The following is a 113,683-nucleotide window of genomic DNA, read 5'->3' as shown; positions in this document are numbered from 1 at the left end:
ACCCCGGACAGGCGCGACACCGTGGCCTTGCCGGCGCCGTAGGCATAGCCCCAGCCGCCGCGCCCGGCCGCCACCGGCGGGTCGCTCTCGCCGGCGCCGGAGGTGACGTTGATGATCACCCCGTCGCCGCGCTCGAGCATCTGCGGCAGCACCGCGCGGGTGGCCAGGAACGGCGCCAGCAGGTAGCCCTGGTAGACGCGCAGCAGGGTCTCGGGCTCCAGCTCGAGGAACGGCAGGTTGAGGTCGCCGCCCTGGTAGATGGCGTTGTTGACCAGCACGTCGATGCGCCCGAAGTGCTCCAGCACCGCCGCGCAGGCGGCGCATACCGATTCCGCGTCGAGCAGGTCCATGCGTACCACGAACACCTCGCGGCCCAGCTCGCGGATGGCCGCGGCGGTCGCCGCCAGGCTGCCGGGCAGCGGCGTGCCGTCCGGATTGCGCAGCGCGTGCTGGTGGCTCTCGCCCTCCTCCAGCGTGCGCGCGCTGATCGCCACGTCGAAGCCGGCGCGGGCGAAGGCCAGCGCCGTCGCGCGGCCGATGCCCCGGCTGGCGCCGGTGATGAATGCCACCTTGTTCATTGCAGACTCCTTGAATTGAATCCCCGGCCCGGCGCATGACCGGGCCAATCTCCTGCAGGGGCAGTCTTGGCGCCGGACATGCCGCCCGGCATCGTCAATACGGACCAGAAACGACGAGGCCACCCGCAGGTGGCCTCGTCGTTGGCGATGAAAAGTCAGAACTTCGCCGGGCGCACCATGGCATCCATGCCGCCGTCGACGAACATCACGCTGCCGTGGATGAAGCTGGCCTGCGGCGACTGCAGGAAGGCGACCAGCGCGGCGATCTCCGCCGGCTGGCCGGCGCGGCCCTGCGGGGCGACGAAGTCGCGCACCGCCTGACCGAAGCGCGGATCCTCCAGGGAGGCCTGGTGCAGCGGGGTCTCCACCGCGCCCGGCGCCACCACGTTGAGGCGCAGGCCACGGCCGCCCCACTCCACCGCCTTCTGCCGGGCGTAGCGGGTCACCGCGAACTTGGAGCTGGCATAGGCAACGTGCGCCTGGTTCAGCTCGTTGGCCAGGGCGAGTGCGCGCGCCTCGTCACCGGCCAGCATGGCTTCGGTCATCGGCTGGCTGTCGGCGCCCGGCTGGGTCGCGGCGACCGAGCCGATCACCAGCGCCGCACCCTGCTCGCCGCGCGCCAGCGCAGCGGCTAGGCCCTCGAGCAGCGCGGTGACGCCGAAGTGGTTGACCGCGACGATCAGGCCGGAGGACGGCGCGGTGACGCCGAGGCCGGCGCAGCACACCAGGCCGTCGAGCACGCCGTCGCAGCGGGCGAGCACGTCCTCGACCGCCGCCTGGCGGCCTGCGGCGGTGGACAGATCGGCGATCAGCTCGGCATTGGCACGGTCGATGCCGATGATCTGGTGACCGGCGGCGCGCAGGGCGGCGCACACGGCGGCACCGATGCCCGACGCGGAACCGCTGACAGCTGTGACTGGCATGGAAACTCTCCTTGATGACTGGCCTGGATGGCTGGGTTTACCCCACTCTAGGGGCGGCGCGGCGCGCGTCGAATCGTCCGAGCGGACGATATCAGCCGGCGCGCAGTCGCTGCGCCTGGCCGTCGGTCTGGCCGACAGCCATCACGCTGTTGAGCATGATGCGCACCAGCTCGGTCTGCCGGCGCACGCCGGTCTTGGAGAAGATCGCGCGCAGATGGGCGCGCGCGGTGTTGCGGCGGATGTTCAGCGCCTCGGCGGCCTCCTCCAGCGACAGGCCGTTGGCCAGCTCGAGGCACAGCGCGGTCTCCGCCGGGGTGAGGTTGAACAGCTGCTTGGCCACCGTGGTGCTGGTCAGCGACTTGCCGACCGCATCGCGGATGTACACCACCACCGCCGGCTGGCCCTTGCTTTCCGCCCACTCCAGCGAGGGTACCGACTCCACCACCACCACCAGGCTGACCTGGCCGGACGGCCGGGCGATCGACACCGCCTCGGCGATCGCCGGACTCTCCTTGCCCTGGCGGGCGAAGGCATTGCGCACCAGGCGCTGCAGCTCGCGGTTGTCGCTGGGATAGGAGGCCTCCAGGCGACCGCCGACCACCTTGAGGCCGTCGGCGCCGGCGAGGATCTCCTGGGCGATGGCGTTCTGCTGCAGCACGCGGCCGCTCTCGTCGAGCACGATGGTCGCCACCGACAGGCGGCTGATTGCCTGGGAGTACAGCGTGCCCATCGACTGGCTGCGGTCCAGCTGGTTGTGCATGTTCAGGGCGCGGCGCAGGTGCGGCAGGATCAGCTCGCACAGGGCGCGGTCGCGCGCCGAGAACTTCGGCGCGGACTCGGGGCGGGTGATGCGGAAGCGTAGCTTGCCGGAATCCGGGGTGGCGATGTCCACGCCCATCACGTGGTACACGCCCTTCGGCCCGCACCAGTGCTGGTAGTAGGAGGACTCGCGCCAGTCCTTCTCGCTCATCAGGTCGTCGACGGTGAACACCTTGTCGACCGGCTGGTTGATGAACGGGGTGCTGGAGTGTGGGTAGGTCAGGTAGGTGACCTTGCCCTCGCCCTCGACGTTGCCGGCGACGATCATCAGGCCGGCGTCCGACTGGTCGGGGACGCGCAGGATCAGGGTCACGTAGTTGGCGGCGAACAGGTCGCGCAGCTGCTCCATGGGGATGTGCCACAGGCGGCTGTCCAGCGCCGCATCGTACAGGGCCGCGACCAGACGGTCGTATTCGGCCAGATCCAGGCCCGCCAGGGCATGGAGGTCTGCAGTAGTCTTTTCCACCCTATCACCTCTTGGCGGAGACGGCTCATGGGCCGGCTCCTTATTGTTCTTGTCGATCAGGTTGCCCCGGGCATCCTCCGGGCCGGCGGCGCAAGCCCCCTGCCCGGTGCGCCTCCTGCGCCGGTGCGGCCGCCGTCGAAACGGCGGGCACCTTCGTCATTTTCCTGTCGTCAGGATACTGCCAAAGCCGGGAGGCAGTTCAAGAGCCGCGATCTTGAGGCCTCCCGGACTTCTGTTTCCGGCTGTTACACGCAGGCCGTCGCCTCCTTCGTCCCGGCCTGCGACCGGCGCTGGCTGGCGTCGGCGGTGGCGGCGCCCTCGCGCGCCCGCACCAGCGGCCGCCCCTCGTTGAACCAGGCCGCCAGGGCCGGCAGCAGGAAGATCGCGCCGAACACGTTGACCAGGAACATGAAGGCCAGCAGCACGCCCATGTCGGCCTGGAACTTCAGCGGAGCGAAGGCCCAGGTGCACACGCCGATGGACATGGTCAGCGCGGTGAACACCGCCGCCGTGCCGCGCTGGCGCATCGCCTCGTAGAAGGCGTGGCGCAGGTCGCGGCCCTCCTCCATCTCGTGCTGGATGCGCTCGTAGAGGTAGATACCATAATCGACGCCGACCCCGACTCCCAGCGCGACCACCGGCAGGGTGGCGACCTTGAGGCCGATGCCGAGCAGCGCCATCAGCGCGTTGCAGAGGATGGCGACGATGGCCAGCGGCACCAGGATGCACAGCACCGCGCGCAGCGAGCGGAAGGTCAACCAGCAGAACAGCGCCACCGAGCCGAACAGCGCAGCCAGCATCAGCACCTCGGCGCGGTCCACCGCCTCGTTGGAGGCGGCCATGATGCCGGCGTTGCCGCCGGCCAGGCGGAAGTTCACTCCGGGAGTGACGTCGGCGGCGACGATGCGCTTGAGTTCCTTGACCACGTGGGCGACGGTCGCCCCCTCATGGTCGGTGAGGAACACCAGGATCTGCATCTGCTGGCAGCCGTCGGTGACCATGCCCAGCTCCGACGAATAGGCGCGCGAGCCCTGCTGCAGGCCGCGCTCGGAGTTGGGAATCGCCGACCAGCGCGGGTTGCCCTCGTTGTTGCCGGCGATCACCACCTTGCCGGTGCCGGTGACGCTGGACACCGACTGCACGCCGGCGACGTGGCGCACAGCGAAGTCGAAGCGGTCCACCGCACGCATCACGGCCGGGTCCAGGCAGGCCTCGGGGTGATCCTTGACCTCGACGAACACGGTCAGCACGTCGAGACCGATGGCGTAGCTGCCGACGATCCGCGCGTTGTCGCGGTTGTAGCGCGAGTCGCTGCGCAGTTCCGGCGCGCCGGCGCCGATGTCGCCGGTCTGCAGGTCGCGGGCCTTGAGGGTGCCGACGGTGAGCAGGATCAGGCTGGTGGCGAATACCAGCAGCGCCGGGCCGGGCTTGGCCAGACTGGAAAGCCCCCACCACAGCGGGTGCTTGCGGCCTTCCAGCGGCTTGTTGCTGGGCTGCGCCGAGCGTTCCAGACGCAGGTGGGAGATGATGATCGGCAGCATCATCTTGTTGGTGACGATCATCAGCAGCACGCCGAGGCAGGCGGTCACGCCCAGCTCGTGGACGATGGGGATGTCGATCAGCATGATCACCGCGAAGCCCACGGCGTTCATCAGCAGGGCCAGCGAGCCGGGGATGAAGATCTTGCAGAAGGCCGCATGGGCCGCGTCCTGCGCGCTGGCGCCGGCCAGCACGTCCTGCTTCCAGGCGTTGGTCATCTGCACCGCGTGGGACACGCCGATGGAGAAGATCAGGAACGGCACCAGGATCGACATCGGGTCGATGCCCAGGCCCAGCAGCGGCAGCAGGCCGAGCAGCCAGACCACCGGCAGCAGCGCCACCACCAGCGCCACCACGGTCAGCTTGAGCGAGCGCGAATAGCCCCACAGCAGCGCCGCGGTGATCAGGAAGGCCACCACGAAGAAGCCCATCACTGCGCCGAGGCCCTCGACCACGTCGCCGACCAGCTTGGCGAAGCCGACCACGTTGATCTCGATCTGCTCGTTGTTGTACTTGCTGCGGATTTCCTCGAGGCGCTTGGCCACCTCGACGTAGTCGACCTTCTCGCCGGTCTTCGGATCGACGTCCTGCAGGTCGGCGCGCACCATCGCCGCCTTCAGGTCGGTGGCCACCAGGCGGCCGATCTGCCCGGAGCGCGCGGTGTTGCTGCGTACCTGCTCGAGATCCTCGAGGGTGCCGGCGAAGCGCGGCGGCACTACCACGTCGCCGAAGAAGCCGTCCTCGGTCACCTCGACGTACTGCACGTTGGGGGTGAACAGCGAGGTCACGCTGGAGCGGCTGACCCCGGAGGTGAAGAACACGTCGTCGGTGACCTTGCGCAGGGTATCGAGGAACACCGGGTTGTAGATATCGCCCTCGCCCTTCCAGCGCACGCTGACCAGGAAGCGGTTGGCGCCGGTGAACACCTTGCTGTATTCGAGGAAGTTCACCATGTACTCGTGGCGCAGCGGGATCAGCTTGTTGAAGCCGGGGTCCAGCCGCGTCTGCAGGGCGCTGGCGCCCAGGCCGACGGTGATGGCGACGAACAGCACCATCAGCGCGCGGCGGCGGGCCATCAGCAGGTCGGCACAGGCCTCGACCCAGCGATCCACCCGGGAAGTTTGTCCTTTCATCACGTCACCCTCAGTCCTGCACGGCGGTGATGCCGCCACGGAAACTCTTGAACACGCCCTGCTCGCCGCCGACCACCAGCACACGCTCGTCCAGCGCCGCTACCGAGGTCAGGGTGCCGAGGCTCTTCAGGCGCAGGCTGTCGACCAGCTTGCCCTGGCCGTCGAAGCGGCTGACCACGCCGCCGGCGCCGACCACCAGCACGCCGGTCTGCCCGGGCAGCCGCGCATGGCCGTAGAGCGGCGCGGTATGGCCGAGCGGGACCTGGGTCCAGTTCTGGCCGAAGTCGTCGCTGACGAACACATGGCCGCGCATGCCGTAGGCCAGCCAGCGCTGCGCCGACAGGCGCACCACGCCGAACAGCGAGCCCTTGTAGAAGGCCGGCAGGGCTTCCCAGTTCTCGCCGCCGTCGGCCGAGCGCAGCACCGTGCCCTGCTCGCCGACCAGCATCAGCTGGCCGTCGGCGCCGCCGTCCATGCCGTTGAGGTGATAGCCGTCCACCGGCAGCTCGCGGGCCTGCCAGCTCTGCCCGGCGTCGCGGGACACGAAGAACTTGCCGTAGCTGCCATAGGCCATCACGGTGTTTCCGGCGCCGGCCCAGACGCCGAGCAGCGGCTCGGCCAGCTCGTTGTCGATGCGGCTCTCCTGCCAGTGCTTGCCGCCGTCCGCGGAGCGCAGGATCCAGCCGTCATGGCCGACCGCCACCAGGCGCTCGGCCGACAGCCGCGCCACGCCGGTCAGCGAACTGCCGCGGCGCTGGTCGATGGCGGCCTGCTGCCAGCTGTCGCCGAGGTCGTCGCTGGTGAGGACGATGCCCTGCTCGCCGACCGCAACCACCCGGTGGCCGTCGACGGTCATGTCGTTGATCAACAGGCGGTCGGTGCGCAGCTCGGTGGCCGGCAGGGGTGGCGGGGTACGGTGCGAGAAGGCGTACGCGGTGGTTGCCGCGACCACGGCCGAGACGGCGTAGGCGATCAACTGGCGCATGGCGACCTCCGCAGGCGATTGAGTGCTTTCATGCTGTCTTTCCCTTGTTCTTGTTGTGGGCGAGCGCGACGCGGCGGTCGCTCGACGCAGGCGGATACAGCCCGATAGTCCCCAGATAGAGCGGTGCCGGCATCGTCCATAAGGAGTACGCCGGCACAGAGGGGGGAATGGGGATGGACAGGGCTGGCGCAGAGCGGCTTGTAGGGGCGAATTCATTCGCCTTTGCGAGGCGTTTTGGCGAATGAATTCGCCCCTACATATGGGTGTAAATCAGGCGATCTCGAACAGCCCGGCAGCACCCATGCCGCCGCCGATGCACATGGCCACCACCACGTAGCGCACGCCGCGGCGACGGCCTTCCAGCAGGGCGTGGCCGACCATGCGCGCGCCGGACATGCCGAACGGGTGGCCGATGGCGATGGCGCCGCCGTTGACGTTGAGGCGCTCGTCGGGGATGCCCAGCACGTCGCGGCAGTGGATCACCTGGCAGGCGAAGGCCTCGTTGATTTCCCACAGGCCGATGTCGGCCACGGTGAGGCCGAAGCGGTTGAGCAGCTTTGGCACCGCGAACACCGGGCCGATGCCCATCTCCTCCGGCGCGCAGCCGGCCACGGCGATGCCGCGGTACACGCCGAGCGGCGCCAGGCCGCGGCGGGTGGCCTCGGCGCGGCTCATCAGCAGGGTCGCCGCGGCGCCGTCGGAGAACTGCGAGGCGTTGCCGGCGGTGATGAACTCGCCCTGCTGCACCCACTTGCCGTCCTTCCACACCGGCTTCAGCGCGGCCAGATCCTCCAGCCTGGTCGACGGGCGGTTGCACTCGTCGCGGTCGGCGAGCACCTCCTCGTGCCCGGTCGGGTTGCCCTCCTTGTCGAAGCACAGCTTGCGCGCGGCGAGCGGCACGATCTCGTCGGCGAACAGCCCGGCGGCTTGCGCCGCGGCGGTGCGCTGCTGGCTCTGCAGGGAATACTCGTCCTGGGCGGCGCGCGAGATGCCGTAGCGGCGCGAGACGATCTCGGCGGTCTCCAGCATCGGGATGTAGGCCGCCGGCACCACTTCCTGCACCGCCAGCGACTGCGCGCGGTAGCTGTTCTTGTGCTTGGTCTGGGTCAGCGACAGCGACTCGACGCCGCCGGCCACCGCCACGCTCAGCTCGCCGGTCATGATGCCCTTGGCGGCGACGCCGATGGTCATCAGGCCGGAGGCGCACATGCGGTCCAGCGCCATGCCCGGCACCGTGTCCGGCAGGCCGCCGGTGTAGGCGCACAGGCGGCCGATGTTGTAGGCCTGGGTGCCCTGCTGCACCGCCGCGCCCATGATCACGTCCTCCACCGCGCCCGGCTCGATGCCGGCGCGCTCGACCACCGCGCGCACCACGTGGCCGCCGAGCACCGGCGCCTCGGTATCGTTGAAGGAGCCGCGGAAGGACTTGGTCAGCGCGGTGCGCGCGGTGGACACGATCACCGCATCGTTCGGATTGGCTTGCATGGGAATCTCTCGCTCAGTTGAAGGTGTAGCGGCTGATGGTGTCGACCACGCAGCCCGGGCGCTCGCCGCCCTCGATCTCGACGCTGACCCGCACGGTGGCCTGCACCGCCGCGCCGACCTGCTCGACGCGCACCACCTCGCCGCGCCCGCGGATGCGCGCGCCGACCTTGACCGGCGCCGGGAAGCGCACGCGGTCGCAGCCGTAGTTGACGCCCATGCGCAGGTTGTCGACCTGGATCAGCTGCGGCAGGAACAGGTTGACCAGCGACAGGGTCAGGTAGCCGTGGGCGATGCAGCCGCCGAACGGGCCGCTGGCGGCGCGCACCGGATCGACGTGGATCCACTGGTGGTCGCCGGTGGCCTCGGCGAACAGGTTGACCCGCGCCTGGTCGATCTCGATCCAGTCGGTGGCACCCAGATCCTGGCCCTCGGCGGCGAGCAGCTGTTCGGCGCTGGAATAGATGGTGGTCATGGCGCGCACCTCAGGCCTGCTGGGAGCTGACCGACAGCACTTCGCCGGTCATGTAGGAGGCGTAGTCGCTGGCCAGGAAGACCATCACGTTGGCCACTTCCCAGACCTCGGCGGCGCGGCCGAAGGCCTCGCGGCTGGCCAGCTGGGCGAGCAGCTCCTCGCTGGAGGCCTTCTTGAGGAAGTCGTGCAGGGCGATGGACGGCGACACCGCGTTGATGCGCACGCCGAACTCGGCGGCTTCCAGTGCGCTGCAGCGGGTCAGCGCCATCACCCCGGCCTTGGCCGCGGCGTAGTGGGCCTGCTCCTTCTGCGCGCGCCAGCCGAGCACCGAGGCGTTGTTGACGATCACCCCGCGGCCGCGGCCCTGCATGTGCGGCAGCATGGCGCGGGTCATGCGGAAGGTGCCGGTCAGGGTGATGTCGAGCACCCGCGACCACTCCTCGTCGCTCATCTCGGTGACGCGCTTCTGGCCGCCGAGCCCGGCGTTGTTGATCAGCACGTCGACGCCGCCCAGGCAGTCCTCGGCGGCGGCGATCAGCGCCTGCACTTCTTCTTCCACGGCGACGTTGCACAGCTGGCCGTAGACGGCTTCGAGGCCGGTCTCGGCCTTGAGGCGCTCGACCGCCTCTTCCAGGCGGCGCGGGTGGATGTCGGAGATCATCAGCGCCCGGCAGCCCTCCTCCGCGCAGCGCTTGGCGGCGGCGAAACCGATGCCGGCGCCGGCGGCGGCGGTGATCAGGACGGACTTGCCGGCCAGCAGCTGGTGGCCGGGCACGTAGGGGGGAGCTTGTCGCATGGCAGAAACCTCGTTGGTAAAGGGTCTGCCACAGGTATACGGGGCGCTCGGGGGGGCTACATCGTCAAAACGGACGGGGCAGAGGGGCGCGCGCCGTCAAAGCTGCCAAGAGGCGCACCCTCCTCCGCTAGCCGGATGGCGTAACCTGCCCGCCTCGCCACCGGGCCATCCCCGGCGGCACATCGTCAGGGGACAAGGAATGCCCACACCGCCCAGGATCGTCCTGATCAACCCGCCCCACACCGCCATCGGCAGCCGTATCCCCGACGAGCACCTGCCACCACTCGGCCTGCTTAGCGTGGGTGGCCCCTTGCTGGATGCCGGGTTCGCGGTGTCGCTGCTGGATGCCGACCGCGAGAACCTGCCGCTGCCGGCGATCACCGGGCAGGTGCGCCAGCTGCGGCCGACGGTGGCGATGCTCGGCCATTCCGGGTCGAGTTCGGCGCACGCCACCGTGGTCGAGCTGTGCCGGCTGCTCAAGCAGGCGCTGCCGGAGCTGACCATCGTCTACGGCGGGGTACACCCCACCTATCACTGGCAGGAAATCCTCCGCGACTGCCCGGCCATCGACTTCATCGTGCGCGGCGAGGGCGAGCAGACCGCCCTGTCCCTGCTCGAAGCGCTGCGCGACGGCGATCCGCTGGACGGCGTGAAGGGCATCGCCTTCCGCCACCAGGGCCAGGTGCTGGGCACGCCGCCGGCGCCGCCGTTGCGCGACCTGGACGCCTACCGGGTCGGCTGGGAGCTGATCGACCATGCCCGCTACTCCTACTGGGGCGGCAAGCGCGCCGTGGTGGTGCAATTCTCGCGCGGCTGCCCCTACCCGTGCAGCTACTGCGGGCAGCGCGGCTTCTGGACGCGCTGGCGGCACCGCGACCCGGTGGCCTTCGCCCGCGAACTGGCGCGCCTGCACCGCGAGCACGGGGTGGAGCTGATCAACTTCGCCGACGAACTGCCCACCGGCTCGCGCAAGGCCTGGCGGACCTTCCTCGAGGCGCTGATCGCCGAAGACGTGCCGCTGCTGCTGGTCGGCTCGACCCGCGCCGGCGACATCGTGCGCGACGCCGACATCCTCCATCTGTACCGCCGGGCCGGCGTGATCCGCTTCCTGCTCGGCATCGAGAGCTACGACGAGGCCACGCTGGCGAACATCAACAAGCGGGCGGACGTCAGCGAGGACCGCCAGGCCATCCGCCTGCTGCGCCAGCACGGCATCGTGTCCATGGCCACCTACGTGCTCGGTTTCGAGGAGGAAGGCGACCGCGATTACTGGCGGTCGTTCCGCCATCTGCTGCGCTACGATCCCGACCAGATCCAGCTGATCTACGCCACGCCGCATCGCTGGACACCCTTCTATGCCACGGTGGAGGAGCGCCAGGTGATCGAAACGGACACCCGGCGCTGGGACTACAAGCATCAGGTGCTGGCGGTGCGGCGCGTCCCGGCCTGGCGGGTGTTCCTGTGGTTCAAGCTGATCGAGCTGGCCATGCAGGCCCGCCCCAGAGCGCTGGGGCGCATCCTCCTGCACCGCGACGGCGACTTCCGCCACGCCATGCGCTGGTACAGCCAGATCGGCCGGCGGGTCTGGTTCCACGAGGTGGCGGAATTCCTGCGCCGCATCCCCGGGCTCAGGCCGGGGCCGACCCTGCGCGAGTTCCTCGGCCCTTCGCTGGCGGACGCGGAGTACGCTCACGACCGCAGCCAGCGGATCGCCACGGACAGGAAACATGCCGAGACGCTTGCGGAATGAAGTCTCGCCGGCAGCGTCTGCCGTGGCGCACCGAACCGTCTCGAGCACTGCCGGGTCTCGACCTCAGCGATACCAGCGCGGCGTATACACCCATTCGCCGCCATCCGCGCGCGGGAAGCTGCGGGTGGTCGACGAGCCGACGATCACCAGGGTGCGCATGTCGACCAGCTCCGGGGTCAGCTCACCGAGGGTCAGGCTGGTCAGCTTCGCGCCGGGACGGCCGATGTCGCGGCCGAGCAGCACCCGGGTCTCGGCGGCGCGATGGCCTCTGACGATGTCCAGGGCGCGACCGAGCTGCCAGGGCCGCGCGCGGGAGATCGGGTTGTAGAAGGCCATCACCAGATCGGCGGCGCCGGCGTGCTCCAGGCGCTGCTCGATCACGGCCCAGGGCTTGAGGTTGTCCGACAGCGACAGCAGGCAGAAGTCGTGGCCCAGCGGCGCGCCGGCCAGCGCGGCGGTGGCCAGGGCGGCGGAGACGCCGGGGAGGATTTCCAGCTCGACCGCATGCCAGAGCGGGTCAATGCTCTGCTCCAGCGCCTCCAGCACCGCCGCGGCCATGGCGAACACCCCCGGATCGCCGGAGGACACCACCACCGCACGGCGCCCGCTGGCGGCCAGCTCGAAGGCATGGCGGGCGCGCTGCAGCTCCTCGCGGTTGTCGCTGCAGTGGCGCACCTGCTCCGCGCGCAGCGGCCCGGCCATGTTCACGTAGGTCTCGTAGCCGAGGATGTCCTCGGCCTCGTCCAGCGCCCGGCGCACCGCCGGCACCATCAGCTCGGCGGCGCCGGGGCCGAGGCCGACCACGCTGAGCCGCCCACGGGCGCGGCCGAGTCGCTCGACCGCCACCGGCTGCGCGGCGCGGCCGATGCACAGGCCGTCGCCGCCCAGCACTTGCTCCAGCGGCAGCAGGCGCTGCAGCCAGTCGGCCGGCGTCTCGCCGGCGCCGCGCGCGGCGAAGCGCAGCGGCACGCCGAGATCGCGCGCCGCCGCGCCCAGCGCGCCGTCGCTCATCCGCTCCAGCGGCGCCAGCAGCCCGGCCAGTGCCGCCTCGGCCAGCCCGTGGGCGGCCAGCGTGGCGCGCACCTTGTCGGCCAGATCGGCCTCGCCGGCGTCGACCGCCAGCACCAGCGCGCGCGGGTGGATCAGCAGCTCGTCGCTCGCCGCTGTGCGCACGCAGCTCACCCGGATGCGCCGCCCGGCGTCCTCGCCCAGCGGCAGGCGTGCCGCGGCCAGCCAGGGCGCCTCGCCTTCCACGCGCACCGTCTCGCCGCCGAGCAGGTCGGCGACGAAACGCTTGCCCTCCTCCACGTCGGCCAGTGCGTAGCCCTCCGGCGGGTTGAGCAGGCAGGTACCGAAGCGCAGCTCGCCTGCGGTGGTGATCGCCGCCTCGATGCCGAAGATCGCCGCGATCTCCCGGGCGATATGGTTGACCCCGGCCAGCCCGCCGAGCAGCGGCACCACCGCGCTGGCGTCCTCGGCCACCGCCAGCACCGGCGGTTCCTGCTCCTTGTCGGCCAGCACCGGCGCCAGGCTGCGGATCACGATGCCGGCGGCGCACAGCGCGACGATCGGCGTGCCGCTCTGGTACAGCGCGCGCAGGGTGGCGCCGAAGTCGGCGTAGGCGATGTCCGCCTCGACCCGGCCCTGCAGGGCGTAGACCGGCGCCTGCGGGTAGCGGCGCTGGATGCGCCGCGCGGTGGGCAGGCTGGTGGCGCCGAGGATCACGATTGCGGGAGTCTTGTGCATCAGCCTTGCCACCTCGGGCCGGGAACCAGGATCAGGGAGAAGTACGGCGAGGCCATCGGGTCGACCTCGGTCAGCGGCAGGCTGCGCTGCTCGGCCATGGTCGCCCGCTCGATGTACAGGGCGCGCTCGGCCAGATTAAGGCGCTCCAGCACCCGGCGCACCTTGTCGAAGTTGCGCCCGAGCTTCATCACCACCGCCGCCTCGGCGCCGGACAGCCGCTCGGTCAGCTCTTCCTCGGACAGCACGCCGGACAGCACCAAAAGGCTCTGGTTGCGATACACCAGCGGCGCGCCGAGCGCGGCGGCGGCGCCGAGCATCGAGCAGACGCCGGGCACCACCTCGGTGGCGTAGCGCTCGGCCAGGCGGTCGTGCAGGTACATGTAGGAGCCGTAGAACAGCGCGTCGCCCTCGCAGATCACCGCCACGTCGCGGCCGGCGTCGAGGTGCGCAGCGACCTGCGCGGCGGCGGTGTCGTAGAAGTCGGCGATCACGTCCTCGTAGGACAAGGGCGGCGCCAGCTTCTCGGTGGTCACCGGGTAGACCAGCGGCAGGCGCAGCTGGTCGTCGCGCAGGTACTCCTCGATCACCCCGAAGGCGTTGCCGCCCTGCCCCTTGCTGGCCTTGGCCTTGGCGACGAAATAGGCCACCACCGGCGCCTCCCGCAGCAGGCGCAGCGCCTTGACGGTGATCAGCTCGGCATCGCCCGGCCCGACGCTCAGGCCCAGCAGTCGTCCCTTGCCCATCACTCCACCTCCGTGGCCAGCGCGTTGACCGCCGCGGCGGCCATGGCGCTGCCACCGCGCCGGCCGCGGACGATCACGTAGGGCACGCCGTGGCTGCCTTCGGCGAGCAGGTCCTTGGACTCGGCGGCGCCTACGAAGCCGACCGGGAAGCCGAGGATCAGCGCCGGCTTGGGCGCGCCGGCGGCGAGCATTTCCAGCAGGTAGAACAGCGCGGTCGGCGCGTTGCCGATCACCACCACGCTGCCTTCCAGATGGTCGCGCCAGTGCTCCAGGGCCACCGCCGAGCGGGTGTTGCCCAGCTCGCGGGCCAGCGCCGGCACTTCGGGATCGTTGAGGGTGCAGATCACCCGGTTGTCGGCCGGCAGGCGCGCGCGGGTGATGCCCTCGGCGACCATCCGCGCATCGCAGAGGATCGGCGCGCCGGCGGCCAGCGCGGCGCGCCCGGCGCTACCGGCACCCGGCGAGAAGCGCAGGTTCTGCACCACGTCGACCATGCCGCAGGCGTGGATCACGCGCACCGCGAGCTTTTCCAGATCGGCGGGGATCGCCGCGAGATCGGCCTCGGCGCGGATGATGGCGAAGGAGTTGCGATAGATTTCCTGACCATCGCGGATGTAGTCGATCATGGGGACTCCGGGGATGAGGGATGGGCGGCCAGCCGCGCGGCGGCCTGCTCGATGTTCAGATGTTCGGCCAGCACCGGGCCGTGGCCGCCCGCCAGCAACTGGTAGCGCGCCGGGGCCGTGGCCAGCAGGGTGAAGGCGGCGCCATGGGCGGCGGCGCAGCGCCGCGGGCAGCCGCTCAGGTGGATGTCCGCCGCGCCGGCCGCGGGCGGCAGCAAGGCGGCCAGGCGCCGGGCGTCGGCCTTGGTGTCGGCCATGGCGCGGGCGCAGCCAGGCGAGCCGCTGCAGGCGATCAGCCGGGCCAGCGGCGCGGCCGGGTCGACCAGCAGGCCGAGGTCCGCCAGGGCGCGCTGCGCTTCGGCGCCGCGCGCGGCGGGCACGTCGGGGAGCAGCACGCCCTGCCAGGGCGTCAGGTGCAGGCAGGGCGTGCCCAGTCGCTCGATCAGCGCCGCCAGCGCCTGCAACTGGCGGGCGTCGAGGCGGCCCAGCACGGTCTGCGCGCCGACCTGGCAGAGCCCGGCCTGGCGCTGCGCCTGCACGCCGAAGCGCCGCTGCGGTTCGGCCGGCGCGCGGCGCCAGGAGAGCAGCGCGGCGTCGCGGCGCAGCTCCAGCACCGGATGGCGTGCGCGCAGCGCAGCGAGGACGGCCGGCGCCGGCAGGCTCTGCAGCAGGTGGCGCATGCGCGTCTGCTCGGCGCCGGCGCGGTCGAGGAACAGCTCCAGCAGCGCGAACACCAGCGCGCCGGCCTGCGCCGCCGGAATCGAGGCCAGCGCGGGGTCGTCCCCGGCACGCTGCGGCGGGCAGCCGGCCAGGCCGAAGGCGTAGCGCGGCCCGTCCTCGCCCGGCAGGGCCGACAGCCACAGGTCGTGGGGGTGGTCGAGCATCGCCAGCGCCTCGCCGCCATCGAGCTGCACGGCGAACTTGGGCGACAGCGCGTGCCAGCGCGGTTCTCGCTCCAGCCGGGCGAGCAGCGCGGCGGCCAGCGGGCGGGTATCGAGCAGGGTGTGGGGATCGTGGCCGGCGGCGGGGCTGAGCATCAGGTTGCGCACGTCGTCGCCGGCGGCGCTGGCGGCGCCCAGGCCGGCGGCCAGCAGGCGCTCGATCAGCGCGTCCTCGCACCCGGCGCGCACGCCGCGGATCTGCAGGTTGGCGCGGTTGGTGGCTTCCAGCACGCCGCCGGCACACGCCTCGGCGGCAACGGCGATGGCCCGCGCCTGGCGGGCGCTGAGCCGCCCACCGGGCAGCTTGATGCGGCAGATGCCGCCGTCGCGGGCGGCGACGATGCGCAGCAGGCCCGGACAGGCGGAAGGGCGCGGCGCAGCCGCGCGAAGAGGATGCTTCACGAAAGGTCACCGGATTGTCCGTCGCGGCGACCCCTGCGATCCCGCCCGCAGGCGAAACCCCGCGCCGGCCCGCAGGCCGGCGCGCTTGCAGCATCGGTACACCCCGCCCGACGTTGGCACTCGCGACTCCTCTCGCCGGCAGGTCTCCTGGCTGGCAGGTCGTCGCCCGGCGTCGCCTTCCCGGTTGCCCAGTGGCCTGTGACGCGGACTCGCTGCTGACAGTTGCGGGGGCAGCCACGGTCGGAGCGATGCTCTTCCGTGTTCCCTCTTCGGCCCTGAACGGGCACCGACGAACGCGCTATTATGCCCGGCTTTCGCCGCCATTGCCCTCACAGACCACCGTAGAGGCGAATTCATTCGCCAGGGCGCGGCATTCCGGCGGAGACATCCGCCCATCACACAAGGAACCCCGATGACGCCCTGGCTGACCGTAGTGGGCATCGGCGAAGACGGCTTCGCCGGCCTCGGCAAGAGCGCCCGCCGCGCCCTGCTCGGCTCCGCGCACATCGTCGGCGCCGAACGCCAGCTGGCCCTGCTGCCGCGCTGCGTGGGTGCCACGCGCGCGTGCTGGCCCAGTCCGTTCGACCTCGCCGCCGTGCTGGCCCGGCGCGGCACGCCGACCTGCGTGCTGGCCAGCGGCGACCCGATGTTCTACGGCGTCGGCGCCAGCCTGGCGCGCGCGCTGCCGGCCGGGGAGCTGCGCGTGCTGCCGGCGCCCTCCTCGGTGTCCCTGGCCGCCGCGCGCCTGGGCTGGGCGCTGCAGGACTGCGCGGTGGTCTCGCTGGTCGCCCGCCCGCTGGCCGCGCTGAACCGCCACCTGCAGCCCGGCGCGCGCCTGCTGGTGCTCAGCGAAGGCGCCGCCACCCCGGCGCAGGTCGCCGAACTGCTGCGCGAGCGCGGCTTCGGCCCCAGCCGCCTCAGCCTGCTGGAGCACCTCGGCGGCCCGCACGAACGGCGCCTCGACGGCCTCGCCGCCGACTGGAGCCTGCCGCCCGGCGCCGCCCTCAACCTGCTGGCCATCGACTGCCGGGCGGAAGCCGGCGCGCAGCCGCTGCCGTCCACCGTCGGCCTGCCCGACGAGGCCTACCGCCACGACGGCCAGCTGACCAAGCGCGACGTGCGCGCCGTCACCCTCGCCCGCCTCGCCCCGCTGCCCGGCGAGCTGCTGTGGGACGTCGGCGCCGGCTGCGGCTCCATCGGCATCGAGTGGCTGCGCGCCCATCCGCAGTGCCGCGCCCTCGCCGTCGAGGCCGACGCGGGCCGCCAGGCGCACATCCGCCACAACCGCGACGCCCTCGGCGTGCCGCACCTGCAACTGGTCGCCGGCAGCGCCCCGCAGGCGCTGGCCGGCCTGCCGGCGCCGGACGCGGTGTTCATCGGCGGCGGCGTCACCGTGCCCGGCGTGCTGGAAGACTGCTGGGAAGCCCTCAAGCCGGGCGGGCGGCTGGTCGCCAACGCCGTCACCCTGCAGAGCGAAGCGCGGCTGATCGACTGGTACGCCCGCCACGGCGGCGAGCTGCTGCGCCTGCACATCGCCCACGCCAAGCCGCTGGGCAGCTTCGACACCTGGCGCCAGGCGCTGCCAATCACCCTGCTCTGCGTGCGCAAACCCGTCGAGGCCGGCGATGCGTGAGGAAACCCCGGAACAGCCGCGCCCGCTGCGCACCGGCCTGACCACCGGCAGCTGCGCCACCTCCACCAGCCTGGCCGCCGCCCGCCTGCTGCTCGGCGGCGAAGCCTGCGATGCGGTGGAGATCGTCCTGCCCAAGGGCCAGCGGGTCAGCATGCGCCTGGAGTTCTGCCGGCTGTGCGACGGCGGCGCCGAGGCGAGCACGATCAAGGACGGCGGCGACGACCCGGACGCCACCCACGGCGCACTGATCAGCGCTCGCGTGGCGCTCGATCCGCGCCTCGGCGTGCGCTTCCACGCCGGCCCCGGCGTCGGCACCGTCACCCGCCCCGGGCTGGTGCTGGCAGTCGGCGAGCCGGCGATCAATCCGATGCCGCGACAGATGATGACCGAACACCTGAGCGCGCTGGCTGCCGAGCGCGGCTATGCCGGCGGCTTCGAGGTCACCGTCTGCGTGGCGAACGGCGCCGAAATCGCGCTGAAAACCATGAACCCGCGCCTGGGCATCCTCGGCGGCATCTCCATCCTCGGCACCACCGGCATCGTCCGCCCGTTCTCCTGCTCGGCCTACATCGCCTCCATCCACCAGGCCATCGACGTGGCCCGCGCCAACGGCCTGCAGCATCTGGCCGCCTGCACCGGCAACGCCAGCGAGGACGCCATGCGCAGCCACTACGGCCTGGAGGACAGCGCACTGATCGAGATGGGCGACTTCGCCGGCGCCGTGCTCAAGCACCTGCGCCGCGCCCCGGTAGCGCGCCTGACCCTGTGCGGTGGCTTCGGCAAGATCAGCAAGCTGGCCGCCGGCCACCTCGACCTGCATAGCCGCCGCTCCAGCATCGACCTGCCGCAGCTGGCCGATTGGGCCTCAGAACTGGATGCCGACGCGGCGCTGCAAGACGCCATGCGCGCCGCCAACACCAGCCAGCAGGCGCTCGCCCTGGCCGCTGCTGCCGGCATCGCCCTGGGCGATGCGGTGTGCCAGCGCGCGCTGGCCTTCGCCCGCTCGATAGTCCCGGCCGAGGTGCGCCTGGAAGTCTTCGCCATCGACCGCCAGGGCCGCTTCGTAGGCCGGGCGCTGGAGTCCGCATCGTGAACAAACACATCCTGCTGCTCGGCGGCATCGGCGAGGCACTGGCCATCGCCCGCCAGCTGCCGGGCGACGCCATCTACAGCCTCGCCGGCCTCGGCAAGGTGCCGACCGACCTGCCCTGCCAGGTGCGCGTCGGCGGCTACGGCGGCGCCGAGGGGCTGGCGCGCTTCATCGCGGCCGAAGGCATCGGCCTGCTGATCGACGCCACTCACCCCTACGCCGCACAGATCAGCCGCAACGCCGCCCGTGCCACTCAACTCGCCGGCATCCCCTGCTGGGCGCTGCGCCGCCCCGGCTGGCAGCCCGGCCCCGGCGACGACTGGCGCGAGGTGGCGGACTGGGCGGAGCTGACCGCCGCCCTCGCCCCCTTCCGCCGCCCGCTGTTCACCCTCGGCCGCGAACCGCTGGAGCACCTCCACGAGATTCCCGACCATCAGCACTGGACCGTGCGCTGCTTGACCGCCCAGCCGCCCACCCCGCGCGCGGAAATCCTCGGCGCCCGCGGCCCCTTCGCCCTCGACGACGAACGCGCGCTGATGGCGCGGATCGACTGCGACGTGCTGATCAGCAAGAACAGCGGCAGCCAGGCCACCGAGCACAAGCTGCAGGCCGCCCGCGAGCGGGGGATTCCAGTGCTGGTGTTGAAGAGGCCGGAGTTGCCGAAGGTGGAGTGGGAATTTGGGAGTGGGGAGGCGTTGCTGGTGGGGTTGGCGGAAGGAGGTTGGCGGTGATGTGTGGTTATCACGACAGTGTAGGGTGGAAAACGACCGTAGGTCTTTTCCACCGGGTACTGCGGGGCATGTGACGGTAGAAAACGCTGTGAGGTTTTCTACCCTACGAGCTAGTTCGTTTCATTTCAGTTTTACGGCACCTCGCTCACATCGATTCCCGCTCTAGCAATAAAATCAATAGCAGATTTTTGCTTTAGCTTTTTCAAGCCGCTAATGATTTCTGGGGCAATGAAACTTTTACCATCCAGATAGATAGCAAACTCAGAAACATCATCTTCACCATTCTCATACTGCTCACGTAAACCATCATATTCTTCGGAATAGCAATGACGACCACCTACGTCAGCAAGAGCAAGCAGGGCGCTCATTTCCCGTATCGAATATTCAGCACGAAGAAGCAGATATAAATCGCGATCCAGACCAGCGCCAGACAACATTGCATCACGCCAACCTAGACCACTAGAATCAGCTGTTGCCCTGATTCGAAGCTCAAGAAATCGAGAAATCTTCTCTGCCGAAATATCCTTCAGCGGAATCTCATCACCTATATTTGCTGCAAACTCCCTATGAGATTTAATCACATCTATAATCTCAGAAAGACCTCTCAGGCTTACCCCATATCTCTTGCTGATATCATTTTTTATTTCTCGAAATGCAGGAGCACTCCACTCTGACTTTTTGGGAAGCTCCTTAGATATACGTTCAATCACAGCTCTAGAGGCGAATCTCGTGTATGTTCCTGTGCGGTATTCATCAGAGAGAAGCTCAGTGAGACCCTCTGCGTCTTTAATACCATTTGAGAGCCTACAGAAAGCAGAGTAGAACACCTCTATGTTTATCAAAGAAACGCTGTTCTCAAGATGCTTTTTGTTGCTATTGTCATAGGCATATCGAAATGTCTCTCCTGTAGGGTCAATCATTGAGAGCTCACGAACCGCAGGCTCTATCAACCGAACCACCTCTGCATATCGTGGGTCGCACAAATTGGTCGCTTCCGCATACATATCCCACAGCGCAGCCAGATCATGAGTTCTCATGAGCTTGGGATCAGAAACAGTGACCTGCCCTTTTATTCTCTCAATCAACCTGATCTGCATTTTCAAAAACAGCTCTATTCTATGCCTAGCACAAAATACTATCGGATACACTATTTCATCTGGATCAAACCCTTTGGAGATGACATCTCGGCACATTGTGTGAACAGCACGCTCGAACCCTCCAGCGTAGTAGCCGGTCTCAGGCCATCCGTTCTTTCCTACGCATGCATTCAGCCCTATGTTTTCACCCCTTGAAAAAAACTCCAAAACCTTGACTCCTTTTTAAACCACGGGGAAATCCAACTGTTTATAAGGCCGCACATTGTTCAGCGGAGGAATTCTCCAACAGCTTTGGCTCGAAGCTCTATTATGGTCCAGTGACTGCTTTCATCTCTTGTCCGCAGCAGCTAGAAACCCACCCATTTCTTGATCGTTCCCACGCTCCGCGTGGGAACGCAGCCAGTGACGCTCTGCGTCCCAGAAGCGGATGCGGAGCGTCCAGTGATAATGGCTCCCACGCAGAGCGTGGGAGCCATCACATCAAGCGCTGAGCGCGAGTCAGAACCGCTACGAACCGCTACGCGTCCCTCGGCCGCCCCACCACAACCCCCACCCGCATCCCGAACAGCCTGAACACGCTGTCCAGCGTCGCCACCGTGGGGTTGCCGGCATCCTGTTCGAGCTGGCGCAGGGTGCGCAGCGACAGCTTGCACATGCGCGCGAAGTCGGTCTGGTTCAGGCCGGTGACGCGCAGGCGCAGCTGGCGGATGGCGCCGCCGAAGCTCAGGGTGCCGTCGGCCAGCTGCTGGCGGATGTCGTCGAGTACCGCGCCGCGGTCTTCCTGCGGTTTCTTCATAGCAGCCCCCAGCGGCGCAGGGTGGTTTCCAGGCGGTCGAGCGGGATGGTCGGCGCCTGCCAGGTCGCCTCGGGCAGGCCCAGTTCGTGCAGCAGGTCCGGCAGGGCCAGCAACTGGCGGGCGTCGGCGCGCAAGCGCTCGAACGCCGCTTCGGGATCGGCCCAGCGCGCCAGTCGGTGCCCTCCAGGCGTTCGATGCCGTCGGGCCAGCGGGTCGTGCGCACCACGCCTTCGGGGTCCATGGCCATCGGCGCGAGGTCGTAGATCGGCGCCAGGTCGATGCGCTCGCGGCTGCGCAGGATGGCGAAGTTGCGCCCGTGATTGTCGGTGTTGCCGAGGATCTGGTTGAGCAGGTCGCGGCGCAGGTATTCGGCGACCAGGGCGGGAATCTCCGCGCCCTGACCGACGGCGTTCCAGGTCTGCGCCAGGCGGGCGATCACCTCGACGTGCTCCAGGCGGCTGCCCGGCCGGGTCACGCCGCACAGCGAGTAGGCGGATTCGACGGCGATGCGCTCGACCCCGTGCGGGCCGATCCGGCGGTCGAAGCGGCGCATCCACAGGCTGGGCTTTTCCGCTTCCTCGAAAGCCAGCCCTTCGGCGGCAATCGTCTCGATGCCCAGACGGTTGAGCGCATGGTAGTAGCAGTATTCGCTGTGCAGGATGTCTCGGTCGGTGGCCGTCGCGGCGTTGCACGGGAACTTGACGAACCAGTGCCGGCGCACCTCGGCGTCGGGCAGGCTGGCGTCCGGGTGGAGGTCGCCGGCGGCATCCTCGGCCAGCAGCAGCTTGGGCGCCTCGCCGCCCGCTCCCGTGGCGCCGCCGACGGCCGCGCCGCGCTCGTAGGCGTAATCGAGGAAGCGGATGTCGCGGCGGATCACTTCCTCGCGGGGGAAGCCGGCCGCTACGCAGGGGGCGGCGACGGACTCCTTGACCCGCAGGTTGCCGACCGGCGCCAGGGTGCAGCGCTGCAGCAGGAAGAACTCTTCCGGCGCATCGAGGGGCAGCGCCATCCGCGCGAGGATGAGCCGCCGCGCGGCGCCGGCGGGGATGATGTCGTGCAGGAAGGCCGGTGCGATGCCCCGGTAGTCGTCCCAGCCGAGGGGCAAGGCGGCGCTCACCGCCGGGGCTTTCGGCGTACCCAGGTCGTCGAGGTGGGCGACCAGATAGTCGGCCTCGTAGCGGGCGCTGCAGCGGCTGCGCAACCCGTCGGCGGGCGCGTCGAAGCACAGCCGCATCGCATCGTGCCATTGACCGTCGAGATGGACCTGAAGGGTGAGGGTTTCCATGTGATGGCTGGCGCCGCGCACCGTGTCTTTGGATATGTGATGGATAGGCATCATAGTACCTATTCTGGCCATGCCCAAGGCACAAAAAGGCATTTAAATACCTATTTATGCCTTTGCGCAGCCCGGAATCGGCATTTTGCTGCCCATCCAATGCCGTGGAACTGAAATCCGGCCTGCCCGTTATCTTGCGTCACGGACGGCTGGCTCCAGCCGGGGCTACCGGCGGGAAACCGTGGGCACGCCCCGTGCGCTGCGGCACCGAACGCCTCGGCGGCTCGCTGTATAAGGCTCGGGCACTGCCGATGGGGTCGGTGCCGCGTCCCCGCTGATCGCGGGATCGCAGTCGGCACGGAAAACCGGGCTGGCCATTCACCCAGGGAGAGGGGGAAACAACTTGAAGGGTGCCGTTGAAGCCGAGGCTGCGATCAGCCTCCCTGCCCGCTCGCGGAGCTGGTTCATCCAGGCGATTCTGACCGCGATCGTCTTCATGCCGGCCTGGAAGTGGCACGGCCTTTGGCCAGGTGTCGCGCTGGCCTTGCTGTTCAACCTGCCGCTCGTGCTCGGGCCCAGCAGGATCACTATCTATCCGTATTCCAGGCGACTGGTCTTTTCATACCCGGGGTTCGGCTCCTTCAGGCGGCAAAAGGTCGTCGATCTGGCCGGGTTCTCGCGCGTTTACAGCCAGATCGACAGCTATGCCGCGCGTTCCCTCCATCTGAGCGGCCCGCAGGGGGAACACCTGAAGCTGGCCAGCTTTGCGCAGAGCGTGAGGTCGGCAAACCGGCATATCGAGGAAGTGGCAGAGCTGCGGAAAAGGATCGCCCGTGCCCTGCACATCGCCGATGGCGGTGAGGCCTAGCCACCGCTGGCGCGGGCTATGCCGGCGGCGGAGCTGGTCGAGACGCTGGTGCGCGAGCCGGCGCGCTGCGCCAGCAAAAACGCCCGCCGACCGTCACCGGCCGCGGGCGTTCTTCAGTACCGGCGGCGATCAGGCCAGGCGCAGGTTGCCCACGCAGGTCAGCCGCTGCAACACGGAGGAGTCCGGCCAGCGCTTGAGCAGGCGCACCACCAGGCAGGTGAACAGCGGCTCGCAGAGCACCAGCGGCGCGTAGGCGGCGGCGAACAGCAGCCAGTTGTCCAGCGCCAGCGGCTCCTCACCGATGGCCAGCCAGAAGCCGACCATGGCCACCACGCCGCCGTAGTAGACGGCGTCGAAGCGCACCACGGACTGCCAGTTCAGGCGGCGCGACTCGCTGTCGAACAGGCGGCGACCGAACAGGCCGTGGGCGGCGATCAGCGGCAGCATCAAGGACAGCGCGTTGACGCCCAAGTGCACCAGATCCTGCGGGTCGAACACCAGGCCCTGCAGCAGCAGGCCGAGGGCGAAGCCGAACAGGGTGGGCAGGAAGCCGAAGACGAAGTAGATCGCCGAGGCGCCGATGAAGTGCAGCTCGGAGACTCCGGCCGGGACGTGGTAGGCCTGCATGAACAGCGAGAAGAACACCGCCGCCAGCAGGGTCTTGGCGACCTGGTCGAGGTGGCCGATCCAGCGCGGGGCGTAGATCAGCAGGGTGGCGATGGCGGCCGCGTGGCCGTAGAGCACTTTGGCGGCGTTCAGCGCGCCGGGTTCGATATGCATCGGACTCCCTCCGAGGGATGCGTGGGTCGAGTGGCCGCTGAAGCGGCCGGTGGTGCCGGCAGGTCTCCTGGCTGGCGGGTCGTCGCCCCGGCGCGCCTTCCCGGTCCGCAGACCAGTGGCATCGTGCGCCGGGGCTCGCCGCTTACAGTTGCGGGGGCAGCACGGGAATCGCCCGCAAGCGGGCTCACCCGTTTCCCTGTTGTCTCCGCCGCGACGCGACGGAACCGGACTCGTGGGGCGCGGCGGCGCTGGGCCGCCGTGCCGGATCTGAAGTCGCCCAGACGCGGGCGGTCGGGGATGGAGATCGGTAGAAAATCGCTGCGCGAGTTTTCTACCCTACGGCGCTGACGGGCGTGGCGTAGGGTGGACAACGGCGCAGCCTTGCCCACCGTGGCATCCGGCGGTGGGCAATCGCTGCGCGAGTTGCCCACCCTACCCTGGGCCTTCCCTTCCGCGCCGCTCATGCCAACGGAATCTCGTCGATATGCCGGTATTCGGCGCCCAATGCCGCCGCCAGCTCCCTCGCCCGCCCGAGGCGCAGCGGGCCGCTCTCGATGTCGATCAGCAGCGCCGGGCAGGCGGCGGGGGCCAGCGCCGGCAGCTCGCGCAGGCGGCCGTCGGTGAGCAGCCAGAGCTGCTGGCGTTCGCCGGGGTGGCGGCGTTGCCGGCGCGCAAGCCATTCGCCGGCCTCGGCCAGCGCGGCGGGCAGCGGCGTGCCGCCGCCGGCACCGAGCTGTTCCAGCCAGCGCCGTGCGGCCTGCGGGGCCCGCTGGCCCTGGCAGAACCAGCGCGGCCTGGCGCCGTCCGCCTGCAGAAGGGCCAATACCACGCGGCGGCGGCGCGCCTGGTCGAGCAGTTCGGCGAGCAGCCCCTTGGCGCGGCGCAACGCACCGTGGCGGCGGGTCGAGGCCGAGGCGTCGACGACGATCAGCCACAGCGCCGGCGCGCTGGCCAGCCGGCTGCGGTAGTGCAGTTCGGCGCGCGAGCGCGGCCGGCCGTGCTGCAGGCTGCGTGGCCAGTCGAGGCGGCCAGGGCCGGACGCGCCGGCGCGGCCGCGCGGGGCCGGCTGGGGCGTGTCCCGCTGTCTGGCATCCGCGCCCCGGGCGGGTTGCGGGCGGATGCTCAGGGCTTTTTTGGCCAGCGCGGCGGCGCGCGGCGCTCGCCGATGGCCAGCGGCTGCGCCGGCAGCTCGCCCCACTGGCCTTCGCCTTGTTCTCCGCGCTGGCCGTCGTTCTGCCCGCCCGCCTCCCTCTGCGGCGCAGAATCGCCGGGATTCTGCTGCGGCGGCTCGGCGGCCGGGCCGTGCGGATGGCGATGGCGCAGCACGAAGTCCTGCACCGCGTCGATGTCCTCGGCGGCGATGGCCTGCGCGCCGCGCCAGGCGGCATGGGCGCGGGCGGCGCGCAGCCAGACCAGGTCGCCGCGCAGGCCGTCGATGCCGGCGGCGTAGCAGCGCGCGGCGATGGTTTCCAGCGCCGTGTCGTCCAGCGGGATCGCTTCCAATTGCTCGCGGGCCTGCCGGCAGCGCGCCTGCAGCTGGTCCTGCGCCGCCTGCCAGCGGACGCGGAAAATCTCGGGGTCGCAGTCGAAGTCCAGCCGGCGGCGGACGATCTCGGCGCGCTCGGCAGGCAGCGGCGCGCCGCCGAGGACGACGGCGAGGCCGAAGCGGTCGAGCAGCTGCGGGCGCAGCTCGCCCTCCTCCGGGTTCATGGTGCCGATCAGCACGAAGCGCGCGGCGTGACGGTGGGAGATGCCGTCGCGCTCGACGTGGTTGACCCCGCTGGCCGCCACGTCGAGCAGCAGGTCGACCAGATGGTCGGCCAGCAGGTTGACCTCGTCGACGTAGAGCACGCCGCCGTGGGCGCGCGCCAAGAGGCCCGGGGCGAAGCGCGCGCGGCCCTCGCCGAGGGCGGCGTCGAGGTCGAGGGTGCCGACGATGCGCTCCTCGGTGGCGCCCAGCGGCAGGGTGACCAGTTGGCCGCCGTCGAGCAGCTCGGCCACGCCGCGCGCCAGGGTCGACTTGGCCATGCCGCGCGGCCCCTCGATCAGCACACCGCCGATCGCCGGGTCGACCGCCGCCAGGCACAGCGCCAGCTTCAGCGCGTCGGCGCCGACCACCGCGGCGAGCGGGAAATTCACGGGTTCATGCATGGGATATCCTCGTCACGGCCATCAGCCGTCCTCCTCGCAGTCGAGCAGCAGGTTTTCCAGCGCCTCGCGGTATTCGCCCGGCTCTTGCCAGAGGCCGCGCTGCTGGGCGTCGAGCAGGCGCTCGGTCATCTCGCGCAGCGCCGCCGGGTTGTGCTCGCGAACGAACTCGCGGGTATCGGCGTCGAGCAGGTAGGCATCGGTGAGCAGTTGGTACTGGTGATCGTCGATCAGCTCGCTGGTGGCGTCGAAGGCGCACAGGTAGTCGACGGTGGCGGCCAGCTCGAAGGCGCCCTTGTAGCCGTGGCGCTTGATGCCGGCGATCCACTTGGGATTGGCGGCGCGGGCGCGCAGCACGCGGTTGAGCTCTTCCTTGAGGGTGCGGATGCGCGGGTTGTCCGGCTGGCTGTGGTCGCCGTGGTAGCTGGCCACCGGGGCGCCGCCGAGGGTTTCCGCCGCGGCCAGCATGCCGCCCTGGAACTGGAAGTAGTCGTTGGAATCGAGCAGGTCGTGCTCGCGGTTGTCCTGGTTGTGCAGCACCGCCTGCACCGCGCCGAGGCGCCGCTCCAGCGCCGCGCGGGCCGGCACGCCGTCGCCGCCGGCGCCGTAGGCGTAGCCGCCCCAGGTCAGGTAGACCTCGGCGAGATCGGCGCGGCTGTCCCAGGCGCCCTCGGCGATGGCCTGCTGCACGCCGGTGCCGTAGCCGCCGGGGGCGGCGCCGAACACCCGCCAGCCGGCGCGGCGGCGCGCCTCGTCGAGGCTCAGGCCTGCGGCGGCCAGCTCGGCGCTCTCGCGGCGCACCCGCGTGGCCAGCGGGTTGAGGTCTTCCGGCTCGTCCAGCGCGGCCACCGCCAGCACCGCGGCGTCGAACAGGCGCAGCAGGTTGGCGAAGGCGTCGCGGAAGAAGCCGGAGACGCGCAGGGTGACGTCGACCCGCGGGCGGTCGAGCAGCGACACCGGGAGGATCTCGAAGTCCTCGACCCGCCCGCTGCCGGCCTGCCACACCGGGCGCACGCCGAGCAGCGCCATGGCCTGGGCGATGTCGTCGCCGCCGGTGCGCATGGTCGCGGTGCCCCACACCGACAGGCCGAGGCGGGTCAGGTGCTCGCCGTGGTCCTGCAGGTGGCGCTCCAGCAGCAGGCTGGCGGACTGGAAGCCGAGCCGCCAGGCGGTGGGCGTCGGCAGGTTGCGCACGTCCACCGAGTAGAAGTTGCGCCCGGTGGGCAGCACGTCGAGGCGGCCGCGACTGGGCGCGCCGCTCGGTCCCGGCGGCACGAAGCGCCCGTCCAGCGCGGCGAGCAGGCCAGCGATCTCCGCCGCGCCGCAGGCGTCGAGCAGCGGCGCGACGCGCTCGTGCAGCTCGGCGAGCACCGCGGCGCTGGCCGCGCCGGGCGCATCGATTTGCCCGTCGATCAGTTGCAGGGCGAGCAGCTCCAGGCGCTCGCGGGTATCGCCGGCCGTGCGCCACGCATCGGCGCACACATCAGCCAGGCAGTCCGGGCGCGGCCCGCTCCATGGCTCGCCGGGGTAGCCGGCCAGCGGGTCCCAGCCCAATTTCAGGTCGGCGGCCAGCGCGCGCAGCAGGCTGGCGTTGCCGCCCTGGCCGTCGCCGCGCGGCACACGCAGCAGCGCCAGCAGGGTGTCGCGGCGCAGGCGGCCGGTGGGCGACTCGCCGAACACGTGCAGGCCGTCGCGGATCTGCGATTCCTTGAGGTCGCACAGGTAGGCGTCGAGCTGCGGCAGCCAGCTGTCCGGGTCGGCGCTGAGCTGCAGGTTCAGCTCGCGGTCCAGCGCGGTGGCGCGCACCGTGGCGAGGATCTCGCCGCGCAGCTGCTCGGCGCGGCGCGGGTCGAGCAGGCTGGCCTCGTAGTACTCGTCGGCCAGGCGCTCCAGGTCGCGCAGCGGACCGTAGCTCTCGGCGCGGGTCAGCGGCGGCATCAGGTGGTCGACGATCACCGCCTGGCTGCGGCGCTTGGCTTGGGCGCCCTCGCCGGGGTCGTTGACGATGAACGGGTAGACGTTGGGCAGCGGGCCGAAGATCGCGTCCGGCCAGCACTCGGCGGACAGGCCGACGCCCTTGCCCGGCAGCCATTCGAGGTTGCCGTGCTTGCCGACGTGGACCACGGCGTCGGCGCCGTAGGCCTCGCGCAGCCAGAAGTAGAAGGCCAGATAGCCGTGCGGCGGCACCAGCAGCGGATCGTGGTAGATCGCCGCCGGATCGAGCTGGTAGCCGCGCGCCGGCTGGATGCCGACGAAGGTCAGCCCCAGGCGTAATCCGGCGACCATCATCCGCCCGGCGCGGAACATCGGGTCGTCCTCCGGCGCGCCCCAGCGCTCCAACACCGCCTGTCGGTTGGCTGCGGGCAGACGCGCGAACAGGCGCTGGTAGTCGGCCAGCGCCAGGCTCTGCTGGCAGGGGCGCAGGTCGAGGCTGTCGAGGTCGTTGCTCACCCCGCCGAGCAGGGCGTGGATCAGCGCGGTGCCGGAGTCCGGCAGCTCGACGAGCGGATAGCCCGCTTGCTGGAGCGCGCGGAGGATGTTCAGCGCCGCCGCCGGGGTGTCGAGGCCGACGCCGTTGCCGATCCGCCCGTCGCGGGTCGGGTAGTTGGCCAGCACCAGGGCGATGCGCTTGTCGGCGTTGGCCTTGCGCGCCAGGTTCACCCAGCGCCGCGCCAGCTCGGCGACGAAGTCCATGCGCTCGCCGTCGGCCTGGTAACGGACCACGTCGCTCTGGCTGCGCTCGCTGCGCCAGGCCAGGCCCTTGAAGGTGATCGGCCGGGTGACGATGCGCCCGTCCAGCTCGGGCAGCACCACGTGCATGGCCAGGTCGCGCGGGCCGAGGCCCAGCGGGTTGTCCTGCCAGCGCTGGCGGTTGTCCAGCGCGCAGATCGCCTGCAGCACCGGCACGTCGCGGCGGAACGGGCGCAGCGCCGGGCGCTCCGGGCTGGACAGGGCAAACCCGGTGGTATTGACGATCAGCGCCGCGTCGGTCTCGTCCAGCCAGTCCTCGACCTGGGCCAGGCAGGCCGGCTCCTTGAGGCTGGCCACGGCGATCGGCAGCGGGTTGAGGCCCTGCGCCGCCAGACGCTCGCAGAATTCGTCGACGAAGGCGGTGTTGGCCGCCTGCAACTGCGCGCGGTAGAACAGCAGCGCCGCCACCGGCGCGCCAGGCTGCCAGTCGCCCTGCCACAGCGCCGGCGTACCGCTGCCGCGGCGCGGGTGGTAGACGGCAACGCGCGGCAGCGCCTGCGGCTCGCGCCACTCGCAGGGATGGCCCAGCCAGCGGTCGGCGAGGAAGCGATACAGCTGGCGGGCATTGTCCAGCCCGCCCTGGCGCAGGTACTGCCAGGCACGCTCGGCGTCTTCGGCGGCGACGTTGCTCAGGCGGGTCAGCTCCGGGTCGGGGCGGTCGTCGCCGGGCACCAGGATCAGCGTGGCGCCGGCCTCGGCCAGCTCTACCAGCCGCTCGATACCGTAGCGCCAGTAGCTCACCCCGCCGTGCAGCGACACCAGGATCAGCCGCGCATGGCGCAGCACCTGGTCGACGTAGAGGTCGACCGAGGCGTGGTTGCGCAACTGGCCGGGGTTGGCCAGGCGCAGGCTCGGGTAGTCGTCCGCCAGCTCGCGGGCGGCCTCGGCCAGCAGCGTCAGGTTGGAGTCGCCGCTGCAGAGGATGACCAGCTCGGCCGGGGTCTGGCCGAGGTCGGCGATGCTGTCGTCGGGAACGAAGCCGCCCGGCTGGGTGCGCAGGAGGTGCATGCGTTCAGCGGGTCAGCGCGGCGCGCAGCTCGGCGTCGATGGCGGCGGCATCCAGCGCCTGGCCGATGATAACCAGGCGGGTGGCGCGCGCCTCGTCGGCGCGCCAGGCGCGGTCGAAGTGCCGGTCGAAGCGCTGGCCGACGCCCTGCACCAGCAGGCGCATGGCCTTGCCCGGCACGGCGACGAAGCCCTTCACCCGCAGCACGGCGTGGCGCTGCACCAGCTCGGCGAGGGCGGCGAGCAGCAGGCGCTCGTCGACTTCCGGCAGCTCGACGCCGAAGGAGTCGAACTCGTCGTGGTCGTGGTCCTCGCCGTCGCTGTGGTCGTGATGGCCGGGACGGGCGTCGATGTGCAGTTCGGCCTCGGCGCCGATGCCCAGCAGCACGTCCAGCGGCAGGCGGCCCTGCTGAGCCTCGACGATCTTCACCGCCGGCGGCAGCTCCTCGGCGACCTCGGCGCGCACCGCGGCCAGGACCTCGGCATCGAGCAGGTCGGTCTTGTTGAGCACCACCAGGTCGGCGCAGGCTAGCTGGTCCTCGAACAGCTCGTGCAGCGGCGATTCGTGGTCGAGGTTGGGGTCGGCGCGGCGCTGCTCGTCCACCTGCGCGGGGAAGGCGGCGAAGGTGCCGGCGGCCACCGCCGGGCTGTCGACCACGGTGACCACCGCGTCCACGGTGCAGGCGTTGCGGATTTCCGGCCAGTTGAAGGCCTGCACCAGCGGCTTGGGCAGGGCGAGGCCGCTGGTTTCGATGAGGATCTGGTCCAGGTCGCCGCGGCGCGCCACCAGTTCGCGCATTACCGGGAAGAACTCTTCCTGCACGGTACAGCACAGGCAGCCGTTGGCCAGCTCGAACACCCGGCCCGCGGCCTCCTCCTCGCTACAGCCGATGGCGCACTGCTTGAGGATCTCGCCGTCGATGCCCAGCTCGCCGAACTCGTTGACGATCACCGCGATGCGCCGGCCCTGGGCATGGTCCAGCAGATGGCGCAGCAGGGTGGTCTTGCCCGAGCCGAGGAAGCCGGTGACGATAGTGACGGGAAGTTTGCTCAAGGATTTCATGCGCGGCCCTGGCTGGCTGGCGGGGGGCATGACGAGACGCCGCCGGACGCACGCGCGCCGGTCGGTCGGATTCGCCACCGGATCACCCCGCCCGGTTGTCGTGAAGTTCCGGAAACGCTCCGCGAGGCGGGGCGCTTCCTTCGAGGCAGGTCTCCTGGCTCACGGTGGGCGCCTTGGCGCCATCCCCTCGCCTTCCCGCGTGAGCAGTGGCGTCGTGAGGGGACTCGTACCGTTTACAGTTGCGGGGGCAGCCGCGGTGTCGCACCGCGTTCCCTCTTAGCTCCGGCCCAGACCGGAGAACCTCGGGGCCGCAAGGCTACGCAGGGTGCGCGCGGCGGTCAATGGCGGCGGCGTCGGGGCCTGTAAGGGGCGAATTCATTCGCCCGATCGCCTCGCACAGGCGAATGAATTCGCCCCTACAAGAGGGATGGCCGGTTGACGCCGTGCGCGGCGGCATGCTGTCGTAAAAAAAGATCGCCCGCCGGGGCGCGTCCCATAACCGCGCCATCTGCCGCGATTCCGCCGTCTTCGTCCGCAAAATCTCATGATTTCAGTACCCGACTCATCACCCCAGGCGCAGCGCCCAGCCCGGCTGCTGGCCGCCGGTTTCGGCTGCCGGCGCGGCTGCACGGCCGGCGAGCTGAGTCGCTTGCTGGAGGACAGCCTGCGCGAACAGGGGCTGAACGTCGCCGATCTGCACGCCCTGGCGAGCCTCGACGGCAAGCTCGGCGAACCGGGCCTGCAGGCATTGGCCGTACAGCTGGACCTGCCGCTGCATGGCCTCACCGTGGAGCGGTTACGCGAGTATGAACCACGGCTCACCAGCCGCTCCGCAGCCGCCCGGCGCGCCACCGGCTGCGCCGGGGTGGCCGAGGCCAGCGCCCTGGCGCTCGCCGAGGCGCTGGGCGGAGCGTCCGCCGAACTGCTGATCGCCAAGCGGCGCAGCGCCAACGCCACCTTCGCCCTGGCGCGTGCCAGACAGGAGCCTGCATGACCGTCTTCTTCATCGGCGCCGGCCCCGGCGATCCGGACCTCATCACCGTGCGCGGCCAGCGGCTGATCCGCAGCTGCCCGGTGATCCTCTATGCCGGCTCGCTGGTGCCCGCAGCGGTACTGGAGGGCCACGGCGCCCATACCGTGGTGAATACCGCCGAGCTGGATCTGGCGCAAATCGTTGACCTGCTGGCCGAAGCCCACGGGCGCGGCGAGGACGTGGCGCGGGTGCATTCCGGCGACCCGTCGCTGTACGGCGCCATCGGCGAGCAGATCCGTCACCTGCGCCGCTTGGGCATTCCCTACCAGATCGTCCCCGGCGTCACCGCCACCGCCGCCTGCGCCGCCCTGCTCGGCTGCGAGCTGACCCTGCCCGAGGTGTCGCAGACGCTGATCCTCACCCGCTACGCCAGCAAGACGCAGATGCCGGAAGGCGAGCAGCTCGGCGATCTGGCCCGCCACGGCGCGACCATGGCCATCCACCTGGGCGTGCGCCAGCTGCCGCAGATCGTCGAGGAACTGCTGCCCCATTACGGCGCCGACTGCCCCGTCGCGGTGGTGCACCGAGCCAGTTGGCCGGACCAGGACTGGGTGCAGGGCACCCTGGCCGACATCGTCGCCAGGGTCGCCGAAAAGGACTTCCGGCGCACTGCGCTGATCCTGGTCGGCCGGGTGCTGACCGCCGAGGAATTCGCCGACTCATCGCTGTACTCGGCAGTAGTGCAGGTTACGGCGCCTTTCTGAAGTCAACCGCAGCGGCCTGCCCTTCCCGGCGCTCGCCGGCTGCCGCTCAGAACGTCTCCCAGGCCCCTTCCCTGACGCCGCCCGCCCTGGCCGACACTGCCGGCGCCATCACTTCGCGCGGGGGAAGCTCGCGCTGCGGCAGCGCATCCGGCTGCTGCGGCGCGTCGCCCAGGCGGAACACCGCCACCGCCTCCTGCAGGGTCTGCGCCTGGTCGGCCAGCGAGAGCGACGCGGTGGACGCCTCCTGCACCAGTGCGGCGTTCTGCTGGGTTACCTGCTCCATCTGCGCGACGGCGGCGTTGACCTGGGCGATGCCTTGGCTCTGCTCCTGGGAGGCCGCCGAGATCTCGTCGATGATGTCGGCCACCCGGCGCACGGCGCCGACCACGTCGGCCATGGTCCTGCCGGCCTGCTCGACCAGTTTCGAGCCATCCTCGACCCGCCGCGTGGACTCCTCGATCAAGGCCTTGATGTCGTTCGCCGCGGAGGCCGAGCGACTGGCCAGGTTGCGCACCTCGCCGGCCACCACCGCGAAGCCGCGGCCTTCCTCGCCGGCGCGCGCCGCTTCCACCGAGGCGTTGAGGGCGAGGATGTTGGTCTGGAAGGCGATCGAGTCGATCACGTTGATGATGCTGGCGATGCGCTGCGAGCTGTCGGTGATGCCCTGCATGGTCTCGACCACCCGGTGCACCACCACGCGCCCTTGCTCCGCGGTGCGCGAGGCGTTGTTGGCCAGCCCATGGGCCTGGCGGGCGTTGTCGGCATTCTGCTGCACCGTGGCGGTCAGCTCCTCCATGCTGGCCGCCGTCTGCGCCAGGGAGGCCGCCTGCTGCTCGGTACGCGCCGACAGGTCGACGTTGCCTCTGGCGATCTGCGCCGAGCCGCTGGCGATGCTCTCGCTGCTGGCGCGCACCGAACCGACCAGTTCGGTCAGCGAGCCCTGCATCCGCTGCATCGCGTAGGTCACGCTGCCCGGCAGCGCCCGCGACATGTCGATGCGCGCGGTGAGATCGCCATTGGCGATGCTGGTCGCCAGGTCGGCCACCGCGGCCGGCTCGCCGCCCAGCTGGCGGGTCAGGCCGCGGGTCAGCAGCACGCCGATCAGCACACCGGCCAGCAGACCGGCGGCGGTCAGGCCGATCATCAGCAGACGGATGTCGGCGTAGATCTCGTCGGTCTGATGGCTGAGTTCGGCGGCGTTGCCCATCTTGCTCTCGACCAGCTGGGTCATCATTTCGGTGGCCTGGTCGGCAACCGGGCGTATGGAAGTGAGCAGGTATTCGGTCGAGGAGCGCGGATAGGGCACATCTTCGCCATCGAGGCGGCGGACCACATCCTTGATGTTCTGCTCGAATTCCGCCTGCACCTCCAGCAGATAGCCGAGCCGGGTCTTGTCATCCTCGCTGACGAAGGTTTCTCCGGCCCTGGCCATCTCGCTGCGTACCAGCTCCAGATGTTCATTCAGCTCGCTCAGATACTGCTGCCGCTCCTCGATCGACGCCGTCAGGATCGCGCTGCGAATGGCCGAGGCCGCGGCCAGGAACTGGCTGTTCGCTTCGCCGGCATAGCGCAGGCCGGCAGCCTCGCGCTCGTACATCAGGGACGCCAGCTCCTTGAGCTGCGCAGCCTTGAGAATCCCCTGCAGACCGACGAAGGCGCCGATCAGCGATACCAGAAAAAATCCACAGACCAGCTTGGTGCCCACTGTCTGTCGTCTCAACCAATCCATGCATGTTCTCCAGGCCAAAATGGACAACGCCCCGGCCACCAGGCCGAGGCGTCGCGACATTCACCGCTCCCTCAGGTCCCCCAGACCTTCTGCGCCTTGGGCGCTTCGGCGAGGATTTCGTCGACCACCGGGCCGATCTCCTCCGGCAGCCAGCGCGCGCCCTTGTCGCGGGTCACCCCGGTGCGCCAACCGTCACCGAGGGAGATGCGCCCGCCCTGGCTCTCGAACACCTGGCCGGTGACGTGGCGCGACTGGGCGCTGCCCAGCCAGACCACCAGCGGCGCGACGTTCTCCGCCGCCCACAGGTCGAAGCTGCCGTCCTCGGGCTTCTTCACCACCTCGGCCATCGCGCTCTCGGTCATCGCCGTGCGCGCCGCCGGGGCCAGGGCGTTGGCGGTGATGCCGTAGCGGGCGAGTTCCGCGGCCTGCACCAGGGTCAGCGCGGCGACGCCGCCCTTGGCCGCCGAGTAGTTGGACTGCCCCACCGAACCCTGCAGGCCGGCGCCGGAGCTGGTGTTGATGATGCGTGCGTCGACCGGCTGGCCGGCCTTGGCCTGGTCGCGCCAGCGGCGGGCGAGGATGTTGGCCAGGCAGAAGTGGCCCTTGAGGTGCACCTGCATGACCAGATCCCAGTCCTCTTCGCTGAGGCTGAGGAACATGCGGTCGCGCAGGATGCCGGCGTTGTTGACCAGCACGTGCACCTCGCCGAAGGCCGCCAGGGCGGCGTCGACGATGCGCTGGGCGGTGGCCAGGGTGGTGATGTCGTCGGCGTTGGCGATGGCCAGCCCACCGGCGGCGCGGATCTCGCCGGCGACGTCCTCGGCGGCGGATTGACGGATGTCGTTGACCACCACGTTGGCGCCCTCGGCGGCGAAGGCCAGCGCGTAGGCGCGGCCCAGCCCGCCGCCGGCGCCGGTGATGATCACGGTTCTTCCTGCACAGATAGCCATGGTTTGTTGTCCTTGTTCTGGTGGAGTCAGTCTGTAGGGGCGAATTCATTCGCCCAACCGGGCCGCAAAGGCGAATGAATTCGCCCCTACAGGCCCGTGCTCAGCCGCTGCTACAGCCTTTCGATGATGGTCACGTTGGCCTGGCCGCCGCCTTCGCACATGGTCTGCAGGCCGTAGCGGCCGCCGCTGCGCTCCAGTTCGTGCAGCAGCGTGGTCATCAGCCGCGCACCGGTGGCGCCGAGCGGGTGGCCGAGGGCGATGGCGCCGCCGTTGGCGTTGGTGCGCGCCGGGTCGTAGTCCAGCTCCTTGGCCCAGGCCATCACCACCGAGGCGAAGGCCTCGTTGATCTCCACCCGGTCGATGTCGTTCATCGTCATGCCGGCCTTCTTCAGGGCGTGGCGGGTCGCCTCGATCGGCGCGGTGAGGTGCCAGATCGGGTCGTCGCCGCGCACGCTGAGGTGGTGGATGCGCGCCCGCGGGGTCAGGCCGTAGCGCTTGAGCGCCGCCTCGGAGACCACCAGCAGCGCCGCCGAGGCGTCGCAGGTCTGGCTGGATACCGCGGCGGTGATCGACGGGAACTCCGCGCCCACCGGCTCGAGGCTGGCCATCTTCTCCAGGGTGGTCTCGCGCGGCGTCTCGTCGTACCAGACGCCTTCCAGCGGCACGATCTCGCGGGTGAAGCGGCCGCTGGCGATGGCGCTCAGGGCGCGCTGGTGGCTCTCCAGGGCGAAGGCCTCCATCTGCGCGCGGCTGATGCCCCAGTGGTCGGCGATGCGCTGGGCGGCGTAGAACTGGTTGACCGGCTGCTCGCCGAAGCGCGCCTGCCATCCCTTGCTGCCGGAGAACGGATCGGCGAAGCCGAGCGGCTGGCCGGCGAGCATGGCCGAGGAGATCGGGATCTGCGTCATGGTCTGCACGCCGCCGACCGCCACCACGTCCTGGGTGCCGCTCATCACCGCCTGGGCGGCGAAGTGCAGCGCCTGCTGCGACGAGCCGCACTGGCGGTCGACGGTGGTGCCCGGCACGTTGAGCGGCAGGTCGGCGGCCAGCCAGCTGGTGCGGGCGATGTCGCCGGCCTGCGAGCCGATGGTGTCGACGCAGCCGAAGATCACGTCGTCGTACTCGTGGGCCGGGATCGGGTTGCGCGCAACCAGCGCCTTCAGCACGTGGGCGCCGAGGTCGATGGCATGCACGTGGGAAAGACCGCCCTTGCGCTTGCCGGTCGGGCTGCGCAGGGCGTCGACGATATAGGCTTCAGCCATGGATCACTCCTCGAAGGTCTGGGCCGGCGCCAGCGCGGCGCCGTCGGCCAGCACGCAGGCGGCCACGCGGGACTTGTGGAAGGCGCGGTCGCCCCAGGAGGCGTCCAGCGCCCAGGCGCGCTTCATGAACATCTGCAGGTCGACTTCCCAGGTGTACCCCATGGCGCCGTGCACCTGGATGCCGTGGCGGGCCGACAGCCAGGCCGCCTCGGCGCAGGCCAGGCGGGCGTGGGAGACGTGCACCGCGGCATCGGACGCGCCATTGGCCAGGGCGTGGGCGGCGCGATAGAGCACCGGCTTGGCGAACTCGACTTTGGTGGCCACGTCGGCCAGGTGATGCTTGACCGCCTGGAAGCTGCCGATCGGCTTGCCGAACTGCTTGCGCTGGGCGACGTAGTCGACCGACAGGTCGAGCATGCGCTGGGCCAGGCCCAGGGCCTGACCGGCCACCGCCAGGGCGCCGCGATCCAGGGTCTGCGCCCACAGCGCGCGGCCCTGCTCGCCGGTGGCGACGCGGGTCGCCGAAATCGGCTCCCAGACCACCTGGCTGAGGCGGCGCGAGGCGTCGATGCTCGGGCTGGCGATCACGTCGACCAGCGGGCGCGGCACCAGGTGCACTTCGTCGCCGTGGGCAAGCAACAGGTAGTTGGCCAGGTGGGCGTCGGCCACCAGCGGGTTGATCGGGTGGCCGACGGCGACACGGATGCTGCCGTCGGCGATCTGCGCCAGGGCATCGTCGCGCCCGGCGGTGCCTTCGGGCAGCGCGGTCAGCAGGCCGGCAGCCACGTAGGCGGTGTCGGCCAGCGAGTCGGGAATCGCGTAGTAGCCCAGCTCCTGGGTCATCAGCGCCCAGGCCACGTCGTCCATGCCCAGGCCGCCGCAGGCTTCGGGCACCGACAGGGCGGTGAGGCCCTGCTCGGCGATCTTGTTGCGCAGCTCGGGCGAGCGGCCGGCGTCGGTTTCCCAGACGTCGCGCAGCAGCTCGGGGGCCGCCTCGGTCATCAGGAAGCGGCTGATCGCCTCGCGGAAGGCGAGCTGGTCGTCGTTGAAGGTGAAGTCCATGGCCCGCTCCTTACTTCGGCAGGCCGAGCATGCGCTCGGCGATGATGTTGCGCTGGATCTCGTTGGTGCCGGCATAGATTGGCCCGGCCTGGGCGAACAGGAAGCCCTCCAGCCAGCCGTTGGCCTCGCCCTCGCTGCCTTCCAGCAGCTCGCCGCGCGCGCCGAGGATGCGCATGGCGGTCTCGTGCATGCGCAGGTCCAGCTCGGACCAAAAGATCTTGTTGGTGCTCGACTCGGCGCCGATGCGCGCGCCGCGCGCCAGGCGGCCGACCGTGTGGTAGGCGGACAGCGCGTAGGCCTGGGCGTCCATCCACGCCTGCACCACCGCTTCGCGGATGCTCGGGTCGCGGTCGGCTCTTTCCTGGTTGGCGCGGTACAGCTCGACCAGCTTGCGCGCGGTGGCCTGGAAGCGGGCCGGCGAGCGCAGCAGCAGGCCGCGCTCGAAGCCGGCGGTGGCCATCGCCACGTGCCAGCCCTGCCCTTCGGCGCCGATGCGGTTGTCGACCGGCACGCGCACGTCGTCGAAGAACACTTCGGCGAAGGCGTCCTTGCCGTTGAGCGCCTTGATCGGGCGGATGGTCACGCCGGGGGTGTCCAGCGGCACCAGCAGGAAGCTCAGGCCGTGGTGGCGGCTGGAGGCCGGGTCGCTGCGGAACAGGCCGAACAGCCAGTCGGCGAAGATCGCGCGGGTCGACCAGGTCTTCTGGCCGTTGAGCACGTAGTGGTCGCCGTCGCGGATCGCCTTGCTGGTGATCGCCGCCATGTCCGAGCCGGCGTTCGGCTCCGACCAGCCCTGCGCCCACATGTCGGCGCTGGCGGCCATGCGCGGCAGGAAGCGCTTTTTCTGCTCCTCGGTGCCGAACTCCATCAGGGTCGGGCCGAGCAGCAGCTGGCCGTTCTGGTTGACGCGCATCGGTGCGCCGGCGCCGTAGTACTCCTCCTCGAAGATCAGCCATTCGGTGAGGTCGCAGCCGCGCCCGCCGAGTTCGGCCGGCCACATCACCATCGACAGGCGGGCGTCGAACAGGCGGCTTTCCCATTCGCGGTGTTGTTCGAAACCTTCACGGGTGTCGTAGCTGGCCAGTGGCTCGCGCGGCAGGTTGTCCGCCAGCCAGGCCCGCACCTCGGCGCGGAAGGCCTTCTGTTTCGGGGTATAGGCAAGGTCCATGGTGCGTCCTCAGAACTTGGCGTCGCGCTTCTCGACGAAGGCCCGGCGGGTCTCCGCGGAGTCCGGGCTGGTGTAGGCCTGCAGGGTGAAGCCCTGCTCCCAGCGGTACTTGTCTTCGAGGTTGCCGTCCTCGATGCCGTTGAGGGCTTCCTTGGCGATGCGGATCATCGCCGGGCTCTTGGCGGCGATCTTCGCGGCGATCTCCAGGGCGGCCTCGCGCAGCTCTTCCTTCGGCACCACGCGCTCGATGAAGCCGTACTTCTCGGCCTCGCGGGCGCCGATCTTCTCGCCGGTGAAGAACAGGTAGCGGACCTTCTGCACCGGGAACAGGCGCTGCAGGTGGGCGCCGCCGCCCATGGCGCCGCGGTCGACCTCCGGCAGGGCGAAGGTGGCGCACTCGGCGGCGACCACGATGTCGGCCGCGCCGGTGATGCCGATGCCGCCACCGAGCACGAAGCCGTGCACCGCGACGATGACCGGCACCGGGCTGCGGTGCACGGCGCGGAAGGTCTCGTAGTTGCCCTTGTTCACAGCAACGATGCGCTCGGGATGGGCGTCGAGTTCCTTGATGTCGACCCCGGCGCAGAAGCCGCGGCCCTCGGCGCGGATGACGATCACGCGCACTTCCGGGTTGGCGCCCAGCTCGTCGATCGAGCGCGCCAGGCCCAGCCATTCCTGGCTGTCCAGCGCGTTGACCGGCGGCTTGGCGATCGTCAGTTCGGCAATGCCCGCCTCGATACGGGTAGTGAATGCCTGGCTCATTGTTGTTGGCTCCTGGTAGGCATGGCGGGGTTCAGGAGATGGCCGGCGCGGTCTTCGCCGCGGCCTGGCGGGCGCAGAGCGCGGCCAGGCCGCGCTCGGCCTCGGCGACCATCTCGTCGATCAGTTGCTGGCAGCTCTTCAGCTCGCCGATGGCGGCGGCCACCTGGCCGCTGGGCAGGATGCCCTCGTCGGGGTAACCGTCGACCATCGAGCGCTGCAGCAGCACCGGCTGGTTGGCGGCCATCACCGTCTGCGACACCGCGCCCGGGTCTTCCTTGAGCGCCTGGCGCAGCACGCCGAGCATGTGGCCGAAGCTCATGCCGGTCTGCTGCTTCCACTGCCAGGCGCTGCCCAGGGCGATGCGCAGGCGGCCGAAGGGGCCGGCGCCTTCCAGGCGGTTGATGAACGGGTTGTCGATCATCCGGTGGCGCATGCCGTCCACCGCCAGGGTGACGCGGATGCGCTGCGGGTCGTTGACCGCCAGGTAGCGCTCCAGGGTCGCCTTGGGGGTGGGCGAATCGCTGGTCATCAGGAAGCGCGTGCCCATGGCAATGCCGGCGGCGCCGGCGGCCAGCGCCGAGGCCAGGCCGCGGCCGGTGGAGTAGCCGCCGGCGGCGATCACCGGCACCTTGACCGCATCCAGCACCTGCGGCAGCAGGATGGTGGTCGGCACGCCGCCGGTGTGGCCGCCGCCCTCGCCGCCCTGGATGGTGATCAGGTCGGCGCCCAGCTCCACGGCCTTCTGCGCGTGCTTGAGCGCGCCGACGGTGGGGATGCACAGCACGCCGGCGGCCTTGAAGCGGGCGATGGTCTGTTTGTCCGGACCGCGGCCGTAGCTGACCGCGCGCAGGCGGTACTGGATCGCCAGGTCGACGCACTGGGCGGCGTTTTCCTGGAACATGTGGAAGTTGAGGCCGAAGTTGCTGCCGCCGGTGGCCGCGATCACCTTCTTGATCTCGCCTTCCAGTTCGGCGGCCGGGATGGTCGCCCCGGCGAGGAAGCCGAAGCCGCCTGCCTTGGTGGTGGCGATCACCAGGTTGGCGTCGGCCACCCAGCCCATCGCGGTCTGCACGATCGGGTAGCGGCAGCCGAGCGCCTCGGTCAGCGGGGTCTGCAGCAGGGCACTCATGCGCTTTCCCCTTCGCTGGCCGCGGCCTGCTTGTTGGCCTTGGCCATGGCCTTGGCATCAAAGCCGCCCAGCTTGTCGCCGGACAGCAGCTCGTTGTGCACGTGGGCGAAGTGGTGCCAGGCGAACACCGCATCCATCGCGGTGCGCTTGCCGGCCAGGTCCTCGACGTGGTTGATCGCCTGCTTGGTCAGCGCCAGGCCCATGCGCGGCTGGGCGGCGACCTTCGCCGCCAGCGCATAGGTGGTCGCCTGCAGCTCGTCACGCGGCACCACGCGGTTGACCATGCCCACCTCGTAGGCGCGGCTGGCCGGCATGCGGTCGCCGCACATGAGGAATTCCTTGGCGATGCGCGGGTTCATCTCGTAGGGGTGGGCGAAGTACTCCACCCCCGGAATGCCCATGCGCACCACCGGGTCCTGGAAGAAGGCGTCGTCGCTGGCCACGATCAGGTCGCAGACCCAGGCCAGCATCAGGCCGCCGGCGATGCAGGCGCCGTGGACCATGGCGATGGTCGGCTTGGGCAGCTCGCGCCAGCGCCGGCACATGCCGAGGTAGACCTCCTGCTCGCGGGCGTACAGGTACTCGCCGCCCGGCTTGTTGGTGTGGTCCCACCACAGGTGGGCACGCTCGAACGGCTTGTTGATGTCGCGTCCCGGCGTGCCGATGTCGTGGCCGGCGGAGAAGTGCTTGCCGGCGCCGCACAGCACGATGACCTTGACCGCGTCGTCGTCCACGGCGCGGCGCAGGGCCGCGTCGAGGGCGTAGGTCATCTGCGAGTTCTGCGCGTTGTTGAACCCCGGCCGGTTCATGGTCAGGGTGGCGATGCCGTCGGCCACCGTGTACAGCACCGGCTGCTCGGTCTCGTAGACCGAGGCGTCGGCGCGGGTGACGAATTCGCTGTCGCTGCTCGGGACGCTCATGGTCGACTCCTCAGGCCTGGGTGGCGGCACGGATGCCGGGCGGATTGCCCTTGAGGGCGGAGGCACGCAGGTCGTGCGGGTCGAGACGGCGGATGATCGCCAACTGCTCGGCGGTCGGATGCGCGGTCTCGCCCATGCCGTCGGCCTTGAGCAGCGGGAAGCCGGTGTTGTCCTGCACCTCCTCGAAGCTCACCCCCGGATGCAGCGAGCGCACGCGCACCGCGCGCTCCGGCCCTTCGAAGTCCATCACGCACAGGTCGGTGACCACGCGGCGGATGTCCATCAGGTCGCGGCGCGAACCCTCCAGCCAGCGCTCGGGCTTGAAGCCGACGCCGGATACCATGTCCACCTCGCCGGCAACGAACACCCGCTTGTTGTGGCTGGGCACGAAGAACGAGTTGATGTGGTTGATGCTGTTGCCCGGCAGGCCGCGCACGCCGAGCATGGCGATCTTCGGCTGGCGGTAGTCGCCGACCACCGACAGGTTGGTCTGGCCCCAGCGGTCGACCTGGGTCGGGCCGATCATCGCGTGGCGGCGGCCGCCCCACACGCACTCGAACACCCGCTCGAAGCTCATGCAGCCGGAGTACTTGGGCACGTAGTCGCCGCGCGGGCCGAGCGGGATCGGCTCCTCGACCAGGAACGCCTCGCTGTCGGTCATCAGCAGTTCCGGGCTGTGGGTGAGCTTGGCGAGGCTGGCGCCCAGGCGCGGGATCACGCCCAGGCCCGAGGCCAGCACTTCGCCGTTGCCGCGCCAGGCTTCCGAGGCGGCGACGATCAGCAGTTCGGCCAGGGTGAAATCACGGGTATCGGTCATCGCTCGTTCTCCTCAGAACACCGGCAGGGGCAGCTTGCCCAGGCGCTCGGCGCCGCCGTTCTTTTCCTGGTAGGCCGTCTCGCCCGGCGTCACGAACTCGTCGACGTAGGCCTGCCAGCCGCCCTCTTCCGCCGCACTGGCGACGTAGCGCTTGAAGTGGCTCATGTCCCAGCCGTAGTCGGACGGGCAGGAGGTCGGGTGGGCGCCGAACGGGGCGTGCACCACGCCGGTCACCAGGTAGCGCTCGAAGGTGTTGTTGCGCGCCTCCTGAGCGGTCAGCGCGAAGCGCTCGTGCAGGCGCTCGCAGGACACGAAGCACTGCTTGGCGGCGCGGGCGAACAGATGGTCGAAGTACGGGTCCGGGCCGGTCACCAGGGTGTTGCCCAGGCGGTCGGCGTCGTTGACGTGCAGGAAGGCCACGTCAAGATTCAGCGCCGGCATGGCCAGCAGCACCTCGCCGTCGGCGTAGGGCGAGGCGATGGTCTTCAGCTCGGGGTTGTGGGTCAGCACGTCGGTGGCCAGGCCGCAGCGGGTCGGCAGGAACGGCAGGCGCATGCCGGCGGCGCGCAGGCCCCACTCGAACATGCCCTCGTCCAGCTCCATCAGTTCGGTGAGCTGGCCGGCCTCGCGGCACTTGCGGAACCACGGCTCCAGCGGGATGGCGTCGAGGGTGGCGAAGCCGAAGATCAGTTTCTTGACCTTGCCGGCGGCGCAGAGCATGCCGACCTCGGGGCCGCCGTAGGCGACCACGGTGAGGTCCTTGACGTCCGAACGGAGGATCTCGCGGACGATGGCCATCGGCTTGCGCCGCGGGCCCCAGCCGCCGAAGCCGACGGTCATGCCGTCGCGCAGTTGGGCGACCGCATCGGCCGCCGTCAGTTGCTTGTTCATTGCTGTACTCCTTATTGCCGGCCGGCGGAGAAGTCGTGGCCCCAGATGCTCACGCGGGTGAACTCGAAGGCGCTGTGTTCGGCCCAGTCGAGCTGCAGGCCGCCGTAGCCGTATTCCAGGTCGAAGCCCGAGGGGGTCTTCATGTAGAAACTGGTCATGCGGTCGTTGAGGTGCTGGCCGAGGGTCGCCGACAGCGGCACGCCGTGGGCCTGCATGCGGTCGTGGGCGCGGCCCACCTCGGTCATCGAGTCGACCTCGACCATCACGTGCACGCAGCCGCTCGGCACCGGGTACTCAGCCAGCGCCAGGCTGTGGTGGCGGGCGTTGGCGCAGTGCAGGAAGTGGATGCGGGTCGCCGGGGCGCTCGGGTCTGGTCGGAAGTTGAAGATGTCGGAAACCTCGAAACCGAGCACCTCGGTGGCGAAGGCCAGGGTGGCGTCGAAGTTCGGCGCCGGCAGCACGGTGTGGCCGAGGCCCATGTCGCCGGTGACGAAGCGCGGCACGCCCTGCGGCGAGACGAACGGCAGGCAGTCGGAGCGATGGCCCCAGCTCAGTTCGTGACGGTTGCCCGCCGGATCGACGACGATGGCCAGCGCCTGCACGCCGCGCTGCTCGATCTCCTCGGCGCTGCCCTGCTGCCACTCGACGCCCTTGGCCTCGAGGTGCGCGAGTGCATTGCGGAAGGCCTTCTCCCCGGCCAGCTCCCAGCCCGAAGCCAGGTAGCGCGGCGAATCGCCTTCGACCACCAGCATGCGGAAGGGACGCTCGTCCATCTTCACGTACAGAGCGCCGCCCGGCGCGGGGCTGGTCGGCATGCCCAGCACGTCCTCGGCGTAGCACTGCCAGTCGCCGAGATTGCCGACCTGGGCAACGAAGTAACTCAGTCCACGGATGTCGATCATGCCCCTGCTCCTGAAAGATCGTTTCATGACTTGGGGCGATTCTGCGCAGGCCGCACCAGCGGCTCATCGTCCGTTGAGACTAAGCAGAGGAACGGGCAGCAGGCCTGCTAATCTCGAGGTGGAGAAAGGCAGGATTCGGGATTCAGTTACCGCCCTTCCCCGCTCCGGGCGATTTATCGGAGTCAGGCTGCTGATGCGCAATCAGTTGGTATGCCATCAGTCAGTTGGGCGGTGATAAAGCCTGACCGGCTCCCTCATCGGAAAATCCGCGGGCTGGATTTTTCCAAAGGCATTTTGCACGCCCGGCCCGATCTGGAATGGTGCCTCCTCGGAGTGGAACCCACCCGGAACCACGTATACATCAAGGTTTATCAGGTAACCCCGCCGCAGATACCTCCCCAGATCGACGTGCTCCTGTAGGGTGATGGAGCCTTCTCCCGAAGTGGCGCGCTCCAGAGAGAAGCCACTGCCGAGGTGACTCCCAGGCAAGTCGAGGCTGCCCCAGAAAACAGCCAGCGGATCATCGCTGGCATCCGCATCAACCTCCCATACCTGCAGTCTGACCCGGTTGTTCAGCCAGATGTGGGTGTTCTGCCGCTCATTGAGCACGATGACAGGGAAGGTTCTCGGGAAGGGCTCTCCTTGCTCGAAAAAAACATCCTGCATGGATAGCAGCACAACGGCTATTGCAGTCAAGCAGAGGATGAACACCGCGAAGAGTTTTCTGGGCACGCTCCGGCAACTCCCTTTGCATCCGGTTCGGCGATGAGGAGTCGAGGGTAGCATGGGCTCTCGGCATTACCCTGTTAACTAGTCCATTTCGGGGATTCCCCGCGCGCACCCGCCTCGCACACTCCACTCCTGCTAATGGGCCAGAGGAGCCGGTAATGGACTTCGCGCTGAGTGACGAACAATTGATGATCCAGGAGAGCGCGGCGGGCTTTCTCGCCGCGGCCTCCGATTCGGCGGCGGTGCGCGCCGCCATGGCCAGCCCGCAGGGCTTCGATGGCGAGCTGTGGCGGCAGATAGCCGAGGAGCTGTGCTGGCCGGGGCTGATGATTCCCGAGCAGTACGGCGGCGTCGGCCTGGGCTTCGTCGAGCAGGCCATACTGCTCGAACAGATGGGCCGCCACCTGCTCTGCTCGCCGTTCTTCGCCAGCGCCTGCCTGGCCACCCCGGCACTGCTGCTGGGCGACAACGAAGCGCTGCGCGCACGCTGGCTGCCCGAACTGGCCGCCGGCAGCCTCACCGCCACCCTCGCCTACTGCGAGAGCCGCGACGGCTGGCACGCCACCGAGCAGCCGCGGGCCAGCCGCGACGGCGACGGCTGGCGCCTCGATGGTAGTTATGACGCGGTGCTCGACGGCGCCAGCGCCGGGCTGCTGATAGTCACGGCCCGCGACGATGCCGGCGCGCTGCGCCTGTTCGCCGTGCCGGCCGAGCAGGCCGGCATCCAGCGCCAGGCGCTGCCGACCCTCGACCAGACCCGCCGCCGCGCGCGCATCGAGCTGGACGGCGTGGCGGTCACCGCCGAGCAGTGCCTGCACGGCGACGATTCCGGCACGGCCCTCCTCGACAAGGTGCTGCAGATCGCCGCCATCGCCCTGGCCTGCGAGCAGACCGGCGCCGCCCAGCGCACCCTCGACCTGACCCTCGCCTACATCGGCGAGCGCAAGCAGTTCGGCCGCACCATCGCCAGCTTCCAGGCCATCAAGCACCGCTGCGCCGACCTGATGCTGGCCATCGAGTGCGCCCGCTCGGCCAGCTACTACGCCGCCTGCGTGGCCCGCGAGGCGCTGGTCGAGGACGGCGACGCGCAGCTGGCCGGCCAGCTGGCCGAGGCCTGCGCCATCGCCCAGAGCCAGGCCAGCGAGACATTCATGCACTGCGCGGCGGAGTCGATCCAGCTGCACGGCGGCGTCGGCTTCACCTGGGAGTACGACCCGCACCTCTACTTCAAGCGCGCCCGCGCCAGCGAGCAGCTGCTCGGCACCCCGAGCTGGCACCGCGAGCGCCTGGCCACCCTGATTCTGGAGACCCGCCCATGAAAATCGGATTCGGCATCGAGGACGAAGCCTTCCGCCAGGAAGTCGCCCACTGGCTCGAACAGCACCTGCAAGGCGAGTTCGAGCAGCTGCGCTTTCGCGGCGGCCCCGGCGACGAACACATGTTTCCCGAGGAGCGCAAGGCCTGGGAGCGCGAGATGGCCAAGGGCGGCTGGATCGGCCTGGGCTGGTCACGCGAGTGCGGCGGGCGCGGCCTGTCGATCAGCCAGCAGGTGATCTTCCACGAGGAATACGCCCGCGCCGGCGGCCCGGGCCGCATGGGCCACATCGGCGAAGGCCTGGCCGGGCCGACCATCGCCGCCTTCGGCACTGAGGAGCAGAAGCGCCGTTTCCTGCCCGGCATCCTCGAAGGCCGCGAATTCTGGTGCCAAGGCTACTCCGAGCCGGGTGCTGGCTCCGACCTGGCCGGGGTGAAGACCCGCGCCCGCCTGGAGGGTGATCGCTGGCTGATCAACGGCCAGAAGGTGTGGACCTCGCTGGCCCACGAGTCGGACTGGTGCTTCGTGATCGCCCGCACCGAGCCGGGCAGCGTCGGCCACAAGGGCCTGTCCTTCTTCCTGGTGCCGATGCACCAGGCCAACATCCGCGTGCAGCCGATCCAACAGATCACCGGCACCAGCGAGTTCAACGAGGTGTTCTTCGACGACGCCGAGACCGCCGCCGACAACATCGTCGGCGCGCCCGGCGAGGGCTGGAAGATCGCCATGGCCCTGCTCGGCTTCGAGCGCGGCGTGTCCACCCTCGGCCAGCAGATGCTGTTCCAGAACGAGCTGGACGAGATCGTGCGCATCGCCAAGGCCAACGGCGCCGCCGCCGACCCCATGCTGCGCCAGCGCCTCGCCCGCGCCTGGGCCGGCCTGCGCACCCTGCGCTACAACTCGCTGCGCATGCTCTCCGGCCCGCAGGGCGGTAGCCTGCGCCCCGAGGCGATGAGCTACAAGCTGGCCTGGTCCACCTGGCACGTCGAACTGGGCAAGCTGGCGATGGACGTGCTCGGCCCGCAGGCTGAGATCCTCGACGGCGCGCCCTACGAGCTGTCACGCCTGCAGTCGCTGTTCCTGTTCACCCGCTCGGACACCATCTACGGCGGCAGCAACGAGATCCAGCGCAACATCATCGCCGAGCGGGCGCTGGGGATGCCGCGCGAGCCGCGCTGAGCGTGACGAGCGACCGGGACAATCCGAACCCTGTAGGGGCGAATTCATTCGCCAACACGCCTCGCCAAGGCGAATGAATTCGCCCCTACAGCTACCGGGAGGCCACCATCAACACCGATTCCCGCTACATCGTCTGGCTGCTCGACTTCCTCGCCGGCCAGGGCATCGACAGCGCGGCACTGGCACGCCGCCACCGGCTGGACCCCGCGCGCCTGCTGGACGCCGATGCCGTGGTCAGCACCGAGCAGCACCGCGCGCTGCTGCTCGACGCGCTGCAGCTGAGCGGCAATGGCGGCCTCGGCCTGCAACTGGGCATCCAGCGCTCGCTGGCCACCCTCGACCAGCTCGGCTACCTGATGATGAGCAGCCGCACGCTGCGTGAGGCGAGCCACGCCGGCCTGCGCTACCAGAACTATCCGGGGCGCTTTTCCGGCCGCTCGCTGGTCACCTCGTTCAGCGAGATCGAGGACCAGGGCTGCTACCAGATCCACGTCAAGGACGACCTCGGCCCGCTGCGCCTGCTCGCCGTGGAGGACGTGCTCGGCAGTATCGTCGCCAGCTGCCGCTGGGTGCTGGGCCGCCCCCTGCCGATCACCCGCCTGCGCTGCGACTTCCCCGCACCGCCCCATGCCGAGCAGTACCACAGTGTGTTCGCCTGCCCGATCCAGTTCGACGCACCGGCGACCCAGCTGTTCTTCGACGCCGCCGTGCTCGACCAGCAGCTCCCCCACGCCAGCCCGCAGAGCGCCGCGCTGTACGCCAGCCTGTGTGAGCGGCGCAGCATCGAACTCAGCCGGGGCGACGTAGCTGCGCGGGTTTCGCAGATGCTCGTCGAGCATATCGCCGAGCCGCCGGACCTGGCCGCCGCGGCCGATGCCCTGCACTGCAGCCCGCGCACCCTCAGCCGCAAGCTGCTCGCCCAGGGCTGGCAGTACCAGCAACTGGTCGACCAGGTGCGCGAGATCCACGCCCGCCGCGCGCTCAGCGACCCGACCCAGAGCATCACCCGCATCGCCCAGCAGCTCGGCTACGCCGACAACTCGGGCTTCTTCCGCGCCTTCAAGAAGTGGACCGGGCTGTCGCCCAGCGCCTTCCGCGAGCGGCTGTTCGGCTGAAAGCCGAGCCTCTGCCCTGCCCCTCCCCCGCGTCGCACCTCCCCCCTCCCGCCAACATGGCCGGATCGGCCATCGATCTGTCCGCATCGGCAATGCCCGCACAGGCCCGGCAGGCCTAGCATCGAACCCACGAAAGGAGCCACCCAAACAACACCGGAGCACCGCCATGCAGAGAACCGAAGGCCTCAACGCCCCCATGTTCGAGAAGTTCGCCCCCAACCCCGGCGCGCGTCCGCTGCTGCCCGAGCTGAGCGCCAAGGCGCAGGTCGCGCTGATGTGCCGGATGCTCAGGCGCGAGGGCTGGGACGACCACATCGCCGGGCACATCACCGTGCGCCAGGCCGACGGCACGATACTCACCAACCCCTGGGAGCTGGCCTGGGACGAGCTGCGCGCCAGCGACATCGTCACCCTCGACCGCCACGGCAAGGTCCTCGACAGCGACTGGAACGTCACCCCGGCCCTCGGCCTGCACCTGCAGCTGCACGAGCTGCGTCCCGACGCCAACGTGGTGATCCACAACCACGCCAGGTGGAGCGGCATCTGGGCCGACCTGCAGCAGGTGCCGCCGGTCTACGACCAGTCCGGCGCCTACTGCGGCGTCGAGCTGCCGCTGTACGACGACTACACCGGCACCTTCGAGAAGGAGCGAGTCAGCCTGTCCGCCGCCGAGGCCCTGGGCGACGCCAAGTGGGCGCTGTTGGCCAACCACGGCTCGCTGGTGGTCGGCCGCGACCTGCGCCAGGCCCACCTGCGGGTCGTCACCCTGGAATGGCGCTGCCGCCGCGCCTACGAGGTCAAGCTGGCTGGCGGCGGTCGCCCGCTGGCCGACGAGGTGGTCGAACGCCTCGCCATCGCCGACGCCAACGGCTTCCCCTTCCTCTGGGAAGCCATGGCCCGCCGCGAGCTGCGCAACGATCCGTCGGTCCTCGAATAACGACAATAAGGAGAGCAACCATGAGCCTCATCGTCACCCCCCTGAACAACGTCGGCGTCGAAGTCTCCGGCTTCGACATCAACGGCCCCTACAGCGAGGCGCTGCAGGCCGAGCTGAAGGCGCTGTGGTACGAACACGCCATCCTGCTGTTCCGCGACCAGCAGATCACCCCGGAAAGCCAGATCCGCTTCAGCCGCCTGTTCGGCAAGCTGGAGATGCACCCGCTCAAGGTCACCACCTCGGACCAGTACCCGGAACTCTTCGTGCTGGAGAACAACGGCGCCAAGGACAGGTTCACCACCGCCTGGTACCACGGCGAGGAAATCGTCGGCCGCCTCGACTGGCATATCGACCTGCACTACACCGGTCGCCCCAACCACGGCGCCGTGCTGACCGCCGTGGAGGTCGCCCGCGAAGACGGCATGACCGGCTTTGGCGACCTGGCCAAGGCCTTCGATGCCCTCGACGCCGAGACCAAGGCGCTGCTGGAGAAGCTCGAGGTGGCCTACTCGTTCAGCATGCAGCGCCGCCACATGCGCTACGTCGACCTGGACGGCTACGTGCCCGGCCCCGGCCTGCCGAAGAAACCTTCGGACATCGGCTTCCCGGACTTCGCCGATGCGGTCTACCCGGCGGTGCTCACCCACCCGGTCAGCGGCCGCAAGATACTCGGCGTGGTCGAGCAGTTCCTCGACCGCATCATCACCCCGCAGCGCTTCGGCCTGTGCAACGACGAGGCCATCGAACTGCTCGAACGCCTGGTGGCGCATATCCGCAAGCCGGAATTCCACTACTTCCACCAGTGGCGCCAGGGCGACATGGTCCTCTGGGACAACTGGCGCGCCATGCACTGCGCCACCGGCACCAAGCCGGGCGTGCGCCGGGTGATCAACCGCACCACCATCGAGGGCGATCGGATGCTGGGGCGGGTGTTGAGTGGGGAATAAGTGGCTGCGGCTTGCTTGATGGCTGAGACCGGGGCTGCGATGAGCGTCCCGGTTGTTTCTCACCCCGCCCTCCGCCTGATCCGACTTGAATGGACACGCCCTGGACGTGGCTCTTCAGGTCAGATCGCAGCCAGCCTTTCCGCCATGTCGGGGTACTGCTCGACCAGCTTGATCAGCACGGCAGCCTGGGCATTCGGCTTGGCCTTGTCCTGCTCCCATTTGCGCAGGGTGCCGGTGCTGATGCGGAAGCGCCGGGCGAATACCTGCTGGGACATGTGCATTTTCTGCCGCAGGGCGACGATCTCGCTCGCGGTTACCTCCGGGGCCGGCTTTGCCTCGACCTCGTACTGGCGCAGGGTGATCTTGCCCTCACGGTGCGCCGCCATTTCCTCGACGCCCTGCATCAACTCGGCAAACAGATCTCGCTTTTTCACTTGGCACCTCGTTTTTTCAGCTCTGCGGTGATGGCCTGCCTGAGCAGCTTTTCCTGCTCGGCAGTCAGGTTCTCCAGCTCGTCCTTGTCGTAGATGGCGAACATCCAGAACTGGCCATCGCCGAGCAGCCAGTAGTAGATGACGCGCAGACCACCGCGCTTTCCCTTCCCTCTTCGCCCGTCGGCCCAGCGCAGCTTGCGGAATCCGCCCGTGCGCGGCATGACGTCGCCGGCCTCGGGATTCTTCAGCATATCCCTCTGGAGCTGCCGATACTCGTCGTCGGTCAGGTAGTCGCCAACCGTGGCGGTGAAGCTCGTGGTTTCGATAAAGAGGGCTTTCATGGCCGAAGTGTAAGCAAATTGCTCATACTTGAGCAACCAAGCCTGAATACCGTGGCGCGGCCAGACCTCCTGGCGGGGTGTGAGTCCGGCCCCGGGAGGCTTGCTCAATCCGCGGACTCCAGACCCTGCCGCGAATCGACCGAGAAGTAGCGCAGCCGATACAGCCGCCAGGGCTGGGTTTCACTGCCGCGGCAGAAGCCGTAGCGAAAGGTATCGGGCAGGGTCGGCAGGTCGTAGCGCAGGTCGGTGAACCAGATGCAGGCTTCGCCGCCGCGGTCGATCCGCGACAGAGCCGGAAAGATCGCGAAGCGTCGATAGAGGGCGAAGCGGGGATCGAGCCAGCGCGCCTGCACCTGCGGCTGCAGGGTTGAGTCCTCGCCGTAGCGATGGCGCCGCTGCCAGACCAGTTGCTCTGGCGGCCGGTAGGCCCGAGCCAGCTCACCCAGTGGGCCCGGGATCGGCAGCGCTGCGGGGCCAGCGGCGAGCTGCAGATGGGCCAGGTGATAACGGTCGCCATCGACCACGAGCAGTTTCCAGTTGAAGGGCGAGAGTGGCTGGGACAGCGCCGCCACCCGCACCGGCGCGATGCCATTGGCCTGCGCCCACTGGTGTGCGATGTCGCTGGCCCGCTGTTGCTGCAGCGTCTGGGCGCCCGCATAGAGTGCCAGTAGCGCGAGGCCCGCGAGGGCGGGCCAGGGTCTGCGCAACCTCAGGCTGGCGACCAGCGCGCCCAGGGCGATCAGCAGGAAAACCGGGTCCACCAGGAACAGGCTGCCGATCCAGAAGCGCTGCTGGCTTAGCGGATACAAGAGCGCGGTGCCGTAGGCAGTCATCAGGTCGAGCCCGATGTGCGAGGCAAGCCCGACGGCGGCGAACACACAGGCGGCCAGGAACGCCGCCTTGCGCCGGCCCGCCAGCGCGAACGCGCCGCCGATCAGCGCGGCCCACAGTGGCAGCAGGATGAGCGAATGCGTCGGGCCCTGGTGCCACTCGGCGAGAAAGCGCAGCGGATCGACGAGGAAGCCGATGAAGTCGATATCGGGGAAGACCGCCGAGCTGACGCAGATCGCCAGGCATTGCCGTGGCGACAGCACAGTGCAGCGCGCCGAGGTGGCTTGCGCCAGCGTAGCGCCCAGCAGCGCGTGGGCGAGCGCGTCCATCGCTCAGCCGCCGCTATCGGTCCCGCTGCCGCTGTTGCTGGCCGGTGCTGCGCCGAGCCAGCCGGCCAGCCACTCGGCCCGGGCGAGCAGCCGGTTGAGCAGGCTGCGGCTGCGGCTGGCGCCAGGGCTGTCGTCGCGCAGCCAGCAGGCGAAGGTGCTCAGGTAGATGGCGGTGAGCGCCGCTTCCTCGCACTCGCGCCGCCAGCCGGTGGCGGGCAGCAGGGCCGCCTCGCGGATCCACTGCACCGTGCGGCTGACGCGCAGCGCGCCCTGCACCTGGAGATGCACATGCTCGGGCTGCAGCTTGTAGCGCAGCATCTCGGCGGCCAGCTGGCGGTGCGGGGCCAGCGCGTCCAACCAGCTGAGGATCGCGCGCTGCAGGCGTTCGCGTGGGCTGAGGAACTGCCAGCCCGGCGTGTCCGCCGCGGCCAGCAAGGCGGCGTCGGCATGCCCGAACCAGGCTTCGGCGATCGCATCCTTGCCGGAGAAGTGCCGGGCGATGTCGGCCAGGCCGATATCCAATCGCGCCGCGAGGTCGTGGAGATGAAACCCGTCCCAGCCACGCTCGGTGCCGAGGGTCAGCGCGGTGTCGATGATCCGGCATCTGAGCTCGGCCTGGCCGAGGTCGCCGGGGGCAGCCATTTCGCTCATCGGGTTGTCTCCGCCAAAGGGTGCTGTTCGGTCTCCCGGAAGCGTAGATGCACCGTCGCCCGGCGGTGCGCCGCCCAGCGGAATGCCGCCCGATCCGCGTTGGCGCAGTACGCATCGCCGACGACCATGGACGCATCATCGCGCCCGCGTGCATCTGTTTGTAAGCAGCGCCGGCTAGCCTGAGGCTCAAGCCCCAGCGCCAAGAGGTGCGCACCATGAAGACACTGTTCCTCGTCCGCCACGGCCAGTCGAGCTGGGACGACGTCAGGCTGGCCGACAGCGAGCGCCCGCTGACCGACAAGGGCAAGAACGATGCGGTGAAGATGGGCAAGCGCCTGGCCGAGTCCGAACTGGCCGTCGACGCGATCGTTGCCAGCCCGGCGAAGCGGGCGCTGGCGACGGCGGAGGCCATCGCCCGGAAGCTCGACTTCAAGCGCAAGGACATCGTGCAGGACGGGCGGCTCTACAGCGGCGGTGTGGATGACCTGCTGGAACTGATCCGCGAGCAGGGTGGCGAGCACAAGCGGCTGATGCTGGTCGGCCACAATCCGGCGCTGTCAGAGCTGCTGCTGCACCTGGCGGACAAGGACGTCAACCTGCCGACCTGCGCCGTGGCCGTGCTTCGGTTCGATGGCAGGTCGTGGGCGAAGATCGGCCGGAAAAGGCTCGAGAAGGTGGCGATCAAGTATTCGTGATGGGCGGAGTGGAGAGCCCCTCTCCTGCGGCCTGCGCCACTCAGGGCTCTCCTGCCGGTTCAGCAGCGCCTGTCGGCAGCCCCCGTCGGGGCGGCGCACAATCCGGACGGGGCCTGTCCCGAGTCGCTGCGTGCATAGAGCCGCCCGCCGCGATGGTCGACCTGCTCGCCGATGGCGAACTGTCGATTGGGCGAGCGCACCACGCGGGTTTCGCCGTCGGCGCCGCGCACGGTGTAGGCGTTCTCGCTGAGGCCGGTGCCTTCCTGCACGCCCCAGCCGGCCAGCCAGCCGACACCGGCACCGACCAGGGCGCCCAGCGGCCCGCCGGCAGCGCCGCCGACCATCACGCCGGTCAGCGTGCCAACCGACTTGCCGGCGGTGTTGTCATGGGCAGGCGACAGTACTTCGTCGGCCTGCACGCCTCCTGCGATGAGCAGGCAGGCGCTCAACGCGAGAGAAACGGTGATCGAAGGTTTCATCTTGGGGTCTCCTCAAACTGGTACAGCGCGTACATCCAGTCAGGCTGGCGTGGCCGCACTGTTCTCTTCGTGAATACGCAGCACCGTTGCCAGCTCCGTGCGCACCAAGGGGTCCGCGCAGTCGGGCAGCGCCTCCTGCAGCTTGCGGATCACCCAGCGCTGGCCGCGGTCGATGAACGCCAGGCGTTCATGCAGATCGGCGATGGCCATCGCCCTGGCGTGGAACTCGCCGGTCTGCCGGTTCGGCTCCAGGCCCAGGTGCTGCATGCAGGCCAGCAGGCGTCGGCAGCTTTCCCCCTCGCCGGCCAGGATCTGCTCCAGCAGCGGCCGCAGCTCCGGATCCTGGCACTCCCGCAGGCTCGCCGAAGCCACCTGGACGCCGGCACGTTCGGCACTGAGCAGGGTTTGCAGCAATTCATCGAGCGGCAGGGACATGGTTCGAACTCCTGTAGTGCGGGATCTCCAGCGGATTCCCGGGCGGGGTGGACGGTTCCAGTGTCACGCCTGGCGATGCATTTGGATAACGAATATTGCTGCACCTTCGGATCATTTTTTTTGCACCAAAGGCCGTGTGGAGTCCCCTCTTCCAGGGCCGCCGGAAACAAAAAGACCGCCCGACGCATGCGCCTCGGGCGGCCAAAGGGTGACACTCTCAGCAAATCACATGTACAGCACGACCAGATCGTTGATCACCGCCGGGCGCTCGCTGCCGACCACGTGGATGTTCAGTTCCAGGGTCAGCTGGGTGCCGCGCTTGCCGATCTCCACGGCCTTGACCCGGCCGCGGGCGTGGATGCGCGAGCCGGCCGGTACCGGGCTGGGGAAGCGCAGGCGGTCGGAGCCGTAGTTGACCATGTTGGTGAAGCCGACGATCTCGTGCTCGAACGGCACCCTGAGGCGCGACATCAGCACCTGGACCAGCGCGCCGTGGGCGATGGTGCCACCGAACGGGCCCTGCTTGCGGGCGCGTTCCGGGTCGGTGTGGATCCAGTAGTCGTCGCCGGACAGCCGGGCGAATTCGTCGATCAGCGCCTGATCGACGACGATCTGGTTGCTCCACGCGGTGAACTGCTCGCTGACCAGCGCGTGCAGGGCCTCGGCGTCGTCGACGCGGATCTGCCGGCGCGGTGCCTGCTCCTCGACCTGCTCGACCGCCTCGGGCTCGTCGAAGCGGCGCGGGGCCACATCCTTGTCGACGCCGGTGAAGCGCAGCAGGGTTCTGCCTTCGGCATCGACGGTGTCGAACACCGGCTTGAGGCGCATGCCGACCTTGATCTCGTCCTCGGCGAGGCCGACCAGGGTGGTGTTAATCCGCACGCCCTCGTCCAGCTCGACCACGGCGAGCTTCTGCGGCGCCTCGTCGGCGAAGTCCGGCAGGGTCGGGATGCGCGCCACGGTGAAGCTGTACAGCGTGCCGCTGCCGGAAACCTCCTGCCACTTCAGATCGTGGGAGTAGCAGCGGTCGCAGTGGCGGCGCGGGTAGAAGATCCAGTGGCCGCAGGCCTGGCACTGCGGGATGGTCAGGCGCTGCTCCTTGAGGCCAGCCCAGAACGGTGCCGAGATTTCCGTCGGCACGGGCATCGGTTTGTTGGTCGACATCTCGCTCATGCTCCCTGGAGAATCAGTGCGCCCTGCTCGCTCATCACGCCGCCGGTACCGGAGACGTAGACGTTATCGCAGCGGGCAAGCTGGCGGTCGCCGGCACGGCCGGCGATCTGGTGGAAGGCCTCGATGACCTGCGACATGCCGCCGGCCGAGCCGGCCTGGCCGAAACTGAGCTGGCCGCCGTGGGTGTTCATCGGGAAGTCGCCGCGCCAGGTCAGGTCGTGCTCGCGGACGAAGCGCATGCCCTCGCCCTTGGGCGCGAAGCCGGCGTCCTCGAGGGTCAGCAGCACGGTGATGGTGTAGCAGTCGTAGATCTGCGCCGCGTGCATGTCGGCGGGCCTCAGGCCGGCCATGGCGAAGGCGCGGTCCGAGGCCGGGCCGACCGGGGTGCGGGTCATGTCGTCGGCGTAGGACGGCGACTTGAACTCCAGATGCTCGCCGAAGCCGGTGACCACCGCGCCGCGGTTGCGTGCACGGGCGGCGACTTCCTTGGAGGCGACGATCAGCGCCGCGCCGCCGGCGACCGGCATGACGATCTCCAGCACGTGCAGCGGGTCGGCAACCTTCTTGCTGGCCAGCACCTGCTCGGTGGTCAGCGGCTGGCCGTAGAACATGGCGTCGGGGTTGAACTGGGCGTTGAAGCGCTGCTGCACGGCGATCTTGGCCATCGCCTCGGCGTCGTAGCCGTACTGCGCCGCGTAGCGCTGGGCGATCATCGCGTAGCCGGTGTTCTGGCCCATGTGCCCGTAAGGCAGGTCGAACTCCGCCTCGGGCGCGCCGAAGGCGGTGCTGTGGCCGCCGAAGCGCATGGCGCGGGCCATCCAGCTCGGGTCCTCATCGGGGCCGAACGGCGCCATGCGCGCCGGCAGCACGCAGAGCACCGCCTGGCACAGGCCCAGCTCGATGGCGGCGGCGGCGCGCCAGACCATGCCGACCGAGGTGCAGCCACCGAGGTCGACCACCTCGGCGAAGTTGAGCTTCATGCCCAGGTATTCGGCGGCCATCGCCGGGACGAACACCGAGGCCTCGTGGAACTGCGGGCCGTTGATCACCAGGCCGTCGAGATCCGAGGCATGCAGGCCGGCGTCGGCCAGGGCGCGCGCGGCCAGGTCGGCCACCTGTTCCAGATGGAACATGCGCGGCGCGGTGGCGTACTTCTCCGGTTTGTACTGGGCCGCCCCGACGATGGCGGCGTTGCCTTTGAGTCCCATGGTTGTCTCCACTGGCGCAGGGCGTGACTGCGGACACTATGCCGCAGTCGTACCCCGCGCGAATCGTTTGAATCGACTAGACCGGGCCCTGTAGGGGCGAGTTCGTTCGCCTGGCGGGGCATCCGGGCGAATGAATTCGCCCCTACAGTGGCCCGTAAGCCATGAACGGACCGGGCAGCCCCTGCTGCCCGGCCGGTGGATCACAGCGAGTACTTGAGCGACAGGGTCGCGTAGTCCCGATCGGCCAGCTGGCGCTTGATCGGGTCGGCCTCACCGAGGAAGGCGTTGTAGGCCAGCGCCACCTCCAGATTGCCCATGTACTTGAAGGTGGTGCCGACGGTCATGCGGCGGTCGCCCTGGGCGCCGGAAATGGTGCCGGACATCGGCGTGGCGCCTTCCACGACGTGGGAGAAGCGCACCGGCACGTCCAGGTCCCAGCCGGTGAACACGCCCGGGTAGTTGAACACGCCGACCAGCGAGTAGGCGGTGGCGGTCTTGCTCTTCCATGCCGAGGCGGTCTTGAAGGTGTAGTCGTCGGCGCCGTTGAGCGCATCGACGTCGTCGACCCGCACGTGCACCACCTCGCCCATGAAGGTTGTCTGGCTGGCCCACGGGCGGTCGCCGAGGATGCGCATGAACGACAGCTGCATCTGCTGGCCCTTGCCCTTGGTCGCCTGCGGGCCGCCGGCGGTGAGTACGTTCACCGGAGCGCCGTCGCGGTACGACCATTCGCCGCCGACCTGGGTGTCGCCGATCTTGGTGGAGAAGCTCAGGCCGGTGAGGTGGATGTCCTCGAAGTAGTTGACCTCGTAGCCCAGCGGACCGGCCGGCGGGAAGCTGATGGAAACCCCCGACGGGTTGCGGTCGTGGTAGTTGATGCGGAACAGCGACAGCTCGAGGTCGGCGGTCGGCCGGTAGCGCATCTGCAGGCCCCACTGGCCGCTGTCGCGCGGCTCGTTGGTGTTCAGGTAGGGGATCGACAGCGCACCGGCGCGCAGCAGCTCGCGGCCGGGACCGGTGACGTCGCTGGTGGACATGTAGCTGCCCGCCGGCGCCAGTTCGTTGCCACTCCACTCGTACTGAACGTAGGCGCCGAGGCTGAACGACTCGTTGAGGCTCCACTGGCCGGACACCTGACCGATCGGCAGCAGCACTTCCTTGGCCTCGATGCCCGGCAGCGAGGCCTTGACCACGTCGACCGGCGACTGGGCGCCGGACACGCCCGGGAAGATCAGGCTCTCGCCCCAGGACACCACATGCCTGCCGGCCTTGACGTCGATGCTCTGCCCGCCTTCGGTGCGCCAGCCGCTGAACAGGTAGGCGTCGAGGATGCGGCTGCGCCCGCCGCTGTAGCGCTTGGCGTCACTGGTGAACTCGTCGTGGGCGCCGAACTTGTTGACCCGGCCCGGGGCGTCGTTGTCGTTGGACTGGTGGTAGACGTCGTCGTAGAAGGTACTGGCGCGCAGCACCGCGCCGTAGTCGTCCTTGCGCAGGATCAGCTCGGCCAGCGCACCGACGCGGTTGGTGACCAGGCTGCCCTTGTCGAAGTTGCGGTTGCCGTCGTCCATGTTGGTGGTCAGCGGGCCGTCGATCAGCGCGCTGTCGGGCGACTCGGTACGCATGCCGATGCCGTAGTTGGCGGTGATGGTCCAGTCGAGGGTGGCGCCGTTGTCGAACTCGATGGTCTCCCCGGCATGGGCGGCGCCGCTGGCCATGGCGATGGCGGCGGCCAGCCCCATGAGCGGGAAGCTCTGGGCAACCAGGGTGGTGCAACGTGGATTTTTCTTATTGTGCATGCTGCTTCTCTCCTAATGAAGGCCAACCGGCCGCGTCGAGTTTCCAGACTTCGCTCGTCCGAACTCGTCGTCAAAAAGGACTAGAGAGTTCGCCGGTCGTCTCTTCGGGCCGGACACAGCGGTAGCGGTGCACGCCCGCCTGCTCCTCGCGCAGCAGCAGCCCTTCGCCGATCAGGTAGTTGGCGTGGGCCAGGGTCTCGCCGATGGCCATCAGCTCGTCGAAGCGGCTCTTCAGCCGCGGGAACAGCTCGACCATCAGCTCGGCTGCCGTGCACGGCTGCGCGCAGCGCTCCAGCACCTGATCGAGGTGGCGGCGGTGGTGCTCGCGCAACTGCCCGAGACGCGTGTGCAGGCCGTGGAACGGCCGCTCGTGGGCCGGCAGCACCAGCACGCGGTCGGGCAGTTCGCCGAGGCGCTCGATCGACTCCAGCCAGTCGCGCAGCGGGTCGCCGTCCGGCTCGTCGACCGCGACGCCGACCGTGGGGGTGATGCGCGGCAGCACCTGGTCGCCGGAAATCAGCAGGCCGTCCTCGGCGCAGTACAGGCAGGCGTGCTCGGGCGAGTGACCGCGGCCGACCACCACCTGCCAGCGCCGCCCGCCGATGGGCAGCACGCTGCCCTCCTTCAGGCGGCGGAAGGCGGCCGGCGGCGTCGGCCGGAAATGTTCCTGGCGGATCATGGGCAGGAAGGCCGCCGAATCCTCTTCGCTCAGCCCGGCCAGCCGGTAGAACTGGTGGAAGGCCCAGTCCGGCTCGTCGCTGCGCGGCGGCGCGACGTGGATCGCCTGGTACTCGGCGTGGGTCATGTACACCGGGCAGCGGAAGCGCTCGGCCAGCCAGCCGAGCAGGCCGCTGTGGTCGTAGTGGAAATGGGTGCAGATCAGCGCCTGCAGCGGCCGGCCCTCCAGCACGCCGGCCAGCACCTCTTCCCACACCGAACGGCTCTGCTCGGTGCACAGGCCGCTGTCCACCGCCACCCAGCCGTCGCCGTGACGCAGCAGATAGAGGTTGATATGGTCGAGGCCGAACGGCAGCGGCATGCGCAGCCACAGCACGCCGGGCGCCACCTCCAGGGTCTGCCCGTTGGCCGGCGGCGCCACCCAGGGGAAGCGCAGGCCGGCCTTCAGCTCGTGGCCGTTGTGGTCGAGGTCAGCCATGGGTGGCACCGAACGGCGCCAGACCGATGGCGGCCAGCGCTTCGGCCGAGTACGGCCGGTAGGTGCCGGCTGCGTCGTCGCGCACGTACAGCGGGTCTTCGAAGGCGTCCGGGGCGTAGCCCTGGCGCTGCAGGTCGACCTTGCGCAGCTTGAAGGTGCTGGTCAGGTCGGCCGCGGGCGACACGCGCACGAACACCGGCGTGGCGTAGCGCGGCAGGCGCGCCTCGGTCAGCGCGTAGAAGCTGTCCGGGTCGAATGCGTGGCCGTCCTGCATCAGCACCGCGGCCATGCCGGCGCGCCCCTCCTGACCCGGCACCTGCACGCCGTAGATGTTGATCAGTTCGAGACCCGGATAGTCGGCAAGGGCGTCGGCCACCTCCATGGTCGAGACGTTCTCGCTCTTCCAGCGGAAGGTATCGCCGATGCGGTCGACGAAGTAGAAGTAGCCGTCCTCGTCGTAGCGCAGCAGATCGCCGGAGCTCCAGTAGGCGTCGCCCTTCTGGAACACGTCGCGGAGGATCTTCTTCTCGGTGGCCTCGGCCGAGGTGTAACCCTCGAAGCGGCCGCCGCCGATGTCCGGGTGGTTGACGATGTAGCCGATCGCCTCGCCCACCTCGCCCGGCTGGCACAGCAGGTAGAAGCCGTTGGCGTCGCGCGGGTGCGACTCGCTTTCCACGTCGAAGCGCACCAGGCGGAAGTTGGTCTTCTCCCAGTAGGGCACGCGGCCGCAGGAGCCGATGCGGTTGTCGACGTTGATCAGGTTGGTGTTGGCCTCGGTCGAACCCCAGCCCTCGAAGACCTGCACCGGGCCGAAACGCTCGATCCAGCGCTGCCAGGATTCCGGCGACAGGCCGGCGCCGAGCATGGCGCGCAGACTGTGCTCGCGGTCGCGCTCGTCTTCCGGCAGGTTGAGCAGGTAGCGGCAGATCTCGCCGATGTACTGCAGGACGGTGATGCCGTTACGACGCACGTCGTTCCAGAACTCGCGCACGCTGAAGCGCCGGCGCACCACGATGGCGGCGCCGGCCTTGAGTGCGGTGGAGGTCACCGAGGTGGCCGCCGCGCCGTGATAGAGCGGCAGGCAGCAGTAGAAGACGTCGGCCGGGGTGGCCTCGAGGGTCTCCACCATCACGTCGCCCGAGCTCATCCAGCGCATGTGGCTGTAGCGCGCCGCCTTGGGCAGGCCGGTGGTGCCGGAGGTGAAGATCAGCAGGCTCGGCGTCTCGGCGGTGATGCCTTCGCGCAGTTCGCGCGGCGGCGCCTGGCGCGAGGCAGCCGCCACCTCGGTGGCGAAGCCTTCGTCGGCCAGCGCGCGCAGCTCGGCAGAGGCCGGCTTCTCGGCGTCCGGCACCAGCCACAGCGGCACCTGCGGCAGATTCTCGGTGGCGGCGAAGTTGGCCAGGCACTCCTCGCCGGCCAGCACGGCGCGCGCGCCGGTGCTCTCCAGCGCGTGGGCCAGCGGCTTGCCGCTGACGTGGGTGTTGAGCGGCGCCACCACCACGCCGAGCTTGACCAGGCCGAACCAGGCGAAGAAGAACTCCGGGCGGTTCTCCAGGGCCAGCGCGCACACGTCGCCGGCCTTGAGACCGCGGGCCAGGGCGGCGTGCGCCACCTGGTTGGCGCGCGCGTCCACCTCGGCGTAGCTGTAGCGCTCGCCGCCGTAGATCAGCATGGTCTGTGTGGCCAGGCACTGTGCCTGCTGCTCGAGGCGGTCGGCGATGGTGTAGAGGTCGCGCGGCTTGACCAGCGCGCTGGCCGCGGCGCGGCGGTCGAGCCGCGCCTGGGTGACCTCGCGGGGCACCGGGGCGGCGTCCAGCGCGGCCACGGTCTGCGCATCAATGCGATCGTTCATGTCGTTCCCCTTGAATGGGCTGGCGGGTCGCCGCGCTCACTGCGCCGGCACCGGCCAGCGCGGGTAGTCGAGGTAGCCGCGCGGCCCTGCGGTGTACAGCGAGCCGCGGTCGAAGCCGGCCAGCGGTGCGTTGACGCGCAGGCGCTCTGCCAGGTCCGGGTTGCCGATGTAGTGACGGGCGAAGGACACCGCCTCGCCCTGCCCGGCCTCGATGGCCTGGCGCGCGCTGTGGCCGTCGAAGCCGTCGTTGAGGATCAGCGCGCCCGGGAAATGCGCGCGGGCCAGGGCGAAGGCGTCCAGCCCGGCGACCGGCGAACGCATCACGTGCAGGTAGGCCAGGCCCAGCGGGGCGATGGCGTCGAGCAGCGCCGCCGCGGTGGCGGCCGGATCGCTGTCCACGCTGTCGTTGTAGGGGTTGCCGGGGCAGATGCGCAGGCCGACCCGGCCCGGGCCGATGGCCTCGGCCATGGCGGCGAGCACCTCGGCGGGGAAGCGCACGCGGTTTTCCACGCTGCCGCCGTACTGGTCGGTGCGCTGGTTGCTGCCTTCGGCCATGAACTGCATCGGCAGGTAGCCGCTGGTGCAGTGCAGCTCGACGCCGTCGAAGCCGGCGGCGCGGGCATTGCGCGCGGCCTGGGCGAACTCGGCGATCACCTCCTGGACCTCGGCGGTGCTCAGCTCCACGGGCTCGTCGGTGTCGACCATGCCGGCAACGTCGCTGAACAGCTGGGTGCGCGCGCGCAGCGCCGAGGGCGCCACGGTCGGCGCGCCGGCCGGCTTGTTGTGGTGGCTGGCGACCCGGCCGACGTGCATCAGCTGCAGGACGATGCGCCCGCCGGCGGCGTGCACCGCCTGGGTGACGCCGCGCCAGGCGGCGATCTGCGCGGCGCTGTAGATGCCCGGGGTGCGGCAGTAGCCGAGACCGGCGGCCGAGGGTGCGGTGCCCTCGGCGACGATCAGGCCGGCGCTGGCGCGCTGGGCGTAGTACTCGACCATGTCGAGGGTCGGCATGCCGTCGGCGGCGGCGCGGCTGCGCGTCATCGGCGCCATCACCACGCGGTTGGCCAGTTCGATGTCGCCGAGGCGAGCGGGTTGGAACAGCGGATTCATGGTGGCCTCCTCAGCGCACGCGGATCTTCGGAGCACCGGCACCGCGGCGCAGGGTGGCGAGGAAACCTTCCAGCGGCGCCGGCTCGGCGACCTCGGGCAGGGTTTCCTTGTCCGGGCGCGCGGCCCAGAACTCGCTCCAGGAGGGGAACAGGTCGTGGAAGGTGCCGTGATAGGGCTCGCGGCCGGGCCAGCGCATCTTGCGCTGGCCGATCGGCGGCTTGTTGAGGTCGGTGGCGTACCAGTAGCAGGGCAGACGGCGGCGGAAGTACCAGCGGCCGTCGATGCGCTCGTAGTCGTCCCAGTAGAGCATCTGCATGATCACCCACTCGGGGCCGGTCTCGTGCTCGTTCTTCGAATACACCACGCCGGTGGCGTGGTCGGCGTCGACGAACTCGATGATGTGCTGACCGAGGTGGTGCGAGGTGCCGTCGAACTGGTTGCGCAGGGTGTCGTCGAGCCAGCTCTTGAGGTGGGCGCGGCCGACCTTGTCGCGGCCGACGCGGATGTCCGGGGCGAACAGGTTGACGTGGGAGTCGAGGTCGCGCATGTCCAGCGACAGCGAATACTTGCCGGCCAGCTGGCGGATTTCCTCGATGGATTCGAGGCGGTCCAGGCGCGCGGCGAGGCTGTTGTTGTTGTCCATTGGGGTGCCCTTGCTGCGGGTGATTCGGCCCCGCGCGGGCCAGCCGCCGCGCGCGGGGGGGCGCGTGGCCTTATTCGAGTACGGTGTAGAGGTCCGAGCTGCGCCCGCCGTCCACGGTCAGGCAGGCGCCGGTGACGTAGGAAGCTTCGTCGGAGGCGAGGAACAGGATGGCGTTGGCCAGCTCCACCGGCTTGCCGACCCGACGCATCGGGATCAGCTTCTCGGTGTTGGCGCGGCCCTTGTCGTCGGCCAGCATGCCCGCGGTGGCCGGGGTGGCGACCACGCCGGGGATCACCACGTTGCAGCGGATGTTGGCGGCGGCGCCCTCGGAGGCGGCGGCGCGGCTGAAGTTGATCACCGCGGCCTTGGCCGCCGAGTAGCCGGCCATCCAGGCGGTGCCGAACAGGCCGCAGATCGACGCCAGGTTGACGATGGAACCGCCGCCCTGCTGCTGCATCAGGCGCATCGCGGTGCGGGTGCCCCAGAAGGTGCCGTCCACGGTGGTGGAGAAGTTGCCGTGCCAGGTGGCGGTGTCGGTGCCGGTGATGGCACCCCAGCTGTAGGCCATGGCGTTGTTGACCAAGATGTCGAGGCGGCCGTGGCGCTGGGCCGCCGCCTCGATGGCGGCGACGAAGGCCTGCTCGTCACTGACGTCGGCGACCACGCACTCGGCGTTGCCGCCCTTGTCGCGGATCGCCGCGACCACCGCTTCCAGCGGCTCGGCGCGGCGGCCGCAGATGACCACGGTAGCGCCTTCCTCGGCGAAGCGGTGGGCGGTGGCCTCGCCGATTCCCGAGCTGCCGCCGGTGATGAAGGCGACCTTGCCTGCAAGACGTGCTGTCATCGTTCTCCCCTCCTCAGATGAAGGCCATGCCGCCGTTGACGGCGATGTTCTGGCCGGTGATGAAACTGGCGTCGTCGCTGGCCAGGAAGGCCGCCACGGCGGCGATCTCGGCCGGCTCGCACATGCGCCCGAGCGGGATGGCCTTGACCATGCTCTGCATCCAGTCGTCGGGGATGCCGGCCATCATCGGGGTGTTGGTCGGGCCGGGAACGATGGTGTTGACGCGGATCCGGCTGGGCGCCAGTTCGCGGGCCAGGCTGCGGGTCAGGCCCATCACGCCGGCCTTGGCGGCGCAGTAGTGGCTCGGCCCCTCGCCGGAGATGGCGGCGGTGCTCGACAGGTTGACGATCACCCCGCCCTCGCCGCCCTGGTGCATCAGGCGCGCGGCCTCGCGGCTGCACAGGAACACGCCGGTGAGGTTGACGCCGATGACGCGCTGCCAGTTCTCGTCGGGGGTATCGAGGAAGGCATCGACCGAGCCGATGCCGGCGTTGTTGACCAGTACGTCGATACGGCCGAAGCGCTCGACCACGGCAGCCATGGCCGCCGCCACCGAGGCGCTGTCGGCCACGTTGCAGGCCAGCGCCAGGGCGCTGCCACCGGCCAGGCCCTCGATGGTCGCGCGCGCGGCATCCAGGTTGATGTCCGCCGCCACCACTACGGCGCCCTCCTCGGCGAAGCGGCGCACCATCGCCCGCCCCATGCCCTGCCCCGCTCCGGTGACGAAGGCCACCTTGTTCACCAGCTTCATGTGCGTTCTCCCGCAAGCGAATGTTCGGCGCGGCGGGGGAAGTCCCGCAGCGACCACGGGGCTCATGATTGGCGGCGGGCGGCGGGGGGGCATCGTCCGATTTGACGATGCCCGTGACGGGGGGCAAAGCGGAGCCTCTCGCTCAACTTCTGCAGAAGAACAACAAGAGGACCTGCCCGTGAACTCACCTGTGCGTGTCACCTGGCGTAGCCACTACGCCCTGGCGGTACTGACCGTCATCTACGTGTTCAACTACATCGACCGGCAGTTGATGGCGATCCTCATCGAACCGGTGAAGGCCGAGTTCGCCATCTCCGACACCCAGATCGGCCTGCTCTCGGGGCTGACCTTCGCGCTGTTCTTCACCCTGTTCGGCTTCCCGCTCGGCCGGCTGTCCGACCGCATCGGCCGCAAGCCGGTGATCGTCATGGCCTGCATCGGCTGGAGCGTGATGACCATGCTCTGCGGCCTGGCCGGCAGCTTCCTGTTCCTCCTGCTGGCGCGCATCGGCGTGGCCATCGGCGAGGCCGGCGGCACCGCGCCCTCGGTGGCGATGGTCTCCGACCTCTACCCGCCGCAGCGCCGCTCCAGCGCGATCTCGGTGCTGATGCTCGGCTCCAGCCTCGGCGCGGTGTTCGGCCTCGGCCTCGGCGGCTGGATCGCCCAGCACTACGGCTGGCGCGCCGCGTTCGTGGTCCTTGGCGCCCCGGGCATCTTCCTCGCCCTGCTGCTGTGGGCCACGGTGCGCGCGCCGCAAACGGTCGCGCCGGCCGGCGCCGGCCGCAACCAGGAAAGCTGGCTGCAGACCCTCGGCCTGCTGCTGCAGACCCCGGGCTTCATGTGGATCGTGCTGACCGGCTCGGCGGCCGCCATCGCCGGCTACGCCATCGGTACCTGGAGCCCGAGCTACCTGATCCGCTCCCATGGCCTGTCGATCAAGGAAGCCGGCATCCTGGTCGGCGTGGTCGGCGGCAGCTGCTCGGCCATCGGCACCCTCGTCTGCGGCTGGGTCACCGACCGCATGGCGCGCCGCGATTGCGGCTGGCAGATAGGCGTGCCGCTGCTCGGCACCCTGCTCAGCATCCCCTTCGGCCTGGCCTACTTCCTCTGGCCCGAGGGCGTGGCCTTCAGCGCCTTCGGCATCGGCGTGCCCATGGCCTTCCTGTTCTACATCCCGTTCGGCTTCTTCGGTACCTGGTGGGCGACCCCCTGCCTGGGCGCGATCAGCCACCTGTTCCCGGCCAACCGCCTGGCCCAGGCCACCTCGATCTTCGTGATGGGCATGAGCCTGCTCGGCGTCGGCCTCGGCCCGCTGGTCACCGGCATGCTCAGCGACTACTTCACCCCCATCGCTGGCAGTGAGGCGCTGCGCTACTCGCTGGCCGCCTCGATGTCGCTGCTGGTGCTGGCCGCGCTGTTCCTCGTCCTGGCCCTGCCGCGCTACCGCCGCCAGCTGCTCGGCCAGCCGTCGCCCTCCAGCGCCGCCTCCGGCGCCACCACCGCTACCGCCTGATCAGGAGATAACCCATGTCCGCACAAGACCTGCCGCTGCCCCTCGGCCACTTCGCCACCCTTCCCGACGGCCTGCGCCTGCACTACCTCGACGAGGGCCAGGGCCCGGTGGTGCTCTGGCTGCACGGCAGCGGCCCCGGGGCCAGCGGCTACAGCAACTTCAAGGCCAACTACCCGGTGTTCGCCGCCGCCGGCTACCGCAATATCGTCCTCGACCTGCCCGGCTTTGGCCGCTCGGACAAGCCCGAGGACACCGAGTACTGCCTGGAATTCTTCGTCGCCGCGCTGAACGCCTTCCTCGCCACCGTCGGCATCCAGCGCTGCACCCTGGTCGGCAACTCGCTGGGCGGCGCCATTGCCCTCGGCCAGGCGCTGGCCCATCCGCAGACCGTGGAAAAGCTGATCCTCATGGCCCCGGGCGGCCTCGAGGAGCGAGAGACCTACTTCCAGATGGAAGGCATCCAGCGCATGGTCGAGGTCTACAGCGCCGGCCCCATGGGCGTCGAAGAGATGCGCCAGGTGATGACCCTGCAGCTGTTCGACCCGGCTCTGCTCGACGACACCCTGCTCGCCGAGCGCGCCGCGGTGGCCGCCACCCAGCCGCGCAGCCTGTTCGCCGGCATGCGCGTGGCCAACATGACCGAACGCCTCGGCGAGCTGACCTGCCCGGTGCTGGCCTTCTGGGGTACGGTCGACCGCTTCAACCCGGTCGGCGGTGCGCTCAAGCTGCTGGAGAACACCCCGCAGGCGCGCTGCCTGCTGCTCAACCGCTGCGGCCACTGGGTGCAGGTCGAGCACACCGAACTGTTCAACCGCAGCTGCCTGGACTTCCTCGGCGAAGCCTGAACAATCGAGCCGGGGTGGCACCGCCACCACCGGCCAGCTAGGGACGATCCTTTTATGACCAGCTTCAACCACCTGCTCGCCCCCGGGCGCATCGGCAAGCTCGAACTGCGCAACCGCATCGTCATGGCGCCGATGGGCTCCAACTTCGCCGAGGCCGACGGCCACTGCGGCGAGCGCATCCAGGCCTACTACGAGGCGCGCGCCGCCGGCGGCGCGGGCCTGTTGATCATGGGCGTGTGCTCCATCGCCTATCCGCAAGGCACCGCCGAGCCCTACCAGGTCGGCGTATCCAGCGACGACTTCCTGCCCGGCCTGTCCGCCCTGGCCGCTCGCGTGCACAAGCACGGCGCCAAGATCGCCATGCAGCTGCAGCACGCCGGCAAGGTCGCCGTGCGCGACATGGCCGAGGGCCGGCCGATCTGGGTGCCGTCGATCCCGCCGGCGCTCAACACCAACATGATGGCGGCGCTGACCCGCGAGGAGCTGGGCACCTTTGTCAGCTCCAGCAAGCGCCGCGAAGGCGGCGCCGCGATCCGCGTGATGGACAAGGCAGACATCGCGCAGATGGTCGAGTGGTTCGCTGCCGCCGCCGAGCGCGCCAAGCGTGCCGGCTTCGACGGCGTGGAGATCCACGCCGCGCACAACTACATCATCGCCGGCTTCCTCTCCGCCTACTTCAACAAGCGCGACGACGAATACGGCGGCCCGCTGGAGAACCGCGCGCGCCTGCTCATGGAGGTGCTGGCCGCGGTACGCGCACGGGTCGGCGCCGACTTCCCGGTGTGGCTGCGCCTGGACGCCTACGAGCTGCGCACCCCCGGCGGCATCACCCTGGAGGACGCCAAGACCGTGGCAGTGATGGCCGAGGCGGCCGGCGCCGACGCCGTCAGCGTGTCGGCCTACGCCGCGGTCACCGAGGGCGTGGCCTTCACCGAGGCGCCGCTGGTCCAGCAGCCGGGCGGCTTCCTGGAGTGGGCGACGGCGATCAGGAAGGAAGTCGGCATCCCGGTGATCGCCGTCGGCCGCGTCGAGCCCGAGGTCGGCGACCAGGGCATCGCCCGCGGCCAGTACGACTTCGTCGCCATGGCGCGCAAGCTGCTGGCCGACCCCGAACTGCCCAACAAGCTGATCGCCGGCCGGCCGCAGGACGTGCGCCCGTGCATCTACTGCTACGTCTGCGTCAGCCAGATCTTCATCAACCAGCGGGTCAAGTGCGCGGTCAATCCGCGCACCGGCCACGAGGCCGAGCTGGTCATCGTCCCGACCGCCACCCCGCGCCACGTGGTGGTGGTCGGCGGCGGCCCGGCCGGCATGGAGGCGGCGCGCGTCGCCGCGCTGCGCGGTCACCGCGTCACCCTGCTGGAGCGCAGCGACCGCCTGGGCGGCACGCTGTTCTTCGCCGCCCTCGCCTACGCCGAGAACGGCCGCCTGCTCGACCATCTGGTGGAGCAGGTGCGCAACCTGCCGATCGAGGTGCGCTACAACAGCGAAGCCACCCCGCAGCTGCTGCGCGAGCTGGGCGCCGAGACGGTGCTGGTCGCCACTGGCGCACGGCGCGCCGCGCCGGCCATCCCCGGCGCCGAACAGGACCACGTGTGGAGTGGCGACGAGCTGCGCCGCCTGCTCACCGGCGACCGCGCCGAGGAGATCGCCAGGCGCAAACTGTCGCTGACCCAGCGGGCGATGATGAAGGCCGGCAGCCTGGTCGGCGTCACCGACTCGACCTCCGCCATGCAGAAGCTCTCCCACGTGTGGATGCCGCTGGGCAAGCGCGTGGTGATCGTCGGCGGCGGCCTGGTCGGCCTGGAGCTGGCCGAGTTCCTCATCGAGCGCGGACGCGAGGTCTGCGTGCTGGAGAGCGGCCCGAGCCTCGGCCGCGAACTGGCCATCGTGCGCCGCTGGCGGGTGCTGCACGGCCTGCAGGAGCACCAGGCGCAACTGCTCACCGGCGTCGAGGTCCAGTCCATCGGCCGCAGCAAGGTCGCCTATCGCAATGCCGACGGCGGCAGCGTCGAGGTGGCCGCCGATTCGGTGGTGCTGGCCACCGGCGCCGAGCCGGACGACAGCCTGGCGCGCACGCTGGAAGCCGATGGCTTCGCCGTCACCCGCCTGGGCGACAGCAACGAGCTGGGCTACATAGAGGGCGCCATGGCCTCCGGCCTGCGCGCCGGCTGCGCGGTCTGAGCCTGCGGACGCTGCGGGAACTCCCCGCAGCGTCCATCCTTCATTTTCTCGGGGGATCTTTGCGATGACCGACTCGGCCCTCGCCATCACCAACCTGCTGCACCGCTACGCCGAAGCCATCGACGCTGGACACCTCGAGGAGGCCGCCGCGCTGTTCCGCCATGCGCGCATCGAGGCTGGCGGCAACGGCACGCTGGACCACGCCGGCCTGCTCGCCCTGTGGCGGCGGATCATCGTCCTCTATCCCTGCGGCACCCCGCGCACGCGTCACCTGATTTCCAACCCCATACTCGAGATCGACGAGGCAGCGGGCACGGCGACCGCGCGCTCCTGCTACACGGTGTTCCAGGCGACCGAGCAGATGGCGCTGCAGGCCATCGCCAGCGGCCGCTACCTGGATCGCTTCGCGCGCCTCGACGGGCAATGGTGTTTCAGCGCACGGGAATACCGGCTGGACCTGACCGGCGACCTGAGCAGGCATCTGCGAGCATCGCCAACGGTGCAGTCCAGGGGAGCGATGCCGGGCTCTTGGTAAGCGCTCCATAAACCCCATCTGCCGACGATGAAGTTGGTGCATTACATTGTCGTCGCTGGCGTGCAGTTCCACGGCAGCAGTGCTTCGTAGTCGGGGCGGTGTCACTCAACCCCGAGCGGGAGCAAGAGCAACAGCCGCTGAAACAGGCGGCCTGAAAACACGGTCGACGCGACAACTACCTTGAAAAACGCCGGCCCTGAGCCAGAAGACATTGCTCCTGGTGAGCCTTGCCGGCTGCCTTTATATCGGATGGCTGGCGGCCTGCGCGATCCTCGAAGAAGGCGGCCGGAGAACCACACGTGATGGATTCCTTTCCGGTCTCTTGATCGGGATCTCCAACCCCAAGGACATTATCTTTTTCGTGTCCTTCTTCCCACAGTTCATCGGGGTGACCGATTCGGTCGAACGCAGCATGATCCTGCTCTCGGCGATCTGGATTGCCGTGGATCTGCTGGTTCTCGGGGCTTACATCTTTTTCCTAGGCAGGGTCGTTTCAAAGCGGTACCACAGGACGATATCGCTCGTCTCGGCGATGATCCTGCTCGCCATCGCGGTGCTGGGGTTCGCATACAACATCGTTGAATTGCGCCAAATGCAGCGTTGCGCGACTGTCGTTTGCCTGTAGCCGGTGGCTATTCCACCGGCTACAGGCAGGCCATTAGCCGGCAACCACTCCTCTCAATTCCCCCTTCACCACCTTGTTCGACGCATTCACCGGCAGCGCCTCGAAGAAGCGCACCAGGCGCGGCACCTTGTAGTTGGCCATGCGCTGGCGCGACCAGGAGATCAGCCCGGGTTCGTCGAGCTCTTGCCCTGGGCGCAGCACCACGCAGGCGCAGCCGACCTCGCCCATGCGCTCGTCGGGCACGCCGATCACCGCGACCTGGGCGATGGCCGGGTGTTCGAGCAGGCCGGCCTCGATCTCCGCCGGATAGCAGTTGAAGCCGCCGACGATGAACATGTCCTTGAGGCGATCGGTGATGCGCAGGTAGCCGCGCGCATCCAGGGTGCCGACGTCGCCGGTGTGCAGCCAGCCATCCGCGTCGATGGTCTCGGCGGTGGCCTGCGGGTTCTCGAAGTAGCCCTGCATGACGTGGAAGCCGCGCAGGCACACCTCGCCCGCCTCGCCCGCCGGCAGCGCACGGTTATCGCCGTCGACGATGCGCACCTCGGTGCCGGGCAGCGCGCGGCCGCAGGTGGTGGCCACGGTCTCGGCGTCGTCGGCCGGGTCGCAGATGGTCGCCAGGCCGCCACACTCGGTGAGGCCGTAGGCGGTGGTGACCACCGCGAAGCCCAGCTCGCGGCGCATGCGCTCGACCAGCACCGGCGGGATGGTCGCAGCGCCGGTGACGGCGATGCGCAGGCTGGACAGGTCGGACTCGGCCAGCTTCGGGTGGGCGAGCATCGACAGGTACAGGGTCGGCGGGCCGGGCAGCACGGTGATGCGGTCGCGCTCGATGCGCTGGAACACCGCCTCGGCGTCGAACACCGGGTGCGGCAGGATGGTCGCGCCGCCGAGCAGGCAGGTCAGCCAGCCGGCCTTGTAGCCGAAGGCGTGGAAGAACGGGTTGACGATCAGGTAGCGGTCTCCGGGGCGCAGGCCGATGACCTGCACGTATTCGGCGAAGGCGCGCAGGTTCTGGCCGTGGGCGCTCATCACGCCCTTGGGCTTGCCGGTGGTGCCGGAGGTGAACAGCAGGTCGGACAGGTCGTCCGGGCGCACGGTCAGGGCGCGCGCCTGGGCCTCGTCCATGTCGACCACCTCGCCGGCGGCAAGAAAGCCCTGCCAGCTCAGGTCGCCATGATCCGAGGGCGCCTCGCAGGGCAGCACCACCACGCGCTCGAGACTGGCCGGGCGGTGGGGTTCGAGCATCGCCGGGTAGTCGATGCCGAGGAACTGGCCGACGCAGAACAGCAGGCGGGTGCCGCTGCGTTCGAGGATGTCGGCGGCCTCGTTGCCCTTCATGCGCGTGTTGATCGGCACCAGCACGCCGCCGGCGCAGTGGATGCCCAGCGCGGCGAGGATCCAGTCGTGGCGGTTCGGCCCCCACACGGCGACGCGGTCGCCGGGCTGGATGCCCGCGGCGATCAGCGCGCGGCTCACTGCGAGCACCCGCTCGGGCAGCTCGGCGTAGTCGATGCGCACCTCGCCGTCGGCCAGGGCGCAGCGCCCGGCGTGGCGGCGCGCGCTCGCGAACACCAGTGCGGGAATGGTCGGCGGCACGCCCTCGGCGGCCGGGGTGGTCAGCGGAATATCGGTCATCTCGGCCATCCGTATCTCAGTCGGGGAAGCGCACGCGCACGTGCGCGCTGGTGGCCACGGCCTGGCAGGCCAGGGTCCAGCCTTCGTTCAGTTCCTGCTGGTCGAGGGCCTCGTTGCGCAGCAGCTCGACCTCGCCCTGCTCCACCGTGCACATGCATGAGGCGCAGGCGCCGACCAGGCAGGAGTGCGGCGCGCGCACGCCGGCGCGGCGCATGGCGTCGAGCAGGGTCTCGCCGGGTTCGCAGTCGAGGGCGTGCTCGGCGCCGTCGAGGCTGACCTCCAGGCGCGCGGCCACCGCCGCCTCGCTGACCACCGCCTCGCCCTGCTCGCCCTCGCCGGGCAGCGAGACGAAGCGCTCGACGTGGACCTTGGCGTTGGGCACGTCGAGGCTGTGCAGCGCAGCGACCGCGGCGTCCATGAACGGTCCGGGGCCGCAGATGAAGGCCTCGGCCTGCCTGAACGGCCGCGCCAGTTCGGCGAGCTGCTCGACGGCGGGGATGCCCTGCACCGAGTCCAGCCAGTGGATCACCTGCAGGCGGCTCGGGTGGGCGCTCGCCAGCGCCTTCAGCTCGTCGCGGAAGATCACCGAGGCCTCGTCGCGGTTGGCGTAGATCAGCAGCACGCGGCCGGAGCCGGCATGCAGCACCGAACGGAGGATCGACAGCACCGGGGTGACCCCGCTGCCGCCGCCGAACAGCAGGAAGTCGCCGTCCAGGCTGCGCGGCACGAACACCCCGGCCGGCGCCATCACCTCGATGGCGTCGCCGGCCTTGGGCACGTCGCACAGCCAGTTGGAGGCGCGGCCGTCGCGCACGCGCTTGACGGTGACGCGCAGCGGTTCGTCGAATAGCGGCGTGCTGGACAGCGAGTAGCAGCGCGGCAGCCAGCTGCCCTCAAAGGGGATGCGCAGGGTGAGGAACTGCCCCGGCTTGTACTTGAATTGCTCGGCCAGCGCGGCCGGCACCTCGAACACCAGCGAGCGGGCGTCGGCGGTTTCCTCGATGACCTGCGCCACGCGCAGGGAGATGTATTCGGGACTGTTCATGCTCAGATACTCATGACGAACTGGCCGCTGTCGATGCGCAGTTCCATGCCGTTGATGGCGCGCGACTCGTCGCTGGCCAGGTACAGGGCGGCGGAAGCGACGTCCTCGGGCAGGCACATGCGGTTCATCGGGTCGCTGTCGATGGTGAACTTCGCCGGGTCGATGCCCGGCGGGTAGCTGGCGACGGTCATCGGCGTCAGCACGCCGTCGGGGTGCAGCGAGTTGCAGCGGATGCGGTACTTCTGCCGGCGGCAGTGCGCCGCCACCGCGCGGTTGAGGGCGGCCACCGCGCCCTTGGAGGCGCCGTAGGCGGCGTAGTCGTCGCGTCCGGCCAGGGCGGCGATGGACGAGACGTTGATGATCGAACCGCCGCCGCTGTCCTTCATCAGCGCGACGGCCATGCGGCAGCCGAGGAAGGCGCTGTCGGCGTTGACCCGCAGCAGCCTGTGCCAGTCGGCGAGGCTGCTCTCCTCGATGCTGCCCTTGAGCAGGATGCCGGCGTTGTTGACCAGCACGTCGAGGCGGCCGTAGCGCTCGCGGATCAGTTCGGCGACCGCGTTCCAGTCGGCCTCGCTGGCGGCGTCGTGGCGGACGAAGCTGGCCGCATGGCCCAGCTCGTCGGCCAGCGCCTGCCCGGCGTCGGCGTTGAGGTCGCTGATCAGCACCCGGGCGCCCTCGCCCACCAGCGCCTGCACGATGGCGCGGCCGATGCCGCTGGCGCCGCCGGTGACCAGGGCGATCTTGTCCTGTACCCGTCCTGTCATGTTCGTCTCCTCGTTCAGGCGGGCGCGCCGGCTGGCGCTGCCCGGGTGGTCGTGGTGTGGTTCGCCTGGGCCGCCGCTTCGCCGGCGCGGCGGCCGGAGAACACGCAGTCGGCCAGCGACAGGCCGCTGATGTAGAGGTGCGAGGGAATGCCGATGGCGGTGCGCCCGGCGGCATACAGGCCGGGAATGGCCTGGCCCTGGCCGTCGAGCACCGCGCCGTTGTCCTCGTCGACCTTGAGGCCGCCGAGGGTCAGCGCACCGAGCGGGAAGATCGGGTTGCCCACCGAGATGTCGCAGGCGTAGAACGGCCCCTGGTCGAGCACCTGGCGACTGCTTTCCGACTTGCCGACCGGGTCCGGCGCTGTGCCGCGGGCGGCGGCGTTGTAGGCGCGCAAGGATTCCTCGAGCAGCGCCGGCTGCATGCCGGTGACGCCCGCCAGCTCGCGGGCGGTGCGGCCCTTGCGCACCTTGAGCAGCATCAGCGCCAGCGCCGGCACGCTCTGGAACCACCAATAGCCGCCGAACAGCGCCTGTTTGATGGCCTGGCGACGCAGGCGGGCGTCGAGCACCAGCCAGGCCTTGCCGCCCTGCTCCTCGCACAGCGGATAGCCGAGGGTGCCGCCGTAGACTTCCTCGTTGACGAAGCGCTGGCCAGCCGTGTTGACCACGATGCCCTTCGGCCAGCACAGCGGCGGGTTGATGAAGCGCCACGGCGAGACCTGCTGCAGGCGGTCGCTGGCCGCCCCGGCGGAGAGGCCCAGGCGCAGGCCGCTGCCGTCGCAGCCGGTGGCGCCGACCTTGAAGTTGCGCCGGTACTTGGGCGCGTGTTCGCCGATCATCGCCCGGTTGAAGATGAAGCCGCCGGTACTGAGGATCACCCCGCGGCGGGCCTGCACCAGGCGCGGCTTGGCGTGCTGCTGCTCGATCCGCGCCAGCTTGCGGCGCAGGCCGTCGCAGTAGCTCGGGGCGAAGTTCTGCAGTCGTTCGGCGCGAGCGGCCAGCCTGGCGTGCTCCCTGGCCGCCGCACTGCCGGCCGGCAGGCACCACAGCTCGGCGCCGATCACCCGGCCCCGGGCGTCCAGCACCAGGCGGCGCGCGGCGGACTGCGTCTGCGGCCGCACGCCGGCCTTCAGGCAGGCGCGCTGCAGGTGGCCGTAGAGCACCGCGCCGCACTGGCCCTTGCCCACGGTACGGTGCCCGCGCGGCGCCGGCGGATGCTGGCCACGGTGCGAGGGCACCATCTCGTTGCCCGAGTAGTAGAGGAAGTAGCCATCCGGCGGATAGGAGGTCTTGCCGCCACCCGGCGGCATGCTGTGCGCGTAGCGGGCGCCGTGGCCTTCCAGCCACGCCAGGTTGGCCGCGCTGGACTCGCAGAAGCGGCGCAGGGTGGCGTCGCCGATCACGCCCTGGGTCTCGTGCCTGAGGTAGTCGAACATCGCCTCGGGGCTGTCGGCGTAGCCGGCGTCGCGCTGCTGGCGAGTGCCACCGCCCGCATACACCACCCCGCCGCTCTTGGCGCTGGCGCCGCCGCCGGTGAAGCGGTCGGCGACCAGCACGTCGGCGCCCCGGGCGCGGGCCTCCAGCGCCGCGCAGGCGCCGGCCGCGCCCCAGCCGATCACCAGCACGTCGCACTGATCGTCCCACTGCAGGCTGCTGGCATCGGCCACCTGCAGCGGCAGCTGGATGTCGGTGCAGGTGGAAATCGCATCGTGCTTCATGACCGCTCTCCTCAGGCGCTGGCGGCGATGTGCCGGGCGGCGATGTAGCCGAAGGTCATCGCCGGGCCGAGGGTGCCGCCGGCGCCCGGGTAGCTGGTGCCCATCACCGAGGCCGAGGTGTTGCCGATGGCGTACAGGCCGGGGATCGGCTGGCCGTTCTCGTGCAGCACCTGGGCGTTGGCGTTGGTCAGCAGGCCGCCCTTGGTGCCGATGTCGCCGGCATCCAGGCGCATGGCGTAGAACGGCCCCTTGGCGATCGGCGCCAGGCACGGGTTGGGCTTGACGTTGCTGTCGCCGTAGTAGCGGTCGAACACGTTGCCGCCGCGGGCGAAGTCGGCGTCGACGCCGGTGCGGGCGAACTCGTTGACGCGCTTGACGGTGGCATCCAGGCCGGCCGGGTCGACGCCGATCTGCCGGGCCAGGCCGTCGAGGCTGTCGGCCTTCCAGTACACGGTGTTCAGCCACTCCTTGCGCAGGCGGCTGTCCGGCGACACCTGGGCCGGCATCAGCGGGCCCATGGCGTAGTTGAAGCGGTAGTGGGCGTCGAAGATCACCCAGGCCGGGATGCTCTTGGCGTCCTTCTGGTGCTCCTTGTACATGGCGTCGACGAACTCCAGGTACGGCGCCGCCTCGTTGACGAAGCGCTTGCCCAGGCCGTTGACCACGATGGCGCCGGGGAAGGCGCGCTCGGCGAAGATGCCGCGCGGCTTCTCTTCACCCGGCACCTTGATGGTCGGTGCCCACCAGGCCCAGTCCATCAGCTCGGTGGCGGCGCCGATGGCCTGCGCGGCCTCCAGCGCGGCGCCGGTGTTGTTGCCCGGCGGAGTGGCGCTCCAGTCGACGCGGGTCGGCTGCGGCAGGTACTTCTCGCGCAGCGCCTGGTTCTGTTCGAAGCCGCCGCAGCCGAAGATCACCCCGCGACGCGCCTGCAGGGTCATCTTCTGGCCTTCGCGCACCACCTGGATGCCGGTGACCCGGCCGTTCTCCACCACCAGCTCACGGAAGTCGGTGTTCAGCCACAGCGGCACGTCGCGGTCCATCAGCGAACGGCGCAGCGCGGCGATCAGCGAGGCGCCGAGGGCGGCGCGGCGGTCCATCTTGGTCTTGCGCCGCCACTTGAAGTCGAGCTTGTAGCGGGCGATCAGGCCGAGAATCATCAGCCGCCAGCCGAACTCGCGGGACATCGCCTTGTGCGCGTGGCGCGCGGTCCAGGCGATACAGCCCATCAGCAGGGTGGTCGGCGACGGCTTGCGCATGTGCTCGTATTCGTCGCCGAGCAGGCTGGTGTCGAACAGCTCGGGGTCGAGGCTGCGCCCGCCGGGCAGCGAGCCGGGCAGGTGCTGGTAGTAGTCCGGGTACTTCTCGGCCACCGCGTAGCGCACGCGGCTACGGGTCTCGAGGTAGTGGATCATCCGCGGCGCGTACTCGAGGTAGGCGCGCAGGCGCTCCTCGTCGATCTTGCCCTCGGTGGAGGCCTTCAGGTAGGTCAGCGCCTTGTCGTAGCTGTCCTTGCCACCCTTCTCGGCGAAGTAGTGGTTGTTGGGGATCCAGATGCCGCCGCCGGAGATCGCCGAGGTGCCGCCGTACTTGTCGCTCTTCTCGACGACCAGCACCGAGAGGCCCTGGTCGGCAGCGACCACCGCCGCCGACATGGCGCCTGCGCCGGAGCCGACGACGATCACGTCGTAGGCGGATTGGGGCCGAACCTGTGTTGTCATTGTTTTCGTGTCCTTTGCCGTGGTGGTCGAGCCGAATTCAGACGTACGGATCGGGGTTGGGCAGGCCGAGCTGCACCGCGCCGTAGCTGCGGCCGTAGGCGGCCACGTTGTTGGAGATGTGCCCGCGCGCCTGGTGCAGGTCGCGGAAGGTGCGCGCCACCGGGTTGGTGTTGTACAGGCCGGAGGCGGCCATCGAGCGCAGCAGGTCGCTGACCCGCTCGGCACAGATATTGGTGACCTGGGCGGACTGGTAGCGGTACAGCAGGCGGGTCTCGGTGTCGGGAATCTCGCCCTTCTCGGCCAGCGCCAGCATGTGCGCGAAGTTGCGCTCGAGCACCAGCTTGAAGGCATCGACGGTGGTGATCGCCTCGGCCACCGCGGCCTGCGCCACCGGGTCCTCGGCGGTCTTGGCGCCGTGCTTGCCGATGTGGCGGGCGGCGTTGTCGCGGAACTCGTTGATCGCACCCTGCAGGGCGCCGAGGCACGAGCTGGACACCGCGCGGGTGAACACCTGGGCGAAGGGCAGCGCGTAGATCGGGTTGGTGTTGACCTCGCGGCCCGGGGTGGCCGCCAGGCTGGCGTTGTTGGTGCGCTGCACGCGGTGGGCGGGGACGAAGGCGTCCTCGATCACGATGTCGTGGCTGCCGGTGCCGCGCAGGCCGAGCACGTCCCAGTTCTTCTCGATGCGGTAGTCGCTGCGCGGCACCAGGAAGGTGCCGTGCTCGACCGGCAGGTCGCCATCGGCCGGCAGGACGCCGCCGAGCAGGCACCACTGGCAGTGCTCGCTGCCGCTGGAGAAGCCCCAGCGCCCGCTGATGCGGTAGCCGCCTTCCACCGGGGTGACCCTGGCCACCGGCATGTAGGTGGAGGAGATCAGCGTGCTGGTGTCTTCGCCCCACACGTCCTGCTGGGCCTCGACCGGGTAGCGGGCCAGCTGCCAGGGGTGCACGCCCATCACGCCGTAGATCCAGGCGGTGGACATGCAGCCTTCGGCGAGGGTCATCTGGATCTCGAAGAAGGTGCGCGGGTCGACCTCGTAGCCGTCCCACTGCTTGGGCTGCAGGGCGCGGAACAGGCCGGCCTCCTGCATCTCGCGGATGGTCTCGTCGGGCACCTTGCCCTCGCGGTCGGCCCGCTCGGCCCGCTCGCGCAGGGCGGGCACCAGGCGGCGGGCGCGAGCGATCAGCTCGATCTCTACCGCGGTTTTCTCTCGCATGACATGCATCGCCAACTCCTCCGTCGATCTCATCGAGCGAATCTGCTCATGGCTTCGATCATCGGGCGCGGCCCGGCTGCGCTCATCGTCAAACCGGACTAGGCAGAAGCATGCAGACGGCGGACAGCAAAAGGCCCGGCGCTGGGCCGGGCCTTGGAGGGCGTGGGATGGGGAGTCGGAAGCGGCGTGACGTGGCTGGCTTAGCCTTTGAAGCCCTTGGCCACGAAATACACCTCGCTCGAGCGGGAGCGCGAGGCATCGGGCTTGCGCACCACGACCTTTTCGAACGAGGTGCGGACATCCTTCAGGAACTCGTCCGAGCCTTCGCCCTGGAACACCTTGACCGCAAAGTTGCCGCCCGGCTTGAGCACTTGCCGAACCATGTCGAGGACCAGCTCGACCAGGTACATCGAGGAAGCCTGATCGGCGGCGGCAACCCCGCTGATGTTGGGGGCGATGTCGGAGATGATCAGGTCGGGCTGCCGGCCATCGAGCTTGTCGAGGATCTGCTGGAACACCTTGTCGTCGGTGAAGTCGCCCTGGATGAAGTCGACGTTTTCCAGCGAGTCCATCGGCAGGATGTCGCTGGCCAGCACCCGTCCCTTGTCGCCCACCAGACGGCCCGCCACCTGCGACCAGCCACCGGGCGCCGAGCCCAGATCCATGACCAGCATGCCGGGGCGGATCAGCTTGTCCTTCTCGATCAGCTCGAGCAGCTTGTAGGCGGCGCGCGAGCGATAGCCGTCCTTCTGCGCCTGTTTGACGTAGGGATCGTTGACGTGTTCTTTCAGCCAGCGGCTGCTGCTTTTGGAGCGTTTCATGATGGAGCCAACCACGGAAATCAGGTGAGAAGCGGGCCAGCGCATGAGGCATGGGGCCGCAAAATGGCGGCAAGTATACGCCGATAGGGCTTGGCGCGGCACCGCCCCTGACAGGGGCGGGCGCCAGCAGCTACAATTCGCGCCTTTCCCCTCCCCCAGTTGCTTCCTTTGCCGGAGACACCGGCCAGGATTACCCCATGATTCGCATCAACGAACTGTCCCTGCCCCTCGACCACTCCCCCGAGGAGCTGCGCGCGGCCATCGTCAAGCGCCTGAATATCCGCGACGCCGACCTGCTGAACTTCAGCGTGTTCAAGCGCAGCTACGATGCGCGCAAGAAGAACAGCGTCATCCTGTTCATCTACATCATCGACCTGGAAGCCCGCGACGAGGCGTCGATCCTGGCGCGCCTGGCCGATGACAAGAACATCCGTCCGGCCCCGGACACCAGCTACCACCCGGTAGCCCAGGCACCGGCCGAGCTGAGCGAGCGGCCGCTGGTGGTGGGTTTCGGTCCCTGCGGCCTGTTCGCCGCCCTGCTGCTGGCGCAGATGGGCTTCAAGCCGATCGTGCTGGAGCGCGGCAAGGACGTGCGGCGGCGCACCAAGGATACCTGGGCGCTGTGGCGCAAGAAGACCCTGACCCCGGAATCCAACGTGCAGTTCGGCGAGGGCGGTGCCGGCCTGTTCTCCGACGGCAAGCTCTACAGCCAGATCAAGGACCCCAAGTTCTACGGCCGCAAGGTGATGCACGAGTTCGTCCGCGCCGGTGCGCCGGACGAGATCATGTACGTGAGCAAGCCGCACATCGGCACCTTCCGCCTCACCGGCGTGGTCTCCACCATGCGCGAGGAGATCATCGCCCTGGGTGGCGAGGTGCGCTTCGAAAGCAAGGTGACCGACCTGCTGATCGACGACGGCCAGCTCGAGGGCGTGGTGCTGGAGAGCGGCGAAACCCTGCGCAGCCGCCATGTGGTGCTGGCGCTGGGCCACAGCTCGCGCGACACCTTCCGCATGCTGCACCGCCAGGGCGTATTCCTCGAGGCCAAGCCGTTTGCCGTGGGCTTCCGTATCGAGCACCCGCAATCGATGATCGACCAGGCGCGCCTGGGCAAATACGCCGGCCATCCGGAGCTGGGCGCCGCCGACTACAAGCTGGTGCACCAGGCCAAGAATGGCCGCGCGGTGTACAGCTTCTGCATGTGCCCCGGCGGCACCGTGGTGGCCGCCACCTCCGAGCCGGAGCGCGTGGTGACCAACGGCATGAGCCAGTACTCGCGCAACGAGCGCAACGCCAATGCCGGCATCGTCGTCGGCATCAACCCGGAGCAGGATTTCCCCGGCGGCCCGCTGGCCGGCGTGGAGTTCCAGGAGCGTCTGGAGTCGCGCGCCTATGAGCTGGGCGGCCGCGACTACTGCGCGCCCGCGCAACTGGTCGGCGACTTCATCCGCGGCGTGCCGTCGAGCGAGTTCGGCGAGGTCGAGCCGTCCTACAAGCCCGGCGTGCGCCTGGGCGATCTGGCGCCCTCGCTGCCGGACTATGCGATCGAGGCCATCCGCGAGGCGCTGCCGGTCTTCGGCAAGCAGATCCGCGGCTTCGACCGCAACGACGCCGTGCTCACCGGCATCGAAACCCGCACCTCGTCGCCGGTGCGCATCACCCGCGACCCGGAGACCCTGCAAAGCCTCAACCTGCGCGGCCTGTTCCCGGCCGGCGAGGGTGCCGGCTATGCCGGCGGCATCCTGTCGGCGGGCGTGGATGGCATCAAGGTCGCCGAAGCGGTGGCCAGGTCGATGCTGGCCGGACTCGAACCGACCGCCGCGCAGAGCCACTGAGCGAGCCTCGATGAAACTCGACGACATCAAGAAACTGCACCAGAAAAAGTACCGGGCCGAGTTCGGTCATTTTCTTGTGGAGGGCGAGCACCTGCTGCTGGAGCTGCAGAAAGCCGCGGTCCACGACCCGCGGCTGCTGCGCAGCCAGCTGTACGTGACCGGCGCCTACGAGCACTGGCAAAGCCCGTTCAAGACTCACCTGATCAGCGAGCGCCAGATGGCGCAGATCGCCGACACCAAGACCCCGCAGGGCATTCTTGCCGTGGTGCCGATGCCGGAGACCGCCGCGCCACTTGCTGCTTCCGCAGCGAACGAGCGCGCCATCTACCTGCATGAAATCCAGGATCCGGGCAACCTCGGCACCATCCTGCGCACCCTGGCCTGGTTCGGCGGCTTCCGCTGCCTGCTCAGCCCGGGCAGCGTCGATCCGTACAACCCCAAGGTGGTGCGCGCCAGCATGGGCGCCATCTTCCATACGCCGCTCGAACTGGATGTCGAGCTGGATTCGCTGCGCACGCGCTTCGCCCGGATCGCCTGCCTGGACATGCAGGGCGAACGCGTGCAGACGGCCAGCTTCAGGGACTTCGACTGCTACCTGTTCGGCAACGAAGCCCGCGGCGTGCCCCGCGAGCAGCTGCTCGCCCTGCATGCCCAGCCCTTCACGATCGCCGGCTGCGGCAGCATCGAATCGCTGAACCTGGCCACGACGGTCAACATGTGTGCGTATGAGTTGAGTCGCTGACGGGTTCGGAACGCATGGCGCGGGGGCCGGGCTTCACCGCGGCTGATGGCTCCCACGCTCCGCGTGGGAGCCTGGCTGGCGACGCTCCGCGTCGCTAAGGGTCTGCGGTTGTGCGCAGCCTCGGGAGGACGCTGAGCGTCGAGGGCTGCGTTCCCACGCGGGAGCGTGGGAACGATCAAAAAACCAGCAAGTCCCCGGCGGCATCGCTGCCGGGGGGCTTTGGCTGCGAATAAATTCCTCCTGGCTTGCCGGATGCTGTCGAAGTTCGCCTTCCCCCGCGCCCGATGGCGACTGACTGAAACCAGCCAGGAGCGAACATTATCCGCTAGCTACGTCAGCTACAATGCAACCCATTCGAGAAAGTGTGGTAAAAAATAGTGTTATGGGTGGGTTAATACTATTTCACACTGCACCTGCCACATCCAAATATCAAGGCTAGACATCCATCTGAACGATGACGGAGTATTATTCGATGCTTTTAGCTGATCAGCCATCCATCGACCCATCTCAGGACCTGTTTGGTCATGCCCCATTCGCTCGAACGCTAGCCAATGCTATCAAGAGCTATCAACACAGCGATGGTATTGTGTTGGCTTTATACGGCCCGTGGGGGGCTGGAAAATCCACAGTACTGGCTTATGTGCAGCATGAGCTTGAAATATGTCCAGAGCAGGACCGCCCAGTCATAGTGCCATTCAACCCTTGGTGGTTTTCCGGCCAGGAGCATCTGGCCAAAGCATTCCTGGGCCAGCTCCAAGCAGTGCTTCCTCAGAAGCACGAAAAGTTTCGCGCCTTCGGTGACAAGCTGTCTGAGTTCTCAGAGGCGCTGGGTGGAGTGGGTGACGTGGTCGGCGCAGTCACTGGCCAGGGTTGGCTTGGCGGTATCCTACGAAGCGGCTCTAACATGGCAGGCCGTAAGCCCAAGGATGTCCCCGCGCTTAAGGATATATTGTCGAGGCTATTGCTTGAGCAAAAGAAACGGATCTTAGTAGTTATCGATGACATTGATCGCTTAGCTCCTGAAGAGGTTCGGCAGCTCTTCACGGTAATCAAGGCGCTAGCCAACTTCCCATTTGTAACGTACCTGCTGGCTTTTGACCGCGAAGTAGCTGCCAGGGCGATAAGCGAACAAACTGGATTGCCTGGTGAGCGCTACCTAGAAAAGATCATTCAGGTTCCATTTGAGTTGCCGCGAGTTGATCGTACGGTCCTACGTCAAGCGCTGTTCAAAAGGCTAGACGCTGTTATGTCGCAAACACCTGACGGTCGTTTCGACAGCATGCATTGGACCAACATCTTCCACTCAGGGCTTGCTCCTCTTTTCGTGGTTCCACGAGACGTCGTTCGACTGACTAATGCATTAAGCGTTACATATCCAGCTGTTGTCAGCGAGGTGAACCCTGTTGATTTCATCGCTATTGAATCGCTTCGCGTTTTTTTGCCTGGCGTGTACGACGCGATCCGTATGGCGCCTGAAAAATTTGTGGGGCACACCGGTCATCTCGAAAATGAAGAGAGGTCACGTGAAGCAGCTTTCCACGAAGGCTGGCTGAAAGATGTTCCCGATTATTTGCGCGCATCGACCAAAGAGATGCTTGAGAGGCTCTTCCCACGACTAGAATCGGTGTGGTCAAACGCGTACTACAGTGAAGAAATATCCGGCATGTGGCGGCGGAGTTTGAGGGTTTGCTCTCCTGACATTTTCCCCGCGTACTTCAGGCTATCGCTTCCATCGGAAGCAATCAGCCGCTCCGATATGGACTTGCTACTTTTGGAAGCTCATGATCCAGCAGCCTTTTCTGCTGCACTCCTGTCGGCTGCAGAAATTAAAGGCGGGGATGGAGTCTCTAAAGCTCGCGCTCTTTTAGAGCGCATCATGGATCACGTTGAAGAAGATATCAGCTCCGTTAACGCCAGCTCAGTTATTGAGGGACTTCTTGATATCGGCGACAAACTAAATCTTAAGTCAGACCGCCTGCGTAGCGACTTTGACTTTGGCAATGAATCGCGGGCGTGTCGAATCATTTATCATTTATTAAAAAAGGTGGATGTTGCACAGCGATCTCAAATACTCGCGCATGCTATCAGCCAGGGGCATGCTGTTAGATGTAGCCAGTATATTCTCCGCGCCCTAGCAGAGGAAGCTGAAGAGTCCGCGAGCTCAGGGGGGAACTCGCTCGTAAGCGCGGATGAGATAAGTTTTTTAAAATCTGCATGGGTGCGTCGTGTAACTCAACTCTCGGCAGAGGCGAGCTTCATAGATCATCCTTCGCTTGCTGTACTGCTGCACGGATGGATGCAATGGGGGGATCCAGATGAGGTCGCGAATTGGTGGAAAAGGGGGGCAATAAGCGACGAGGGATTCCTTAAATTGATTGCCGCTGAGTCATCCGAGGTGCGGACGCAAGGTGCTGGAGACTACGGCTGGCGCTATCAGTTGCGCGTGGCACCAAAGAACCTCGAACCATACGGTGATGTACTCGCGTTTGCTGAGCGGGCAGAGGCGCTATTGGCCGCAGGCGATTTCGCCGAGCCATACGGATCAGCCGCGAAGCAATTCGTACGCGAGTGCAAACTGCTATCCCAAGGCAAGAGTCCTGACTATTTTGACAGCGATGAGGATTGACCGCTCCTGGCCGATTGCTGCCGCGAGCCACTCACCGCCCCGGACATTCACGACCTCTCCAGACCACCACCTCAGCAATCACTCGCGAGAGCCGCAAACTGGCCCTCGCATCTACGCGCCAATGGTGGGAAATGCCTCCGGCAGTTTCCCACCCTACCGGCTACGGGGTGATCTGCGCCTCCATCGCGGCTAGGAAGTGCTCGCCATACGGCGGCAACAGCCCCCACTCGCGGCGCGGGTCGTAGGCGCCGGCCTCGAACACCGTGCGCGCGTGGCTGAACTCGAGGAAGCCCTCGCGGCCGTGGTAGTGGCCCATGCCGGAGGCGCCGATGCCGCCGAACGGCGCGTCCTGCATGGCGGCGTGCATCATCGCGTCGTTGATGGTCACCCCGCCGGACAGGCTGTGCTCCAGCACCCGCTGCTTCTCGGCCTCGTCCGTGCCGAACCAGTACAGCGCCAGCGGCCGCGGCCGGGCATTGATGTCGGCGAGCACCGCGTCGATGGAATCGTAGGGCAGCAGGACCATGGCCGGGCCGAAGATCTCCTCCTGCTGGATGCGGCAGGACACAGGCGGATCGACCACCACGCGCAGCGGCCGGCGGCGATCGGCCGGATCGGCCGGCAGAGCCTCGGGCAGCGACTCGACGCGTACCCCGGCGGCCACGGCGTCCTCCACCAGCCCCTCGACCCGCGCCAGATGGCGCTGGTTGACCACGGCCACCACGTCCGGGTTGCCCTGCACCTGCGGGAACAGGCTGGCGTAGGCGCCCTGCAGCTCGGCGAGGAACGCCTCGGTCTGCTCGCGCGGCACATAGACCAGGTCCGGGTTGACGCACAGCTGGCCGCCGTTGCTGGCCTTGGCGGCAGCGATGCGGAAGGCCGCGGTGGCGAGGTCGGCGCTGCGCGAGACGATGGTCGGCGACTTGCCGCCCAGCTCCAGGGTCAGCGGCACCAGGTTGTCGGCGGCGTTGCGCATCACCGCCTTGCCGATGGCGGTGCTGCCGGTGAACACCAGGTGGTCGAACGGCTGGCGGGTCACCGCCTCGGCCATCTCGGCGCCGCCCATGGCCACGCCGACCACCTGCGGGTCGAGGTGCTCGGCGCAGGCGGCGGCCAGCACCTCGGCGGTGCGCGGGGCGATTTCCGAGGGCTTGAGGGTCGCCCGGTTGCCGGCGGCCAGCACGTAGGCCAGCGGGCTGAGCAGGGTGAACAGCGGCGCGTTCCAGGTGCCGACGATGGCCACCGAACCCTTGGGCTGGTAGAGCACCCGCGCCCGGGCGCCGAGCTGATCATAGGGCGGGAACGGCTGGCGCTCCTGCGGCTGCATCCACTCCTCCAGATGGTCGCGGGCGTGCTTGAGCGAGGCCAGCGAGCCGAGCACGTCGTTCATCAGCGAGAAGCCCGCCGGGCGATTGCCGAAGTCCTCGTCCATCGCCTTCGCCAGCGGCTTGTGCCAGGCCACCAGCAGGTCGATCACCTGCTGGATGCGCCGGCGCCGTTCGCCTGCGGGGACGGCGCCCTCGGCAATGAAGGCGGTCTTCTGCGCAGCCAGCAGCGCGGCCAGCCCTTCGACAGTGGTAATCACGGAACTCATCGAACCTCCTCGATCCTTGCGGCGGCGGCCGGTGCGGCGCCCTGCGGCGATAGTGGCGAGGGCCGCCTTGCCGACGCCTCGTCCATAGAGACGATGCCACGTCCCGCCTGCGCTGCGAATACTCTGTGCACCATCCCCCGAACCCGCGAGGCAGAGCATGAACGCTCCGGCTACCTTCGACCCGCAGGCCTTCCGTGCCGCCCTGGGCACCTTCACCACCGGGGTGACCATCATCACCACCCGCACCGCCGAGGGCGAGGCGGTCGGCATCACCGCCAACAGCTTCAACTCGGTGTCGCTCAATCCGCCGCTGGTGCTGTGGAGCCTGGCCAAGAGCGCACGCAGCCTGCCGGCGTTCAGCGAAAGCCGCTTCTGGAACGTGCACGTGCTGGCCGCCGAGCAGGAGCCGCTTTCGGGGCGCTTCGCCACCCAGGGCAGCGACAAGTTCGCCGGCATCGAGCTGGACGACGGCATCGGCCCGGCGCCGCTGCTGCCCGGCTGCACCGCGCGCTTCCAGTGCCGCACCGCCTTCCAGTACGAGGGCGGCGACCACGTGATCTTCGTCGGCGAGGTGCTCGCCTTCGACAGCAGCGAGCGGCCGCCGCTGGCCTTCCAGAGCGGCCAGTACGCGCTGGCCGCGCGCAAGCCGCGCCACGAGCTGCGCCTGGGCGCCACCCCGCCGCCGGAATGCAGCTACACCGAGGACCTGCTCGGCTACCTGCTCGGCCGCGCCCACTACCAGATGCTCGACAGCCTGCGCCGCCTGCTGGCCGCGCAGAGCCTCGACGAGCACGTGTTCTTCATCCTCTCGGTGCTGTGCATCAGCGACAACCTGACCCTCGACGAGCTCAACGCCTTCGTCGCCTACACCGGCCACCGGGTGAGCGCACAGACGCTGGCCGAGCTGGAGCGCAGCGACCTGATCGCCGGCGAGCAGGACGGCGAAGGCGAGCGCCGCTACCTGCTGACCGCTGCCGGCCGCGAACGCTCGCTGCACGAGATCGCACTGGCCAAGGCCGTCGAGAGCGAGGTCGCCGACAAGCTGGAGCCCGGCGACGTGATGGCGCTCAAGGTGCTGCTCAAGCGCCTGGTGGCCGCCACCGATCCGGGCCTGCCGGACCTGTGGGCGGCGCGCTGAAACCTTTCCCGGACCGACAACAACGACAAGGAGATACGCCATGAACATCCTGCAGCGCTTCAACCTCGACGGCAGCGTCGCCGTGATCACCGGCGGTGGCCGCGGCATCGGCCGCGCCATCGCCCTCGCCTACGCCGAAGCCGGCGCCGACGTGGTCTGCGCGGCGCGCACCCTGGCCGACGTGCAGGGCGTGGCCGACGAGGTCCGCGCCCTGGGCCGCCGCGCCCTGGCGCTGACCTGCGACGTCAACGACAGCGCGCAGCGCGAGGCGCTCATCGCCGCCGCCCGCGAGCAGTTCGGGCGCATCACCCATCTGGTCAACAACGCCGGCGGCGCCGGCCCCAACGATCCGCTGACGCTGACCCCGGAGCGCCTGGAGGAGATCCTGCGCTTCAACGTCACCTCGGCCTACCACCTCACCCAGCTGTGCGTGCCGCACATGCGCGAGGCCGGCGGCGGCAACGTCATCAACATCACCTCCGGCGCGGCGCGCTACGCCCAGCGCCAGTTCAGCGCCTACGGCACCGCCAAGGCAGCACTGACCCAGATGACCCGTCTGCTGGCCCAGGACTTCGCCCCTCAGGTGCGGGTCAACGGCATCGCCCCCGGGCCGATCCTCACCGATGCCCTGCAGCGGGTGATGCCCGCCGAGATGCGCATCGCGATGGAGACCGGCACCCCGCTGGGCAGCCTCGGCGAGGTCGAGGACATCGCCTGCGCCGCCCTGTACCTGGCCAGCCCGGCGTCGCGCTGGGTGACCGGCAAGATCCTCGAGGTCGACGGCGGCGCCGAGAACAGCGTCTGGCCGGGCTGAAAGACGCTGTAGGGGCGAATTCATTCGCCCACATGCCCCGGCAAGGCGAATGAATTCGCCCCTACAAAAAGGCAATCGCATGAACGAATCCCTGATCGACACCCTCGGCGACGAGCTGTTCGCCGCCCTGCGCGACCGGCGCACCCTGGCGCCGCTCACCGAGCGCCACCCGGACATCACCCTGGACGACGCCTACCGCATCTCCCTGCGCTTCCTCGCCCAGCGCGAGCGCCAGGGCGAGAAGGTGATCGGCAAGAAGATCGGCGTCACCAGCAAGGCCGTGCAGGACATGCTCAACGTCCACCAGCCGGACTTCGGCTTCCTCACCGACCGCATGCAGGTGGCCGACGGCAGCGATGTCAGCCTCGCCGAGCACCGCCTGATCCAGCCGCGCGCCGAGGGCGAGATCGCCTTCATCCTCGCCGAGGACCTGACCGGCCCCGGCATCACCGCCGAGGACGTGCTGGCCGCCAGCGCCTGGGTGGTGCCCTGCTTCGAGATCGTCGACTCGCGCATCCACGAGTGGAAGATCCGCATCCAGGACACCGTGGCCGACAACGCCTCCTGCGGCGTGTTCGCCCTCGGCGAGCAGCGCATCGACCCGCGCAGCCTGGATCTCGCCGCCGTGCGCCTGGAGATGAGCAAGAACGGCCAACCGGCCGGCAGCGGCCTGGGCAGCGCGGTGCAGGGCCATCCCTGCGCGGCGGTGGCCTGGCTGGCCAACACCCTGGGCGAGCTGGGCATCCCGTTCCGCAAGGGCGAGGTGATCCTCTCCGGCGCCCTCGCCCCGCTGGTGCCGGTGACTGCCGGCGACAGCATCCACCTCTCCCTCAGCGGCCTGGGCGAAGCCTCGCTGCGCTTCGTGCCCTGATGTCCCCCTTTTCGAGAGCGAAACCATGACCAAGAAGATCAGATGTGCCGTGATCGGGCCGGGCAATATCGGCACCGACCTGCTCTACAAGCTCAAGCGCAGCCCGGTGCTGGAGCCAGTGTGGATGGTCGGCATCGACGCCACCTCCGAGGGCCTGGCCCGCGCCCGCGAGATGGGCCTGAAGACTACCGCCGAGGGCGTGAACGGCCTGCTGCCGCACGTGCTGGAAGACAACATCCAGATCGCCTTCGACGCCACCAGCGCCTACGTGCACGCCGAGAACAGCCGCAAGCTGAATGAGCTGGGCGTGCTGATGATCGACCTGACCCCGGCCGCCATCGGCCCCTACTGCGTGCCGCCGGTCAACCTCAGGCACAACCTCAAGGCCGGGGCGATGAACGTCAACATGGTCACCTGCGGCGGCCAGGCCACCATCCCGCTGGTGGCGGCGGTGTCCAGCGTGCAGCCGGTGGAATACGCCGAGATCGTCGCCACCGCCGCCTCCAAGTCGGTCGGCCCGGGCACCCGCAAGAACATCGACGAATTCACCCGCACCACCGCCGGCGCCATCGAGAAGGTCGGCGGCGCCAAGCAGGGCAAGGCGATCATCGTCATCAACCCGGCCGAGCCGCCGCTGATCATGCGCGACACCGTGCACTGCCTGACCGAGTCGGAGCCGGACCGCGAGGCGATCACCGCCGCCATCCTGGCGATGATCGAGCAGGTGCAGCAGTACGTGCCGGGCTACAAGCTGGTCAACGGCCCGGTGTTCGACGGCAACCGCGTGTCGATCTTCATGGAGGTGGAGGGCCTGGGCGACTACCTGCCCAAGTACGCCGGCAACCTCGACATCATGACCGCCGCCGCCGCGCGCACCGCCGAGATGTTCGCCGAGGAAATCCTCAAGGGCGAACTGACCCTCGCCCCGCAACCCGCCCTCGCCTAAGGAGCCGACCATGGATCTTCGCGGCAAGAAAATCACCGTCCACGACATGTGCCTGCGCGACGGCATGCACCCCAAGCGCCACCAGATCAGCCTGCAGCAGATGAAGGACATCGCCAGCGGCCTGGACGCCGCCGGCGTGCCGCTGATCGAGGTCACCCATGGCGACGGCCTCGGCGGGCGCTCGGTGAACTACGGCTTCCCGGCGCACAGCGACGAGGAATACCTGTCGGCGGTGATCCCGCTGATGAAGCAGGCCAGGGTCTCCGCCCTGCTGCTGCCGGGCATCGGTACCGTCGACCACCTGCGCATGGCCCACGAGCTGGGCGTGTCCACCATCCGCGTGGCCACCCACTGCACCGAGGCGGACGTCTCCGAGCAGCACATCAGCATCGCCCGCCAGCTGGGCATGGACACCGTCGGCTTCCTGATGATGGCGCACATGAACAGCCCCGAAGGCCTGGCCAGGCAGGGCAAGCTGATGGAGAGCTACGGCGCCAACTGCGTGTACATCACCGACTCCGCCGGCTACCTGCTGCCCGACGACGTGGCCGCGCGGGTCGCCGCGCTGCGCGCAGTGCTCGATCCGGCCACCGAGATCGGCTTCCACGGCCACCACAACCTGTCGATGGGCGTGTCCAACTCCATCGCCGCCATCGGCGCCGGCGCCACCCGCATCGACGCCGCCTGCGCCGGCCTCGGCGCCGGGGCCGGCAATACGCCGATGGAGATCCTCGTCGCGGTGTGCGACCGCATGGGCATCGAGACCGGCGTCAGCGTGTTCGGCATCCAGGACGTCGCCGAGGACCTGGTGGTGCCGATCATGGACTTCCCGATCCGCAGCGACCGCGACGCCCTGACCATGGGCTATGCCGGGGTCTACGGCTCGTTCCTGCTGTTCGCCAAGCGCGCCGAGAAGAAGTACGGCGTGTCGGCCCGCGAGATCCTCGTCGAGATGGGCCGCCGCGGCATGGTCGGCGGCCAGGAAGACATGATCGAGGACACCGCGATGACCATGGCCCGCCAGCGCGGCCTGCCGGTCTGAGCGTCGCCGGCCTGGCGCCGCCGAGGCGCCAGGCCGGTTAGTGGTATCCGCCCGGCCGCGCGGGGTGTATTGCGCGGCCGGGCCATCCCCCGACCGGACCGGCCGGGCGCCGTGACGGCATCGCGAGCCGCCCGACCGCCGGGCCGGCCCTCTGCAAGGAGGCCGCCATGGCCCGCGCCACCCCCTCCCCCGGCCTGTGGCACAGCCACGGCCTGCTGTTCCTGCTGGCCCTGATGTACGCCGACAACTTCGTCGGCCGCCAGATCCTGGCGGTGATGATCGAGCCGATCAAGCAGGAGTTCGGCGCCAGCGACAGCGCCATGGGGCTGATCTCCGGCCTCGCCTTCGCCGCCGTCTACGCGGTGCTCGGCCTGCCGGCCGGGCGTCTGGCCGACCGCCTGCCGCGCACCCGCCTGCTCGCCGCCTCCTGCCTGCTGTGGGCGCTGGCGACCATGGCCTGCGGCCTGGCCGGCGGCTTCCTGGTGCTGGTGCTGGTGCGCATGGCGGTGGCCAGTGCCGAGGCGCCGGCGACGCCGACCGCCTTCTCGCTGATCGCCGACCTCTATCCGCCGCACCGGCGCTCGTTCGCCATCAGCTGCTTCACCGCCGCGCCGACCTTCGCCGCACTGATCGGCCTGTCGGTCGGCGCCTGGCTGGTGGAGACCCACGGCTGGCGCACCACCTTCATCCTCATCGGCCTGCCGGGGCTGCTGATCGCCGCGCTGCTGGCCTTCAGCGTGCGCGAGCCGCAGCGCGGCCGCTGGGAAATTTCCCATGCACCGGCAGCGCCGCAGGGCCTGCTGCGCACCGCGCTGGAGCTGTGGCGCGAGCCGGCGCTGCGCTGCCTGCTGGTGGCCGGCGGCTTCTGCACCCTGAGCGGCTACGCCCTGGCCATGTGGAACGCCAGCTTCCTGGTGCGCTCCCACGACCTGTCGCTGCAGCAGGCCGGCCTGCTCGCCGGCCTGGTCGGCGGGGTGGTAGCCGGCATCGGCACCCTGACCAGCGGCTGGCTGACCGACCGCCTGGCGCAGCGCAGCCGCCTGTGGCTGCTCGGCATTCCGCTGCTCGGCAACCTGATCGGCGCCGCGGCGATCGCCGCCTACCTGCTGTGGCCGGCCGGCACCCTCGCCCAGTTCGGCGCCCTGGCGGTGCCGACCGCGCTGCTGTGGTGCGCACTGGCCTGCTTCTTCAGCGTGTGGTGGGTGGCGCCCTCCTACACCCTGATCACCCATCTGGTCGCCCCGGACCGGCGCGGCACGGCCATGGCGCTGCAGACCATCCTCTCCACCATCCTCGGCGTCGGCCTCGGCCCGCTGGCCACCGGCATGCTCAGCGACCTGCTGCTGCCGGCCTTCGGCCAGGAGTCGCTGCGCTATGCCCTGCTGGCCAGCAGCCTCACGGTGGTGGTGCCGGTGCTGTTGCTGCTGAGGGTGTACGCACTGAGTCGCGAGAGCGAGGCGGCGCTGGCCTGGCGGCCGCAGTGAGACTTCCGGCAGCCCGCCCCACGGCGGGCTGCCGGAAACACCGACGCACGGACAAAAAAAGACGGTAACCCCCCTGGAGGTTACCGCCAAACACGCTCGACCGTTTTGTTGCGAACAGGCGGCCTGGCCGCCTCAGAAACCGTTGATAAATGGCGCCAGGCCCATCCGCGAGAGAATCAGGCCCATGAAGTCGTCCGCGCGCAGCCGTTCGGCATAGGGATCGTGGACGCAGAGGAATACCAGCAGCAGTGCCGTCATGACGAAGAACAGAAGCAGTATCAGTTTTTGTTTTTCCAGCTTCATCGGATTCACTCCGCCCGGCGGACATGGCCCGGGAATGATTCGTTGCGATCCTCATGCTACTCGCGAAGAAAATGCCGACATCGTCCATGCGGACTACGGCCGCGGGCAATGGAAGCGGTAATTTCCGCCAGCGGCGCACGCGCCGCGGACAAGCTCTCCCACTCCAACGACAGGATGCCCCCACCATGCTGCGCCGCCTTCTGGCAGTGACCCTGCTGCTCCTGACCACCCTGCCCGCCTGGGCCACCACCGACGCCAGCGACCGTCTGCACGCCATGCGCAGCCACGGCTTCCTGCTGGTCGCCAACGTGCTGGTGTATTTCAACTATCACGACTCGGCCTCGACCTTCTCCCCGGAGGTTCGCGAGGCCTACCGGGCACACCTCGCCGGCCTCGGACGCCTGGCCGGCGAGGCGCCCGCCACCCCGGGGCTCGGCGAGGCCGTGCAGGGCCTGCAGGAGGCGCTCGCCCAGCTCGAGAAGCAGCCGGAGGATGCCGCCGGACAGTACGCCCGCTGGATCAACCCGCTGCTGCGCGCCCACGGCGAGCTGGAGAAGGCCGCCGCGGCAGCCTATGGCGGAACGGGCGCCGACGACTCGCCGGCCGGGCGGCTGCAGCAGCAGAGCCTCGATCTGGGTCGCCTGCTGCTGCTCTACGAGACCCAGGCCTTCACCAACCTGGGGATCTTCGCCGTGGACTTCCACGAGGACAGCTTCCGCGAGATCGACCAGCGCGTCGCCGCCCGCCACGCCGCACTGCTCGAGGAACTGCCGGACGCGGGCGCCGCGCTCGGCAAGGTATGGACGGACTACAACTTCATCCGCCCGCACCTGCTCGACTCCGGCAAGGGCGTCGCCTCGCGCAGCGCGGTGCGCTATCTGGGCAAGGGCATCGAGCGCCTGGACCAGCAGGCGCTGGCCAGGCGCTGAGGACTAGCGCGGGACCACGGGTAGCCCGAAGCCCCCGGTCGGAGAGCGCGAAACTTCCATGATCACCGCCCGGAGGGCCTGCGCCGCGCTCGACAGCTTGCGCCCGGCGTGGCACAGCAGGCCCACCCGCCGCTCGACGACCGGCTCGTCCAGCGGCACACAGACCGCGCCGAGTTCCTGCATCTGGCGGATACACAGCGACGGGATCGCGCTCACCCCCAGACCGCAGGCCACCATGCGTCCCACGGTGACCAGTTGGTGGCTCTCGAAGGCGACCGTCAGCGTGCGCCCGCTGCGCGCCAGGCTCTCCTCGAGCAGCAGGCGTAACGCCGACGGCCGCTGCAGGGCGATGAAGTCGCCCTGCAGCAGTTGTTCCCAACCGACCTGCGCCTGCCGGGCCAGCGGCGAGTCGGCCGGCAGCACGGCGACGAAGCGGTCGGCGTACAGTTCGGTGAACTCCAGCTCTCCGGCCTGCTCGGGCTCGAAGCCGATGCCCAGCTCGACCCGGTGGTTGCGCACCATCTCCAGCACCTGCTCGTTGATCACGTCGTGCACCGCCACGTTGACCCGCGGATGGCGGTCGCGAAACGCCCGGAGCAGCAACGGCAGCTGGTTGGCGGCGAAGGAAGGCATGGCCGCGATGGCCACCTTGCCCAGCTGCAGGGTGAAGTGCTGACGCAGCAGCTCCTCGGTGTTGTCCCAGTCGGCGAGCAGGCGGCGGGCCAGCGGCAGCAGCGTCTCGCCTTCCGGGGTCAGTGCCACGCTGCGCGTGGTGCGCACCAGCAGGGGACCGCCGAGGGAGTCCTCCAGGCTCTTGATCGCCAGACTCAACGCCGGCTGCGACAGGTGCAGACGCTCGCAGGCCTGGGCAAAGCTCAGGCTCTGCGCCACGGCGAGGAAGGCGCGCAACTGCTTGACGGTCATTGATTTGTTTTCCAGATCAATCGATTTCAAAAACAAACTTAACAAATCAACGCCGAACACAGAAGCTCTCGGTCAACGCCCGGCAGGCGGCTGCCGGCTCGACAACGACAAGAGGCGCAGCAATGAGTGGACTCGACAAGCGAGTAGGCAGCTACGAGGAAGCCCTGGCCGGGCTGACCGACGACATGACCATCCTGGCCGGCGGTTTCGGCCTGTGCGGCATCCCGGAAAACCTGATCGCAGAAATCCGCCGCCGCGGCACCCGCGGTCTGACCGTGGTTTCCAACAACTGCGGGGTGGACGGCTTTGGCCTGGGCGTGCTGCTGGAAGACCGGCAGATCCGCAAGATGATCGCCTCCTACGTCGGCGAGAACGCGCTGTTCGAGCAGCAGCTGCTCAACGGCGAGCTGGAGGTCGAGCTGACCCCGCAGGGCACCCTGGCCGAGCGCATCCGCGCCGGCGGCGCCGGGATCCCGGCCTTCTTCACCGCCACCGGCTACGGCACCGCGGTGGCCGAGGGCAAGGAGACCCGCCAGATCAAGGGCCGCCACTACATCCTCGAGGAAGCCATCACCGGCGACTTCGCCATCGTCAAGGGCTGGAAGGCCGACCACTACGGCAACGTGATCTACCGCCACACCGCGCAGAACTTCAATCCACTGGTGGCCAGCGCCGGGCGGATCACCGTGGTCGAGGTGGAGGAGATCGTCGAGCCCGGCGAGCTGGAGCCCAGCCAGATCCACACCCCCGGCATCTACGTCGACCGGATCATCCAGGGCAGCTTCGAGAAGCGCATCGAAAAGCGCACCGTGCGCGCCTGACCCTTTCGCCATTACCTGACAAGAAGAGGCCTGCGATGGCACTTACCCGCGAACAGATGGCTCAGCGCGTCGCGCGCGAGCTCAAGGACGGCTACTACGTCAACCTCGGCATCGGCATCCCGACCCTGGTGGCCAACTACGTGCCCGAGGGCATCGAGGTGATGCTGCAGTCGGAGAACGGCCTGCTCGGCATGGGCGCCTTCCCCACCGAGGAGGAACTGGACCCGGACATGATCAACGCCGGCAAGCAGACGGTCACCGCCACCAGGGGCGCGGCGATCTTCGACTCCGCGCAGTCCTTCGCCATGATCCGCGGCGGCCACGTCGACCTCACCGTGCTCGGCGCCTTCGAGGTGGACGTGCAGGGCAACATCGCCTCCTGGATGATCCCCGGCAAGCTGGTCAAGGGCATGGGCGGCGCCATGGACCTGGTGGCCGGCGCGGAGAACATCATCGTGCTGATGACCCACGCCTCCAAGGACGGCGAGTCCAAGCTGCTGCCGCGCTGCAACCTGCCGCTGACCGGCGCCGGCTGCATCCGCCGGGTGCTGACCGATCTCGCCTATCTGGAGATCGAGAACGGCGCCTTCGTGCTCAAGGAGCGCGCACCGGGGGTGAGCGTCGAGGAGATCGTCGCCAAGACCGCCGGCGAACTGGTGGTGCCGGAGCACGTCCCGGAAATGCACTTCGCCTGACGCCCGATCCGGCACCGAACCAACGGCAGGGTGGGAAACTCGCGCAGCGATTTCCCACCAGGCGGGGCGCAGCGACAGCCGCCTCGCCCGCCAGCGCAGCCCGCAATCACACCAAGGGAAGCCCCCCATGCACGAAGTCGTCATCGTCGCCGCCACCCGTACCGCCATCGGCGCCTTCCAGGGCGCGCTGAGCGCCATCCCCGCCGCCGAGCTGGGCGCCACAGTGATCCGCGCCCTGCTGGAGAAGACCGGCCTCGACCCGGCCGCCGTCGATGAGGTGATCCTCGGCCAGGTGCTCACCGCCGGCGCCGGCCAGAACCCCGCCCGCCAGGCCGCCATCCTCGCCGGCCTGCCGCACGCCGTGCCGGCGCTGACCCTCAACAAGGTCTGCGGCTCCGGCCTCAAGGCCCTGCACCTGGCCGCCCAGGCGATCCGCTGCGGCGACGCCGAAGTGGTGATCGCCGGCGGCATGGAGAACATGAGCCTGTCGCCCTATGTGTTGCCCAAGGCGCGCACCGGCCTGCGCATGGGCCATGCGCAGATGCTCGACAGCATGATCCACGACGGTCTGTGGGACGCCTTCCACGACTACCACATGGGCATCACCGCCGAGAACCTGGTGGAGAAATACGGCCTGTCCCGCGAGGAGCAGGACGCCTTCGCCGCCGCCTCGCAGCAGAAGGCCTGCGCGGCGCTGGCGGCCGGCCGCTTCACCGACGAGATCACCCCGGTGCCGATCCCGCAGCGCAGGGGCGAGCCGCTGCCCTTCGCCGTCGACGAGCAGCCGCGCGAGGGCACCAGCGCCGAGAGCCTGGGCAAGCTCAAGCCGGCGTTCCGGAAGGACGGCAGCGTCACCGCCGGCAACGCCTCGACCCTCAACGACGGCGCCGCCGCGGTGCTGCTGATGAGCGCCGCCAGGGCCGAGCGACTGGGGCTGCCGGTGCTGGCGCGCGTCAAGGCCTATGCCAACGCCGGCGTCGATCCGGCGATCATGGGCATCGGTCCGGTGGCCGCCACCCGCCGCTGCCTGGACAAGGCCGGCTGGCAACTCGCCGACCTCGACCTGATCGAGGCCAACGAGGCCTTCGCCGCCCAGGCGCTGGCGGTCGGCAAGGAACTCGGCTGGGACGCGGAGAAGGTCAACGTCAACGGCGGCGCCATCGCCCTCGGCCACCCGATCGGCGCCTCCGGCTGCCGTATCCTGGTGACCCTGCTCCACGAGATGATCCGCCGCGACGCCAGGCGCGGCCTGGCCACCCTGTGCATCGGCGGCGGCCAGGGCGTGGCGCTGGCCATCGAGCGCCCCTGAGCGTGACAACCCCGGCGCCCGACGGCGCCGGGTGATCGACCGCCTGCAGGGGTGACGGCTCGCTTCCGCCGAGCAGCTAGCGCGTCTGGACGGCGCCGCGGCCGAGCAACCTGGTCGCCCCCTGCGCCTTGCGGGTGAACCACAGCACCCGGCTCACCCCGCGGGTGATCGCCACGTAGGCCAGGCGCAGGCTCTCGTCCTGCATGGCCTGGTCGTAGCTGTTGCGGAAGAAGCCCGAGCGAGCGTACAGCGCGTTGCGCAGCGGGTGCGGCTCGGGCGCCGCGCAGTCGTCGACGATGATCGCCACCTCGGCCTGCAGGCCCTTGGCGCGGTGGATGGTCAGCGCCTTGACCGGCAGCTTGCGGCCCAGCTCACGCTGGATCTGCTGCAACGGCTCGTTGCGCCGGCTGAGCAGCAGCACCGCGGTGCGCTCGGCGCTCTGCCGGCTGGCGGCGTGCTCGCATTGGGCGCGCACCTGCGCGAGCAGCTCGGGCATACGGCTGTTCAGCTCGAAGCCGGTCACCACCTGCACGCCGTGGTCGCCCGGCTGCACGGCCCTGGCCGCCTGACTGGCCTTGGCCTGCTTGACCGCCACGGCGGCCAGCACCCGCTCGCCGTCGCGGATCACCGGCTCGATGGAGCGATAGTTGGTGGAGAGGTTGAGCACCGCACTGGCCTTCGCCTTGCCCTTGCCGGGGAAGTGCCTGTCGAAGTCCATGAACAGCTCCGGCGAGCTGCCGCGCCAGCCGTAGATCGACTGCCAGTCGTCGCCGATGGCCATCAGGCTGACCGGCTCGCCGCGGCGCGCCAGGCTGGCGTGGACGGCCTGCAGCCACTGGACGATCTGCGGCGAGATGTCCTGGAATTCGTCGATCAGCAGGTGGGCGAAGGGCGCCAGGGCCTCGCCCGCGATGCCTTCGCCGCCCTCGGCCAGCTGGCGGGTGAGGCGCTGGAAGGCGCCGTTGAAGGTCAGCAGCCCCTGCTCCTCGAGAACGGCCTCGAAATGCTTCCAGAACGCCACCAGCGCGGCGACGAAGCTGCGCTCGCGCTCCGGGCAGTCCAGCGCCCCGGCATCCAGCTGGTCGATGCGCAGGCCGATGCTCTCGATGAAGCCGGCCTGGGCGTAGAAGGCCTCGAACAGCGGCACGGCGGCGAACTCGCCGGCCAGGCGCAGACCGTCCAGTGGCGCGCGGCCGCGCTTGCCGCTCGGCGCCGGCAGACCGAGCAGCGCGTGCACCCGCTCGGCGAAACCCGGCTCCTCGGCATAGCAGCGCTGGTAGGCCTGCTTGAGCAGGCGCTGCTGGGCAGGCCGCAGGCGGCCACCGCCCAGCGGGGTGTCCGGCTCGTCGGTCGCGGCGGCCCGGTCGTCCAGCTGCTCGAACCAGGCCGGGGTGCACAGCTGCGTGCGGGCCAGCTGCGCCATCGCCGAGTGGAAGGTGCGCACGCAGTGGCGGGCCTGCGCCTCATTGAAGGGGTACTGCCAGAAGCCCAGCACCCGCAGCAGCTGCTCGCGCAGCTCGGCGCAGGAGGCGTTGGTGAAGGAAATCACCGCCAGCCGCTCGGCCGGGATGCCCAGGTGGCAGAGCATGAACACCACGCGCAGCACCAGGGTGGTGGACTTGCCGGAGCCGGCGCCGGCGAAGATGCGGGTCGCCGGCTGGCGGGCGAGGATCATCGCCCACTGCTCGTCCGAAGGCGCGCGGATCACTCCGGCGGCCACCGCCTCGGCCACCCGCGCGCGCATGGCCTCGACCTGCGCGGGCTCGACCGCCAGCAGCGCCGGACCGTAGATGCCGGCACCGCCGCGCGGCCTGGCCGGGGCCCGCGGCTTGTCTGCCTTGTCGGCCTTGGTTGTCTTGGTTGTCTTGGTTGTCTTGGCTGACCTGGCGCCTGGCTGCTTCGCCGCCGGGCGGGTCTTGCCGGCCGACGCCTTGCCCTGCTTGTTGGCCCGCGGCGCCGGCGCCTGGTGGAACAGCGCGGCCTCGCGCTCGGCGCGCAGGTAGGCCACGGTGCGCGGGAAGTAGCGCGCCAGGACTCCGGAGAGGAGCAGTTTGTAGCGCTTGACGGCAGACAGCATGCGACGGTTTCCGGTCAGGACATCAGATGGGGCGGCGCTATGGTAAGGGATTTGCCCGGAGCCGGCAGGCGGCGGCACGCCGCCATCACCCCCGCCCCGGCGTCCTGTCCCGTGCCCGCCAGCGCTCGCAGCGCGCGTCGATCCGCGCCCGGAACCGGCGGCGCCATGCGCGGGATCTGCTCCGCTCTGGTCGGAATCCAGACGGCCTTTTCTCTTCCTCTTCCACGCCAGCCACTCCCGGTAGGCCGATTTCGTACCGGCCAGCGACAGCGGAGCGGTATTTCCGCCCATCAGATTGGATAAATCTTGTTTATCAAATCACAGGATCGGCTGTTTCATGTGCAGCATATACGCATATCATGCTACATATAAACATACCACGTAATACAGTACGAAATCGTAGGAGCGACCCATGGCCCGAGGCGGCATCAACAAGGCGCTGGTCCACAAGGCCCGCCAGACCCTGCTGGCGCGCGGCGAGCACCCCAGCATCGATGCGGTACGCGTCGAGCTGGGCAATACCGGCTCGAAAACCACCATCCACCGCTACCTCAGGGAGCTGGAGGCGTCGGAAAGCGCGCGCCCCGTACAGGAAGTCACGCTCGGCCAGGAACTTGGTGAGCTGGTGGCGCAGCTGGCGGCGCGCCTGGAGGAAGAGGCGCAGCGGGCGGTGGCGCCGGAGCGCGAGGCCCTGGCCCGCGAGCGGGTCGAGTACCAGCAGCAGCTGGCCGAGGCGGCGGCACGCATTCGCCAGCTCGAAGCCGACAACGCCGCCCTGAGCGGGCAACTGCAGGCCGCGCGCGCTGCCTGCACAGAGGAGCAGCAGCTGCGCCACCAGGCGCAGATCGAGGGCGCGCGCCTGCTGCAGGCCGGCGAGGATCTGGCCGCGCGCCTGGCCGATCGCGACGCCCAGGTCGTTTCGCTGGAGCAGAAGCACCAGCACGCGCGCGAGGCGCTGGAGCACTACCGCACGGCCAGCAAGGAGCAACGCGAACAGGAGCAGCGCCGCCACGAGGCGCAGGTGCAGCAGCTGCAGGTGGAGCTGCGTCAGCTGCAGCAGACCCTGATCGTCAAGCAGGACGAGCTGACCCGGCTGAATCGCGACAACGAGCGCCTCGTCACCGAGGCCCGACAGTTGCGCAGGGACATGGCGGGCCGGGAGGCCGACCTCGAGCGTCAGGCCAGCGCCTGCGCCGGCCTCAGGGAGCAGCTCGGCCTGGCGGAAGCCGGCAAGGCCCTGCTGCAGTCGCGCGTCGAGGATCTGCAGGGAGAGCTGGCCCGACAAGTGGAGGGCATGACCCTGCAGGCGCGCCAGACGGAGGCGCTGCAGGCGAGCCTGATCGAGATGGCCGCCCAGCTGCGGCTGGCCGCCGCACAGGCGACTGGCGAGCGCACCGAGCCGCGCGGCGCCGAAGGCGAGGCAACCGGGGATGTGCCCGCTGCCGGCTCATCCGCGGAGGCCGCGGCCGAGGCGCGGGACGACTCCGCATCCTGACTCCGCCGCGAACGCCCGGCCGGCGCCAGCTCCGGCCGGGCACCTCCACCCCTGCCCGCGGATTTTCCACCCGCAAAATCCACCCCCGGTTCGACGCCGGCAAGGGGGCCAGCCTGATAGAAACTGCCGCCAGCAGCGCCGTCTTGCGCCTCGGACAAGGCCATCGGCGCGGAAAACCACCCAGAACAAATCCAAGAGGAGAACGCCATGGCTGAAGCAAAAGTGCTGAGTGGCGCCGGCCTGCGCGGCCAGATCGCCGGACAGACTGCCCTGTCCACCGTCGGCAAGGAAGGCGCCGGCCTGACCTACCGCGGCTATGACGTGCGCGAGCTGGCCAAGGACTGCCTGTTCGAGGAAGTCGCCCACCTGCTGTTCTACGGCGAACTGCCCACCCAGGCCCAGCTGGACGCCTACCTGACCCAGCTGCAGACCCAGCGCGACCTGCCCCAGGCCCTCAAGGAAGTGCTCGAGCGCATTCCGGCCAGCGCCCACCCGATGGACGTCATGCGTACCGGTTGCTCGATGCTCGGCAACCTGGAGCCGGAGGAGAGCTTCGCGCAGCAGCTGGAGAAGGCCAACCGCCTGATGGCCGCCTTCCCGGCGATCATGTGCTACTGGTACCGCTTCAGCCACGAAGGCGTGCGCATCGAGTGCACCAGCGACGCGCCGGATCTGGGCAGCCACTTCCTGACCCTGCTGCACGGCAAGGCGCCGAGCGAGCTGCACCGCAAGGTGATGAACGTGTCGCTGATCCTCTACGCCGAGCACGAGTTCAACGCCTCGACCTTCACCGCGCGCGTCTGCGCCTCGACCCTGTCCGACCTGTACTCCTGCATCACCGGCGCCATCGGCTCGCTGCGCGGCCCGCTGCACGGCGGTGCCAACGAGGCGGCCATGGAGATGATCGAGAAGTTCGCCTCGCCCGAGGAAGCCACCGAAGGCACCCTCGCCATGCTGGCCCGCAAGGACAAGATCATGGGCTTCGGCCACGCGATCTACAGCGTGTCCGACCCGCGCAACGAGGTGATCAAGGGCTGGTCGAAGCAGCTCGCCGAGGAAGTCGGCGACACCGTGCTGTTCCCGGTCTCCGAGGCCATCGACAAGGTCATGTGGGAGCAGAAGAAGCTGTTCCCCAACGCCGACTTCTACCATGCCTCGGCCTACAACTTCATGGGTATCCCGACCAAGCTGTTCACCCCGATCTTCGTCTGCTCGCGGGTCACCGGCTGGGCCTCCCACGTGTTCGAGCAGCGCGCCAACAACCGCATCATCCGTCCGAGCGCCGAGTACACCGGCGTCGAGCCGCGCGCCGTGCCGGCCCTGGCCCAGCGTTAACCAGCGGTAGCGGTCCCTGATATGGGAGCAGTACCGGGAAAGAGGCTGGTCGCCCTCGCTTTCCCGGTACTGCTCCCATTCTTTTGCCCGCCGTTTTCCCCCGAATGCCCTACACCATCGACATGACTGGAGATATCCCCTTGCTCGCAAGCTATCGCCAACACCTGGAAGAACGCGCCCAGCAGGGCCTGCCGCCCCTGGCCCTGAACGCCGAGCAGACCGCCGCCCTGGTCGAGCTGCTGAAGAATCCGCCGGCCGGCGAAGAACAGGTCCTGGTCGACCTGATCACCAACCGCGTTCCCGCTGGCGTGGACGAAGCCGCCTACGTCAAGGCCGGCTTCCTGACCGCGCTGGCCAAGGGCGAAGCCGCCTCCCCGCTGCTCTCCAAGACCCGCGCCGTCGAGCTGCTTGGCACCATGCAGGGCGGCTACAACATCGCCACCCTGGTCGAGCTGCTGGACAACGCCGAACTGGCCAACGCCGCCGCCGCGCAGCTCAAGCACACCCTGCTGATGTTCGACGCCTTCCACGACGTCGCCGAGCGCGCCAGGAAGGGCAACGCAGCCGCCAAGGCCGTGCTGGCCTCCTGGGCCGAGGGCGAGTGGTTCACCGCCCGCCCGGCGCTGGCCGAGAAGATCACCCTGACCGTGTTCAAGGTCCCGGGCGAAACCAACACCGACGACCTGTCCCCCGCTCCGGACGCCTGGTCGCGCCCCGACATCCCGCTGCACGCCCTGGCCATGCTGAAGATGGCCCGCGACGGCATCGAGCCGGTCCAGCCGGGCGCCGTCGGACCGCTCAAGCAGATCGAGGCGGTCAAGGCCAAGGGCTTCCCGGTCGCCTACGTCGGCGACGTGGTCGGCACCGGTTCCTCGCGCAAGTCCGCCACCAACTCCGTGCTGTGGTTCTTCGGCGACGACATCCCGTTCGTGCCGAACAAGCGCGCCGGCGGCTTCTGCTTCGGCAACAAGATCGCGCCGATCTTCTACAACACCATGGAAGACGCCGGCGCCCTGCCGATCGAGTTCGACGTCGCCAACCTCGAGATGGGCGACGTGATCGACGTCTATCCCTACGCCGGCAAGGTCTGCAGGCACGGCTCCGAAGACGTGCTGGCCAGCTTCGAGCTGAAGACGGAAGTGCTGCTCGACGAAGTGCGCGCCGGCGGCCGCATTCCGCTGATCATCGGCCGCGGCCTGACCGAGAAGGCCCGCGCCGAGCTGGGCCTGGCGCCGTCCACCCTGTTCCACAAGCCGCAAGCGCCGGCCGACAGCGGCAAGGGATTCACCCTCGCCCAGAAGATGGTCGGTCGCGCCTGCGGCGTCGAAGGCATCCGCCCGGGCACCTACTGCGAACCGAAGATGACCACCGTCGGCTCCCAGGACACCACCGGCCCGATGACCCGCGACGAGCTGAAGGATCTGGCCTGCCTGGGTTTCTCCGCCGACCTGGTGATGCAGTCCTTCTGCCACACCGCCGCCTATCCGAAGCCGGTCGACGTCAAGACCCACCACACCCTGCCGGACTTCATGCGCAACCGCGGCGGCGTCGCCCTCAAGCCGGGCGACGGCATCATCCACAGCTGGCTGAACCGCATGCTGCTGCCGGACACCGTCGGTACCGGTGGCGACTCGCACACCCGCTTCCCGATCGGTATCTCCTTCCCGGCCGGCTCCGGCCTGGTCGCCTTCGCCGGCGCCACCGGCGTGATGCCGCTGGACATGCCGGAATCCGTGCTGGTGCGCTTCAAGGGCCAGATGCAGCCGGGCATCACCCTGCGTGACCTGGTGCACGCCATCCCCTACTACGCCATCCAGCAGGGCCTGCTGACCGTCGAGAAGAAGGGCAAGAAGAACATCTTCTCCGGCCGCATCCTCGAGATCGAAGGTCTGGAAGGTCTGACCGTCGAGCAGGCGTTCGAGCTGTCCGACGCCTCCGCCGAGCGCTCGGCTGCCGGTTGCACCATCAAGCTGCCGGAAGACGCCATCGCCGAGTACCTGAAGTCGAACATCACCATGCTGCGCTGGATGATCGGCGAAGGCTACGGCGATGCCCGTACCCTGGAGCGTCGCGCCCAGGCCATGGAAGCCTGGCTGGCCGATCCGCAGCTGCTGTCCGCCGATGCCGACGCCGAATACGCCGCCGTCATCGAGATCGACCTGGCCGAGATCAAGGAGCCGGTTCTCTGCGCGCCGAACGATCCGGACGACGCTCGTCTGCTGTCCAGCGTTGCCGGTCAGAAGATCGATGAAGTGTTCATCGGTTCGTGCATGACCAACATCGGTCACTTCCGCGCGGCCGGCAAGCTGCTGGACAAGGTCAAGGGCGGCATCCCGACCCGTCTGTGGCTGGCGCCGCCGACCAAGATGGACGTGCACCAGCTGACCGAGGAAGGCTACTACGGCATCTTCGGCCGCGCCGGGGCGCGCATGGAGATGCCGGGCTGCTCGCTGTGCATGGGCAACCAGGCGCGCGTGCAGGCCGGTTCGACCGTGGTCTCCACCTCGACCCGCAACTTCCCGAACCGTCTGGGCGACTCGACCAACGTGTTCCTGGCGTCGGCCGAACTGGCCTCGGTAGCCTCCATCCTCGGCAAGCTGCCGACCGTCGAGGAGTACATGGAGTACGCGAAGAACATCGACAGCATGGCTGCCGACATCTATCGCTACCTGTCCTTCGACCGGATTGCCGAGTACCGGGATGCCGCCGCCAAGGCGGTCATCCCCGCCGTAGCGGTGTAATCCCTCGCCCGTCCGGCGCGCCTCCCCTGGCGTGCCGGACGGGCGCTGCCATGCGCGCTAGAGCCTCCACGGCCGGGATCTGCTACCTTCACGGGCAACCACGCCGTGAACAACAACAGAAGACCCCCGATGGCTTCCCCCCTCGTCAATCCGAGCCAGCTTCGTCCCCTGCCCCTGCCCGACAAGGTCCTGCCCCGTCCGCGCCTGCTCCAGCACCTGCAGGATGCCGCCGCACGCGGCTGCCGGCTGATCCTGCTCGGCGCGCCGCTCGGCTACGGCAAGACCACCCTGCTCGCCCAGTACGCCGCCAGCCTGCAGACGCCCTGGGCCTGGTATCGCCTGGACCGCGCCGACAACCAGCCGCTGCACCTGCTGCTGCACCTGGGCGCCGCCCTCGGCCTGCCCGCTCCCGAACACGGCCTGATGCCGGCCGACGAATCCCGCCTGTGGGGCGCCGTGCTGCAGCGCCTCGAACAGCAGGGCGAAGGCTTCACCCTGATCCTCGACGACCTGCACCTGCTGCGCGCCGAGCGCGCCCGCCGCTATCTCGACCAGTTGCTGCGCTACGGCCCGCCCGGCCTGCTGGTGCTGGCCGCCAGCGAGGGCGCCCCGGAGCTGGCCATCAACCACCTGCGCCGCGACGAGCGCCTGGCGGTGATCGACGCCCGCGAGCTGGGCGTGGACAGCGAGGAAATCCGCCAGCTGGCCAGCAGCCGCGGCGCCAGACTGGACTCCGACGCGCTCTACCAGCTGCGCGCCGGCAGCGAGGGCTGGATCACCGGCCTGCTGTTCTGGTTCACCGCCCACCGCGAGCTGGCGCCGACCGGCACGCAGCCCGAGCTGCTGCGCGGAGTGACCCGCCAGGCCTACACCTACGTGGTCGACTTCCTCGGCGAGGAAGTGCTGGCCCGCCTGCCCGCCGAGCTGCTCGACTTCATGGAGCGCACCTCGGTGGTGCAGACCTTCGAGCCGGCGCTGGCCAACCTGCTCGGCGGCCGTGCCGATAGCCGCCCGCTGATCGACCAGGCGCTGCGCCGCGACCTGTTCATCGAGCGGCGCCCCGGCGACCGCGTCGAATACCGCTACCACCGCGTGCTGCGCGAGGCGCTCTACCAGCGCCTGCAGCAGCGCGATCCGCAGCTGCTCCAGCAGCTGCACCAGCAGGCCGCCGCCTGGCTGCTCGAACAGCGCCGCTACTCGGAAGCCATCCACCAGTACGGCCGCGCCCGCGACTTCAACGCGGTGCTCGCCACCGCCGAGCGGCACACCTTCGACCTGCTGCGCGACGGCCAGATCAATGCGCTGGTCGACCTGCTCAGCCAGGTCGAGGTCAACGGCCAGACCGGCAGCGACCATTTCACCCTGGCGATCAGCGAAGCCTCCATCGTCATGGTCACCAACGGCATCGCCCGCATCCAGGCGTGCATCCAGCGCCTGCGCCAGCTGCAGCGCCAGGGCGTGCCGCGCCATCCGGAGCGGGTGCAGCAGACCATCGCCTACCTGCGCACCCTGCTGGCCTTCCTCGGCGGCAACCTGCGCCACGGCCTGGAGCTGGCCGGCCAGGCGCTGCAGCGCTTCCCGCAGCGCAACTCGGCCGGTTCAGTGCTGCGTCTCAACCGGGCGCGCTGCCTGTTCGAGCTAGGCCAGCTGGACGCCGCGCGCCGCGATGTCGAGCAGGCGCTGGGCGAGTTCGACGAGTTCGGCTTCAGCGGCTTCGTCAACATTCCCCACCTGCTGTGCGGGCAGATCGAGCTGGCCCAGGGTGGCAGCGAGGCAGCCATGCGCCGCTTCCTCGCCCTGGAGCGGCAGTCGCCGGCGACCGCCTCGCGCAACTTCTACGAGGTGTTCCACCACCTCGGCCTGGGCCTGGTGTTCGCCCAGCAGAACCATCTGGAACAGGCCCGCCAGCGCCTGGCCAAGGCGGAAACCCTGGCCCTCGGCTTCCCCCACTCCGCCGCGCTGGTCCAGGTGCTGCACCACATGGCCTGCCTGTACGACGCCATGGGCGAAGCCGGCAAGGCCCAGGCGCGCTGGGACGAGGCGCGGCGCCTGGCCCGCCAGTTCCGCCAGTTCGGCCTGTACCGCCTGGCCGGCGCCTGGCGCGCGCGCCTGGCGGTGCGCGAGCGCGACCAGGACTTCATCCTCGCCTGGCTCAAGGAGTGGCACTGGTGCCAGCGCCACTATGGCGAGGACCTGATGCCGGACGAGTGGCTGGCCTACGCCTGGGTACAACGCCACCTCGGCCAGCCGGCGGTGGCCCGGCAGATCCTCGCCAACCTGCGCGAGCAGGCCGAGGCGGAGCACAACCGGCGCCTGCAGCTCGACCTGTGGCTGCTCGACGCCGCCCTGCAGCGCGACCGCGGCGAGCAGAACGCCGCCCTCGCCTGCCTCGACGAGGCCCTGCAGCTGGCCGCCGGCCACGGCTTCGGCCAGCTGCTGCACCACGAGGGCCGCGAGCTGACCGAGCTGTTCCGCCAGCTGCTGCAGCCGGCGGTGCGCCGCCAGACCGGGCTGGAGCGTCCGCTGCCGCCGCGCGAACAGCTCGAACGCCTGCTGGCCGGGCTCGGCAGCGAGGGCGCCGCGCATCCGCTGCTCGAACCGCTGACCCGCCGCGAGCTGGACGTGCTGCGGCGCATGGCCCGCGGGCAGAGCAACCAGCAGCTCGCCGACGGCCTGTTCGTCAGCCTGAGCACGGTGAAGACCCACATCAACAACCTGTTCCGCAAGCTCGACGTCAGCGACCGCGACGGTGCCCTGCGCGTCGCGCGCGAGTTGCACCTGCTCGACTGAGCAGGCGCAACTGCGCCGCCAGTTCCACCCTCCCCTCCACCCGACTCCACCCGCAAATCCACCCGCGGTTCGAAGCGCACCGCGCGGGTGGCTTGCTAAAAATCCGGCAACCCTTCTCCCTGCATAACAACAACCAAGGGAACTGCCATGTACACCCTGATCGACTACACCCTGGACAACGAACTGGCCCTGATCGGCCTGGCCCGCGCCCCGGTCAACGCCCTCGGCCTCACCCTGCGCCAGGAGCTGCAGGCTGCCTTCCGCCAGGCCAGCGCCGATCCGGCGGTCAAGGCCATGGTCGTCTACGGCCGCGGCCTGCCGTTCTGCGCCGGCGCCGACATCGCCGAGTTCGGCGGCGCCGACTTCACCGCCACCCCGGGCCTGCCCGAGCTGCTCATCGAGCTGGCCGGCAGCACCAAGCCGATGATCGCCGCCGTCGGTGGCCTGGCCCTCGGCGGCGGCCTGGAGCTGGCCATGGCCTGCGGCTACCGCATCGGCGAGCCCAAGGCGCGCCTGGGCATGCCGGAAATCACCCTCGGCCTGCTGCCCGGCGCCGGCGGCACCCAGCGCCTGCCGCGCCTGATCGGCGCCGAGACTGCCCTGGAAACCATCCTCTCCGGCCAGCCGCTGCGCGCCGAGCGCGCCCTCGAGCTGGGACTGCTCGACCGCCTCGCCGCCTCGGCCGACGACCTGCTGGACGCCGCCTGCGCCTACGCCCGCGAACTGCTGCAGGCGGGCGCCCCGGCGCAGCCGGCCTACCCCCATGCCGCGCCGGGAGCCGCCCTGGCGGACAACTTCTTCGTCGACTACACCGCCAAAAAGAGCGGCCAGTGGAAGGGCCAGCTCGCCCCGCACCTGGCCCTGGAGGCGGTGCGCATCGCCTGCGAGCAGCCGCTGGCAGTGGGCCTGGCCCGCGAGCAGGAGCTGTTCATGGAGGCCATGGACTCGCCGCAGTCCCAGGCCCTGCGCCACCTGTTCTTCGCCGAGCGCGAGGCCGGCAAGGTGCCCGGCATCGACGCCTCGCTGCCGCTGCGGCCGATCCGCAAGGTCGCGGTGATCGGCGCCGGCACCATGGGCGGCGGCATCGCCATGAACTTCGCCAACATCGGCATGCCGGTGGTGCTGCTCGAGCAGAAACGCGAGGCGCTCGATCGCGGCCTGGCGCAGATCCGCAAGAACTACGAGATCAGCGCCAAGCGCGGCAAGCTGACCCAGGAGCAGGTCGAGCAGCGCATGGCCCTGCTGGCCGGCACCCTCGACTACGCCGACCTCGCCGACGCCGACCTGGTGATCGAGGCGGTGTTCGAGAGCATGGAGGTCAAGCGCCAGGTGTTCGTCACCCTCGACGAGATCTGCAAGCCCGGCGCCATCCTCGCCACCAACACCTCGACCCTCGACGTCGACCAGATCGCCGCCTTCACCCGCCGCCCGCAGGACGTGATCGGCCTGCACTTCTTCAGCCCGGCCAACGTCATGCGCCTGCTGGAAGTGGTGCGCGGCAAGCAGACCGCCCTCGACGTGCTGGCCACCGCGCTCAAGCTGGGCAAGCAGATCGGCAAGCTGCCGGTGGTTTCCGGGGTGTGCTACGGCTTCATCGGCAACCGCATGCTCGAGCCCTACGCCCGCGAAGCGCACCGCCTGCTGCTGGAAGGCGCCACCCCGGCGCAGGTCGACCGCGTGCTCACCGATCTCGGCCTCAACATGGGCGTGCTGAGCATGTACGACCTGGTCGGCATCGACGTCGGCTACCTGATCCGCACCCCGCTGCGCGAGGCGCTGGCCACCGACCCCAGCTACTACCGCGTGGCCGACGAGCTCTACGCCCTCGGCCGCTACGGCCAGAAAACCGGCCGCGGCATGTACATCTACGAAGGCCGCGAGCGCCACGACGATCCGGAAGTGCTGGCCATGGCCGAGCGCCTGGCCGCCGAACTGGGCATCCAGCGCCGCGTCATCAGCGACCAGGAAATCCACGACCGCTGCCTGTTCGTGCTGATCAACGAAGGCATCCAGATCCTCGACGAAGGCATCGCCCTGCGCGCCGGCGACATCGACCTGGTGTGGACCTGCGGCTACGGCTTCCCCACCTGGCTGGGCGGCCCGCTGCACTATGCCGAACATCTGGGCCTCGAGCGCGTGCTCGGCGGCCTCAATCAGTACCGCGAGCAGCTCGGCGCCTACGGCGAGCAGTGGTTCAAGCCTGCCGCCCTGCTCGAGCGCCTGGTCGCCGCCGGCAAGACCCGCATCAGCAAAGACTAACCCGCAACTTTCCAGATAAAAACAAGGAAATACCCATGAACAAGCGTGAAGTGGTCATCGTCAGCGGTGCCCGTACGGCCATCGGCGACTTCGGCGGCAGCCTCAAGGACTTCTCCCCCAGCGATCTGGGCGCCATGGTCGCCCGCGAAGCCCTGCAGCGCGCCCAGGTGAACGGCGACGAGGTCGGCCAGGTGGTGTTCGGCAACGTCATCCATACCGAGCCGGTCGACATGTACATCTCCCGCGTGGTCGCCCTGAAGAGCGGCGTCAGCGAGCAGTCCACCGCCCTGACCGTCAACCGTCTGTGCGGTTCGGGCCTGCAGGCAATCGTCACTGCCGCCCAGGGCATCCTCCTCGGCGACGCCGACGTCGCCCTGGCCGGCGGCGCCGACTGCATGAGCCGCGCGCCCTACTCCACCTCGGCGATGCGCTTCGGCGCACGCATGGGCGACACCGGCATGGTCGACATGATGGTCGGCGCCCTTACCGACCCGATGCACAAGGTGCACATGGGCGTCACCGCCGAGAACGTGCGCCGCACCTACGCCATCTCCCGCGAGGCGCAGGACGCGCTGGCGCTGGAATCCCATCGCCGCGCCGCCGTGGCCATCGAGGAAGGCCGCTTCAAGGAGCAGATCCTGCCGATCACCCTGAAGACCCGCCGCGGCGAAGTGGTGTTCGACACCGACGAGCACGTGCGCGACAACCTGACCCTCGAGGAGTTGAGCAAGCTCAAGCCGGCCTTCGAGCGCAACGACGGCAGCGTCACCGCCGGCAACGCCTCCAGCCTCAACGACGGCGCCGCCGCCGTGGTGCTGATGGAGCGCGCCACCGCCGAGCGCCGCGGCCTCAAGCCGATGGCCCGCCTGGTGTCCTACGCCCTGGCCGGGGTCGATCCGCTGCACATGGGCATCGGCCCGGTGCCGGCCACCAAGCTGGCCCTCGAGCGTGCCGGCCTGAACGTGGCCGACCTGGACGTGGTCGAGGCCAACGAGGCGTTCGCCGCCCAGGCCTGCGCGGTGATCCAGGAACTCGGTCTCGATCCGGCCAAGGTCAACCCCAACGGTTCCGGCATTTCCCTCGGTCATCCGATCGGCGCCACCGGCGCCATCATCACCCTCAAGGCCCTTTACGAACTCGAGCGCATCGGCGGCCGCTACGCCCTGGTGACCATGTGCATCGGCGGCGGCCAGGGCATCGCCGCGATCTTCGAACGCGTCTGAGAGAGGAATCCGACATGAAAGTACTGGTCGCGGTAAAACGCGTGGTCGACTACAACGTCAAGGTGCGGGTCAAGGCCGACAACAGCGGCGTCGATCTGGCCAACGTCAAGATGGCCATGAACCCCTTCTGCGAGATCGCCGTCGAGGAAGCAGTACGCCTCAAGGAAAAGGGCATCGCTACTGAAGTCGTCGTCGTCTCGGTTGGTCCGGCGACTGCCCAGGAGCAACTGCGCACCGCCCTGGCCCTCGGCGCCGACCGCGCCGTGCTGGTGGAAGCCAATGACGAGCTGGGCTCGCTGGCCGTCGCCAAGCTGCTCAAGGCCGTGGTCGACAAGGAGCAGCCGCAGCTGGTGATCCTCGGCAAGCAGGCCATCGACAGCGACAACAACCAGACCGGGCAGATGCTCGCCGCCCTGACCGGCTTCGCCCAGGGCACCTTCGCCTCCAGGGTCGAGGTCACTGGCGACAAGGTCAACGTCACCCGCGAGATCGACGGCGGCCTGCAGACCGTCGCCCTCAAGCTCCCCGCCATCGTCACCACCGACCTGCGCCTCAACGAGCCGCGCTACGCCTCCTTGCCCAACATCATGAAGGCCAAGAAGAAGCCGCTGGAGACCGTCACTCCGGAGGCGCTGGGCGTGTCCACCGCCTCCAGCGTCAAGGTGCTCAAGGTCGAGGCCCCGGCCGCGCGCAGCGCCGGCATCAAGGTCAAGTCGGTGGCCGAACTGGTCGAGAAACTGCAGAACGAAGCGAAGGTGATCTGAGATGGCAATCCTGGTAATCGCTGAACACAACAACAGTGCCCTGGCTGCCGCCACCCTCAACACCGTGGCCGCCGCCGCTCAGATCGGTGGCGATGTCCATATGCTGGTCGCAGGCCAAGGCTGCGGCGCGGTGGCCGAGGCGGCCGCCCAGGTCGCCGGCGTGGCCAAGGTGCTGCTCGCCGACGCCCCGGCCTACGCCCACCAGCTGCCGGAGAACGTCGCGCCGCTGATCGTCGAGCTGGCTCGCGGGACCTCGCCGGCCGCCTACAGCCATGTGCTGGCCCCGGCCACCACCAACGGCAAGAACTACCTGCCGCGCGTCGCCGCGTTGCTCGACGTCGACCAGATCTCCGAGATCGTCAAGGTCGTCTCGGCCGACACCTTCCAGCGGCCGATCTACGCCGGCAACGCCATCGCCACCGTGCAGTCCGCGGCTGCCGTCAAGGTCATCACCGTGCGCAGCACCGGCTTCGACGCCGTGGCCGCCACCGGGGGAGGTGCCGCCATCGAGGCCATCGGCGCCTCCTGCGATGCCGGCGTGTCCAGCTTCGTCGGCGAGGAGCTGGCCAAGTCCGAACGTCCCGAGCTGACCGCCGCCAAGGTGGTGGTTTCCGGCGGTCGCGGCATGCAGAACGGCGACAACTTCCAGCTGCTGTATGGCGTGGCCGACAAGCTCGGTGCTGCCGTCGGTGCCTCGCGCGCCGCGGTGGACGCCGGCTTCGTGCCCAACGACATGCAGGTCGGCCAGACCGGCAAGATCGTCGCCCCGCAGCTGTACGTCGCCGTCGGCATCTCCGGCGCCATCCAGCACCTGGCCGGCATGAAGGATTCGAAAGTCATCGTGGCGATCAACAAGGACGAGGAGGCGCCGATCTTCCAGGTCGCCGACTACGGCCTGGTCGCCGACCTGTTCGAGGCCGTGCCGGAGCTGTCTAGTCTGCTTGGCTGATTCGCCAGGCGGCACCAGCAGCTATTGTTGCCGCCGGCACTCAGCGTGCGCTCGAGGACATGGGCAACCCACGGGTTGCCCATTTTCCTGCCTGCCGGTTTTCTGCGAAGAAATTTGAGGTCACGAAATGCAACGCGAATACATGGAATTCGACGTGGTCATCGTCGGCGCTGGCCCTGCCGGACTGTCGGCCGCCTGCCGCCTGAAGCAGAAGGCCGCCGAAGCCGGCCAGGAGCTCAGCGTCTGCGTGGTGGAGAAAGGCTCCGAAGTCGGCGCCCACATCCTCTCCGGCGCGGTGTTCGAACCGCGCGCGCTGGCCGAACTGTTCCCCGACTGGAAGAGCCTCGGCGCCCCGCTCAACACCCCGGTCAAGCGCGACGACATCTACCTGCTGAAGAGCAGCGAGGCCGCCACCAGGATCCCCGACTTCGCCGTGC

The 113,683-nt window shown here is 69.2% G+C and carries 96 protein-coding genes, 3 pseudogenes and 3 riboswitches (1 of these 102 cut by a window edge); of the genes and pseudogenes, 40 read left to right on the top strand and 59 right to left on the bottom strand.

Translation table 11 applies throughout. The features are described from left to right. The 8 genes from RA210_RS13855 to RA210_RS13820 form a co-directional block, all read right to left on the bottom strand. A protein-coding gene (locus tag RA210_RS13855; RefSeq protein WP_201486870.1) for an SDR family NAD(P)-dependent oxidoreductase crosses the window boundary here: on the bottom strand, positions 1 to 578 show its 5' portion. 271 nt of this gene lie to the left of the window's left edge; only the first 578 of its 849 coding nucleotides appear in the window; the start codon lies at positions 576 to 578; the stop codon falls past the left edge of the window. A gap of 155 nt (positions 579 to 733) precedes the next feature. Beyond that, a complete protein-coding gene (locus RA210_RS13850) occupies positions 734 to 1,501 on the bottom strand; it encodes an SDR family oxidoreductase (protein ID WP_201486869.1) in 768 nt (255 codons plus the stop codon). A gap of 91 nt (positions 1,502 to 1,592) precedes the next feature. After that, the gene (locus tag RA210_RS13845) at positions 1,593 to 2,786 is read right to left on the bottom strand and encodes a helix-turn-helix transcriptional regulator (protein WP_236574740.1); all 1,194 of its coding nucleotides are present in this window, start codon (positions 2,784 to 2,786) and stop codon (positions 1,593 to 1,595) included. Positions 2,787 to 3,031: 245 nt separating this feature from the next. After that, positions 3,032 to 5,458, bottom strand: coding sequence for an efflux RND transporter permease subunit (locus tag RA210_RS13840; RefSeq protein ID WP_201486868.1), 2,427 nt, complete (start codon positions 5,456 to 5,458; stop codon positions 3,032 to 3,034). 10 nt (positions 5,459 to 5,468) lie between these two features. Beyond that, on the bottom strand, positions 5,469 to 6,443 hold the full coding sequence (locus RA210_RS13835; RefSeq protein ID WP_136488568.1) for a WD40/YVTN/BNR-like repeat-containing protein: 975 nt from the start codon (positions 6,441 to 6,443) through the stop codon (positions 5,469 to 5,471). Positions 6,444 to 6,713: 270 nt separating this feature from the next. After that, positions 6,714 to 7,928: an acetyl-CoA C-acyltransferase gene (locus RA210_RS13830; protein WP_201486867.1), complete on the bottom strand. Its 1,215-nt coding sequence runs from the start codon at positions 7,926 to 7,928 to the stop codon at positions 6,714 to 6,716. A gap of 13 nt (positions 7,929 to 7,941) precedes the next feature. Next, positions 7,942 to 8,400, bottom strand: coding sequence for a MaoC family dehydratase (locus RA210_RS13825; protein WP_201486866.1), 459 nt, complete (start codon positions 8,398 to 8,400; stop codon positions 7,942 to 7,944). A 10-nt stretch (positions 8,401 to 8,410) separates the two neighbouring features. Continuing rightward, positions 8,411 to 9,196 (bottom strand): SDR family oxidoreductase, encoded by a 786-nt coding sequence (locus tag RA210_RS13820; protein ID WP_201486865.1) that lies wholly within the window; start codon positions 9,194 to 9,196, stop codon positions 8,411 to 8,413. 199 nt (positions 9,197 to 9,395) lie between these two features. Between RA210_RS13820 and bchE the strand changes: the two genes are divergently transcribed. Beyond that, positions 9,396 to 10,946 carry a magnesium-protoporphyrin IX monomethyl ester anaerobic oxidative cyclase gene (gene bchE, locus RA210_RS13815; RefSeq protein WP_201486864.1) on the top strand — a complete coding sequence of 517 codons (1,551 nt, stop codon included), beginning with the start codon at positions 9,396 to 9,398 and terminating at the stop codon, positions 10,944 to 10,946. A gap of 63 nt (positions 10,947 to 11,009) precedes the next feature. Here bchE and cobJ read toward each other — a convergent pair whose 3' ends face one another. Genes cobJ through cobG form a run of 4 tightly spaced genes read right to left on the bottom strand, consistent with a single transcriptional unit; the run spans position 11,010 to position 15,401 of the window. After that, on the bottom strand, positions 11,010 to 12,692 hold the full coding sequence (gene cobJ, locus RA210_RS13810) for a precorrin-3B C(17)-methyltransferase (protein ID WP_201486863.1): 1,683 nt from the start codon (positions 12,690 to 12,692) through the stop codon (positions 11,010 to 11,012). Next, complete coding sequence (locus RA210_RS13805) at positions 12,692 to 13,435, bottom strand: precorrin-2 C(20)-methyltransferase (RefSeq protein WP_201486862.1); 744 nt, start codon at positions 13,433 to 13,435, stop codon at positions 12,692 to 12,694. The genes cobJ and RA210_RS13805 overlap by 1 nt, the downstream gene beginning before the upstream one ends. Next, positions 13,435 to 14,061, bottom strand: coding sequence for a precorrin-8X methylmutase (locus tag RA210_RS13800; RefSeq protein WP_201486861.1), 627 nt, complete (start codon positions 14,059 to 14,061; stop codon positions 13,435 to 13,437). The genes RA210_RS13805 and RA210_RS13800 overlap by 1 nt, the downstream gene beginning before the upstream one ends. Beyond that, positions 14,058 to 15,401: a precorrin-3B synthase gene (gene cobG, locus RA210_RS13795; protein ID WP_201486860.1), complete on the bottom strand. Its 1,344-nt coding sequence runs from the start codon at positions 15,399 to 15,401 to the stop codon at positions 14,058 to 14,060. Before cobG ends, RA210_RS13800 begins: the two co-directional genes overlap by 4 nt. Positions 15,402 to 15,521: 120 nt before the next feature. Further along, a riboswitch (cobalamin riboswitch) is annotated at positions 15,522 to 15,707 on the bottom strand. 106 nt (positions 15,708 to 15,813) lie between these two features. On the opposite strand from cobG, the gene cbiE reads away from it, so the two are divergent. The 3 genes from cbiE to RA210_RS13780 are packed head-to-tail and all read left to right on the top strand — an operon-like array spanning position 15,814 to position 18,855. Next, positions 15,814 to 17,034 (top strand): precorrin-6y C5,15-methyltransferase (decarboxylating) subunit CbiE, encoded by a 1,221-nt coding sequence (cbiE, locus tag RA210_RS13790; RefSeq protein WP_201486859.1) that lies wholly within the window; start codon positions 15,814 to 15,816, stop codon positions 17,032 to 17,034. After that, positions 17,027 to 18,127, top strand: a complete 1,101-nt coding sequence (locus tag RA210_RS13785) for a cobalt-precorrin-5B (C(1))-methyltransferase (protein ID WP_201486858.1) — start codon at positions 17,027 to 17,029, stop codon at positions 18,125 to 18,127. Before cbiE ends, RA210_RS13785 begins: the two co-directional genes overlap by 8 nt. After that, positions 18,124 to 18,855, top strand: coding sequence for a cobalt-precorrin-6A reductase (locus RA210_RS13780; RefSeq protein WP_201486857.1), 732 nt, complete (start codon positions 18,124 to 18,126; stop codon positions 18,853 to 18,855). Before RA210_RS13785 ends, RA210_RS13780 begins: the two co-directional genes overlap by 4 nt. Positions 18,856 to 18,986: 131 nt before the next feature. Here RA210_RS13780 and RA210_RS13775 read toward each other — a convergent pair whose 3' ends face one another. The 3 genes and pseudogenes from RA210_RS13775 to RA210_RS13765 all read right to left on the bottom strand — a co-directional run bounded on the left by RA210_RS13775 (position 18,987) and on the right by RA210_RS13765 (position 22,033). Then, entirely contained in the window at positions 18,987 to 19,958 is a 972-nt protein-coding gene (locus tag RA210_RS13775) for a hypothetical protein (protein WP_201486856.1), read from the bottom strand. A 511-nt stretch (positions 19,959 to 20,469) separates the two neighbouring features. After that, a complete protein-coding gene (locus RA210_RS13770; RefSeq protein ID WP_201486854.1) occupies positions 20,470 to 20,748 on the bottom strand; it encodes a helix-turn-helix domain-containing protein in 279 nt (92 codons plus the stop codon). Continuing rightward, positions 20,745 to 22,033 (bottom strand): annotated as a pseudogene (locus tag RA210_RS13765) (type II toxin-antitoxin system HipA family toxin). Before RA210_RS13765 ends, RA210_RS13770 begins: the two are co-directional and overlap by 4 nt. Before the next feature lie 394 nt (positions 22,034 to 22,427). On the opposite strand from RA210_RS13765, the gene RA210_RS13760 reads away from it, so the two are divergent. Next, a complete protein-coding gene (locus RA210_RS13760) occupies positions 22,428 to 22,892 on the top strand; it encodes a hypothetical protein (protein ID WP_201486852.1) in 465 nt (154 codons plus the stop codon). Positions 22,893 to 23,021: 129 nt separating this feature from the next. On the opposite strand, the gene RA210_RS13755 is transcribed toward RA210_RS13760, so the two are convergent. From RA210_RS13755 to cobW, 5 genes are all read right to left on the bottom strand, one after another. Continuing rightward, on the bottom strand, positions 23,022 to 23,672 hold the full coding sequence (locus RA210_RS13755) for an energy-coupling factor ABC transporter permease (protein ID WP_201486850.1): 651 nt from the start codon (positions 23,670 to 23,672) through the stop codon (positions 23,022 to 23,024). A gap of 55 nt (positions 23,673 to 23,727) precedes the next feature. After that, positions 23,728 to 23,900, bottom strand: a riboswitch (cobalamin riboswitch). Between the two features lie 232 nt (positions 23,901 to 24,132). Further along, positions 24,133 to 24,870: a vWA domain-containing protein gene (locus tag RA210_RS13750; protein ID WP_201486848.1), complete on the bottom strand. Its 738-nt coding sequence runs from the start codon at positions 24,868 to 24,870 to the stop codon at positions 24,133 to 24,135. Next, positions 24,795 to 25,823: an ATP-binding protein gene (locus RA210_RS13745; protein ID WP_201486847.1), complete on the bottom strand. Its 1,029-nt coding sequence runs from the start codon at positions 25,821 to 25,823 to the stop codon at positions 24,795 to 24,797. Before RA210_RS13745 ends, RA210_RS13750 begins: the two co-directional genes overlap by 76 nt. A 21-nt stretch (positions 25,824 to 25,844) precedes the next feature. After that, positions 25,845 to 29,579 (bottom strand): cobaltochelatase subunit CobN, encoded by a 3,735-nt coding sequence (gene cobN / locus RA210_RS13740; protein ID WP_201486846.1) that lies wholly within the window; start codon positions 29,577 to 29,579, stop codon positions 25,845 to 25,847. Positions 29,580 to 29,583: 4 nt separating this feature from the next. Then, positions 29,584 to 30,639, bottom strand: a complete 1,056-nt coding sequence (gene cobW, locus RA210_RS13735; protein WP_201486845.1) for a cobalamin biosynthesis protein CobW — start codon at positions 30,637 to 30,639, stop codon at positions 29,584 to 29,586. Between the two features lie 141 nt (positions 30,640 to 30,780). Further along, positions 30,781 to 30,944, bottom strand: a riboswitch (cobalamin riboswitch). A 239-nt stretch (positions 30,945 to 31,183) separates the two neighbouring features. On the opposite strand from cobW, the gene RA210_RS13730 reads away from it, so the two are divergent. Next, positions 31,184 to 31,633, top strand: a complete 450-nt coding sequence (locus RA210_RS13730; RefSeq protein ID WP_201486843.1) for a cobalamin biosynthesis protein — start codon at positions 31,184 to 31,186, stop codon at positions 31,631 to 31,633. Next, the gene (cobM, locus tag RA210_RS13725) at positions 31,630 to 32,376 is read left to right on the top strand and encodes a precorrin-4 C(11)-methyltransferase (RefSeq protein WP_201486842.1); all 747 of its coding nucleotides are present in this window, start codon (positions 31,630 to 31,632) and stop codon (positions 32,374 to 32,376) included. The genes RA210_RS13730 and cobM overlap by 4 nt, the downstream gene beginning before the upstream one ends. Before the next feature lie 46 nt (positions 32,377 to 32,422). Here cobM and RA210_RS22210 read toward each other — a convergent pair. From RA210_RS22210 to RA210_RS13665, 13 genes and pseudogenes are all read right to left on the bottom strand, one after another. Further along, positions 32,423 to 33,229 (bottom strand): annotated as a pseudogene (locus RA210_RS22210) (methyl-accepting chemotaxis protein); the annotation flags it as partial. Between the two features lie 321 nt (positions 33,230 to 33,550). Continuing rightward, positions 33,551 to 34,105 (bottom strand): annotated as a pseudogene (locus RA210_RS22205) (MCP four helix bundle domain-containing protein); the annotation flags it as partial. Between the two features lie 71 nt (positions 34,106 to 34,176). Then, positions 34,177 to 35,055, bottom strand: a complete 879-nt coding sequence (locus RA210_RS13715; protein WP_201486839.1) for an SDR family oxidoreductase — start codon at positions 35,053 to 35,055, stop codon at positions 34,177 to 34,179. Positions 35,056 to 35,165: 110 nt separating this feature from the next. Beyond that, a complete protein-coding gene (locus RA210_RS13710; RefSeq protein ID WP_201486837.1) occupies positions 35,166 to 36,317 on the bottom strand; it encodes an acetyl-CoA C-acetyltransferase in 1,152 nt (383 codons plus the stop codon). Positions 36,318 to 36,320: 3 nt separating this feature from the next. Further along, positions 36,321 to 37,379 (bottom strand): acyl-CoA dehydrogenase family protein, encoded by a 1,059-nt coding sequence (locus RA210_RS13705; protein WP_201486836.1) that lies wholly within the window; start codon positions 37,377 to 37,379, stop codon positions 36,321 to 36,323. 10 nt (positions 37,380 to 37,389) lie between these two features. Further along, positions 37,390 to 38,547, bottom strand: a complete 1,158-nt coding sequence (locus RA210_RS13700; protein ID WP_201486835.1) for an acyl-CoA dehydrogenase family protein — start codon at positions 38,545 to 38,547, stop codon at positions 37,390 to 37,392. Between the two features lie 9 nt (positions 38,548 to 38,556). Beyond that, positions 38,557 to 39,309, bottom strand: coding sequence for an enoyl-CoA hydratase family protein (locus RA210_RS13695; protein WP_090215442.1), 753 nt, complete (start codon positions 39,307 to 39,309; stop codon positions 38,557 to 38,559). 31 nt (positions 39,310 to 39,340) lie between these two features. After that, positions 39,341 to 40,438, bottom strand: coding sequence for an NAD(P)H-dependent flavin oxidoreductase (locus RA210_RS13690; RefSeq protein ID WP_201486834.1), 1,098 nt, complete (start codon positions 40,436 to 40,438; stop codon positions 39,341 to 39,343). Next, on the bottom strand, positions 40,435 to 41,358 hold the full coding sequence (locus RA210_RS13685) for an enoyl-CoA hydratase (protein ID WP_201486832.1): 924 nt from the start codon (positions 41,356 to 41,358) through the stop codon (positions 40,435 to 40,437). Before RA210_RS13685 ends, RA210_RS13690 begins: the two co-directional genes overlap by 4 nt. Positions 41,359 to 41,368: 10 nt before the next feature. After that, a complete protein-coding gene (locus tag RA210_RS13680; RefSeq protein WP_090215449.1) occupies positions 41,369 to 42,175 on the bottom strand; it encodes a CoA-transferase subunit beta in 807 nt (268 codons plus the stop codon). 12 nt (positions 42,176 to 42,187) lie between these two features. Beyond that, complete coding sequence (locus RA210_RS13675) at positions 42,188 to 43,066, bottom strand: CoA transferase subunit A (RefSeq protein WP_201486831.1); 879 nt, start codon at positions 43,064 to 43,066, stop codon at positions 42,188 to 42,190. A gap of 11 nt (positions 43,067 to 43,077) precedes the next feature. Continuing rightward, a complete protein-coding gene (locus RA210_RS13670) occupies positions 43,078 to 43,968 on the bottom strand; it encodes a VOC family protein (RefSeq protein ID WP_201486830.1) in 891 nt (296 codons plus the stop codon). A gap of 216 nt (positions 43,969 to 44,184) precedes the next feature. Continuing rightward, the gene (locus RA210_RS13665) at positions 44,185 to 44,700 is read right to left on the bottom strand and encodes a hypothetical protein (protein ID WP_201486828.1); all 516 of its coding nucleotides are present in this window, start codon (positions 44,698 to 44,700) and stop codon (positions 44,185 to 44,187) included. Positions 44,701 to 44,855: 155 nt separating this feature from the next. On the opposite strand from RA210_RS13665, the gene RA210_RS13660 reads away from it, so the two are divergent. The 5 genes from RA210_RS13660 to RA210_RS13640 all read left to right on the top strand — a co-directional run bounded on the left by RA210_RS13660 (position 44,856) and on the right by RA210_RS13640 (position 50,190). Further along, positions 44,856 to 46,016 (top strand): acyl-CoA dehydrogenase family protein, encoded by a 1,161-nt coding sequence (locus RA210_RS13660; protein ID WP_201486827.1) that lies wholly within the window; start codon positions 44,856 to 44,858, stop codon positions 46,014 to 46,016. Further along, the gene (locus tag RA210_RS13655) at positions 46,013 to 47,191 is read left to right on the top strand and encodes an acyl-CoA dehydrogenase family protein (protein WP_201486826.1); all 1,179 of its coding nucleotides are present in this window, start codon (positions 46,013 to 46,015) and stop codon (positions 47,189 to 47,191) included. The genes RA210_RS13660 and RA210_RS13655 overlap by 4 nt, the downstream gene beginning before the upstream one ends. 77 nt (positions 47,192 to 47,268) lie before the next feature. Beyond that, the gene (locus RA210_RS13650) at positions 47,269 to 48,306 is read left to right on the top strand and encodes an AraC family transcriptional regulator (protein ID WP_328821111.1); all 1,038 of its coding nucleotides are present in this window, start codon (positions 47,269 to 47,271) and stop codon (positions 48,304 to 48,306) included. Positions 48,307 to 48,472: 166 nt separating this feature from the next. Further along, a complete protein-coding gene (locus RA210_RS13645; protein ID WP_201486824.1) occupies positions 48,473 to 49,243 on the top strand; it encodes a class II aldolase/adducin family protein in 771 nt (256 codons plus the stop codon). A 20-nt stretch (positions 49,244 to 49,263) separates the two neighbouring features. Beyond that, positions 49,264 to 50,190, top strand: coding sequence for a TauD/TfdA dioxygenase family protein (locus RA210_RS13640; RefSeq protein ID WP_201486822.1), 927 nt, complete (start codon positions 49,264 to 49,266; stop codon positions 50,188 to 50,190). Positions 50,191 to 50,309: 119 nt separating this feature from the next. On the opposite strand, the gene RA210_RS13635 is transcribed toward RA210_RS13640, so the two are convergent. From RA210_RS13635 to RA210_RS13620, 4 genes are all read right to left on the bottom strand, one after another. Next, positions 50,310 to 50,624: a helix-turn-helix domain-containing protein gene (locus RA210_RS13635; protein WP_090941492.1), complete on the bottom strand. Its 315-nt coding sequence runs from the start codon at positions 50,622 to 50,624 to the stop codon at positions 50,310 to 50,312. Continuing rightward, entirely contained in the window at positions 50,621 to 50,965 is a 345-nt protein-coding gene (locus RA210_RS13630) for a toxin (RefSeq protein WP_201487018.1), read from the bottom strand. Before RA210_RS13630 ends, RA210_RS13635 begins: the two co-directional genes overlap by 4 nt. 104 nt (positions 50,966 to 51,069) lie before the next feature. Next, positions 51,070 to 52,125: a metal-dependent hydrolase gene (locus RA210_RS13625; protein WP_201486820.1), complete on the bottom strand. Its 1,056-nt coding sequence runs from the start codon at positions 52,123 to 52,125 to the stop codon at positions 51,070 to 51,072. A 3-nt stretch (positions 52,126 to 52,128) separates the two neighbouring features. Then, a complete protein-coding gene (locus RA210_RS13620) occupies positions 52,129 to 52,776 on the bottom strand; it encodes a TetR/AcrR family transcriptional regulator (protein WP_201486818.1) in 648 nt (215 codons plus the stop codon). A 215-nt stretch (positions 52,777 to 52,991) separates the two neighbouring features. Here RA210_RS13620 and RA210_RS13615 point away from each other — a divergent pair, with 215 nt between their 5' ends. Next, entirely contained in the window at positions 52,992 to 53,471 is a 480-nt protein-coding gene (locus tag RA210_RS13615) for a SixA phosphatase family protein (RefSeq protein WP_201486817.1), read from the top strand. 59 nt (positions 53,472 to 53,530) lie between these two features. Here RA210_RS13615 and RA210_RS13610 read toward each other — a convergent pair whose 3' ends face one another. The 11 genes from RA210_RS13610 to RA210_RS13560 form a co-directional block, all read right to left on the bottom strand. Further along, positions 53,531 to 53,950, bottom strand: a complete 420-nt coding sequence (locus tag RA210_RS13610) for a hypothetical protein (RefSeq protein ID WP_201486816.1) — start codon at positions 53,948 to 53,950, stop codon at positions 53,531 to 53,533. Positions 53,951 to 53,989: 39 nt separating this feature from the next. Continuing rightward, positions 53,990 to 54,385: a DUF6306 domain-containing protein gene (locus tag RA210_RS13605; protein WP_201486815.1), complete on the bottom strand. Its 396-nt coding sequence runs from the start codon at positions 54,383 to 54,385 to the stop codon at positions 53,990 to 53,992. Between the two features lie 225 nt (positions 54,386 to 54,610). After that, positions 54,611 to 55,549, bottom strand: a complete 939-nt coding sequence (locus tag RA210_RS13600) for a bifunctional OB-fold nucleic acid binding domain-containing protein/MaoC family dehydratase (protein ID WP_201486814.1) — start codon at positions 55,547 to 55,549, stop codon at positions 54,611 to 54,613. Positions 55,550 to 55,554: 5 nt separating this feature from the next. Continuing rightward, entirely contained in the window at positions 55,555 to 56,766 is a 1,212-nt protein-coding gene (locus RA210_RS13595; RefSeq protein WP_201486813.1) for a thiolase family protein, read from the bottom strand. Between the two features lie 200 nt (positions 56,767 to 56,966). After that, entirely contained in the window at positions 56,967 to 58,562 is a 1,596-nt protein-coding gene (locus RA210_RS13590; protein WP_201486812.1) for a DUF1302 domain-containing protein, read from the bottom strand. Positions 58,563 to 58,632: 70 nt separating this feature from the next. Beyond that, complete coding sequence (locus RA210_RS13585) at positions 58,633 to 59,718, bottom strand: MBL fold metallo-hydrolase (RefSeq protein WP_136489545.1); 1,086 nt, start codon at positions 59,716 to 59,718, stop codon at positions 58,633 to 58,635. Next, positions 59,711 to 61,570, bottom strand: coding sequence for a long-chain-acyl-CoA synthetase (locus tag RA210_RS13580; protein WP_201486811.1), 1,860 nt, complete (start codon positions 61,568 to 61,570; stop codon positions 59,711 to 59,713). Before RA210_RS13580 ends, RA210_RS13585 begins: the two co-directional genes overlap by 8 nt. 36 nt (positions 61,571 to 61,606) lie before the next feature. After that, a complete protein-coding gene (locus RA210_RS13575) occupies positions 61,607 to 62,680 on the bottom strand; it encodes an alkene reductase (RefSeq protein ID WP_201486810.1) in 1,074 nt (357 codons plus the stop codon). Positions 62,681 to 62,690: 10 nt separating this feature from the next. Further along, complete coding sequence (locus tag RA210_RS13570; RefSeq protein WP_201486809.1) at positions 62,691 to 63,323, bottom strand: nuclear transport factor 2 family protein; 633 nt, start codon at positions 63,321 to 63,323, stop codon at positions 62,691 to 62,693. Positions 63,324 to 63,393: 70 nt separating this feature from the next. Continuing rightward, positions 63,394 to 64,167, bottom strand: coding sequence for an SDR family NAD(P)-dependent oxidoreductase (locus RA210_RS13565; RefSeq protein WP_201486808.1), 774 nt, complete (start codon positions 64,165 to 64,167; stop codon positions 63,394 to 63,396). Between the two features lie 13 nt (positions 64,168 to 64,180). Beyond that, positions 64,181 to 64,918: an SDR family NAD(P)-dependent oxidoreductase gene (locus RA210_RS13560; RefSeq protein WP_201486807.1), complete on the bottom strand. Its 738-nt coding sequence runs from the start codon at positions 64,916 to 64,918 to the stop codon at positions 64,181 to 64,183. A gap of 178 nt (positions 64,919 to 65,096) precedes the next feature. Between RA210_RS13560 and RA210_RS13555 the strand changes: the two genes are divergently transcribed. From RA210_RS13555 to RA210_RS13535, 5 genes are all read left to right on the top strand, one after another. After that, entirely contained in the window at positions 65,097 to 66,431 is a 1,335-nt protein-coding gene (locus RA210_RS13555; RefSeq protein ID WP_201486806.1) for a spinster family MFS transporter, read from the top strand. A gap of 14 nt (positions 66,432 to 66,445) precedes the next feature. Continuing rightward, positions 66,446 to 67,276, top strand: coding sequence for an alpha/beta fold hydrolase (locus RA210_RS13550; RefSeq protein WP_136489538.1), 831 nt, complete (start codon positions 66,446 to 66,448; stop codon positions 67,274 to 67,276). Positions 67,277 to 67,330: 54 nt separating this feature from the next. Continuing rightward, positions 67,331 to 69,460, top strand: coding sequence for an FAD-dependent oxidoreductase (locus RA210_RS13545; protein ID WP_201486805.1), 2,130 nt, complete (start codon positions 67,331 to 67,333; stop codon positions 69,458 to 69,460). A 64-nt stretch (positions 69,461 to 69,524) separates the two neighbouring features. Next, positions 69,525 to 69,995, top strand: coding sequence for a nuclear transport factor 2 family protein (locus tag RA210_RS13540; RefSeq protein WP_136489536.1), 471 nt, complete (start codon positions 69,525 to 69,527; stop codon positions 69,993 to 69,995). A gap of 220 nt (positions 69,996 to 70,215) precedes the next feature. Beyond that, on the top strand, positions 70,216 to 70,620 hold the full coding sequence (locus RA210_RS13535; protein ID WP_168772499.1) for a LysE family translocator: 405 nt from the start codon (positions 70,216 to 70,218) through the stop codon (positions 70,618 to 70,620). Between the two features lie 33 nt (positions 70,621 to 70,653). On the opposite strand, the gene RA210_RS13530 is transcribed toward RA210_RS13535, so the two are convergent. The 7 genes from RA210_RS13530 to rlmE all read right to left on the bottom strand — a co-directional run bounded on the left by RA210_RS13530 (position 70,654) and on the right by rlmE (position 79,540). Continuing rightward, the gene (locus RA210_RS13530; protein ID WP_201486804.1) at positions 70,654 to 72,258 is read right to left on the bottom strand and encodes a FadD3 family acyl-CoA ligase; all 1,605 of its coding nucleotides are present in this window, start codon (positions 72,256 to 72,258) and stop codon (positions 70,654 to 70,656) included. Between the two features lie 16 nt (positions 72,259 to 72,274). Further along, positions 72,275 to 73,303: a ferredoxin--NADP reductase gene (locus RA210_RS13525; RefSeq protein ID WP_201486803.1), complete on the bottom strand. Its 1,029-nt coding sequence runs from the start codon at positions 73,301 to 73,303 to the stop codon at positions 72,275 to 72,277. Positions 73,304 to 73,305: 2 nt separating this feature from the next. Then, positions 73,306 to 74,067: a glucose 1-dehydrogenase gene (locus tag RA210_RS13520; RefSeq protein WP_201486802.1), complete on the bottom strand. Its 762-nt coding sequence runs from the start codon at positions 74,065 to 74,067 to the stop codon at positions 73,306 to 73,308. 14 nt (positions 74,068 to 74,081) lie between these two features. Beyond that, positions 74,082 to 75,785: an FAD-binding protein gene (locus RA210_RS13515; protein ID WP_201486801.1), complete on the bottom strand. Its 1,704-nt coding sequence runs from the start codon at positions 75,783 to 75,785 to the stop codon at positions 74,082 to 74,084. A gap of 11 nt (positions 75,786 to 75,796) precedes the next feature. Then, complete coding sequence (locus tag RA210_RS13510) at positions 75,797 to 77,503, bottom strand: FAD-dependent oxidoreductase (RefSeq protein WP_201486800.1); 1,707 nt, start codon at positions 77,501 to 77,503, stop codon at positions 75,797 to 75,799. Positions 77,504 to 77,540: 37 nt separating this feature from the next. Next, on the bottom strand, positions 77,541 to 78,728 hold the full coding sequence (locus RA210_RS13505) for an acyl-CoA dehydrogenase family protein (RefSeq protein ID WP_201486799.1): 1,188 nt from the start codon (positions 78,726 to 78,728) through the stop codon (positions 77,541 to 77,543). A 191-nt stretch (positions 78,729 to 78,919) separates the two neighbouring features. Further along, complete coding sequence (rlmE, locus tag RA210_RS13500; protein ID WP_136489528.1) at positions 78,920 to 79,540, bottom strand: 23S rRNA (uridine(2552)-2'-O)-methyltransferase RlmE; 621 nt, start codon at positions 79,538 to 79,540, stop codon at positions 78,920 to 78,922. Positions 79,541 to 79,737: 197 nt separating this feature from the next. Here rlmE and RA210_RS13495 point away from each other — a divergent pair, with 197 nt between their 5' ends. The 3 genes from RA210_RS13495 to RA210_RS13485 all read left to right on the top strand — a co-directional run bounded on the left by RA210_RS13495 (position 79,738) and on the right by RA210_RS13485 (position 84,743). Further along, positions 79,738 to 81,375, top strand: a complete 1,638-nt coding sequence (locus RA210_RS13495; RefSeq protein ID WP_201486798.1) for an NAD(P)/FAD-dependent oxidoreductase — start codon at positions 79,738 to 79,740, stop codon at positions 81,373 to 81,375. A gap of 10 nt (positions 81,376 to 81,385) precedes the next feature. Continuing rightward, complete coding sequence (locus RA210_RS13490) at positions 81,386 to 82,117, top strand: TrmH family RNA methyltransferase (RefSeq protein WP_201486797.1); 732 nt, start codon at positions 81,386 to 81,388, stop codon at positions 82,115 to 82,117. Between the two features lie 472 nt (positions 82,118 to 82,589). Next, positions 82,590 to 84,743: a KAP family P-loop NTPase fold protein gene (locus RA210_RS13485; RefSeq protein ID WP_201486796.1), complete on the top strand. Its 2,154-nt coding sequence runs from the start codon at positions 82,590 to 82,592 to the stop codon at positions 84,741 to 84,743. A gap of 160 nt (positions 84,744 to 84,903) precedes the next feature. On the opposite strand, the gene RA210_RS13480 is transcribed toward RA210_RS13485, so the two are convergent. Further along, positions 84,904 to 86,337, bottom strand: a complete 1,434-nt coding sequence (locus RA210_RS13480) for an aldehyde dehydrogenase family protein (RefSeq protein WP_201486795.1) — start codon at positions 86,335 to 86,337, stop codon at positions 84,904 to 84,906. Positions 86,338 to 86,494: 157 nt separating this feature from the next. On the opposite strand from RA210_RS13480, the gene RA210_RS13475 reads away from it, so the two are divergent. From RA210_RS13475 to RA210_RS13450, 6 genes are all read left to right on the top strand, one after another. Then, on the top strand, positions 86,495 to 87,475 hold the full coding sequence (locus RA210_RS13475) for a flavin reductase (RefSeq protein WP_201486794.1): 981 nt from the start codon (positions 86,495 to 86,497) through the stop codon (positions 87,473 to 87,475). Between the two features lie 40 nt (positions 87,476 to 87,515). Next, complete coding sequence (locus RA210_RS13470; RefSeq protein WP_201486793.1) at positions 87,516 to 88,289, top strand: glucose 1-dehydrogenase; 774 nt, start codon at positions 87,516 to 87,518, stop codon at positions 88,287 to 88,289. Positions 88,290 to 88,368: 79 nt separating this feature from the next. Further along, a complete protein-coding gene (locus tag RA210_RS13465; protein ID WP_201486792.1) occupies positions 88,369 to 89,160 on the top strand; it encodes a fumarylacetoacetate hydrolase family protein in 792 nt (263 codons plus the stop codon). A 25-nt stretch (positions 89,161 to 89,185) separates the two neighbouring features. Next, positions 89,186 to 90,106: an acetaldehyde dehydrogenase (acetylating) gene (locus tag RA210_RS13460; RefSeq protein WP_201486791.1), complete on the top strand. Its 921-nt coding sequence runs from the start codon at positions 89,186 to 89,188 to the stop codon at positions 90,104 to 90,106. Between the two features lie 10 nt (positions 90,107 to 90,116). Then, a complete protein-coding gene (gene dmpG, locus RA210_RS13455) occupies positions 90,117 to 91,148 on the top strand; it encodes a 4-hydroxy-2-oxovalerate aldolase (protein ID WP_201486790.1) in 1,032 nt (343 codons plus the stop codon). A gap of 167 nt (positions 91,149 to 91,315) precedes the next feature. Continuing rightward, on the top strand, positions 91,316 to 92,632 hold the full coding sequence (locus tag RA210_RS13450) for a spinster family MFS transporter (RefSeq protein ID WP_201486789.1): 1,317 nt from the start codon (positions 91,316 to 91,318) through the stop codon (positions 92,630 to 92,632). A 132-nt stretch (positions 92,633 to 92,764) separates the two neighbouring features. Here the strand turns inward: RA210_RS13450 and RA210_RS13445 are convergent, their stop codons facing one another. Then, positions 92,765 to 92,935 carry a hypothetical protein gene (locus RA210_RS13445; protein WP_168772498.1) on the bottom strand — a complete coding sequence of 57 codons (171 nt, stop codon included), beginning with the start codon at positions 92,933 to 92,935 and terminating at the stop codon, positions 92,765 to 92,767. Between the two features lie 185 nt (positions 92,936 to 93,120). On the opposite strand from RA210_RS13445, the gene RA210_RS13440 reads away from it, so the two are divergent. Continuing rightward, entirely contained in the window at positions 93,121 to 93,864 is a 744-nt protein-coding gene (locus RA210_RS13440) for a hypothetical protein (RefSeq protein WP_201486788.1), read from the top strand. Positions 93,865 to 93,867: 3 nt separating this feature from the next. Here the strand turns inward: RA210_RS13440 and RA210_RS13435 are convergent, their stop codons facing one another. Next, a complete protein-coding gene (locus RA210_RS13435) occupies positions 93,868 to 94,788 on the bottom strand; it encodes a LysR family transcriptional regulator (RefSeq protein WP_136489515.1) in 921 nt (306 codons plus the stop codon). A 122-nt stretch (positions 94,789 to 94,910) separates the two neighbouring features. Between RA210_RS13435 and RA210_RS13430 the strand changes: the two genes are divergently transcribed. The 3 genes from RA210_RS13430 to RA210_RS13420 all read left to right on the top strand — a co-directional run bounded on the left by RA210_RS13430 (position 94,911) and on the right by RA210_RS13420 (position 97,613). After that, complete coding sequence (locus RA210_RS13430; RefSeq protein ID WP_136489514.1) at positions 94,911 to 95,609, top strand: CoA transferase subunit A; 699 nt, start codon at positions 94,911 to 94,913, stop codon at positions 95,607 to 95,609. Between the two features lie 35 nt (positions 95,610 to 95,644). Next, the gene (locus RA210_RS13425) at positions 95,645 to 96,304 is read left to right on the top strand and encodes a CoA transferase subunit B (protein WP_136489513.1); all 660 of its coding nucleotides are present in this window, start codon (positions 95,645 to 95,647) and stop codon (positions 96,302 to 96,304) included. A 127-nt stretch (positions 96,305 to 96,431) separates the two neighbouring features. After that, positions 96,432 to 97,613, top strand: a complete 1,182-nt coding sequence (locus tag RA210_RS13420) for an acetyl-CoA C-acetyltransferase (protein ID WP_201486787.1) — start codon at positions 96,432 to 96,434, stop codon at positions 97,611 to 97,613. Between the two features lie 76 nt (positions 97,614 to 97,689). Here RA210_RS13420 and RA210_RS13415 read toward each other — a convergent pair whose 3' ends face one another. Next, positions 97,690 to 99,690, bottom strand: coding sequence for a DEAD/DEAH box helicase (locus RA210_RS13415; protein ID WP_201486786.1), 2,001 nt, complete (start codon positions 99,688 to 99,690; stop codon positions 97,690 to 97,692). Positions 99,691 to 100,102: 412 nt separating this feature from the next. On the opposite strand from RA210_RS13415, the gene RA210_RS13410 reads away from it, so the two are divergent. From RA210_RS13410 to RA210_RS13370, 9 genes are all read left to right on the top strand, one after another. After that, positions 100,103 to 101,185, top strand: coding sequence for a DNA-binding protein (locus RA210_RS13410; protein WP_201486785.1), 1,083 nt, complete (start codon positions 100,103 to 100,105; stop codon positions 101,183 to 101,185). Between the two features lie 207 nt (positions 101,186 to 101,392). Then, a complete protein-coding gene (gene prpC, locus RA210_RS13405) occupies positions 101,393 to 102,520 on the top strand; it encodes a bifunctional 2-methylcitrate synthase/citrate synthase (RefSeq protein WP_201486784.1) in 1,128 nt (375 codons plus the stop codon). A gap of 140 nt (positions 102,521 to 102,660) precedes the next feature. After that, positions 102,661 to 105,261, top strand: a complete 2,601-nt coding sequence (acnB, locus tag RA210_RS13400; RefSeq protein WP_201486783.1) for a bifunctional aconitate hydratase 2/2-methylisocitrate dehydratase — start codon at positions 102,661 to 102,663, stop codon at positions 105,259 to 105,261. 129 nt (positions 105,262 to 105,390) lie between these two features. After that, positions 105,391 to 108,051 carry a LuxR C-terminal-related transcriptional regulator gene (locus RA210_RS13395; protein ID WP_201486782.1) on the top strand — a complete coding sequence of 887 codons (2,661 nt, stop codon included), beginning with the start codon at positions 105,391 to 105,393 and terminating at the stop codon, positions 108,049 to 108,051. 147 nt (positions 108,052 to 108,198) lie between these two features. Continuing rightward, positions 108,199 to 110,310, top strand: a complete 2,112-nt coding sequence (locus RA210_RS13390) for a 3-hydroxyacyl-CoA dehydrogenase NAD-binding domain-containing protein (protein ID WP_201486781.1) — start codon at positions 108,199 to 108,201, stop codon at positions 110,308 to 110,310. 35 nt (positions 110,311 to 110,345) lie between these two features. Continuing rightward, positions 110,346 to 111,533, top strand: coding sequence for an acetyl-CoA C-acyltransferase family protein (locus RA210_RS13385; protein WP_136491507.1), 1,188 nt, complete (start codon positions 110,346 to 110,348; stop codon positions 111,531 to 111,533). 14 nt (positions 111,534 to 111,547) lie between these two features. Then, positions 111,548 to 112,297 carry an electron transfer flavoprotein subunit beta/FixA family protein gene (locus RA210_RS13380; protein WP_136491506.1) on the top strand — a complete coding sequence of 250 codons (750 nt, stop codon included), beginning with the start codon at positions 111,548 to 111,550 and terminating at the stop codon, positions 112,295 to 112,297. Between the two features lies 1 nt (position 112,298). After that, on the top strand, positions 112,299 to 113,246 hold the full coding sequence (locus tag RA210_RS13375; RefSeq protein ID WP_136491505.1) for an electron transfer flavoprotein subunit alpha/FixB family protein: 948 nt from the start codon (positions 112,299 to 112,301) through the stop codon (positions 113,244 to 113,246). Positions 113,247 to 113,373: 127 nt separating this feature from the next. Then, a partial coding sequence (locus RA210_RS13370; protein ID WP_201486780.1) for an NAD(P)/FAD-dependent oxidoreductase occupies positions 113,374 to 113,683 on the top strand: 310 nt, incomplete at its 3' end.

Origin of the sequence: Pseudomonas sp. OF001 (assembly GCF_904426495.1) — a bacterium.
GTDB lineage: Bacteria > Pseudomonadota > Gammaproteobacteria > Pseudomonadales > Pseudomonadaceae > Geopseudomonas.
The sequence above is the reverse complement of the archived record's forward strand: the minus strand, read 5'-3'. Positions and strand labels throughout refer to the sequence as shown.

Bases quoted from the DNA above. Each gene is read 5' to 3' on its own strand.
- RA210_RS13800 (WP_201486861.1), bottom strand. From the start codon at position 14,061: ATGATCGACTACATCCGCGATGGTCAGGAAATCTATCGCAACTCCTTC.
- RA210_RS13690 (WP_201486834.1), bottom strand. From the start codon at position 40,438: ATGAGTGCCCTGCTGCAGACCCCGCTGACCGAGGCGCTCGGCTGCCGC.
- dmpG (WP_201486790.1), top strand. From the start codon at position 90,117: ATGGATCTTCGCGGCAAGAAAATCACCGTCCACGACATGTGCCTGCGC.
- RA210_RS13395 (WP_201486782.1), top strand. From the start codon at position 105,391: ATGGCTTCCCCCCTCGTCAATCCGAGCCAGCTTCGTCCCCTGCCCCTG.
- RA210_RS13675 (WP_201486831.1), bottom strand. From the start codon at position 43,066: ATGAACAAGCAACTGACGGCGGCCGATGCGGTCGCCCAACTGCGCGAC.
- RA210_RS13620 (WP_201486818.1), bottom strand. From the start codon at position 52,776: ATGAGCGAAATGGCTGCCCCCGGCGACCTCGGCCAGGCCGAGCTCAGA.
- cobJ (WP_201486863.1), bottom strand. From the start codon at position 12,692: ATGCACAAGACTCCCGCAATCGTGATCCTCGGCGCCACCAGCCTGCCC.
- RA210_RS13550 (WP_136489538.1), top strand. From the start codon at position 66,446: ATGTCCGCACAAGACCTGCCGCTGCCCCTCGGCCACTTCGCCACCCTT.
- RA210_RS13730 (WP_201486843.1), top strand. From the start codon at position 31,184: ATGATTTCAGTACCCGACTCATCACCCCAGGCGCAGCGCCCAGCCCGG.
- RA210_RS13615 (WP_201486817.1), top strand. From the start codon at position 52,992: ATGAAGACACTGTTCCTCGTCCGCCACGGCCAGTCGAGCTGGGACGAC.
- RA210_RS13685 (WP_201486832.1), bottom strand. From the start codon at position 41,358: ATGAGCGTCCCGAGCAGCGACAGCGAATTCGTCACCCGCGCCGACGCC.
- RA210_RS13610 (WP_201486816.1), bottom strand. From the start codon at position 53,950: ATGAAACCTTCGATCACCGTTTCTCTCGCGTTGAGCGCCTGCCTGCTC.
- RA210_RS13630 (WP_201487018.1), bottom strand. From the start codon at position 50,965: ATGAAAGCCCTCTTTATCGAAACCACGAGCTTCACCGCCACGGTTGGC.
- RA210_RS13605 (WP_201486815.1), bottom strand. From the start codon at position 54,385: ATGTCCCTGCCGCTCGATGAATTGCTGCAAACCCTGCTCAGTGCCGAA.
- RA210_RS13655 (WP_201486826.1), top strand. From the start codon at position 46,013: ATGAAAATCGGATTCGGCATCGAGGACGAAGCCTTCCGCCAGGAAGTC.
- RA210_RS13470 (WP_201486793.1), top strand. From the start codon at position 87,516: ATGAACATCCTGCAGCGCTTCAACCTCGACGGCAGCGTCGCCGTGATC.
- RA210_RS13830 (WP_201486867.1), bottom strand. From the start codon at position 7,928: ATGCAAGCCAATCCGAACGATGCGGTGATCGTGTCCACCGCGCGCACC.
- RA210_RS13440 (WP_201486788.1), top strand. From the start codon at position 93,121: ATGCTGCGCCGCCTTCTGGCAGTGACCCTGCTGCTCCTGACCACCCTG.
- RA210_RS13680 (WP_090215449.1), bottom strand. From the start codon at position 42,175: ATGACCGATACCCGTGATTTCACCCTGGCCGAACTGCTGATCGTCGCC.
- RA210_RS13565 (WP_201486808.1), bottom strand. From the start codon at position 64,167: ATGACAGCACGTCTTGCAGGCAAGGTCGCCTTCATCACCGGCGGCAGC.
- RA210_RS13505 (WP_201486799.1), bottom strand. From the start codon at position 78,728: ATGCATGTCATGCGAGAGAAAACCGCGGTAGAGATCGAGCTGATCGCT.
- RA210_RS13415 (WP_201486786.1), bottom strand. From the start codon at position 99,690: ATGCTGTCTGCCGTCAAGCGCTACAAACTGCTCCTCTCCGGAGTCCTG.
- RA210_RS13465 (WP_201486792.1), top strand. From the start codon at position 88,369: ATGAACGAATCCCTGATCGACACCCTCGGCGACGAGCTGTTCGCCGCC.
- RA210_RS13530 (WP_201486804.1), bottom strand. From the start codon at position 72,258: ATGACCGATATTCCGCTGACCACCCCGGCCGCCGAGGGCGTGCCGCCG.
- rlmE (WP_136489528.1), bottom strand. From the start codon at position 79,540: ATGAAACGCTCCAAAAGCAGCAGCCGCTGGCTGAAAGAACACGTCAAC.
- RA210_RS13450 (WP_201486789.1), top strand. From the start codon at position 91,316: ATGGCCCGCGCCACCCCCTCCCCCGGCCTGTGGCACAGCCACGGCCTG.
- RA210_RS13770 (WP_201486854.1), bottom strand. From the start codon at position 20,748: ATGAAGAAACCGCAGGAAGACCGCGGCGCGGTACTCGACGACATCCGC.
- RA210_RS13460 (WP_201486791.1), top strand. From the start codon at position 89,186: ATGACCAAGAAGATCAGATGTGCCGTGATCGGGCCGGGCAATATCGGC.
- RA210_RS13745 (WP_201486847.1), bottom strand. From the start codon at position 25,823: ATGCATGAACCCGTGAATTTCCCGCTCGCCGCGGTGGTCGGCGCCGAC.
- RA210_RS13540 (WP_136489536.1), top strand. From the start codon at position 69,525: ATGACCGACTCGGCCCTCGCCATCACCAACCTGCTGCACCGCTACGCC.
- RA210_RS13475 (WP_201486794.1), top strand. From the start codon at position 86,495: ATGAACGCTCCGGCTACCTTCGACCCGCAGGCCTTCCGTGCCGCCCTG.
- RA210_RS13820 (WP_201486865.1), bottom strand. From the start codon at position 9,196: ATGCGACAAGCTCCCCCCTACGTGCCCGGCCACCAGCTGCTGGCCGGC.
- RA210_RS13805 (WP_201486862.1), bottom strand. From the start codon at position 13,435: ATGGGCAAGGGACGACTGCTGGGCCTGAGCGTCGGGCCGGGCGATGCC.
- RA210_RS13510 (WP_201486800.1), bottom strand. From the start codon at position 77,503: ATGACAACACAGGTTCGGCCCCAATCCGCCTACGACGTGATCGTCGTC.
- RA210_RS13545 (WP_201486805.1), top strand. From the start codon at position 67,331: ATGACCAGCTTCAACCACCTGCTCGCCCCCGGGCGCATCGGCAAGCTC.
- cbiE (WP_201486859.1), top strand. From the start codon at position 15,814: ATGACGCCCTGGCTGACCGTAGTGGGCATCGGCGAAGACGGCTTCGCC.
- RA210_RS13695 (WP_090215442.1), bottom strand. From the start codon at position 39,309: ATGAGCCAGGCATTCACTACCCGTATCGAGGCGGGCATTGCCGAACTG.
- RA210_RS13660 (WP_201486827.1), top strand. From the start codon at position 44,856: ATGGACTTCGCGCTGAGTGACGAACAATTGATGATCCAGGAGAGCGCG.
- RA210_RS13515 (WP_201486801.1), bottom strand. From the start codon at position 75,785: ATGAAGCACGATGCGATTTCCACCTGCACCGACATCCAGCTGCCGCTG.
- RA210_RS13380 (WP_136491506.1), top strand. From the start codon at position 111,548: ATGAAAGTACTGGTCGCGGTAAAACGCGTGGTCGACTACAACGTCAAG.
- RA210_RS13645 (WP_201486824.1), top strand. From the start codon at position 48,473: ATGCAGAGAACCGAAGGCCTCAACGCCCCCATGTTCGAGAAGTTCGCC.
- RA210_RS13835 (WP_136488568.1), bottom strand. From the start codon at position 6,443: ATGCGCCAGTTGATCGCCTACGCCGTCTCGGCCGTGGTCGCGGCAACC.
- RA210_RS13585 (WP_136489545.1), bottom strand. From the start codon at position 59,718: ATGGCTGACCTCGACCACAACGGCCACGAGCTGAAGGCCGGCCTGCGC.
- RA210_RS13430 (WP_136489514.1), top strand. From the start codon at position 94,911: ATGAGTGGACTCGACAAGCGAGTAGGCAGCTACGAGGAAGCCCTGGCC.
- RA210_RS13385 (WP_136491507.1), top strand. From the start codon at position 110,346: ATGAACAAGCGTGAAGTGGTCATCGTCAGCGGTGCCCGTACGGCCATC.
- cobN (WP_201486846.1), bottom strand. From the start codon at position 29,579: ATGCACCTCCTGCGCACCCAGCCGGGCGGCTTCGTTCCCGACGACAGC.
- RA210_RS13495 (WP_201486798.1), top strand. From the start codon at position 79,738: ATGATTCGCATCAACGAACTGTCCCTGCCCCTCGACCACTCCCCCGAG.
- RA210_RS13375 (WP_136491505.1), top strand. From the start codon at position 112,299: ATGGCAATCCTGGTAATCGCTGAACACAACAACAGTGCCCTGGCTGCC.
- RA210_RS13785 (WP_201486858.1), top strand. From the start codon at position 17,027: ATGCGTGAGGAAACCCCGGAACAGCCGCGCCCGCTGCGCACCGGCCTG.
- RA210_RS13625 (WP_201486820.1), bottom strand. From the start codon at position 52,125: ATGGACGCGCTCGCCCACGCGCTGCTGGGCGCTACGCTGGCGCAAGCC.
- RA210_RS13755 (WP_201486850.1), bottom strand. From the start codon at position 23,672: ATGCATATCGAACCCGGCGCGCTGAACGCCGCCAAAGTGCTCTACGGC.
- RA210_RS13525 (WP_201486803.1), bottom strand. From the start codon at position 73,303: ATGAACAGTCCCGAATACATCTCCCTGCGCGTGGCGCAGGTCATCGAG.
- RA210_RS13670 (WP_201486830.1), bottom strand. From the start codon at position 43,968: ATGATCGACATCCGTGGACTGAGTTACTTCGTTGCCCAGGTCGGCAAT.
- RA210_RS13710 (WP_201486837.1), bottom strand. From the start codon at position 36,317: ATGGCTGAAGCCTATATCGTCGACGCCCTGCGCAGCCCGACCGGCAAG.
- RA210_RS13435 (WP_136489515.1), bottom strand. From the start codon at position 94,788: ATGACCGTCAAGCAGTTGCGCGCCTTCCTCGCCGTGGCGCAGAGCCTG.
- RA210_RS13595 (WP_201486813.1), bottom strand. From the start codon at position 56,766: ATGGGACTCAAAGGCAACGCCGCCATCGTCGGGGCGGCCCAGTACAAA.
- cobW (WP_201486845.1), bottom strand. From the start codon at position 30,639: ATGAAATCCTTGAGCAAACTTCCCGTCACTATCGTCACCGGCTTCCTC.
- RA210_RS13575 (WP_201486810.1), bottom strand. From the start codon at position 62,680: ATGAATCCGCTGTTCCAACCCGCTCGCCTCGGCGACATCGAACTGGCC.
- RA210_RS13705 (WP_201486836.1), bottom strand. From the start codon at position 37,379: ATGGACTTCACCTTCAACGACGACCAGCTCGCCTTCCGCGAGGCGATC.
- RA210_RS13600 (WP_201486814.1), bottom strand. From the start codon at position 55,549: ATGTCGACCAACAAACCGATGCCCGTGCCGACGGAAATCTCGGCACCG.
- RA210_RS13850 (WP_201486869.1), bottom strand. From the start codon at position 1,501: ATGCCAGTCACAGCTGTCAGCGGTTCCGCGTCGGGCATCGGTGCCGCC.
- cobM (WP_201486842.1), top strand. From the start codon at position 31,630: ATGACCGTCTTCTTCATCGGCGCCGGCCCCGGCGATCCGGACCTCATC.
- RA210_RS13560 (WP_201486807.1), bottom strand. From the start codon at position 64,918: ATGAAGCTGGTGAACAAGGTGGCCTTCGTCACCGGAGCGGGGCAGGGC.
- RA210_RS13590 (WP_201486812.1), bottom strand. From the start codon at position 58,562: ATGCACAATAAGAAAAATCCACGTTGCACCACCCTGGTTGCCCAGAGC.
- RA210_RS13410 (WP_201486785.1), top strand. From the start codon at position 100,103: ATGGCCCGAGGCGGCATCAACAAGGCGCTGGTCCACAAGGCCCGCCAG.
- RA210_RS13445 (WP_168772498.1), bottom strand. From the start codon at position 92,935: ATGAAGCTGGAAAAACAAAAACTGATACTGCTTCTGTTCTTCGTCATG.
- RA210_RS13485 (WP_201486796.1), top strand. From the start codon at position 82,590: ATGCTTTTAGCTGATCAGCCATCCATCGACCCATCTCAGGACCTGTTT.
- RA210_RS13420 (WP_201486787.1), top strand. From the start codon at position 96,432: ATGCACGAAGTCGTCATCGTCGCCGCCACCCGTACCGCCATCGGCGCC.
- RA210_RS13520 (WP_201486802.1), bottom strand. From the start codon at position 74,067: ATGACAGGACGGGTACAGGACAAGATCGCCCTGGTCACCGGCGGCGCC.
- RA210_RS13715 (WP_201486839.1), bottom strand. From the start codon at position 35,055: ATGGCTATCTGTGCAGGAAGAACCGTGATCATCACCGGCGCCGGCGGC.
- RA210_RS13490 (WP_201486797.1), top strand. From the start codon at position 81,386: ATGAAACTCGACGACATCAAGAAACTGCACCAGAAAAAGTACCGGGCC.
- RA210_RS13640 (WP_201486822.1), top strand. From the start codon at position 49,264: ATGAGCCTCATCGTCACCCCCCTGAACAACGTCGGCGTCGAAGTCTCC.
- RA210_RS13580 (WP_201486811.1), bottom strand. From the start codon at position 61,570: ATGAACGATCGCATTGATGCGCAGACCGTGGCCGCGCTGGACGCCGCC.
- RA210_RS13700 (WP_201486835.1), bottom strand. From the start codon at position 38,547: ATGGACCTTGCCTATACCCCGAAACAGAAGGCCTTCCGCGCCGAGGTG.
- RA210_RS13390 (WP_201486781.1), top strand. From the start codon at position 108,199: ATGTACACCCTGATCGACTACACCCTGGACAACGAACTGGCCCTGATC.
- RA210_RS13825 (WP_201486866.1), bottom strand. From the start codon at position 8,400: ATGACCACCATCTATTCCAGCGCCGAACAGCTGCTCGCCGCCGAGGGC.
- RA210_RS13570 (WP_201486809.1), bottom strand. From the start codon at position 63,323: ATGGACAACAACAACAGCCTCGCCGCGCGCCTGGACCGCCTCGAATCC.
- bchE (WP_201486864.1), top strand. From the start codon at position 9,396: ATGCCCACACCGCCCAGGATCGTCCTGATCAACCCGCCCCACACCGCC.
- RA210_RS13425 (WP_136489513.1), top strand. From the start codon at position 95,645: ATGGCACTTACCCGCGAACAGATGGCTCAGCGCGTCGCGCGCGAGCTC.
- RA210_RS13840 (WP_201486868.1), bottom strand. From the start codon at position 5,458: ATGAAAGGACAAACTTCCCGGGTGGATCGCTGGGTCGAGGCCTGTGCC.
- prpC (WP_201486784.1), top strand. From the start codon at position 101,393: ATGGCTGAAGCAAAAGTGCTGAGTGGCGCCGGCCTGCGCGGCCAGATC.
- RA210_RS13480 (WP_201486795.1), bottom strand. From the start codon at position 86,337: ATGAGTTCCGTGATTACCACTGTCGAAGGGCTGGCCGCGCTGCTGGCT.